Source organism: Halobacillus salinarum, from assembly GCF_022919095.1.
GTDB classification, from domain to species: Bacteria; Bacillota; Bacilli; order Bacillales; family Halobacillaceae; genus Halobacillus_B; species Halobacillus_B salinarum.
This window is the reverse complement of record NZ_CP095073.1, coordinates 1,381,352-1,496,694: the sequence shown is the minus strand read 5'-3', so window position 1 is coordinate 1,496,694 and position 115,343 is coordinate 1,381,352. Positions and strand designations below refer to the sequence as shown.

The following is a 115,343-nucleotide window of genomic DNA, read 5'->3' as shown; positions in this document are numbered from 1 at the left end:
TTCAGGGAGGGTGAATTTAAGGTAAGACAAACGGAACTGGAGTTAGGTCACTATCTTCCTGTCTATAAAGAAGTCCTCGTCCGTCACAAAAAAACATCAATGAAAGGAATGCCGGTTATGTTTCAGGCGATCGAACTTTACATAATGATGCTTCAGGATGACAATCCAGTAATGAAATATATTATGAAGAATACACACTTACCGACCTCTGAATTACTTGAAAGATTATTTGAGATTTTTCCAACAATAGGATACGGGGATTTACAATATAAAGAACTGATCAGTAAAATTAAATAACCGCCCTCATTGTGAACTATTATTTGTTTGTACTCGAAATTGGAGATCCATAAAAGGCGTTTTTTTAAGAGACGTCTTTACCTCTATATTCCTTTGTATCCCATCCTAGAAAAAATGATGACGACTTTTATGCAAAAAATTTAAGTAATCCATAAGAAGCAAAAATATTCGCTAAAATTCCATAAAAGTATCCCCACTTATCTTTATCCATTGCTAAACTTCTCCAGCCTGCAATGGATAAATTGATCCCTGCAATCATCAGCGCATCAGGAAAAAGTACAATTGGATAGGTCAAGTAAGCACAAACGATAAAAATAAGGCTGAGGAGACTAAAAATCCTTTCTGGTTTCATTATTCCTCCTCCTTTAATCTTTTTCATTATTTCAAAATTTACATAATTATACAAATTAATTTTGCAATGATAATTCCCACAATGGCTCATTCCGACCCTTATCACTCTAACGGTGTCAACCAATTATTCTCGCTCCTTCGGCCAGGAGCCTTGTTGTTTGCGGATTAATACAATTTGACCAATATGGTAGACGTTGTGCAAAATTTGACGAGCCAGACCCCCGACTAGCTCTTCTTCCAGCCGGCCGTCATTCACCTGTGCCAGTGATTTACGCAGACTCTCACAAATCAGGCATGTTTCTGCCACAGCAGCCTTCCATTTTTCAGAATCTGACGGGTCCCCGATCTCTCCAAATGTATCCGCTGCCAAGACTGCCTCCCATTTAGAATTGGGCGACTCCCCTATATCCCCAAATGCGGCCTTCTGATTAGGTGCTTTTTTTTCAGAATTCAGGTCATTGATTTGGCTGACCAGTACGGCGTTATAATAATTTAGATGGTTCACAGTCTGCCAGATTGTATTTCCTCCTCCAGGCGGCTGCCAGCTCGCCTCTGAGGCACTCACACCCTTAAGAGCAGATTCTAAAGGTAAAAACCATGTCTCCGTATCCCAACTAAAATCAAATTCCATACGAAAAATATCCATCAGTTTCAGGTTCATTTACTTTCTCCTCCCACCTCAAATTCTTCATTCTGCTTAAACTCGTCGATCAGCTTTTCTCATACTTACCATGACAACCTGTCCTACGATTTGGACGTTAATGAATAATAAAGCACACCCTAATACTTCCTATTGTCGAATTTGGTTGGCTGAACTAGAGTACTATTACCACTTCTCTTTCCTTTTAAGAACTCCTTCCTTCTGAGCCTTATCTTTGCTGCTTCTGTCAATCTTTCCATTTAAGCCGCTTTCTTCAGATGCTAAGATAATCCTTGGCTGTGCAGAGCTCCACAGGTACCTCTAGTACTCTGTTATACCGGAAAACGTAACCAGCAGAAAATCGCTCATAATAAAAAGAGACCGATTTATCGGCCTCTTCACACTATAGGGATATTGGTTATTTTAAAGCTTCCCGCCAAATACAGGCATGACACTCGCCTCGCCATAATCTTTAATGGTTTCAATATTTTTCAAGAAATCCATGTCCTCCTCGGAAATCGTGAAATCTACATCCGCATTATTTTTCATATGATTCGGTTTAGCTGTTTTAGGCAGTGGAAGAAGTCCGAGCTGTAGAACATACCGAATACCTAATTGAGCGACGGAAACCCCGTATTTCTCTGCAAGCTCTACCACTTTGTCGTTTTTCAACAATTCTCCGTGGGCGATCGGTGAATAAGCTTCAACGAGCATGTCTTGTTTCTGCGTATATTGAATCAATTCCATCGGTGTATTGCTAATATGCGCCAGGATCTGATTGACCATCGGTTTGACGGTACAAGCACTCAGAATGTTAGCCACGTCCTCTTTTTGAAAGTTTGATAATCCAATAGCACGAAGTTTTCCGGCTTCGTAAGCTTCCTCAAGAGCTTTCCATGCTTCACGGTTTCCTTCGAAGTAACGATCTTCGCTACCGAAATCCTTCCATGGCTGTGGACTGTGAATAATCATCATATCAATATAATCCAGTCCCATCGTCTCCAAGGATTGATCAATCGCTGAAACCGCTTCTTCATATGATTTAACTTCTGCAGCCAGTTTTGTTGTGATAAACAACTCTTCTCTGTCCACTCCACAAGCGCGGATGCCTTCTCCGACGCCACTTTCATTCTGATAAGCCTGAGCTGTATCAATATGGCGATAACCGATTTCCACAGCATCAACGACTGCCTGTTTGACATCGTCATTATCAATCATCCATGTTCCAAGACCTAATTTAGGAATCTTCATTTCATTCGCTAAAGAATAACTTTCTTTTAAAATCATATAGAACCTCTCCTTTTTTGAATTACTGGTAAGCTGCCCCTGCATCAAGCAATCAATTACAATAATGCGACTATGCAACTGATTGAAATCAATTATAGGACTTAGAGTTGACTCTAAGTCAAGAGCATTACCTAAAAAAATGATTCCATATCTATAAACACCAATATAGTCAAGCCCGGCATCTAAGTTCTTCCAAATCTTCCTTTTCTTTTGTCCAAAATGACTCACAATTGTGATATAAAATTACTTTCCCTTGCATTAAAGTACACTTTAACCGTTAGACTTACATTAGTAACAAACTAGTTCATAAGGGAGGAATATTTGATAGAAAAAGAAAGGAAGTAGAAGTCTGTCGATATCCAATTCTTATCTACTATTTGTTTGAAGGAGGAACGATAATGAAATCATGGGCAATAAATGAAATAGACAAGATTAAAACAGCTGATGACCTGCATATTTCACCTTTTTATGAAGATGGGGTAACCTATGGCACACCAACTTGGATTTGGTCTGTAGTCGTTGGAGACGAGCTCTATGTACGTGCCTATAATGGACAAAACTCGCGTTGGTACAATTCTGCTATTCGTCAGAAAGCAGGCAGGGTCTCTGTTGCTGGAATGACAAAGGAAGTCAAGTTTGAACCAGTGGACGGTTCCATACACGACCGCATAGACAATGCCTATCAAAAAAAATATAATGAAAGTTCTTATCTTAGCTCGATGATCAGTGACAGAGCCCGCAAAGCTACAGTCAAAATAATACCCAAGGACTAAAGGGGACGACTCTTACCAGTAAAAATTAGAACCAGGTGTCATCTTTAATGGAAGCTCCTGGTTCTTTTTGAGTTTCTTGGATTTATAGTACAAATTCATATTTATGTCCTTTTAATCGATCTTCATAAAACTCAATTTTACGATTTAATACATCCAGATTTTTTTGTAGTGATTCCATTTCTTCTTCTACGAGTTGTTTCCGCTTCTCTAATAATTCTTTCCTTTCTTTCAGGGTTTCATCTCCTATTTCACGCCACTGAGTATATTGTTTTAATTCTGTCATCGACATTCCTGAGTTTTTTAAATGAAGTAAAAATTTAACCCAGCCAATATCAGAATCGGTGAATTTACGTAAATTATTTTCATCTCGTTGGGGAGTAAGCAGCCCTTCTTTTTCGTAATATCTAAGAGTACTTGTTGTTACGCTAACGATGTTGGCAAATTCTCCTATAGAATAAGTCAAATGAAAACCCCCATATGATTGATTTATTTCTAAGAGTACACTGAAGCTGAGCTTTAATCTACTATTTTTGGATTCAAAATAAACCTCCACTTCTTTATTAGAAAAATAACAAATGAATCATAAAGCTTTTCTACCTTACTTTCTTATTCCCAAAATGAAGCATCGAATCAAATGATTCGATGCTTTTCGTTTTACAATTTATTGTAAGTTTCATCGTCAACAGGTTCCAACCATTCTGGTGTTCCTGCTGTGATTGCAATGTGTTCAAACCAGCTGTCCTTCGTAGCGCCATGCCAGTGTTTTACCCCATCATGAGTAACAATGACATCCCCAGCTGTTAAGAATTGTGCAGATTTGCCTTCTTCCTGGTACCAGCCTTCTCCTCCGGTTACTAATAACAGTTGAAATCCATCGTGATGAATATGCCAATTATTCCTGCATCCTGGTTCAAAGGTTATGTTCCCGACCCCTACACTCACTTCTGGGTCAGAAACTAAGGATTTAAGAAAACTTTGCCCTATAAAATACTGAGCAAAGGCTTCATTTTTCTCACCGACGGGAAAAATAACTCCATCTTTCACTTCTTCATGTTTTGCCATTTTGAATCCTCCATATTGTATTTAATAGCTATTATCGTTCTTGACTTGTCCGACGCTGTTCAATCCCACTTCAAGCGTGTAAAATTTGAAATCCTGAAAACTACCTTTTAGTTCTCGGGTATTATTTCATTTACGCAATTTAAGGCGTTCAGCGTTCTCGGAAAACCCATGTATGGAAGACAGTGGGTAATAGCTGTAATCAGGGTTTCCTTATCATTTCCTACATTTTTATTCCCTTGTACATGAGCCTTCACTTGACTTTCAGCTCCACCGAGGGCACTTATAATACAGAATGTCAACAACTCTCTTGTTTTCAAATCAAGGGCGCCACGCGTGTAGAAATCTCCAAAACAAAAAGCAGAAAGATAATCCTGCATATGTTTCTGATTTGCTGGAGCATTTTCCCTCAACTTTTCGATGGTCTCACCAAAAATCTCGATCTGCACAGCTAGTCCTTGTTCTAAACGATTATCTTCATTAACTGTCTTTTGGCTTTCTACCGGTAAGGCAATATTCTTCGCTTCGAAAACCTGATTGATTTCATTGACCGCATCTAGCGTTTTGGGAAACCCAATGTACGGCGCACATTGGTACACAGCTTCTTTGATTTCTGCTGATGTTAGTCCAACATTGAGAGCAACATTAACATGGGCCTTTAGCTGGGGCAGCGTTCGGTTCGTTGCTAAAACAACCAGAGTAATCAACTCCCGCTGTCTGTCGTCCAAATCACCTTGATCAAAAACTTCCCCGAAAATGAAACGGCTCAAAATGTCCTGAAAATCAGGATCTGTTTCACTCGCAACAGGAACACTCTCGCCAAACAGCTGTTCGAATTTTTCCTTACTCCTTTGAATACGATCCATTTAGAGCCTCCTTTCATGATGTACTATGATTCACCTAACACATCACGCGTTCATTCTATTCCTTAAAGTTAACTTTAAGTCAAGGGAAAATATTAAATTTTACCCCAGTCCTTAATAATCGTTTGGCATAGTACCATTGATAGAACCCTGACTTAACTGTAAGGGTTCTCCCCTTTTTATATCTCCGCCTACAATTGAACTAAATTTTCAAGATTTTATCGTAAATATAAATAGGGTACCCATCCTTCTTTTGAAAGATTGGTACCCGTTAGTTGTGGTTTTTAATTGCTGGAATTTTACTTTACATAATAAAGCCATGACACTCGAGGTTACTATAAGTCATTTCAGATCCTTCGATATAATTGTTTCCCTTCACTATAAATAGCAGGAAAGGGGGATTGAATTGACACTTCAAGTATGAATGCCTTTAATCATTATTTTCTTATTATGTAGTTATTACAATTGCCATTGCTTTTAGTTTTTTTAATGATTAACTATGTCATCATTAGAAGATTTGGAGGATAGTGTCAGAAGTAGGGGAAAGCCTTAAGAATTGATCAGTTTTTAATTAAGTACTAGTTTTATTAAACTTCCGAGCACTTTAGTTAAACTTAAACTCCATTTTTCTACTTTTTGTAGTCATCCCCAATGACCTGTAAAATTTAATGGCAGAAGTATTTTTCTCAGATACTCCCAATTCAATACTATCAACCTTGAGACTCCTCCCAAAGTCAAAAACGTAGTTGGTTAGTTTATTGCCGACTCCCTTATTTCTATGGCTTTCAGCAATACATAAACTGTTGATAACCAACACTTTTCTCGCTTTCACAAAGGAATTTTCCGTTATTTCTTCTTCCTTCGTCACTATAACTCCGACTAGATCATCGACTATTGCCGCTACAAAAATATGCTGACTAACGTCAATCAGCTGGCTTTCAAAGAACTCCCGCTCGACTGGAGTTGAGTTTTCTTTATACAAGTCTGGTCTAGCAAAAACGTGAAATGCATGCACCTGCCTGAATAAGGGCAACAATAAATCATAATCATTTTGTTCAGCTTTCTGAATAGATATATCCATTTATTTCTACCTTTCACTAATTGATGTGTTTACACCGCTCTATTAAATCCACTCTTTTCCATATTCATGAACAAACTGAATTTCCTTTTCGTAATGTTCTAGATGCCCCTCACCTAACATTTTTTGAAAAGCACTGTCTCCTTCATTAGCTTTTCGTTTCATGTATTTACATAATCCCTTTAATCGAAGCATTACCATATCTAACCAACCTTCTTCGACCCCGTCCATGCCATAGGAATCAAAAAACAATTTAATTCTTTCTTTTATCCGTTCGGCATCATAGGCAGGATTATAATAAACGGCCTCAGCCGTTTCGGTATGATAATGTCTACTTAAAGGAACGCAAGTGTAAAGGGTATACGCTATGTCCCAAAGTCTTGGCCCAGGAGAAGCAACATCAAGACTATAAAATAATAAGAGCAAACCTTGTTTGCAGATTTCCGCCTTTTTCGTCCATGATTATATAGTTATCCTTTATGTAAATAATCCTCTGTCAATGAGATTTGCCGTAATAGGTTTCCATCCTATTTCACGTGCCCATACTGATAATTGACCGACGTGGTGGATTTCGTGGGCGATGACATGGCGCATGACTTCCCCGTATCTAAAACTAAACGTCTTACCATTGGAATCAACTTCTGTAAGTTGCGTGTTTTCCATATTGTCCGTCCAGGATTTAATAAATGATTCTACTTCTCCATGATATTGCCTTGAAAGTTTCCGAACTTTAGATAAGCTTGCATAGGATTCAAAGGGTGGTTCCTCAGGTTCTGGTTTACCCTGCAAGCCACAAATCCAGCTGTATTCAACATCCACAATGTGAAATAGAGTATATAAAATGCTGCCAACTCCGCCTACTCGCTTTTTTAACAATTCTTCTTCAGGCACTGTTTCACACCAGGAAAACCAATCATCCCGAACCTGCCAATTGTATTCAAACAGCTTTTGCATATCCTATCTCTTCCTTTCTAATTTTCTAGCAGACTCCGTCTTTTAGTATGTTCTTCAAAAAAGTACTTAAACCTCGCACAGGATTGTTGCTCTAGTCCGTCAAACGGCATACATAAATGATGAAACAGACTTTTGAGATAAAAATGGGTTGATATACAAGCAAAGTCCTTAATCTCAAAATATACTGATAGTTATAGATTAATATTTTTGGAAAGGAGTTTCTTTTCTATGTACCCTACTTGTGATGGATTAGCTAAAATTCTACAATGTCAAATAAACAGAACAGTAGCTTTGCTGCTTGGAAGTGGAGATATTCAAAATCTTGTTGTTAAAAAAGTTGAAAATGGAGTAGTTTCTGGTAAAGATTTGAACAATCCGCAGGCAGTCTATTTTGTAGCTATTGATAAAATTGAACGTATTATCACATATCCAAATTAAGTTTAACCTCTTGAGGAGACTACTAGAACTTCTCAGTGCAATTGAAGGGGTTCCCTTTCCCATTCCCCCCCCCTGGATCTTTATGCGAACTAGCCAGATATTTTCCAAGCCTTGCAATTGATTTTTATTGGTTTGATATGGGTTTTCATTAATACTCCATAAAAGAAAGGGGTTAAATTCTTACAGCTAGCCACTTTTACTTTTAATTAGGGGTAGGGTCAGGAAAAATACGGATTTACAACGCTAAGCAATTTAGAGTATAGAAAAATCGGTTCCTAAACTTTGTAAAGGAGCTGATTTTTGATTTGTCTTATTAAGCTAAAGCCCCCTAAGCATGAAGACTAGATATCGATATATATAAATATAATCTCAAATTAAGCAAAACGATTGCATTTAATTATTGAAAACCTGTGGTTATAAGCTAGCAGTTAGACTTAAAGTGGTGGATTTTCCACACCTAAATGAATCCAATCTTCTTTAGGTGGTCCATAAACTCCAAAAGGTTTGATTCCTGCCTGACGTATCAGAATGGTAACTTGTCCACGATGGTGAATAATGTGTTTGATTAATCCCATTAAAATTTGAGCATTTGATTCTTCCCTTCCAAATGCATTTTGCACTTCCTTCAGAGAATCATCTGTCCATTGTTGCTCAATCACTTGAGAAGCGTAAGAACTTATTCTTTTAAAGGTTTCAGCAATCTCTTTCGCTGAGTTTGGAACGCTATTAACATTTTCTACTCCATTGATATTCAACCCAAAATGAGCTAAATATTCAGGAATATTAGTCGTAAAATGCCAAGCGATCCTTCCTAAAGTGCGACCTTCAGGATAAACTCTTTGTTTTAAAGAATCATCTGTCAATCCCTCCAAAACTTTTTGAGTGAGAGCCATTTCTTTGTTCCATTCTCTAATAAAATCTGCAATTGTTACATACATAGATAATACCTCCTTATCGTTTCCACACCCTCCAAAATAAAAACGACCCCTCTTGTTTAACAAAACTACCTCAAAATTTAATTAATTTTCTTTGCCAACTCTAAAATTCACTTCTACTTCCCCTAGAACAGTATGATGAGCTTTGGCTGCAGGAGAAATAATTACAATTCCACCCACATCATCTATTCTTTGGATCTCCATATCACGTGCCTCCATTATCACATAGTCTCCTAAGAATTTATTCTCGATTGGTTAACGCTTCTCCTCTTTATCTAACAATATGGTCTATTCTTATTACGAAATCGCGTTTCTCATTATCCTGCCCATTAACAAAAAAGCGATTGCTCTTATTGAACAATCGCCCCCGTTTTTATAAGACTTGATTTCGAGACACTCAGTCCTATTTATATCGAAATTCTTACTCAGGTTTTTAGTTTGATTGTTTTACAAAGTATAAATACCAACGAAAAAACTAAATACAGCTGCAAGGAGTGATGGGAAAGCCATTGGTTTTCGTTTTTGAAATTCAGTAAGCCCCGTCACAAGAAGCAATCCGCCTATTAATAGCAAAACATAAGGCATTATTATTCCAGTTTTTCCAGATATCAAACCATAACTAGGTAGAGCAACTACAATAGTCGTCAAAATTATTCTAAGTATTTTCACCAGTTCTCTCCCTCTCTAAAATAAAATTTAGTCCTGGATCAGAACTTTTCCTAAAACAAAGTTAAATTATATACCTCTTAAAGATTTGCCCACAAATCATCAACAAGCATTCCATATACAATACTGTCTGTCCACTCACCTTTACTCCAATAATCCTGTTTGAAGTGCGCTTCCTTTCTCATCCCTATTCGCTCACACAACTTTTGGGAGGCTAAATTCCTCGCATCCAATGTAGCTTGGATCCGATGCACCTTTACTTCTTCAAATAAATTCTTCACTAATTGATTAACTGCTTCTGTTGCATATCCCTTGCCTGAAATTTGAGCCGAAAAGCTATAGCCAATTTCAACCGTATCTTTAGTCCCTGTAAACCATACAGATAAATCACCAATAACGCTCGTACTCTCGACTACTGCCAGGCTTAAGCTAGATTCCTTAGTTAGAGAACAATTCTCTAATTTTTTATCAAATAACTCCTGCATATTTTCAAGAGTCCATTTATCGTGTAGTAGATACCTACATGTCTCACTGTTATTGTAGATGTTAAATACATCTTCTATGTCAGTGCTCTTAAATGGTCTGATTTTTAACCTTTCAGTAGTGAATTTCAAAAGAACCTCTCCTCTTAAGCTCCATTTAAATCTTTGCTAAGCTTCTATTTCAGAATTGCCCCATATCACGTAAGACTTGATATCTATATAAAAATAAGACGAATTGTTATTTTACTTCTAGTTTCTGAGGAGAGAATTGTATTCTCCGCCTAACAATTTACACTTAACCATCCTGTTTCTTTAGGAAAATCCTCTCTGGTTAATGTTCTACCCGTAATAACCTCTCTAAGAGAAGTTATTGTGCCATCATGGGAAACGATATGTATTTTGTTGTTTATGTTAATCTTCTCACATACTTCAAGTAATTCTTCTGCCAGTACCTTGAACTTTTTCGTTGGCATAGTATTAATTCCAAATTTCCATAAGTCGTCGTGCAGGCTTTCATGTATATCAAAATCAGGAAATCTATCTACAATTTCTTCTTTTGACAATATTTCATCACACGGTAAAGTCTTTCCTTCAGGAAGTTGTGGAAACATTCTTGGTCCAACTAATGGACTGACCAATTTCCCCAATTGTACTTCTTGACCTAAAATAGAAGCTGTATGCAATGTTCTTTGTGTAGGACTAGCTACAATTACATCTTTTTCTGTCAGTGAAAGTTTCTCTTTTAGAACTGTTGCTTGGTTCATTCCTTCTTCTGTTAATAACGGGTCAGAAGTATGTAAGCCTTTGGGCACATTTAATGTATGTTCTCCTTGTCCATGCCTGATAAATACTATTTCCATTATTTCATCTCTCTTTCTGTAAATATTCCATTAAAGAATTGCCCCAATTTCTATAAGACTTGATTTCGAGCTGTTTTTTGCGGATCAATAACTCACATACCCGTTAACGGAACTATAACTAAAGGCTTTGAAAAAGCGTAATGGTTATAAATAAAGTAGATAAAGAACCAGCAGTCAGCAATGTTATCATTTTCCTCCGGTTTATTTCTTTTGCAGGTTTTACAACCTCTATAGACACCGTAACCCATGTAGCCATAGATACTATAACTAAGAGAAATAAAAATTCATCAGACATACTACACACCTCCATAATTCATATATCCAAATTTCAAATATTAAAATAAAATGCTCAATTAATTAAAAAGCTAATACGGCTATATTTATAGACTAAGCACTCTATTCAACAATTGCCCCCAATAGTTGAAGACTCGACTTCGAGATAATATATCAATAAGCTACAAACCTCTATTAGTGACCTACAAACACATCATTAGTAGTTAAACAACGACAAGCAGCTAAAGATTTCGCTTTACTAATTGACCGACTTGCATGGCTACTGTTTTCGTGTCCCCTGCTAGTTCCTCTAAAACATATGATTCCATTACTCCTACCACAGCCATGCCTAAAAATTTCAAAATCATATCCTGATCTATTTGTTCGTTCAAAGGAGAATCAGGATCTAGTTTTTTCTTTAAATCATTGATGACAAAATCTAATAATTTTCGCCTAAAAGACAAGGTACTATGGCTTTTAAAAAGGGCGGCAAAGAAAGCTCGATGTTCCTCGAAATATTCAAACCATATAACAGAACCTTCAAAGAAATCTACCGTTTCCTTGTACTTACATATCTTCGTCAGTTCCTCCAAGTGACCATCGACAATATGGTCTAATAGATCATATTTGTCTACGTAGTGTAAATAGAATGTTTTTCTACCAAGATCAGCCTTTTCTGCAACATCTTTTACGGTGATCTCGTCAAATCCTATGTCGATGACCATTGCTAAAAATGCGGACTGAATAGCCTTTTGCGATTTCAGTTTTCGGCGATCTATTGTACTCATAACACACTTCCTTTATTTCATTTACTACACACTATTAAAAATGTGTGTAGTAATACTCAAAATTGAAATGATGGTTATTGATATTATCTATCGTCCACCCTAACATTATACATGTGGTCATTATGACACACAAGAGTATTTAAATATTTAAACAAAGGTGGTCTTGAACATGGCAATGAAAAAACAAGATGTAACGTTTAATGCAAATGGTTTCCAATTAGCAGGCGTTTTACGCATACCTGAAAATACTTCAGGCAAAAAACCTGCAATCGTTTCTGTTCACCCAATAAGCAGTTGTAAAGAGCAGACCTCAGGGATTTATGCGGAAAGGTTATCGAATCTAGGATATATCACGCTCACCTTTGATGCCTCTTATCAAGGGGAAAGCGAAGGAGAACCTCGTTATGTTGAAGCTGCTTATGCACGTGTAGAAGATATCCGGTCGGCCATAGATTTTTTAATGACACGAGACGAGGTTGATGAAAACCGGATTGGTGTCCTGGGGATTTGCGGAGGCGGAGGTTATTCGGTAACGGCTACAATGACAGATCGACGAGTTAAAGCCCTCGGGACGGTGGCAGGTGTGAACATCGGCCGCATGGATCGTGAAGGGGACGGATCACCAGATGCAGCCATTAGAACGTTAGAAAAAGTGAGTGAGCAAAGAACGTCTGAAGCGCGTGGGGCTGATGCCTTCATTACGAACTATATTCCGAATACGCCTGAAGAAAGAGATGAGGTTGGCATCAAAACCCTAGACATCTCAGAAGCTGTAGATTACTACAGAACTTCAAGAGGATATCACCCGAATTCACAAAACAAGCGAAAATTTACTAGTATTGATAAAACGATGGCTTATGATGCCTTTCATCTAGCCGATCAATTGCTGACACAACCTTTACAAATCATTGTTGGTGCAAAGCCAGGTGAGTTTGGTTCCTATCGAGATGGGTTTGAGCTTTATAATAAGGCGGCTTCTGAAAAGAAAAATTTATATGTGATGGAAAATGTAAGTCACTATGATCTCTATGACTTACCGAAAGCTGTCGATCCAGCTATGGGAAAATTGGAAGCTTTTTATAAAGAAAACCTGTAATCCTGTATGAAGTTTCAAAGATCTGTGCTAAACAGCAATTCATATTAAATCAAACGGGAGGATTGTAACATGAAACAAAATATGAATTTTAAAAGTAAGACAAATGTATTAGCAGCTTTTTTATATTTACCAACAAATTTTGATGAAAATAAAAAATATCCTGCGATCACCGTAGCGCACCCAGGGGGCGGAGTAAAAGAACAGGCAGCTAGTACGTATGCTGAAAAACTATCAGAGTTAGGATTTGTGACGTTAGCCTATGACGCTTCCCACCAAGGAGAAAGTGAAGGAGATCCAAAATACCAAGAGGATCCCTACGCACGTACAGAGGACGTAAGAGCTTCTGTTGATTATTTAACAACACTTAATTATGTGGATGTTGATAATATTGGGGCATTAGGCATTTGCGCCGGAGGTGGTTACAGTGTAGCAGCTGCCCAAACAGAAAGAAGAATAAAAGCATTAGCAACGGTCAGCATGGTAGATATCGGTTCCTTATTTAGAGAAGGCGTTGATCGAATCGTTCCGGTTGAACAGCAAATTGAACTTCTAGAACAAGTGTCCAACCAGCGTACAGAAGAAGCGCAAGGAGGAGAGGTTTCTTTTACAACTTATGTTCCAGATGAAATCGACGATTCCATGCCAATTAGAAGTACAATGGCTGAAGGCCATGAGTACTATGTAACTGATCGCGGCAGACACGAGAATGCACCGAATCGCTTTACCTTAAACAGCTTTAGCGAAATCGCCACATTCTCAGCTTTTTCTCATATTAATCAACTGTTAACTCATCCGTTTTTATCCATTGCTGGAAGCGATGCGGACACCCGTTATTTCAGTGAAGAAGCGGTTGAGCAAGCTGCAAGTAAGAACAAAGAACTGTTCATTATTGATGGCGCGACCCATGTAGGACTTTACGATATTCCTGAGTATGTTGAACCTGCCGTTGAGAAGCTTCATAGCTTTTTCTCTAAGTATATAAAATAAGAAACCGAAAGGGTTTGATCTTCGATGAATGTTTTAATTCTAGGAGCGAATGGACAAATTGCACGCTATGCGATCGATTTATTTCTTAAAGATACGAATGCAAATTTAACCTTATATCTCCGTAACGCCGAGAGACTAAGCGAATATCAATCGGATCATGTTAAAGTTATGGACGGGGATGTGCTGGATGATCAGAAGTTAAAACAAGCCATGACAGGAATAGATGTCGTATATGCCAATCTATCTGGAGATATGGAAGGACAAGCTAAAAGCATTATTAAAGCAATGAAGGAAACCAATGTGACACGCCTCATCTTTATTACAACCTTAGGTATCTATGATGAAGTGCCTGGAGAGTTTGGGGAGTGGAACAACCAAACCATTGGTCCATATTTAGAGCCTTACCGGATTGCAGCTGATCTGATTGAGGATTCCGGATTGAATTATACGATCATCAGACCAGCTTGGTTAACGCATAATGATGAAATTGATTTTGAGATCACAGATAAAAGTGAACCTTTTAAAGGAACTGAAGTTTCAAGAAAAAGTGTAGCTTCTTTAGTAGTAGATATTGCAGAAAATCCTGAACTTCATTCGAGACAAAATATTGGTGTAAACAAACCTAACACAGAGGGGCCGAAGCCTGCCTTTTATTAAGTTTAAAGTTAGATTTTTCATTAGACTAAGCGCCAAATTTTAATTATTATGGCGCTTAGTTTTTTTAGTTTTATTTCCAATTATCTCGAAACTGAGCCTTCCGCAATCCCGCCCTTATCTTGAAGATTCAGTTTCAAGACAAATAAAAAAACAGTAGCCTTCCCTCCCATTGTCGAAGAAAAGACTGCTGTTTACATACTGTAAAAATAAACTAACTTACTGCTATCAATACGATTGGTACCTTTCCTCATCCGCAGCATCCACAAATACGATGCCCAGCTCGTGATGCTCCCCCTGATAAATCGCTCGCTGAACGTAGCGGTTTTCCCCTTGCTGGTCAATGACTTCCAATTTGCTGAAGGCGCCGTTCTTTTGAAGAGCTTCATAGTACTGACTTTCACTATGGACAGGGAGTGCGTTGACACGGATGACGACCTCTCCCGCTTTCACTCCCATCTTCTCCCCAGGGCTTCCTGGTATAACTCCTAGAACTCTTAATCCGCGGGATGGGGTTGAAAAAAAAGGATGGTGATCATCGCGCAGCCTGTAAAAAATGTATAGGCTTTCTCTTCCCAGCAGCGCAAGTGCAACGGAGGCTAAAGAGAGTGCTGGTACGAAAAAACTGCTGATAGCAAGTATGAGCACTGGCAAACTAAGCACCAGCGTTTGCTTTCCGAGTCTTTTGGCCGCTGTAACCGGCAGTTGTCCTTTTGCGATCCATTCCCATCCGGTTAGAAAGGGAATGACGACAAGGCCGAATTCACTATCATTAATGGACAACAAGGGCCACCAGGGTGCGAAAGAATCAATCAACCCAGCTGGAAAAAGGGCAAGAACTGGAACAACCATCAGCTTGCGCACCCGGTGCTGTCCGACCCACTTTCCCCGGCTGCCTTTTTTACGTTCAGGATAACTGTCTCCTGCTTTTGTACGAAACAACCCTATGCCCTCTGTCATCAACAAGAGAGAAAGCAATAATGCAACTCCAACTAATGAAACGTTGGAAAGTGCGTTGATCCAGGTTGTTTGCTGCAGCTGATCCGGAAGATATGGAATAGCAAAAAGTAAAAGAAAGCTGATTCCTAATGTGTAGACAGCGGAAAAATAAGTTAGCTTCAGCGGCAAGCTTACGAGCAGCGTTACGCAGAATAAAAGCAGGAGAAAAGGAAAAGGAATTTCCACGCCGGTGCCAACCATGACGGCGCTTATGAATAATCCGGCCATACCCGCTGTACCCCACGTGCCTTTCCATTCAGAAAAAGGGTTGAAAATACGGGTCCCAAACCCGCTTCTCTCCTTTTTCACACGGAGATGAGAAAGAATAAATAGGAAAATAAATGCAAAGTAAAAAAGCGGCTGGATCAATAAACGTCCCGCTCCTTTTACCAACTCTAACAACCATACTTCCAAAGCCATTACTCCTTTCAGACATCACGAAAAAATCCGCAGTCCGAGACTACGGATATAATTCGTGATCAAGCGCCTAATTCCCTGCTTATTTAAAGAGAGCATCCAGCGCTTTTTTCATTTGAAGATCATTCTTATCATCGCGTACTTCCTTAACGACTTTCTCTTCAATCTTTCCACCTGTTTTTTCGTCAATCTCTCCAGTGACCTCAAGACCGGCATCCTTTTGAAATGCTTTTACGGCATCTACTGTCTCTTTATCAAAGTAGCCGTCTTTTCGTCCAGGATCATACCCGAGTCCCTCAAGCATCGTTTGCAGATTTTTCACTTTGTCGCTCGTGTCATCATATTTCAATGCAACTTTAATCTCGACCGGGTTTGTGTAGAAGTAATCCGGCTGTTTTACTTTCACGGTAGGCTGGATGCCTTTTTTATGGATCCAGTTGCCATCCGGCGTCAGCCATTTAAATAGTGTTAATTTAATCGTGCTGCCATCCCCCATAGGAATCGCTTGCTGTACCGTACCTTTTCCGAAGCTTTTTGTACCGACTAAGTCATAGCCGCCAGCTTCCTTCATGGCTGAAGCAAGGATTTCTGAAGCTGAAGCACTGCCTTCATCCATGAGTACGGTTATCGGATAATCCTTTTTCTTCTCCAACTCAGAAAAATACCGTGATTTTTCTCCATTTCGGTCTTCTACTTGGACAATAGGTTTATCCTTTGGTATAAACTGTTTAAGTATTTCCTCAACATCCTGCAGCAAGCCGCCTGGGTTGCCGCGAACATCGATGACCAACCCTTCAATTCCGTCATCCTCGAGCTTAGTTAAAGCCTTCTTAAATTCATCGGATGTTTTTTCAGAAAATGAAGTGATTTCTAGCACGCCGACTTTTTTACCGTCGACGGTTTTTGTATCTGAATAAACGGTTTCCAATGGGATGTCGTCTCGGGTGATATTTACGGTTAATAAATCTTCAGATCCCGGGCGGTCAATTTGCAGCTTCACCTCGCTGCCTTTCTTGCCTCGGATCTTCAGAACGGCATCGTAAAGTTCCATCCCCTCGACGCTTTTTCCATCGACCTTCAGGATCTGATCATTAGGCTTGATTCCTGCTTTCTCTGCAGGTGAACCTTTAATAGGTGCAACAACGGTGACCTTGTCATCTACCATGCTCACTTCGGCACCGATGCCTTCGAAGGATGATTCGATCGTTTGGTTGAACTGTTTCATGGTGTCCTTATCCATATACACACTGTATGGATCGTCAAGCTTGTCCAGCATTCCCTGAATGGCCCCTTCCACCAATTCCTGCTGATCCACGTCCTTGACATAATTATCTTTTATCACACTGTAAGCTTGTTCGACTTTCTTTAAGTCGGTATTCCCGACTTTATCCAAAAATTCTTTCTGCTCTTCTTCGGATAAGCTTCCGAAATTTTGTGCACCCTGATCAGCGTTAGCTGTCTGCTTTTGTCCTCCAGGATCGCCAAAATATTGCATCCCTATATAGGTACCCGCAGCCCCTACTAATACCGCAAGTGTCACTAGCAACGCAACAAAACGCGGCTTAAAATTCATCGCATTCACCCTTCTGTGTTAATTTTCTCGCTCCCTCTATAGTAGCAAATAAGGCACCATAACGTAAATGAGCGATGGCGACTATTCTACTCTATGTGCACCGGTTCAAAAGCATGTCCTTTTTGCAAAAAAAAGCGTTCGACCATAAGTGTATAGCAATCATAATAGAGATGCCACAATTTAGTAAAATTAAGTTTACTAGAACTCACCTTAACGTGTTAAGCTGTAAGAACTAAATAGAGAGGGCGATGCCGTTGAAATACTTCTATCCACTAGGAAAAAATCCTGAAAAAGATCCCGTCGTCGAGCACCTCCCAAAAGGCTTTCAATCCGCTGCTAAAATTTTTTATCCTTTTATACGAATGCCCTCAGGATGGCAGGCTGAGCAGAGTGCCATTTCTCACCGCTATTACCCTGTCAAAAAAGATATACTTGAATACGGAACTCCCATTACCTGGGAAGCTCTCCGTCAAAAGACAGGATTAAAGACGATAGCTCAGATGTCCATCGCCGTCACCGCCCGACTAACAGATGGTTTAGGAAGAGAAATCTACCAGCGTCCAGAATTAGCGGATCTAGTAGAAGAAGCGATGGATGCGAATGTATATTTTCCATTGGAGGATGAATTTCCAGTTTTGATCATGAAGGATATGCTAAAGGTTTTAGGATCAAATGGCGCCAGGAAAATTAAATTTGATAAGTTAGCCGTAGAAGGAGGAACATACGAATTACATCGAATCAAGACTGCCGACCTGCTTGAATTATGCACCGATCAACTAACGATTGTAGATGAAAACGAAGAATTCGGGTTTACGTGCTTTTTCGATGAGGCAGCTGCTGTTTTCTTTACCAAACACAGCCATATGAATGTATTAAAAGGCTCGGGGCTGGAAGGAGTTTTCCTCTATGAAACGACTCCGTCCGTCTGGGAACCACATCCTTATCAATACTTCTGCTAATTCCTCTGCTAGTCTACGTTTTCAGCGTCAGCCATAGAGACGACTTGCACCGCCTTATCAGGGTGGTAGGATAGAATTTGGATTAACTGCTCTGCCATATAAGCAGGGGTATATTTAAAATCGCTGTGAATCCATTCCAGAATTAATCCAAACAGAGCATAAGAATAGTAGCTGGTAAGAAAATCTCCGTTTATATCATTTGCAGAATCAATCAATACCAAATCCTCACGATTGAGTTTTTTTAACACTTCACATATTTTATTTTGAAAGCCGGGGATCACATTAGCGGTAACAATTGAACGATAGAAGTCTGCGTAAGAATAGACATGTTCGAAGATTTTTACTTTGGAGGATGTTAACTCCTCCATCACGAATTTATCCGCATGAACGTACGGAGCCCTGTAGGAACGGACTAAGTCTTCCAGCACATCATCAATCATTTCTTCCAGTAACTCTTCCTTTGTATGGTAATGTTTGTAAAACGTACCTCGATTTAGATCTGCATGCTGAACAATTTCAGTAATCGTAATTTTGCTGAAGTCTGAAGCCTTCATAAGCTGGAGAAGCGCTGCTTTTAGTGCATCTTTAGATTTGTGCACCCTTCTATCAACAGCCATAAACATCCGCCTCCAATTTGTTCATTTACGAGCATTTGCTGAACACTATTCCTCTGTTTGTTGGCTAATCAACACTTCTGAATCGTTTGTATATTGCTACTTAAAAGTATAATCGATTACACTTAAAGTGTAAAAACAGAAAGCGATTTCATGAGGAGGGGAACCGAATGAGATTACAAAATAAAACAGCTGTTGTCACTGGTGCAGCTTCAGGAATGGGAAAAGCCATAGCTGAGTTATTCGCCCGTGAAGGAGCAAATGTCATCCTTGCTGATTTAAATCTTGATGGAGCGGAACAAACAGCAAATGCGATTACAGCCAATGGCGGCACAGCAAAAGCGGTTCAAGTAAATGTGACTGAAGCAGCGGACATCGACCAGATGATCGACATGGCTGTCGATGAATATGGGACGCTGGATATTCTAGTGAATAATGCAGGGGTTATGGATGGCTTTGAACCGGTAGGAGAAATCACAGACGAAAAATGGGACTTCATTTTTGAAGTCAACACGAAAGGCGTGATGCGCGCCATTCGAAAAGCCATGCCGATTTTTTTAGAAAAGGAACAGGGGGTCATCATTAATACAGCGTCCACTGGCGGATTCAGTGGAGCTCATGCCGGAGCAGCATATGGGGCATCTAAGCACGCCGTCATTGGCTTAACTAAAAACACCGGGTTTATGTATGCTAACAAAGGCATCCGTTGTAACGCCATCGCTCCCGGAGCAGTTGAAACAAATATCGGATCAAGCATGACGAACATCAGTGAATTCGGGATGGAACGAGCTGGCTTAACTCACGGATTATCACCAAGATCCGGACAGCCGGAAGAAATCGCTCAAGCAGCTTTATTTCTCGCGTCAGATGATGCGAGCTTTGTCAACGGTACAGTGATTACAGTAGACGGCGGCTGGACTTCTGCCTTTTAACGGCAGCATTTGACTTAACTTCAAAGAGAGGACTTTTTGCATATCCAATAAATAAATACTAAAGGAGCTGTCCCTCTATGGGAACAGCTCCTTTTTAGTCTTTACTTAAAGATCAATACTTTTCCAACAGAGTCATCACGTGATTCGCCCGTGACAAGGAATTTCAATCCATAGGATGGAACGTCACGGCCAGCATCTTCAATTGGGCGGTTGCTGTAATTAAAACGATCGTTAAATAACGGATGACGTCTCGTAAAGTAATCTCTCATTGTTAAACCATACTCGGAACGATAGTCGATAAACATTCTTTCTGTGCGATCAAGACTAAATGCCGCATCATGCATTTGGTAGCGTGTTTCTGCAACAGTTCCGTCACTCCACCTGTTCGCACGTTGATCCGCATCCACTACTCCAAGGAAGCCTTCCCCAGGATGAATGCCTGTCCAGTTATTATCATAGGAATTATCTACATACCATACGACTAGGCCGCCATCATAGGACATCAAGCTGTCCCCGCGGCGGATGTGATCCAGTCCTTCATCGATGCCATGGTGGGATCTCCATTCCAATAGATAATACTGGTCAGAGAAAAATTTCCCTTCATCTTTTTTAAATCCATTGAATTCAAATGGGCTTGCGCCTTCTGCATCATCAGCGAACACTTCTTGTCCATCGGCTGTAACTTTAATGTCATCCGCGTAGAATCCAGCCATTGCAAGACCCCCGTCGGTCACATACCGGAACCTTAGCTGAACTTGTTTGCCAGCATAATCGGAAAGATCAAAGACAGCGTCTGTCCAGCCATCGGATGAACCGTCAATGCCATTTCCTTGGTTAGCACCAGCACCTGCCGGGTCATCATTGTTCGTAATGTTTCCGGCTACGTTATTCCAGTTCTCTCCATCTTCAGAAACCTGGACGTACGCGTAATCATAGCCCGTTTCGATTTCATACCACGTTTTAAAAGTCAGCTCTGCCTGGGCAGCGTTGGATAAATCAACAGTCGTTGTCATGAAATTGTTTAAGCTGTTGCCACTGCCACTGAAGTACTCGTAAGTACCGCTTGCCGGCGTATTCACTACGGTTTCTTTTTGAGGAAGGTCTATTCTTACCGCATCATTGTTTGTTCCTTTCGTAGACGATTCATCGAGCAGAACTTCGGTGCCTCTTCTCGTGATATCCTCTTGATTAAGCGTCTCTCCGCTTAACCAGTTACCGCCGTGAGCATTTTGCAAATATTCCTTCGCATAAGGACTAAATCCAGTAGGCTCGGTGCCTGGAACGTCCCCTGCCCAGCTACCGCTCGACATGATCGACCAATAAGATACCGGCTCCCCTTCACCAGAATACTGGGTATCATATTCATCGGGAAGTCCTAAGTCATGTCCGAATTCATGAGCAAAGACGCCGGCCGCCCCGTCTTCCGGTTCAATCGTATAGTCAATTGCTGCTAACTGGCCGCCCCAATAAGGAACGTCCGTTTCTGACCCTGGAATTGTCGCCGGGGTGCCATCGTCTTCAAAAGCGAGACTCCAGCGGTGTGACCAGATGGCATCAGCTCCTAAAGATCCGCCGCCCGCTTCTTCACCCACTCCGGAGTGAATAACCATAAGGTGGTCAATAATCCCGTCCGGCTCCGCCAGATTTCCGTCACCGTCCAGATCATAACGGTCCCATTGATCGTAATCACCGAGATGAACGTCAGGATCCTGCGCCGCTTTGGCGAGCGCTTCTTTCACTAATGCTCTTGCCCGGTGATCGCTGTCTGCTTCCGTCGGATAATTGCCGCCGTAATATGCAGCTGGATGATCGGCCGTATACCATCCGGCTACGTCGCCATCGACCGTGTAACTGCCGCCGGATTGAGCTTCATAATATTGCTTCATGGACACTAAATTCTCTCCATTCGGACCTTCGTATCCATTTGAGCCGAAAATCATATTTTGAAAATGCTCGTGTGTATAATCGTCATAGTACATATCGGTTTCTTCTGGCGTAATCGAGCTTTTCTCATAATCCGGAAAATCAATGGCCAGCACTAATACTTGATCTTCCCGTGTCTCCCCATTGTATTTTTCCTTCTCTACAGGATCCACATGATTGCCAAACCAGCCATGACCCTTTCCTCTATGGCGATTCAATCCTTTTTCACGAACCTTCTTCTGCAGTTTCTTTTCCTGGTCTTTCACAAAATTTGCTGTTTCCTCCTCTACTGGAGGCTTGTCCGTTTTTGCTTTTAAGTATTTTTTCAAAACCTTCTCGGCTTCTTCCGGAGTCGCTTTTTCTTTAATCTTGCCTTCCTTTTTCAGCATTTCAATCAGCTTTTCATCATTGGCTATCCCCAAATCGACTGGTGAGTTGTATGTACTTTTAGGAACCGCCTGAAAAGTGTCTTTGGAACTGGCCTGCTGTGCTGAAACTCCTGATGCCCATGTACTGAACCCGATCGCAAGCGCCATGGCTGCAGCTGTCATTTTTCTTTTTTGTTTCCTCTTTCTTTTCATAAACGTCCTCCTGACCAAAGTTTTTTGGAGAGAAAAATCTTATGTATACCCATTTTTTTCTAACTCCAAATGAAATTGTACATAATTACGTGAAAATTGTAAATATTTTTACTATTATAATGGAAAATGGGTTCTTTCTTACTGATCATTTCTAACCTTCTTCATTGAATAAGATCGATTCCACACGTACTTTGGGACTAAAGTCAGACGTCTTCTCTCATAAAAAAAAGCCTGCATGAATGTGCAAGCTAGGTCATTGATATTTTTTTCTTAACCAGTGAAGCAGAAAGAGCAGCATCCCAAGAAAAAGCAGCACGTACAAGAACTTGGCATAGGCATCCATAAACAATACCACCTGATGCCAGGAGGCACCAAGTGCTGCTCCAAGCTTGATCAATACGAAATTCCAAACCATCGTTCCGCATAAGGTAAATACGAAAAAACTCCATATGTTCATGCGTGCCATCCCTGCCGGAAGGGAAATTAAACTGCGGACCAACGGTACAAATCGGCAGAGGAAAACAGTCCATGCACCATATTTGTTAAACCAGGCTTCTGCTCTTTGAATATCATTTTTCGTTAAACGCAGATACCGCCCCCACCTATCTGCAAAAACGTACATTCTTTCAGCCCCGGCATACGTGCCAATCCCATAAAGCAAAAAGGCACCTGCGATTGATCCTGCCGCAGCTGCAGCCATCACACCGGCGATCGAGAGCTCTGAATACGTTGTCATATACCCACTGAACGTTAAGATGACTTCAGATGGAATCGGAGGAAACAAGTTCTCTATCGCAATCAAAAATAAGACCCCAGCATAGCCAAAATGGTTGATAAAATCAATCAGCCACGTTTCCATACAAGCTCCTTCACTTTTTACTTACATGTATGCTTGGAGCCTTAGAAATAGTCACTCAAAACTCTATATCTATTTTGAGTGGTATTCTTCAGCGGGTTAATAAACTGGAAAGAGAATTGATCCCCGGTCTGGGTTTAAAAAATGAATGATTATTGATTTTGATAGAAACAAAAATGACTCTTTTCGATCTTGCAAGGAGTGGCTAATTGGAAAAAAGTCTTTTCCTGCATCTAGAAGGTCCCAAGGAGTGATGACCCTTCCACTCCTGCGGAAGAAAGGGAATCCGAGATCGCCGAGCGGGGTTCTGTGAGGAAACTCGGGCGCTCGACCGCGGCAAGGGAAGGGGCGCTTCACTCCTGGTCGATGAAAAAATAAAAAAGCCCCCGCTTCCATTAGGAAACGGGGCTTTTAAAGGATTTAGGAAACAACGTCATAGCCTTGCTCTTCAATGGCTTCCTTCATATCATCTTGGTTCACTTTCTCCTCGCTGTAGGTCACATCCACTTTTCCTGAATCAAGGTGAACTTCTACAGCTTGGACACCATTAAGCTCATTCAAGGCTCCCTTTACGGCACTTTCACAATGGCCGCAAGTCATGCCCTGAACGTTTAATGTTTTCTGCATGGATTCTCCCTCCTTTCATCTGGAATTACACTTTTACTCGTTTCAAGCGAAGCGAGTTACTTACAACACTGACGGAACTGAACGCCATCGCTGCACCCGCAAGCCAAGGGGCAAGCAGGCCTGCAGCAGCTATTGGAATGCCTGCTGAATTATAGAACAGCGCCCAGAAGAGATTCTGACGGATATTTTTCAGTGTTTTCTTGCTTAACGTAATGGCTTTTGGAATTAACGTTAAGTCCTCGCCCATAATCGTTAAGTCTGCTGCTTCAATCGCGACATCAGTACCTGTACCGATTGCGATTCCAATATCGGCAGAAGCAAGTGCAGGTGCATCGTTAATGCCATCGCCGATCATGCCGACCCGTCTGCCTTCACCTTTTAAGCGTTCAATATGAGAGGCTTTTTCTTCGGGGATCACCTCAGCAATTACTTCGTCTATTCCAGCTTGTTCAGCGATCGCGTTTGCTGTTTTTTCATTATCCCCTGTGAGCATGATTAAATGCAGTCCAAGTTCTTTTAACTCCTTCATGGCTTCAGCAGCTGTTTCCTTTAACTGGTCGGCGACCGCAATCATACCTTCAGCCTTGCCATCGACCGCAATGAGCATCACTGTTTTTCCTTCTTCCTCCCACGCTTTCATCGTGGCTTCATACTTGGAAAAATCAATGTCTTCACTGGACAGTAGTTTTCGCGTACCAATAAGCAAGGTATGACCAGCTACAACGCTTTGAATACCGAACCCGGGTTTCGCTTCAAATTGCTCCACCTCACCAGGAGAGTTGCCTTTTGCTTTTCCGTATTCCACAACCGCTGAAGCCAGCGGATGCTCGGACTGGCCTTCTGCACTGACGAGGAGCTCAAGCAGGTCTTCTCTTTCAGTTTCAAAATTCGTAACCTCCGGCTCGCCTTTCGTCAGAGTTCCTGTTTTATCAAATACCATCGTATCTAAGCTGTGTGTCGTTTCTAAATATTCGCCGCCTTTAAACAAGATTCCCAATTCGGCGCCTTTCCCCGTTCCAACCATAATGGAAGTCGGCGTGGCGAGTCCTAACGCACAAGGACAGGCAATTACGAGAACAGCAATCGATGCTTCAAGGGCTGAAGCAAGCTCTCCTGGGTTAATAACAGTGATCCAGATAACAAACATGACTACGGCAATGGCGACAACAATAGGGACAAAATACCCTGAAATAACATCCGCAAGCCGCTGGATTGGTGCTTTGGAGCCTTGTGCTTCTTCAACTACCTGAATGATATGGGCAAGAGCTGTATCTTTTCCTACTTTTGTTGCTTTCATCTGAATCGTTCCGTTTTTGTTGATCGTTGCTCCAATTACTTTGGCGCCTTCCTCTTTATCAACGGGGATGGATTCCCCTGTAATCATGGACTCATCCACTGACGTATGACCGCTTTGAATGACACCGTCAACAGGGATTTTTTCCCCGGGTCGGACTAACAGAACATCGTCCACTTTCACTTCATCGACTGCTACTTTTTTCTGCTCGCCACCTTCGATTAATGTCGCTTCCTTTGCCTGCAAGTTAAGCAGGCTGGAAATCGCCTGAGTAGTGCGGCCTTTCGCCAGGACTTCAAAGTATTTCCCTAACAAAATCAACGTAATCAGGATCGCACTGGTTTCAAAATATAAATGGACATTCATTCCTGGATTGATTAATGAACGAATCAACTCCACGACGCTGTAAAAATATGCGGCGCTCGTCCCAAGAGCTACAAGCACATCCATATTGGCGCTTTTATTCTTCAGGTTCTTATAGGCGCCTTCATAAAACTGAAAACCGATGACAAACTGCACCGGAGTCGCGAGCACAAACTGAAGCCAAGGATTTACCAATAGATTCGGCAGCTCGACGCCCGCCATATGACTAACCATAATGAGGAAGAGCGGCAAAGACAGTACCGCTGAAGCAATCAGTTTGTATTTCTGCATTTTCTGCTCTTTTTCTTTATGAGACTGTTTATCTTCCCGGTCTTTTCTTCGTTCTGCATCGTAGCCGAGCTTTTGAATACGGGCAATTAAGTCATTCACTTCTACCATCCCGGGGTAATAGCTGACCTGACCGATTTCACTGGCCAGGTTGACCGAAGCCTTTTCCACCCCGGACATTTTATTCAGAACTTTTTCAATTCTCGTAGAACATGCAGCACAGGTCATGCCATAGATATCAAATTCGACCGTATCCTTCTCCACATCATACCCGAGCTTTTGGATACGTTCTTGAATATCATGTGAACTTGCTTCATCTTCGTTGTAATGAATACGGGCATTTTCGGTCGCCAGGTTGACTTCCGCCTCGACTCCATTCATTTTATTTAAAGATTTCTCTATCCGCGTAGAGCAGGCGGCACAAGTCATCCCGGTTATGCCTATTTTGACATCTTTGTCTTCACTCATCTTGATTCACCTTCTTATTTAGAGAATTGCTGAACCACCTTCATCAATTCGTCAATGGCTTCTTCGCCTTCTCCTTTTTTAATCGCATCGGCTACACAATGGTGGGTGTGGCGTTCCATTAAGGAATACCCTACTTTATTAATAGCCTTATTAATCGCTGAGATTTGAACGAGAATGTCTACACAGTAGCGATCATTCTCCACCATTTTCTGAATGCCTCTCACTTGGCCTTCTATTCTCTTCAAGCGGTTTAACACCGCTGTTTTCTCCTCATCCGTTCTAGGCTTGACTGGCTCTTTCCCGCTGTTCTCTGGTAATTGATGGTCGCACATATTCGGTCTCCTCTCCGTATTTTTAATATACCCTATATAGGTATTATTAGTCAATCAAATGAATTATCAATGTTTAAAAGGAATTAACGTTTATCAAAATACATAAACGGGGTATATTTTTAATAAATGAAATCACATAAAGAGGTGAAGCTTATGCTAGAAGTTATTTCCTGGATATTTCTCGCTATTGGGATATTATCCTCACTCATTATCGTAATCGATATTATTCGTCATCCTCAAATGATGGCCATTATGAACTTAGTATGGCCATTAAATGGCTGGTTTTTCGGACCGTTTGCTTTATGGGCTTACTTTAAATGGGGGCGCTTAAAAGCGAAAAACCTTGATAAAGAGGATAATAGAGGTGAAGGGGCGCAAGTATTTGTATCTACGAGCCACTGTGCTGCCGGCTGTTCCTTTGGGGACGCCGTCGGGGTACCGATCGTCGCCCTTACGGGTATAATGATTGCAGGCTCTACATTATTTGCGCACTACACGATTGAATTTATATTGGCTTATATTTTCGGGGTGATTTTTCAATTTTATGCGATCTACCCTATGAATAAAGAACAAGGCATGATGAACGCTTTGAAAGAAACCATTAAAGCCGATTCCTTTTCGCTGATTGCTTTTGAAGTCGGCATGTTCGGCTGGATGGCGATCGTTCACTATCTATTGTTCCCTACACCACCAAAACCTCATGAAGCGACGTACTGGTTCATGATGCAGATCGCGATGATTTTAGGCTTCTTAACAAGCTACCCGGCCAACTGGCTGTTAGTAAAAAAAGGTATCAAAGAAGCGATGTGATTCCCAAGGCTGTCGATAAAATCGGCAGCCTTTTTTATGTGAGGAATTACCTGCCCTAGAACGCAAAAAACTTGCAGAAGGTTCTTCCTGCAAGTTAAGCCTTTTTGCTAATGTAAAGATTCCCGTTGCCTTCGAGCTCCGCATAAAACACCTGCTTTGGCGACTCAATGTTGTGACTGTTCAACTGCTGTTTCAACCAATTCACATCAAGATTAAACAGATCTAAATTGTCAAGCAGCACTTTCCCATCGGATATAATGGCCGTATCCAGCGGAGGCGGAGGCGGTGTCGGTTCGGGCGAAAGGGAGGTTTGAATGTCTTCCTTGGCGGCCGGCTGTTTATTAATCTTTTTTAATACAGACAGCTTGCCATTCGTTTCGAAAATAGCATAATCCACATCAGAAACAGAAAATACTTTTTCCCTTCTTAGCAGTACCCGAAGAGAATCAAGATCGAGCCGGGTTTTCCGCAGTGCTTTTTCATTCAATACACCGTTCTTAATTAAGACAATCGGTTCGCCGGTTATAAATTTCCGTGCTGGCCTCGACTTAATATCCACCCATCCCATAATCACCGTAAACAAGGACCAGCCAACAAGAGCAAGCACCCCATTAAAAATCGTTAAGCTCCTGTCGGTGATCAAGGAGCCCCCGATCGTTCCAATGGAAATCGCTGATACAAAATTAAAGAATGTCATTTGGCTGATTTCTTTTCTTCCCATCATTCTCGTCAAAGTTAAAAGCACAATAAAGGAAAGCAGCAGCCGAATCAGCAGCTGGGTCGTTTCCATACTTCTCACGCCTTTCCATTCGCTAATAGGAAGTCTCTCCACATCCCCGCCTATTTAAACGAATAGGTCCTTAGTCTTTCATATCGATCAAAAGACTTTTATTTTCACTAGTTTCCCGTCATTCCAAGGAACTACATAAGACACAAACCACAAAATAATGCTGATTCACCTCAAAAAAATGCAGATTGCTCTTTCTATTTTTCGCGTTCATCCGTGTTATAGTGACGTTGTATGCGCTTACATTATTTACAAGGAAAGGGAGGTGCACCCATTCAGCTTCCGATCACACTGACCGTCGTTCAGGAAGATTAACTAAGGAGGGTATTATGGTAAAAAACAAATCCTTACTAGGCTGTCTGCTCGTGCTTTGCTTATTTCTGTCTCTCCCCCTTACCGCTCATGCAGACGGGGCTGACACATCAATGAGTTCTCCAGACAAAAACATAGCAGTGAAAGTCTCACTCCAAGAAGATGGCACTCCGCAATACCAAATTACTTACAAAGGAAAGAAGAGGATTGACCCTTCCTCTCTCGGATTTCATTTTAAAAATCAAGATCCCATGGACAACAATTTTGAAATCGTGAATACCTCTGTGAAAACGTTTAATCATACTTGGAAACCTGTCTGGGGTGAAAAATCCAGCATTACCAATCATTACAACGAATTAACCGTAGAATTGCAGGAAAAATCCGGCCAGCAGCGGAAGCTGAATCTCGTCTTTCGTGTCTACGACGATGGCGTCGGCTTCCGTTATGTGATTCCAAAACAGCCGAATGTCGATGAAAACCTGCAGATCGTTTCAGAAGATACGGAGTTCAGCTTTTCCGATAACAATACCTCATGGTGGATTCCAAATGATTGGGACAGCTACGAATACAACTACCATCAGACCCCTTTAAGTGACGTAGACGAAGTCAGCACCCCATTAACTATGAAAACTCCTGACGGGGTACATCTCACCGTTCACGAAGCCGCTTTAATCGATTATTCAGGTATGGCACTCAAAGCAGAGGAAGGAACAGAAACGTCGTTGAAGAGCATCCTGGCCCCGTGGCCGGACAGCGACGTCAAGGTGAAAAAAGATTCTCTTCCTGTCGAGACGCCGTGGCGCACCGTGCAGATGGGGGATACCGCTGGTGACTTAGTGGAGTCCGACATGATCCTCAATTTAAACGAACCAACCGATTATAAAGACACCTCTTGGATCAAACCAATGAAATACATGGGCATCTGGTGGGAAATGCACATCGACAAATCCACCTGGGCGTCCGGTCCAAAACACGGAGCCACCACCGAAAATGCCAAAAAATACATCGATTTTGCCCACAACTATTTAGACAGCGAAAACAATAACATCGGCCTCTTAGTGGAGGGCTGGAATGAAGGCTGGGACGGCGACTGGACCGAAAATGGAGATCAGTTCAGTTTTACAGAGTCTTATCCTGACTTTGACTTAAAAGAAGTCGTCAATTATGCCGAACAAAATGGTGTTGAATACATCGCCCATAATGAAACGAGCGGTGATATACAAAACTATGAAGACCAAATGGAAGACGCTTATAACCTTTATGAAAGCTTGGGGATCAATGCGATAAAAAGCGGCTATGTGGCTGATAACGGCATTAAAGACCCAGTCGGGCAAAAACACCACGGACAGTATATGGTGAACCACTATAATAACGCTGTAAAAAGAGCCGCCGAGCATCATATTATGATTGATACACATGAACCGATCAAATCGACCGGACTTGAGCGGACGTATCCCAACTGGATGAGCCGTGAAGGAGTCATGGGTATGGAATACAATGCCTGGAGTGAAGGCAGTCCTCCCGACCATTTAACGATTCTTCCATTTACCCGGATGATGGCTGGTCCGATTGATTACAATCCTGGTATTTTTGACGTGCAGATTGAAGAAAAACCAACTAACCGGGTCCATACGACACGTGCCCAGCAGCTAGCGCTTTATGTTACCGTAACGAGCGGTACACAGATGGTGACCGACCTGCCGGAAAATTATACTGACGAGGAAGGCAATATTCTTCCTGAATTTGAATTTATCAAAGACGTTCCCGTCACCTGGGACGACACTATGGTTCCGAATAGTAAAATTGGTGATTATATTACAACTGTTCACAGAAGCGGCGATGAGTGGTATATCGGCACTACTACCGACGAACATGCCAGAGACTTAGACGTCAGCCTGAACTTTTTGGATAAGGATAAAATGTACGTCGCAGAAGTCTATTCTGATGGTCAGGATGCCGACTGGGAGACCAATCCGAACCCTGTTGAGATCGATAAAGTCATCGTAGAAAGTGCGGACACCTTTACCGCCTCCCTCGCAGCCGGTGGTGGACAAGCGGTACGGATTTATCCCGCTTCTGAAGAAGAGGCAAAGGAACTTCCTGCCTACAATGCACCTAATGTAGAAGTGAACTATAAGGATGTTCCGAACGAAATTCAATCCAACGATGCATTGAATGTGAAAGTGGAAGCTGAAAATAAAGGCACCGTTGTCACGAGTAAGAAACTCGACCTCATGGTAAACGGCAGCAAGGCTGCAGAAAAAACCGTAAGAATTGCTCCAGGAAATACGAAAGAAATCACGTTGACTTACGATCAGTTATTTGAAACAGGCGACTATCAGATCAGCATCAACGACCTCGAGGAAAAAACGGTGAAAGTAAAAGAAAAAGCGCCAACGTTTGCTTACAGCGACCTTGAAGTGACCACAGATAACGGGGTCATTACCGCTAAAGCAAAAGTAACCAACTACGGGTCTACGAAAGGAACGACAGAGGTCCCGCTTAAAGTAGATGGAATGAGAGTGAAATCGGAACACGTGGAAGTGCCGGCAGGAGTAGGTGGAGAAAGTAAAATGGTCTTCTTCACGTATGACACTGGTCAGGAAGCCGGTGCTTACGAAGTAGCAATTGGCGACCTTGAGCCAAAGCTCGTTGCTGTACCAACGATCGGCCTTAAAGGCGAGTGGCGCTTCCACAAAGGCGATAACATGGACTGGAAATCCCCAGATCTCGACGAAAGCGGCTGGGAAACCGTCACCCTTCCTAACAGCTGGGAAGATCACTCCAACTATACGGAAGATAACGTCTTTGGCTGGTATAGAAAAACGATAACCGTACCAAGGGAATGGAAAGGATACGACTTAAAAGTAAGACTCGGAAGGATTGATGACGTCGATGAAACCTTTATGAACGGTGAGAAAGTCGCTCAATCCGGAACCTTCCCGACTGGGGAAGGGGAGCAGGGCTTAGTTTCCGCCTGGGACTGGGACCGTGAATACGTAATTCCAGCCGAAACGATCCGCTACGGGGAGAAAAACGTCATCAGCACCCGCGTCTTTGATGCTTCCTTCGGTGGCGGTTTGTATCAAGGACCGCTCGGGCCGATTGAGCTTGTAAGAGGAGATGAGACGGACGATACAACCGATCAACGTCTGGCAGGCAAAGACCGATATGAAACAGCCATTGAAATCGCAAGAGAAGGCTGGAAGAAATCCGATACCGTGGTGATCGCAAGAGGCGATCGTTTTGCTGATGCCCTTGCAGGTGCACCGCTCGCTTATAAAGAAAATGCCCCAATTTTACTGACGAAAACAGATCGTCTGTTAGCGGATGTAAGGCAAGAAATCGAGCGTTTAGGTGCCGAACATGCGATTATCCTCGGCGGCCCTAACGCTGTCTCCAGTTACGCGAAATACCAGCTGGAAGGAATCGGACTCAGTGTTGAAAGAATCCATGGCAAAAACCGTTATGAAACAGCCGCTTCCATAGCAGCAAGGCTTGACGGCAACCCTGAAAAAGCCATTGTGGCAAACGGCAGCAAGTTCCCGGATGCCCTCTCCGTTGCCCCGTATGCAGCAGAAAATGGCTATCCGATTCTGCTCACGAAAAATGATCAGCTGCCAAACGCAACCAAACGGACGTTACAGGACATTTCTGCTTCCATTGTCGTTGGAGGAGAGTCAGTCGTAAATAAAGACCTCCTGCACCAGCTGCCAAACGCCACCCGTGTAAACGGTGACCACCGCTTTGAAACAGCAGCAAAAGTAGCTGAAGAGCTATATGACGACACCAATACAGCCTTTATTTCCACAGGCTATGAATTCGCCGATGCTCTGACAGGATCGGTGCTCGCGGCCAAGCACAACGCGGTATCCTTGCTCGTAAAAACAGACAAGGTACCCGAAAGCACTCAGTCCGTCTACAGCCGCATGGATATTAAAAACCTATATATTCTAGGAGGTCCTGGAGCAGTAAGTAAAGAAGTTAGAGAACAATTAAGTCCAAAACACAAGTAAAACAATAAGCCCGCTTGAATCTCAGGAAGGATTCAAGCGGGCTTTTCTGCTTAGAAGTAAAACCAAAATGCAAAAACCGTAAACACCACGATGAATAAAGCTTTGCTGATCCAAAAGGATTTCTCAGGGATACCAAGGCTCTTTTCTAAAAACCTTAGATAGGTGAGTAAAAAGATTATCCCAAAAATACTTAACCCTTGGCTGCCAGGACCAGCGACATGCTTCACAACCGATAAAGCAATAAGGAGAAGGCCGATATAGCCGATCGCCATAAATAAATGCAGCGTCTGCCTATTCAACTGAATGCCTGCTTTCCTTCAAAGTTCAGCTGTCTTTCTCATCATTCTTCTTTCCGTCATAGTCATAGCCTGACTTTCCCCAGTAGTACAAAAATAAGGCAGATGAAAGAACGGCTAACATGGCTGCGATTCCCTGCATCATCAGTCCTCCTTAAAATCGGATTGGTTATTCCAATTATTTCAAACCATGAAGCTGAACTCAAGTCTCACTTAGTAAATGTCCGAGAAAGGCGGCTTTTCTAATGAACGATAGAGCTCTACTATTTCTTTCCTGCTGGGATCCCTATGATTTAAGTTCGTTTCCCAGGCCAACGCCACTAATTCACTCACGAGCTTTAAAGAAACTAGACTTTCTTCCGCTACTAATAGGATCCAATAAAAATCGGAATATTTTTGGTTATCAAAGAGTAAGATTTAATAGATTAACAAAACAGTAATCGTTACATTTAAGGAGGTCTCCTGTTATGCTCGTCAAAACTTCAAATGCGCTCATCTATTTCATATTTTCCCTCGTGTTCGTGGCTATCTTTGTCGCTTTTGTCGGCGGGGAATTTATCCCCATTGAAAAATACGCAGCTCTTCCGCAAGAAATCCTGGATATCAATACGCTGTTTCTTAGTATATTCCTAGAAGCTATCCCTTTTGTACTAATCGGTGTTTTTATTTCGGCGCTTATCCAGTCGTTTATTAAAGAAGAACATTTACAGCGTTTTATTCCCTCCAATCCGATCCTGGCGATTATCCCTGGGGTTATCATTGGAGCGATCTTTCCTATTTGTGAATGTGCGGTTGTACCAATCGTTAGACGGCTCGTTCAAAAAGGCATGCCCCTCCATGTAGGATTTGTTATTCTCGTTTCTGCCCCCATATTAAATCCGATTGTGTATCTATCCACCTATTACGCTTTTCAGTCGAGTCACCACGTCGCACTTGAACGAATGGGACTGGCCTTTGTCGTATCCATTATACTAGGTCTGCTCATCTATTGTTTTTACGGGGACAGCAACCAATTGAAAGGAATTCATTCATCTGCATCCGGTCACCATCATCCCCATAAAAGGATAGGAAAATGGAAAGAGACGATGCACCACGCCATTGACGAATTTTTTGGTATGGGAAAATACTTACTATTTGGCTCCCTGGTAGCTAGCGTGATTCAGGCTTTTCTGGCACGGGAAACGTTATTAAATGTCGGACACGGGCTGGTAAGCGGCCCTTCAGCTATGATGGGAATGGCTTACGTTCTCTCTCTTTGTTCGGAAGCTGATGCATTTGTTGCTGCTTCCTTTAAGTCAGTTACTTCCGGCACCTCTTTGTTAGCCTTTTTAGTTTACGGTCCCATGATTGATTTAAAAAATACCATTTTATTATTCGCCTATTTTAAAAACAAGTTTGTGGCAGGGTTTTTAGTACTTGTGACGGTCGTTGTATTCTCAGTTATTCTCCTGTACAGCTTTTGGTATTAACGAAGGGAGGGCACAGAATTGAAACAGTCGACTCATTTATTTATCCAGAGGATCGTTTTGCTGGGATTTACGTTTTTAATTTTTAAATTGATGGTCACTGGCAATATTTATAACTATGTATCACCGAAAATGTTTCCGTATGTTTATTTTTCATTTTTTGTTCTTGCCCTTTTGTGCTTCATGCAATTCCTCCGCACCAAGGAGGAGCATGAAGAAGAAAATTGCGACTGTGGACATGACCACGCACCGACGGGATCCCCGCTTAAAGTCCTGCTGGTCTACTCTTTATTTCTTGTCCCTATTTTCACAGGACTGCTCTTCTCTGATCACACGTTAGGTACGACGATCGCGCAGAAAAAAGAATTTAAATATGAAGCCTCGGGTTCTCAAAATACGGATTCCTCTATAAATAATAGTCAAAGTACGGGCAAGTCAGCCGGTAAACAGCAGCTTGATGAAAGTGGCATCATTACCGAGCAGCAGCTCCATCCTGAGCTTTATCAGCAAATGAGTTCAGAGAACAGCATAACGTTAACTACAGAAAACTACATGGGTGCGATCAGTATTCTTGAGGAAAACCCGGCCAAATTCCGAGGAAAAAAAATCACGATAGATGGGTTTGTCTATCGGGAAAAAGAATTTCCAGATACTCGGATCGTACTTGGAAGATTTGGAGTAACCTGCTGCATTGCTGACGCAAGTCTGTATGGGCTTATGGCAGAAGGGGATAATTTACAATCATTGAAAACAGATTCCTGGCTGCAAATTACGGGAACGTTAAACGAAGCTGTCATCAATGATTGGTCGCTGCCATTAATTGAAATCGATAGTGTAAAAGAAATGAACAAGCCTTCAAAGGCTTATGTATATGAGAACATCGATTATAGTAAACTCCCTTAAAAATAAAACCTCCCTATGGAATCCATAGAGAGGTTTCGGATGCAGGATATTTTTATTGGACGACTCTTCGGACTACGCCACTAAAGGTAGATTTCCAATAAGGGTTGTTCATCGAGTCTATCGTGACTCCAGTTGAACTGTTATCATTTAAAAACCTGCCATTTCCTAGATAAATTCCTACATGGCCATTGGTTTTGTACGTGTCAAAAAATACGATGTCTCCTCTTTTCATGGAAGAAGCACTCACGCTTATACCACGGTTGACGAGCGTATTGGTCGTTGTGCCCGTCACTGAACCCAAGTTCACTCCCGCTTGTGAAAATGCCCAGCGTACAAACGAAGAACAGTCAAAGGAACGGTTTGCAATGTCCGTACTGTTTCTGCCGCCTCCCCAGTTGTACGGAGAATTTCCAACAAGAGCAGAACCGGCATGAATCGCTGTTTCGATCGCACTGCTTCCTTTTTTCACAGTTCCAGAAGGAGCGGACGCCACCTCGACTTTATTTTGCCGGACTTCATGCTGCTGTTCTTTACGTTGTTGTTCCTTACGCTGTTGTGCGAGTCTTGCTTTTCGTTTTTCTTCCTTAACCAATTCTTTCTCCCGCTCGGAAAGCTCAGCAGAATCCTGTTCGAGGTCCTTAAGATCGCTGGAGGTAAGCAGCTGCTCTTCCTTCATCTTTTCTATTAAACTATTTTTCTCATCGATCTGATAGTTTAATTGCACTTTCACACTTTCCAATTCATCAAGCGCCTGCTTTCTCTGTTCCATTTTCTCATTTAACGCTTTTTGGTCGTGTTCCAGCTGCTGCTGGTTCTTCTTCTGTTCTTCCAGCAAATTTTGGTCTGCATTAACAATGGTCGTTACCGCCATCGCTCGTTCAATAAAATCCCCAAAATCCTGGGACCCCATGAGGACACTCAAATAGCTTGTCCGCTGGTCATTGACCTGCATTGCCCGCGCTCTTTTTTTAAGAACTGCTTTTCTTTCTTTGATCTTTTTTTTCGTGGCCGCAATGTCTTTTTTCAAAGACGCAATCTCTTGTTTCGTTTTTTCGATCTTCTCATTTAATGACGCCAGCTTCTCATTGTTTTCTTTTACTTTCAAGTTAATCTTAGACAAGGCATCTTTCATTTCTTTTTCTTCTGCCTTTAGTTCAGATAACTTGTTGGATTTTTCGTTCATTCTTTCTTCTACTTTCTTTTGCTCATTATGTACTTCCTGCTTACTCATCTGATCCGGATCATTAGCGAATACAGAATTATGTCCAAATAAACCCAGTAAACTCATCAACAAAATAGGAATAGCGCAAATACTGAACTTCTTCATCATCTTCTCCTTCTTGGCAATAATTTCAAATAATAACGGTTACGATCTATTGCAATTATAACAACACTACTTCGACAAGAACAGACAATTTATATTACAATTATATTTCATTTTCATATAAATAGAATGAATAGCAGTCTGATTTACCCATTAAAAAAGAACTCCCCTTACTCTGGGAAGTTCTTTGTCTTTGACTCTATTTAATCTCCGCAGGATTCCGATCGACGAAAAAGCTTCGAACCGTTTCATCGCTAACCTCAGATAAGTTTTGATACTTGTACTCCGGTTCATGATCTTTATCGATGAGCACTGAGCGGATTCCTTCATAAAAGTCGTCATGAAGGAGGAAGTTTTTTGCAATGGTAAAATCCTCATCTAAACAAGAAGACAGCGATTTTCCTTCTCCCTTGATCAATTGTTTTAACGTTACTTTTACGGAACTTGGAGACTTAGATAAGATCGTGTCGCGTGTCTTCCTTGCAAAATCGGTTTCCGAATTCTGAAGAGAATCCACAATTTCCTCCACAGTTGCTTTTGAGAAGTGAAGGTCGATTTCCTCCTGCACGTCTTTTAACTGGCTAGGTTGAGGTGGCTTCGCTGCAAATTGTTCCACAGCCTTTTGTAATGTGTCGTCTACTGAAAGCTGGTGCCAATCGATTTCTTCTAAATAAGCAAGAAATTTTTCCAAAGTATCTCTAGTCATATAGTCATCTGCAGCCCGGCTGTAGATAACATCTTCAGCTTTTAAGATTGAAGCAGTCAAAGCCAAGTAGCGTCCTGTGTAACCTGGAGCACGATTCAGAAAATAGGCTGCCCCTACATCTGGGAAAAAGCCAATGTTCATTTCGGGCATAGCCCACTTGGTTTTTTCCGTGACAATCCGGTAATCTGCCCCATAGCTGAGCCCAACTCCTCCGCCCATAACAATGCCATCCAGACAGGCAATAATAGGCTTACTATATGAATAGACTAACTCATCCACCTCATACTCCCTTTGGAAAAACTGTACGGCCTTCTCCATTGCTTCTTGACTACTTCTGGCTTTATAGAGTGTTTTAATATCTCCACCCGCACATAATCCCTTCGTTCCTGCTCCCTTAAGAACAATCAGTTTAACCTGGTCATTTCGTTCCCATTCCATGAGCTGCTTACCAATCGCATCCAGCATTTGATCATTGAGCGAATGGAGAGCTTCCTGTCTGTTTAACGTAATGGATGCTACCCCATTTTCCTGCTGCGAGAATAATACTTGATAATACATATAACCCCTCCTACGAGTGAATGAACTCAGGTTTCCGCTTATCAATAAAGGCGTTAATACCTTCCTTTGCATCGATAGTAGAGAAAAGCTCAGCAAAGTTTTTCCTTTCCAAGGATAATCCTTGTTCTCTGTTTTCCACAGAACTTTTCATTATACACTCCAAGGCCCTTGTTACACTGGTCATGCTCAAGTAAGCCGTTCACGACGCCCTTCCCTCCATGGATCAGATTTAATACCCCTTTCATGATTCGAGAAATCATTGTTTACTTTCAAAACATTTGATATATTGAAGAAGTAAAACTGAATACGTTTCAGATTCAGGTGCAGATAAGCTTAAAGTTTATTTGCTTAATAGGGAAATCGGTGAAAATCCGATGCTGTCCCGCAACTGTATATGGGAGCGAACTGGAAAATCCACTGATCTAAGCTTGTTTCATAGATTGGGAAGGTTCCAGGGAGTGATGATCATTAAGCCAGGAGACCTGCCTGTTTCAGCGAACATCTAAACCTACGAGGATAGGAGGTGTTAAGTGCGAGTGGTAAGAGTATGGCAAGGTCTGTTTCCTTATGCCCTGCTCTATCCAGATGAACGAACGCAACTTAACAACTTTCTCAGGAAGTTGTTTTTTTATTGCCTTATTTCTATTTCGACTAGAGGTGTTCTTTTGACGAAATCAACCGAGTACTACGTAAACCGACTAAGCTCATGTGTTATGAATCACCTGTTTTCTTCTGGATCCTGCTCCCTCAGAGAAACTTATGACCAATGGAAACAAGAAATCACGGAACTAGAAAACCGTGATCATGAGCTGAAAAATTTAGAAACAGCCTACGCCCTTGTCTTTGAAGAATTGGCCGGAAAGCCCCCGGCAATTTAATTTTTTGAAAGCGTTTACTATAAAAGGAGGGTCCTTATGCCTGAGCAAACGGTCTATAAACCCGGACTAGATGGAGTGGTCGCAGCCGTAACAAAGCTTTCTTATTTGGATGTGGACGCTGAAGAAATCGTTATACGTGGATATGAACTAATTGAGCTTGCCGAAAAAACGCAGTATCTCGATCTCGTTCAGCTGTTATTACGAGGTGAACTTCCTTCTAACAGCGAACGCTCTTCATTGGAGATGGCATTAAGAACGGAATATGATCTACCAGATGGTTTCTTCCAGTTGTTTAAACAGCTGCCGAAAGAAACTCACCCGATGGATGCACTACGAACTGGTATTTCTGCCCTTGCAGGCTACGATAAGCAATTAGAAGCGCGAAAAGAAGAGGAAATTAGCCAAACCGCCGTCCGTCTGTTAGCAAAAATCCCCAACGTCGTAGCAAACAGCTATCACATTCTTCATGATGAACCAGCTGTAGACCCTAAACAAGAACTCCCATTCAGTACAAATTTTCTGTACATGATCACCGGTCAAATGCCTACACCGACGGATGCAGATTTTTTTGATCAATCATTAATGATGTACAGTGAACATGAAATGCCGAACTCTACATTCACCGCAAGAGTGATCGCCTCTACAAACTCAGATCTTTATGGAGCCCTTACAGGAGCAGCAGCTTCATTAAAGGGAAACCTTCATGGTGGGGCAAATGAAGCTGTCATGCACATGCTGCTCGAGGCGAAAACGACTGATGGATTCCGCCACCTCCTCCACCAAAAGCTTAAAAACAAAGAAAAAATTATGGGCTTTGGCCATCGCGTGTATATGAAGAAAATGGATCCCAGGGCAACTCTTATGAAAAAAGCGTTAAAGTGTCTGTCCGATGACAAACAACGGGGAGATCTTTATGAAATGTGTGAGGCAGGAGAACAACTGATGAAAGAAGAAAAAGGTTTATATCCGAATTTGGATTATTATGCCGCTCCTGTGTACTACCTATTAGGCATTCCCATCGATTTATACACCCCGGTCTTCTTTGCTGCTAGAACCATAGGATTATGCGCTCACGTAGCTGAACAATATGGGAACAATAAATTATTCAGACCTCGAGTGCTTTATAATGGACCTCGCGGCTTGCACCCTTAAGCGCAAGCCCGTCCCTGCTTTTTTAAGGCAATATTACATAATAGAAAAAGGTGGAGATGAAAGTGACAGAAGTGAAAGTACCGACGACAGATCAGATATTAGAACAAATCGCCGATTATGCTGTTCATGGCTCAATTACTAGTCAAGAAGCTCTTGAAACGTCTCAGTACGTATTGATGGATACTTTAGGCTGCGGCTTTTTGGCTCTTCGATTTCCGGAATGTACAAAGCATCTCGGTCCAATTGTTCCAGGAACAGTTGTACCTAATGGAGCACGAGTTCCAGGAACAGCTTATGAACTGGACCCTGTCCACGCAGCCTTCAATATTGGATGTATGATCCGATGGCTTGACTATAACGATACATGGCTGGCAGCGGAATGGGGACATCCTTCTGACAACATCGGTGGAATTTTGGCAGTATCTGATTATCTCAGCCGGAAATTACTCGCTGAAGGAAAAGAACCACTGACCATGGATCAAGTGTTAGAAAACATAGTAAAGGCCCACGAAATTCAAGGGGTTTTAGCTCTCGAAAACAGCTTAAATCGGCAAGGACTTGATCACGTCCTGTTCGTTAAAGTCGCTACAACTGCAGTCGTAACAGCTATGCTGGGCGGAGGTAAAGAAGAAGTCGTTGACGCGGTTTCACAAGCTTGGATTGATAATTCCAGTCTTCGTACGTACCGTCATGCCCCGAATACAGGATCCCGCAAATCCTGGGCTGCCGGGGATGCGACCAGCCGCGGAGTAAGATTAGCCATGATGACGATGAATGGAGAAATGGGGTATAAAACAGCGCTTTCCGCACCAGAATGGGGCTTTCAAGACGTGTTTTTTAACGGTAAAGAGCTGACCATCGCCCGTCCGTTCGGCTCCTATGTGATGGAGAACATCTTGTTCAAAATCTCTTATCCCGCTGAATTTCACGCCCAGACGGCAGCAGAGGCCGCCATCGAACTGCACGATGAAGTAAAAGGAAGATTAAACGAAATCGATCGGATTACGATCACTACTCACGAATCAGCCATCCGGATCATTGATAAAAAAGGTCCTCTTCACAACCCGGCTGACCGCGACCACTGCTTGCAGTACATTACGGCCATCGGATTAATCTACGGAGAACTTAACGCAGATCATTACGAAGATGTCGTTGCCCGTAACCCCGAAATTGACCGGTTGAGAAATGTGATGGAGACCATTGAACATGAACAATACAGTAAGGACTATCTGGATCCTGATAAGCGTTCAATCGCTAATGCCGTGCAAGTGTTCTTTACGGACGGTACGTGTACCGACCAGATCGCCATTGAATATCCTATTGGCCACCGACGCCGCCGTGACGAAGGACTGCCGCTCTTATTGAACAAATTCCAAAATAACTTAAAAACACGTTTTCCTTTCAAACAAGTCAACCGCATTTTAAACTTATCTGAGGATTACGATAAGCTGGCGAACACACCAGTAAATGAATTTATCGAACTCTTTCGTGTGTAACCCATCTGTATAAGGAGGAACTTTCTATGTCCTGGATTGTTGAACCAAGATCCACACAGCCGGAGCGTGCTGAAGAATTTAGGGAGCTGATCGAACTGCCCGAAATATTGAAAATCCCTGGTGCTCACGATGGGATGTCCGCAAAAATCGCAAAGGATGTGGGTTTTAAAGCTCTCTATCTCTCAGGGGCCGCCTACACGGCCAGCCGCGCTCTGCCTGATCTCGGGCTTATCTATTCGAATGAGATGGCTGAAAAAGCAACCGAGCTTGTCCGCGCCTCCGACCTTCCTGTACTTGTCGATATTGACACCGGTTATGGCGGTGTCATCAACGTTGCCCGTGCGGCAAGAGAAATGGTTGACGCAGGGGTTGCAGCTGTCCAGATTGAAGATCAGCTGCTTCCTAAAAAGTGCGGCCATCTAAACGGGAAAAAACTGATTGAAGCAGAAGAAATGATGCAAAAAATTAGAACGATCAAAGAAACCGCCCCGACACTGGTCATTATTGCGCGAACAGACGCCAAATCCGTGGAAGGAATGGAAAAAGCAGTAGAGCGGGCAAACTTATATGTAGAAGCTGGCGCAGACGCTATTTTTCCAGAAGCGTTAACAAGCGGAGACGATTTTCGACACGCTTCTAAAACTATAAAAGCTCCTCTGCTTGCTAACATGACCGAATTCGGAAAAACACCTTACTTCACAGGTGAAGAATTCCATTCGTTTGGAATGGATATGGTGATTTACCCCGTCACCTCCCTACGCGCGGCTGCCAAAGCTTACGAGCGCATTTTCAAGGAAATCATGGAAAAAGATACTCAAAAGGGTCGACTGGAGGATATGCAGTCCCGCGAGGAGCTGTACGAAACAATTAAATACTATGATTATGAAGCGTTGGACGAAAAAGTAGCGAAAAGCATTCTCCCGGAAATCGGCAAAGAAAATAAATAAGTGAAAAGACCCTGCCGGCAGGGTCTTTTCTTTTGTTCTCGAAAAAAATCGTGCACAGCAAGTCTCTAAAAGAGAAGGCTGTGCACGATCGTTGTCTGCTAGTAAGCTTAGAAATTAATCATTGACTTTGGATTAATGGCATTGGTTTTTCCGTAATTCCAAGTGCCGCGGTGAAGTTCAAAGTGCAGATGAGGACCGGTAGATTGTCCAGTTGTTCCCATGGAGCCAACCCGGGTGCCTTTTTCTACGTATTGGCCTTCGCTGACGGCGCGGCCGCTCATATGCGCATAAACCGTTGTATAGATTTGACCGTCAATGGAATGGGTAATAAATACTACATTGCCGTAACTGCTCGATTTGTAGGAACGGAACACTTGTCCGGATGCCGCTGCTACGATTGGTGTGCCGCTGCTGTTGGCAACATCCACGCCAGGGTGGAATTCAGATCCACGTGGTCCGAAGCCTGAAGTAATGATCCCGGTCGTCGGCCGCATGAAGTTTCCACTCGTTACTGCTGGAGCAGAGCCTCCTGATGAGCCGGATGAACTTGAGCTTGAACTTGATGACGAGCTTGACGATGAACTGGAAGATGAGCTGGCTTTAGCTGCTTCTCTTCTCGCCGCTTCTTTACGTTTTCTCTCTTTTTCTCTTTTGATTTCAGCTTCAATTTCAGATTGTCTTTCCTGAGCTTTTTCCATAGCTTCTTTGATGGATGCTGCCTGTTTATCAAGAACTTCCTGCTGCTCTTTCAGTTCCATTTTGTGGCTATGTAATTCATCGTGCTGATCTTTTAATTGATCAAGCAGCTTTTGTTTTTCTGCTTTCTGCTTGTCCAGTTCAGCTTTAATGGATTCGAGCTCTTTCTTCGCTTCTTCCAGCTGTTTCTTCTTCTTTTCTACTTTTACTTTCTTCTCTTGAAGAAGCTTTTTCTCTTTCATATGGGTATCAAGAATGTTCTTATCCTGGTCCATAATCGTCGTCACTGCAGAAGCACGGTCCAGAAAATCGCCGAAGCTTTGGGACCCCATGATGACCTCAAGATATTTGACATCTCCGCCGCTTTGCTGCATGGCTCTCAATCGTTTTTCCAAAAGCTTTTCACGCTCTTCAATTCGTTTCTTTAATTGAGCAATTTCTTTTTTGAGCTGTTTAATATCTTCTTCGGTCTGTTTGATTTCTTCTTTCTTCGAGGCAAGCTTCTGTTCATTCTTCTTCAGCTTGTTTTCAAGATTCGTGATCTTTGATTCCGTATTGGACTGCTGCTTTTCGTTTTCTTTGATTTCCTGCTCTGTCTTTTTCTTTTTGCTTGAGACGTCATCCTGTTTATTATTGACATCCCCCTGCTGCTTTTCAAGGTCGTTAAGTTTTCCATTTACGTCATCTAGATCTGAATTGGCGGACACATGCCCAGACGAACTGAGCAGTGCCCCGGCAATGAGTAGTGTAGATAATACTGATAGATTGAACTTTCTCATCCGGCCCTTTTCTCCCCTTTTCCAATTAAACTTTTAAGAATTTCCGTACACTCATCACGCTTCCCCAAATCCCTATGAATGCTCCAATAGCTAGAATAATAGCTGCGAGCTGCCATGCAAACGGATTAAAAGGAAGAAGGTGAACAAAATCAAACTGAATCCGATCCCGCAAGTGGTAGTACAAGTAGTAGTACGCAGACACGACACCTGCGATCGGGATAATTGATCCAAGAACTCCCAGCAACATACCTTCTATAAAAAACGGCCAGCGGATAAATCCATTCGTTGCTCCTACAAGCTTCATAATTCCTATCTCTCTACGGCGGGCGATAATCGTAATTTTAATGGTGTTGGAAATGAGGAAGATTGCCGTAAAGACAAGGCCGATGATGAGCGCCAAGCCAATATTTCTTGCATATTGGTTAAACTGGAACAAACGCTGCACAATCTCTTCGCCGTAGTCCACTTTGTACACGTGGTCAAACCCTTCCACCTTATTAGCAATGTCAATCACATCAACCGGGTTTTCAGGTTTTACTACATAAGCATCGTTTAACGGATTGCTTTGTTTAAATAATTCAAATGCTTTCCCTTGATCGCCGAGGCTGTCGATCAGCTCATTCAGCTCTTCTTCTTTAGGAGAAAAATCCACCGTGCCTACCTCGGGAATATCCTTCAGCTTATCACCAAGATCATCGATTTCCTGATCATTGGCTGTCAATTCAACTAGTACTTTTATCTCAACATCTTTTTCGACAGAACTTGCGATTTCATTTAAGTTCAGCATCACGGCGAGAAATACGCCGACGAGCAGTAACGTTGTTGTAACCGCCCCGATAGAAGAAACCGTCATCCAGCCATTTCTGACCACACTTTTACTACCTTCACGAATATGTCTGCCGAGAGTTCTAATTTTCATAGCCATACTCCCCTCGGCTTTCATCGCGCACAATCATGCCGTCTTCAATAGCGATAACCCGCTGCCTGAATGTGTTTACGATATCCTGATTGTGGGTAGCCATTAATACTGTAGTACCACCTGAATTAATTTCCTCTAAAATGTGCATGATTTCCCAGGAGGTTTCAGGGTCAAGATTTCCGGTAGGCTCATCTGCGATCAATAAACCGGGATGATTCACAATTGCCCGGGCAATGGAAACACGCTGCTGTTCTCCCCCGGACAGCTCGTCCGGCAGAAAGCGGGCTTTATTCTTAAGCCTCACCTGATCGAGGACGTCCATGACACGTCGTCTTATACTTGCTTGCTGCTCTTCGATGACTTCCAAAGCAAACGCTACATTTTCATAGACTGTTAGTTTAGGAAGTAAACGAAAATCCTGATAGACGACACCGATTTGACGTCTTAAATGCGGGACCCGTCTTTCTTTAATTGATGATAAGTTAATATCGTTCACGAGCACGGTTCCTTTGCTTGCTTTTTCTTCACGGAACATCAGCCGGGTAAATGTCGATTTACCAGCTCCACTCGGTCCTACAATATAAACAAATTCTCCTTGATCGATATGTACATCAATACCATTCAAAGCTGTAACACCATTGGGATACGTCTTATATACACCCTTCATATTTATCATAGAATCAATCACCTTAATTTTTTTGTTTATTATCATGATGCGTGTTTGTGACAGTTTATCTGTCCCAAGTCCGTACCCATTATAACATCTTATTTCTATTTTTTTAGACATAAAATTATTACATTTATATTTCATAAACCCCTTCACTTTGATATAATTCGCCAAATTTCTCGTAACCCCTTCTTTTTTCCTAGAAAAAAAGCCCGACTTTTAAAAAAGTCAGGCTTCGGTTAAGTATCGCTATTTTTTGGCGGCGAGCCAGCTTGCAATTAAATTCTTATCCTCATCGCTCACCGATTGAGGCGGCATACTCCCTTTTCCTTTGGAGATGATTTCTTTAATATCATCCTCGGAGTATTTCTTTCCTACTTTCTGCAAGGAAGGTCCGTATCCTCCGCTCAGATCCCCTCCGTGACAGCTGATACAGTTATTTTCTTCAAAGGCTTGCTTTGCTTCTTTAGCATCCACATCTGAATTCGCTTGCTCACTGCTTCCTTGATCCGCATTCTCTTCAGTGGATGGATCCGATTGATCACCGGCACCTTCTTCATCTCCTCCGCCGCTGCAGGCGCCTAAAGCTAGAAAAGAAACAAAGAACAGACCGAATAAGAGTTTTTTCACGATGCTCCCCCTTTACTGCGCAAAATATCAAAACACAGAGATATTATAACCTAGTTAAGATGTTTTAAAACCCTCTCCGAACACCTCTGTCGCGTTCATAGCGACGACAAAAGCCCCAGGATCAATCGTTTTAACCGTTTGTGTCAATTTAATGAATTCGTTCTGCTGAACGACACACATAATCACCTGTCGTTCCCGTTCGGTATATCCCCCTGCTCCACTCAGGACAGTGACTCCGCGGTCGATTTCCGTTAATATCGCGCTTCGTACTTCATCGATGTTCTCCGTAATAATCATGACATTTTTCGATGTATTTAATCCGACCTGGACAAAATCAATCGTCCGGCTCGTGGCAAACAGCCCAATAAGCGCATATAACCCTTCTTCCACCGAGAAGACGATCGCTGACGTTAAAACGATCATTCCATCTAGCATCGCTACGCTGATCCCGAGAGGAAGATGCGTGAACTTGTGAACGACTTGTGCCGCGAGGTCAATGCCGCCCGTGGAAGCTCGTCCTCGAAATACAATTCCAAGCCCTAAACCAACGCCCATGCCGCCGAAAATAGCTCCGAGCAGCGGATTCGGAGTGGCTGGTTCGAGGCTGCTCGTTAAAATAACAAAGCCCGGTAAAACCATGGTTCCGACAAATGATTTAATGCCGAAATTTTTACCAAGAATTATAACTCCGGTAATAAAAAGCGGGATATTAAGCACCCACTGGACGATCCCGGCTCCCAGCCGAACACACCTTTCGTTATGGTACTGATTCCAGCGACGCCGCCAGAAGCAATATTATTCGGAAGTAAGAATATATTAAATGCCAAAGCCACAAAAAAAGCCCCTACAATCACGAGCACATAATCAAGCGCTTCGCGCAGGTGGTGAGGCATCGGTTCCCGACGGTATTTTTTTGCCATCATCATCATGGTGCGATTCCCCCTGTTTAACGTTTCACATAAACCGTAAGGAGTATATCACTCCTTCTTCGAGCTGTAAACGAGACTCAGATAACGCATTAACACAGTAAAGCGGCGTGTATAAAAAAACTCTCACTGGGATCAGTGAGAGCTTTTGAATCAGGCATCCATTGTGGAACGCAAATAGGCATCAATAAACTTGTTGAGATCGCCGTCCATCACGCCTTGCGTGTTTCCTACCTCAACGTTCGTGCGGTGGTCCTTCACCATAGAGTAAGGATGGAACACGTAGGAGCGAATCTGGCTTCCCCAGCCAATTTCTTTCTGTTCGCCGCGGATGTCATCAAGTTCCCGCTGCTGGCGCTCAATTTCAAGCTGATAGAGCTTGGCCTTCAGCATTTTCATCGCCTGCTCGCGGTTTTTAATTTGCGACCGCTCCGATTGACATGTGACGACGGTATTGGTCGGCAGGTGAGTAATACGGACCGCAGAATCGGTTGTATTGACGTGCTGCCCGCCTGCACCGCTTGAACGGTACGTATCGATCTTCAAATCCTCTGTGCGGACGTCAATTTCTACTTCATCATTAAATTCCGGCATCACTTCGCAGGAAACAAAGGACGTGTGACGTCTTCCGGAAGAGTCAAACGGCGAAATCCGCACGAGGCGGTGAACGCCTTTTTCTGCTTTTAAGTAGCCGTAGGCGTTATGGCCTTTAATAAGCAAGGTGACACTTTTCACTCCGGCTTCTTCTCCCGGCAGATAATCCATCGTCTGTACCGAAAAGCCTTTATCTTCAGCCCAGCGGGTGTACATACGAAGCAGCATGCTGGCCCAGTCCTGCGATTCCGTTCCGCCGGCACCCGGGTGAAGCTCAAGGATCGCATTGTTTTTATCATAAGGCTCGCTGAGCAGCATATTTAATTCAAATTGGTTCAAGTCGTTCCGCAGTTCCTGTACTTGTTCTACGAGTTCTGTTCTCAAGTCTTCGTCATCTTCTTCTTTCACTAATTCATAGGAAACCTCAAGGTTTTCATGCGTTTCCTCATGCTTTTCCAGCGTATGAACGAGATTTTTCAGCCCATTGACTTCATCGATTACTTTTTGTGCTGTATTCTGGTCATCCCAGAAGCCTGGCTCAGTCATTTGTTCTTCAAGTTCAGCTATTCTCGTCTTTCTTTGATCGACGTCAAAGAGACCCCCTGAAGTCCGCTAAACGCTTAGCTGTATTATCCAATTCGTGGCGAATTTCTGCCATATCCATAATCCATCACTCCTGTAGCCGATTTATTTTCCATAAGGGAAGACACCCTCGGATGAACGAGAGTGCCTGCCTGTCTCTTATTTGCCGTGACAGTTTTTGTACTTTTTGCCGCTTCCGCAAGGACATGGGTCGTTACGGCCGACGGTATCTTTTTTCACATAAGGCTGTTTCTTTTTCTTCTCTTTACTTTCCTCACTATCACTGTTGGAGACCGCTTTTGCTCCTTGTGCGACTTCTTCGCGCTGCAGGTTGCTGCGGATCTCTGCTTTCATAACGTAGCGGGCAACTTCTTCATCAATCGCAGATACCATTTCCTCGAACATACGGAAACCTTCGAATTGATACTCACGAAGAGGATCATTCTGACCATAGGCACGCAGGTGGATTCCCTGACGCAGCTGATCCATCTGGTCGATGTGGTCCATCCATTTCTGATCGACCGTACGAAGCAGAATCACTTTTTCAAACTCACGCATCTGCTCTTCGGTGAGCTCTTCTTCTTTTTCGTCATAACGCATTTTCACTTTTTCAAGAATTTTCTCCTGCATTTCGACAGGGTCTAATCCTTTGATATGGTCAAGGGTAATATCTCCTTCTTGCAGAAGGTTCGCCTTGACGTAATCGACGATCATTTCAAGCTCCCAGTTTTCGTCCTCTTCATCTGACGTATGGACTTCTACGGTACGCTGAACAGCTCGCTCAATCATCTGTTCAATAATGCTGCGCAGATTTTCTGAGGTTAACACTTCGTAGCGCTGCTTGTAGATCACTTCACGCTGCTGACGCAGGACGTCATCGTAGGAAAGAATGGTTTTCCGTGCGTCAAAGTTGTTTCCTTCCACCCGCTTCTGGGCAGATTCTACGGCACGGGAAATCATCTTACTTTCAATCGGCTGGGAGTCATCCATACCTAGACGCTCCATCATGTTCCTCATATTGTCAGATGCGAACCGGCGCATCAGCTCGTCATCGGTGGCCAGGTAGAATTGACTCATCCCAGGGTCGCCTTGACGACCGGAACGACCGCGGAGCTGATTATCGATCCGGCGGGATTCGTGGCGTTCTGTACCGATAACCGCAAGACCGCCTGCTTCCTTAACGCCTTTACCGAGCTTAATGTCGGTACCACGGCCGGCCATGTTGGTCGCAATGGTAACCGCTCCCTGCTCGCCGGCTTTTTCAATAATCTCCGCTTCACGGAAGTGGTTCTTCGCGTTCAAGACGTTATGCGGGACGCCCGCTTTATTCAAATATTTTGAGATAATTTCGGATGTCTCCACCGCCACAGTACCGACCAGCACCGGCTGGCCTTTTTCATGGCGCTCCTTAATATCTTCTACAACCGCACGGAATTTGCCGTCCATCGTTTTGTAAACGAGGTCCGCCTTATCATCACGTATGATTTCACGGTTCGTCGGAATGACGATAACGCGCATGTTATAAATGTTTAAGAACTCTTCTTCCTCTGTTTTCGCTGTACCCGTCATCCCGGAGAGTTTTTCGTACATGCGGAACAGGTTCTGGAAGGTAATCGAAGCAAGCGTCATGCTTTCATTCTGGATCTGAAGGCCTTCTTTTGCTTCAATGGCCTGGTGCAGACCATCGCTGTAGCGGCGGCCTTTCATCAGGCGCCCGGTAAACTGGTCCACGATGACTACTTCGCCGTCATCCACGACATAATCAGTATCCCGGTGCATGCTCGTATGGGCTTTTAACGCCTGGTTAATGTGGTGAATTAACGTCACATTAGCGAGGTCAAACAGGTTGTCCACTTTAAAAAAGCTTTCCGCCTTATTGATGCCTTCCTCCGTGAGCATTACGTTCTTCGTTTTAACATCATACGTAAAATCGTCGTCTTCATTTAACAGCCGGACAAACGAATTAGCCGTCTGGTAAAGATCGGCTGATTTAGAAGCTGTTCCGGATATGATTAACGGGGTACGCGCTTCATCAATTAAGATCGAGTCCACCTCGTCAATAATGGCAAAATGAAGCGGGCGCTGTACCATCTGCTCTTTGTAAAGCACCATGTTATCGCGCAGATAATCAAACCCAAATTCGTTGTTCGTTCCATACGTAATATCTGCGCTGTAGGCTTCGCGTTTTTCATCCTTGGACATGTTGTTTAAGTTCAGCCCTACCGTTAAGCCGAGGAATTGGAAGAGTTCCCCCATCTCTCTTGCGTCACGAGTAGCTAAGTAGTCGTTGACTGTAACGATGTGTACGCCTTTACCTGTGATCGCATTTAAATAGGCCGGCATCGTGGAAGCTAAGGTTTTCCCTTCCCCTGTTTTCATTTCGGCAATGTTACCTTCATGAAGGGCAATCGCCCCATACAGCTGAACCTTAAACGGCCGCATATTTAACACACGTTTAGAGCCTTCCCTGACTACGGCGAAGGCTTCCACTAGTAGATCTTCTAATTTTTCGCCATCCTGGTAGCGTTGTTTAAATTCTTCCGTTTTGTTGCGAAGTTCTTCATCTGACAGCTGTTCGTATTTAGATTCCAATGCATCTATATCGTCCGCCATCTTATCTAACCGTTTCAGCTGACGAGTATTCCCGTCGCCGAAAATTTTCTTTAAAGTTCCAAGCATTGCAACCGCTCCTCTATTGATTTCCAATCTTCGGTTGAATAGTATAATCCACTCTCAATAATAACACTAAGAGGAACAGGATGCCAATAAATCTCCCTATGTAAACAGAAGCTTAACAAACGAAATCCGATAAAAGGAATAAGGGGCAATCCGGGGATGAACTGCCCCTTAGCGGAGGCGGTTTATGAAGATGTAGAAGGGGCATAGCGGGGGTTGTGCTCACGGATGAGCTGATGCTCCATGCCGGATTGGCGCTGATCGAGGTCATAAATGCGCCGGTTGGTAACCGCAATAATGTCTACCAGCTGGGCAATCACTTCTTCCTGCTGCTTCAGGCGCCGGGACAAATCGCGGCAATCAGGGCAAAGATACGTCGTTTTCAATTCATCGCCTCCTTGGAAGGATCTTACATCCTATTTATATCATGGGGGTGAACAAACGAGTAATCTCCATAAAAGCGTTGTCGTAAATTGTCCTATAAAGGAAAAGGAATTATTCAGATAGAGAATTTCATTTTTGGAAGGGGGATGAGCGTAATAATGAAGGTTCAATAGTATTCTAGAAGTTTTATATAAGGGGGAGATCGAGGAATATCCACGAAAAAGCATCCCTCCGGAAGAGGGATGCCTGAAAGGTCTATCAGGTTTCAATTAACCCGTATTTTCCATCTCTTCGTTTATAAACGATATTGGTTTCATCAGTATTCGCGTTAGTGAAAACGTAGAACGCATGGCCCAGCATATCCATTTGCAATGCTGCTTCTTCACTATCCATCGGCTTCAAATCAAAACGCTTCGTTCTTACAATTTCAATATCGAAGTCGCTTTCTTCTTCTTCCTCATATTGCCTTTGGGAAGCTTCTCTTTCCATTTCTGCAAACACATGTTTAGGTGCACCTTCCTGTCGAAACTTTCGGTTTACCTTAGTCTTATGCTTGCGAATCTGTCTTTCTAATTTATCTACCACAAGGTCGATGGCAGCGTATAAATCTGTGTTGTGTTCCTCAGCTCGAAGAAGCAAGTTCTTCATCGGAATTGTGACCTCGATAGTCTGCTCATCATTATAGACACTTAAATTGACATGAACCTCAGAAGTCGGCGGAGTATCAAAGTAGCGCTCAAGCTTGCCCACCTTTTTCTCCACATATTCCTTAATGGAATCCGTCACCTCTAAGTTTTCACCACGAATGTTGTACGTCATCATAGAAGTGTCCTCCTTTCATCCTTATGTGTAATATATTCTACCATACCCAAGGCCATTCCTGCATAAACTATCTAAATATTTTGACGAATTTGTGTCGGAAATTGATGGGAAGTTGTGCTATTATAGGCAATTCAAGCGTTTTTTGACTATTTTCTGCTTTATTAAAATTGTTCTTTTGTCCTATTTTGCAGAGAATGCTTCGGTCGTACAACCTTCGTATCCAAACAGAAAAACCTTATGGTAAAAATGAAAAACCAGCCTTTTGGCTGGTTTCAGCTTGTAGAGAAACCCCGTGTTTCTCTACAAGCTTTTCTTACCGCCATGAGCGTTGGTCCCTTCCCTTTCCGCGGACGAGCGCCCGAGCTTCCTCGCGAAACCCATGCTCGGCGATCTCGGCCCACTCGTTCTTCCGCAGGAGTGGAAGGGACCTCGCTCCTTGGTATTCTTTAAAGACAGAAAAAGACTCTCCTTCACCTAGCTTACCCTAGCTAGATGGAGGAGAGTCTTCTTCATGTTCTGATAGGCAGCTGTCATCAGCGCCTGTGCCTTTACTTTTTCTTTTCTACGCAAACGGCAATAAAGCAGCCCATACAGTTCTTTTGAATCTGTGAAGCTACGCTCTACTTTCTCTTTTCTCATTCTATAAACCCATTGTCCCTCATTAAGCCGGTTCAAAGCCGGTTCAAGCGAACCTGCTCTTTGACATCCTCCCACAACTGGCGCGTCAGCGTTTGTTGATGGTTCTTATTCTGGGTACAGGTTAGGAGTAATGGAGAAGCAGCACCTTGAGAGAGGTCTGACTTGTAGTGACAATGATCGAGATAGAAGAACCCTGCCGCTTATTCTCCCGATATAAATAATCACTCTTCGGATCGGTCTCCCTCCTTTTCACTTCTTTGGTTTTCTGGCACAAGTTCTTCCATCGTTACGATTTCTATTTCATTTTGTCGTGCTTTGATTGAAACTAAAATCTGGCTGTCGAGACATTCTCGACAGCCAGATTCCAGCCTTTTGGCTGGTTTGTACATCTAAGTATGTAATTAATGAGCGATGTACGGCTTCACAAATAACTGCATCTGCTCCCGAAAGCTTTCATACGCCGGAACGATCCGCTGGATAAGCAGCTGCTGCTTTTCTTCATGGGTATCTAGCTCAAACCATTCCTGCAGCAGTAAAGCCATTTCGTGAAAGTCATCAATCATCCCTTTCACGTCAGGATCCTCTTGAAATAGGTTAACCAACTGCTCATGCGTTTTGCTCATTTGCTGAAAGGACAAGAGCACATCTTCAAACACCTGCTGCACCTGAGGAGGCGCATCTTCTTTCGTATTGTCCTCTAAATATTGAAAGCCTTCACTCGTCACCGTCAAAAGCCGGTCGTACTCCCTCAGCATGTGGTGCTGTTCTACCGTTAAGTCTGTCAAAAAATCACCTGCTACTTTCTATGATCCAAAAACATGCCATCATAGCTGGAAACGCTGCGATAAGGGTTGGTATATCGCTGATTGCTGGATTTGGTCTTTTTTACATTGCGCATCTCAGTCTTCAACTCGCGGAAAAGCACGTCCAGACGCGCGGTGAGCTCCGGTTCTTTAGCGAGCACCTGCTCCTTCATGTCTCTCTCTTCAGCTGACTGTACCTGCGCTAATTCTTTCATGAGAATTGATCGTTCGTCAAGAATATCGTTGACGCGCTCGATGATTTCCGATCGATTACCACGGGTGACGTTTTCGTTTAAGGTCAGCTCAAGCTTAAGCGTTAATCCGTAAAAATCCTTCCAAACGCTCATTACGCGTTTCCGCCCTGGCCATACTGGACTTTTCTCGTCTGCAATATAACCTGTTTCCACGTATCGCGGAATTCCACCGCTAATCCTTCTACTTCTTCCAGGATCTCTAAATCGTTTTTCACATTCGCTTCCATCAGACGTCGGTTCATATAATCATATAAAGGCAGAATCTGCTGGGTGATTTCATACCCTTGATCCATTGTTACCATGAGTTCCTGAACGATGTTCTGCGCTTTTTGAATGCTCGTATTTTTCGCTTCAATCTGGTTGGTTTCCATCGCTTTTTTCGCCTGTTTAATAAATTTCAAACAGCCATTATACAGCATTAACGTAAGCTCCCCCGGCGAAGCGGTTTCCACCGAATTGTTTTGATAAGCTTGAATTGACATGTAGCCGGCACTCCTTTTATTGACTAAAATTCTGCATTAAATACGAAGATTGGGAATTCAATTTCTGAATGGCTTTCTCCATCGCACCAAACTGGGACCAGTAGCGGTCTTCAATATCCGTTAACCGATCTTCAAACTGATCAATCCGGTCATCCATATCCTTAAGCTGACGCCCGAGCATGTAAGTCTCTTCCGTACTGGAAGCTTTTCCTGCTTTTTGCTCGATATTTTTCATCGTCGTGGCAATTGACTCTTCCAGCTTGCGGACAATCCCTTGCTGGTTGGCACCTTCCCCGTCACTGGCAAACAGCTTATGGACGGCATCCGGGTCATTTCTCAGAGCTTCCCTGAGATCCTCTTCGTTAATTAATAGTTTTCCTTTATCTAAGTAATTGGCAGACGTTTCAATGCCAATCTGAGACAGCTGGGTGTACTCGCCGCCTGTTTCCACTTTGCCATACCAATTCTGACGCATTTCAAACAGCCCGTTACGAATGACACCATCACTTTTCAAAAGGCCGCTTTTCGCTTTATCGTTCCAAAGCTCGATTTCTTTATCTTCCATATCTTCTTTTTGCTTATCTGTCAGTGGCTGATAATCACGGTAGCGCTTTTCATCGATTTTGCCATTTAAGTCTTCGATGATTTTGTTGTACTTATCCACGAATTTCGTAATTGAGTCGACGGCTGCATCGACGTCGTTCGATACGTTTACGTTCACAGGGCTGTCCATTACACTGTTAAATTGAAAATCGACCCCATTAATCGAATAGTGGTTGTCATGGGTTTTGATTTCGAGGTCATGATTGTATACGAAGGTAGCGTCTGTCCCGCCTTTTTCGTTAAGCTTCCAGGTCCCTGATGAATTATCGCCATTTTTTAAACCAAGCGTGTTCGATAAAAATCCAGCCGTAGAGCCGTTAAAGCCGATTTCAGCCCCTAAAAACCGGGAATCGTCCGTGTTAAAATTCCCTGTCTCAGTCCGCTCAATCATCACTTTATCTGCGCTTTGGTCATAAAACGCCCGCACACCGACGTCTGAATCGTTAATTTCACCGAGGATATCGTTCAACGATTTATCCATCGTTACGTCTACGTTAAGGGAAGTCGGCCCATCTTCACCGTATGTTTCGATTGTAATCGTGCCGGTTTCGATGGCATTAGCAAATTTTCCTGCTTGAGAAGAGAGCGGCTTCGTCGGATCAATCTTGTCATTCGGGTCGTTCGACAAAGACGTTTCACTCAAATTGTAGGCAGCAGACGCCAATTCTTTAACCTGGACATTGTAGTTGCCATTCCCGGCACTTGCGGTAGCTGTTGCGGAAATAGCGGAAGACGGTGAAGAAGTCGTCTTCGTGTTATATGTTCTCTCAAGCTTCATATCAAGCATCATGTTATCAAGCTCAAGCAGCTGCTTATTGACATCGCGGTATGAATCCCGCTGCCACGTCATCCACTTCTTGTCCTGCTCCATTTTATCGAGCGGAATCCGCTCTGCCTTCATGAGCTTGTCTATGATTTCATCGGTGTTCATTCCGGAGGCAAGGCCGCCAACTCTCATATCGTTCATTCTATCACCTGCTTATATTTTATGATCGACAATAATCCCAAGCGATTCCGCCATCGCCGCATAGAGATCGAGCATCTTTTTCGGCGGAATTTCCTTAATCACTTTATCCGTCTTGTTATCAACAATCGTAACGTAATACTCCTCCAGCTTTTCGTGGTACTGGAAGCGAATCGACGTTTTCACCGGCTCTAAAAACCGGTTCAATCCATCTACAACCTTCTTCACATCCTCTTTCGTCGGTGCTTGCTGTTCTTGTTCATTCTTTACTGCGGATTGAATTTCTGCTTCGGTTTCTGGCTCCTGAACTGATGTACGAAGTCTGGGCTGAGATGAATTCTTCTGCAGGAGTTGTGATTGAGTTAGAATGGGTCCTACATTCACTTTCTACAACTCCCTGTCCTATATGTGTTTCTTTTTATATCGGTTTAAATGAAAAAAGTTAAAGAAAAAAACCTCCGATTTTGGAGGCAGGTGAAAAACTTCTTCCTATCTAAGAGGGGTTGATTCTCACGAATCGCTTATCGGAGGGTGCTTGCCGCGGGCACGGCCTCAGCTAACTTGGTCAAGAAGACCACTTGACCAAGTGGATCTTCGGCTCGCGCTGTTCCCACAGGCGTCACCACCGAACGCTCATTGGATAATCAATGATCTTATAGACTTTTCTTTCGAATAGAAGGACTAATACTGTCATGATAATGATTGTATTCATATGTAACCTGGGACTATAACCAAGAGTTACTCCAGTTTCCTAAAATCAGAAGAACATAGGGATCTATCAGACTTTCAAAACAGTGAAACTTCAGATAAAGGGTTACAGAAAGATATTAGATTGAATTGAAGAATAAGGAATGAAAGTATAGACATGGGGATGAGACTACCTTATTTACAGGTCTCGAAGGCATGCCCTTTAAAGCGCCTTGTGGAAACTCATAGAAACAAATGAAGGAATAGAAAGCGTAAGTCTCAAATAAATAAAAGAAAAGAGAACTGTATAGAATTAAATTCCATACAGTTCTCTTTATTAAATTCTAGTTTTCAAAAATCTTCAGGCTTTCATAAGCTTAGATTTTGAAAGGGTTTAAAAATAATGATTAACGTAGAAGTTGAAGTACGCCTTGTGGGTTCTGGTTTGCTTTTGCAAGCATAGCTTGAGAAGCCTGAGCAAGGATACTTTGTTTCGTTTGGTTCATCATTTCTTTCGCCATGTCAACGTCACGGATACGAGATTCCGCGGCAGTAAGGTTTTCTGAAGATGTATTTAAGTTATTAATAGAATGATCTAAACGGTTTTGATAAGCACCTAATTTAGAACGCTCAGCAGAAACGGTTTGAATGGCATCATTTATCTTAGTAATAGCTGTATCTGCAGAAGATTGAGATGAGATGTCAATACCACCTAATGATACGGCATCAGCAGTTTTATCACCATTAGCAAATGTTGCTGCACTTGCTGCCGTAGTAGCTATATCAATTGTGCCATCAGTATTTACATCTACTGAACCATCCAATGTGATATTTACTCCTGCAAATTTAGAGGAATCTGTAAATGAAACACTAGAGGCATTATCTTTTACAATAACATCTTCTGTTAAAGAACCACCATCAGTTAGTGATAGTTTTACTTCATCATCAGCAAGGCCCCTGCTAGAGTGCCAGTTCCTACTACTGGTGTCGCACTAAATTCAAAATCTGATCCACCTGTTTGCGCTTTAATAAATGAGTTAGCACTACCTACTGAAGCGGCAGTATCATCAGCATCTAAAGAGATTGTAATTGTCTTTGCATCATTATCAATATTAAAACTATCAGCCGCACCAGAAGTAGAAGTAACAGATACAGTATAACCATTATACTTAGAAGTATTATTTACTGTTTGAAGTTTAGTATTAGTTTCTGTAGCTTGAATAGCAGTATCTTTTGCTGATAATTGGAGGTTTGCTCCATTAAGAACTCCAGAACCTACACTAGCGTCCAATGAAACTCCTGTAGTATCTGTTGCACCACTTTGTAAAGTTGCAGTTGTAACATTTCTTCCTACTCCCAAAGAAAATGCGTCCATAGCATTTATTTCTAATCCTAAGTTTTGGCCGGAATTTGCTCCAATATGAAAAGTAGCCTTACCAAGGTTACCATCTTTTATTCCACCATTTAGCAATGATTGAGTGTTAAACTCGGTATTATTCGAAACCCGAGTAATTTCCTGAGCTAATTGGTCTACTTCTTTCTGAAGCTCAGCGCGATCAGAGTCTGTATTAGTGTCATTTGCTGATTGTGTTGCTAATTCACGCATACGTTGAAGAATACTATGTGTTTCATTTAAAGCACCTTCAGCAGTTTGAATGAATGATACACCATCCTGTGCATTTTTAGACGCCATATCCAACCCACGAATCTGTCCGCGCATTTTCTCTGAAATCGCTAGACCAGCTGCATCGTCCCCAGCTTTGTTAATTCTCATGCCAGAAGATAGTTTTTCCATTGATCCGGACATAGCTTTGTTCGCCTGTCCTAGCTGACGGTAAGTATTCAATGCCGCGATATTGTGATTAATTCTCATAAGAAAAGATTCCTCCTTGAATTTTACGTTCCACGTCCTTGTGGAACAGGTTTTTTAACAAAACAAAAAGCCGGCCGACTTTGTAATGTTTTACATTAGTTATATCGGACAGCTTTTCACATTTGTTAATCTTTTTTTTGGTTTTTTAAGTAATTTAACAGTTCGCCGGAGAACGAAGCCGCTTCGGTGTTCTCTTCTTGAATCGCCCGGTAGACTTCCTCTCGGTACACGTCCAAACTTCGCGGGGCATCGATGCCGAGCTTAACCTGGCCGCCTTCCACAGAAACAATTTTCACTTCGATGTCGTCGCCGATGCGGATTGATTCGCCTTCTTTGCGGTTAAGGATGAGCACGGCGTTCCCCACCTTCTTGTGACTGGATCAATGGATGACGGGTGTGGTAATGGTCATCAGTCAAAATCAGCTGTCTCCCCTTTTTCGATTCCACATTAATAACGATTGGCGCCTGCAGGTTAATCGTTGAGGAGCTGAACGGCTCTTTTAACGTAATCACGTTATAAACAGCTACGTCTTCCCGTTTTGATATGGCTAATTCCTCTTTCACCGCTTCATCCAGATCAAATGAATACTGCTGATAAAATAAATAAGGGTTCGTAATGATCAAGGCGATTTCTGCTTCATCGACCGGCTGCAGAGCAAAATATACCGACGTTTCATCTACCGGCAAAAGCGCATACGTCTTATATTGTTCAAGTCCCGGGATGCCTTGTTCAAACCGGATCAGTTCATTCCCGTCCACTTCCACAGTGCCAAAGTGCTTCGTTTGTAATTCCATTATTTTTTCCCGTCCTTTTTATACTTTCCAATCAATTTTTACGTCAGGATACTGTTCCATGTGCAAATCAACATTTCCCCGCTGGTAGCCGAGTTCAGGTTTTCTTGGCTGGGCTTCAATGACTGGCTTCTGAGGCTCAACGTTAATTTCAGCCTCGGATGGAGCATAGTGTATGTCAACGAGATCATACGCCGGCAGTCCGCCAGGATCAAGCTCGAATTGATAACGCGAGTTTTCTTCGGCTTGCGTCGCGATCGGGTTGCCTTTATGCTCAATCCGCATCAGTTCATCACCTTCCTGAGCCGCGCGGGCGATCCCTTCAAGCCACAGCTGACGGGCATCGGACACCATTTCGTCACTCCGGACAAATATGCTTTTTAAATCAATGTTCTGCCACGCCCTCGTCTGGTCGATGGTAAGCTTGCCTGGACGCTGTTCGATCAACAGTCTCGCTTTTGGCTGCTGAATCGACAGCTCCGCATCCGGCTGGCGGATTGTCTGTCTGGCATTATGAGTCATGATTCCGAGTCTTGCCGGCGTCGTTTCTACTTGTAACCTCGGCATCTCCATCCTCTCACCCTCCTTGAAGAAAAACAAGACTGCCCCTAAAGAGACAGCCTTATCTTAAAAAGTCCATCAGTGTTGGTTGAATGATTCGTGAACCAACACTCAAAGCGGCGCGGTGGACGCTTTCCTGCGTTTTCAAATTCGTAATGACTTTTTCAATATCCGCATCCTCGTTATCAGACATCATTTGGGACGCAGTCACTTCCTGCGTGGACAGACGGTCTTCAATTAAGTCGACACGGTTCATCCTCGCTCCAAGATCGGCGCGGGTATTGACGATATCATCAATATGAGAATCAAAGGTATCTAAATATTGATCCAAATCTTCATCGCTTCCTGTGCCTTCTAAAGCATCCGCAAATTTTTCAATGTCATCAAACAGCTGCTGGTTAAACACTTGATCCGGCTCGACATTCACCTGCATCTTAACACCGGCAGAAACAGGAATATCGACCGTAGAATCACTGTTGTTAACCGTGTATGTGTCCTGGTCTACGGGAGCTTCTGTCGTATTGGCTCCATTGAAAATGTATTTATCGTTCACTTTCGTATTGGCGATACTGGCGAGGTGATCCTTCAATTGGCGGATTTCCTTTGCGATATTCGCCCGCTGTCCTTCTTCATATGTACCGTTACTCGCCTGAACGGTCAGCTCGCGGATCCGCTGCATCGCCTGTGTTGCTTTATCAAGAGCCGAGTCACTGTTATCCATCCAGTTATGCACTTCTCCAATATTGCGTTTGTACTGCTGCACCTCGGTAAGCTGGGAGCGGTAGTTAATTCCCTTCATTGCAACCACAGGATCTTCAGATGGCTTTGAAATTTTCTTTCCTGTTGAAAGCTGCTCCTGGTATTTCCCCATCTGGCCGTAGCTCTGGCTTAAGTTACGCAGCATATTGTTAGCAAGCATGCTTTGTGTTACACGCATCAGTCATTACCTCCCTACTCGTCCCATTTGGTTAATAATCCGGTCGATCATTTCATCCACAGCAGTAATATTTCGAGCCGCTGCGTTATAGGCGTGCTGGTATTTAATCATGTTCGTCATTTCTTCATCTAAAGAGACGGAGCTCACGGACATTCTTGACTCCTCGACAGACTGGCGCAGCGTTTGCGAGTTGTTGGAAAGTCGGGATGCTTCCTGGGCATCAACCGCCATTCCGCCAATTAAGGCTTCATAAAAGCTGTTTAAATTCGTCTCTTCTCCGAGCAGTGGATCGTTTTGCTCCTTCACGTCCGCAAGTGCCTGTGCATTGTCGCCGTTACCGGCAAGCGCTGACGCGTCTGAAGCAGCAATGTTATCCAGATCATTTTTGATCGCATCAGTAATATCAAGCGATGCCGAAAGCCCGACCTGGACTCCGTCTTTTAATGTGGAACCTGCCAGAGAGAAAAAGGCAGGCGGTGTGTCATTGTTATCCAATGTGTTCAGTGATTCCCCGCTCTGCTGCACGCTGTTGAATTGATTCACGAACGAAGTCGCCATCGTATCAAGGTTGTGGAGCATATTGGAGTAGACGCCCACCGTCTCTCCTGCGCTGTTTTCATAGCCTGATACGTCCATTAACGCCCGCAGCTTTCCGGGCGATGAAAATTCATCCATCGTATAATTCGTACTTCCAACGCTCACCGAGCTTACTAGGGCCGGGTTATCTGTAGAATAATTGACTTTCACTTCCTGGACCGTGTTTTGCGCCCCATCGACAAGGGTTGCTTTTGGAGTAAGTGCCTGGCCGTTTTCATCGACTAAGGAAATCGTTGCTTTTCCCATCGCCAGCGGATCGGCTGAGCTCGGCGTCTCCTCGTAGGAAACATCAATATTCGCAAGCCCCGACAGCTGATCAATCAAGCGGTCGCGTTCGTCATACAAGTCATTCGGAACATAGCCGTGCGGCTCTACTTCTGAGATTTGTTTATTGATGCTGTTGATCTGGCTGGCGAGCGAGTTGATTTCCTTGGTCGTGACGTCCGTTTCGTTTTTTACGTCTTTCTGCAAAGTGGTAATCGTGTTAGCCAGGTAATTAAAGGTTTCTGCGACGGCTTTCCCGCGCTGTCTGACGACCGAACGGGCACCGGAATCCTCGGGGTTCACCGATAAATCCTGCAGCGACTGCCAGAAGCGGTCCATCGTTTTGGCAAGCCCGTTATCCGACGGTTCATTCATAACCTGCTCGAGACGGCTCATCGCATTCGACATCGCTTCATAATAGCCGCTCCGGTTATTTTCCCCGCGGTACTGATCATCAAGAAACTGTGTCCGCACTCGTTCTATGGAACCTGCCTGCACACCGGTGCCGATCTGACCCGGGATCTCGGCCCGGTTCCTTGATGCCGCTGGAAAAGGGCTAGTCTGTTCAAAATTCACGCGCTGGCGGGTGTAGCCCGGGGTATTGGCGTTTGCGATATTATGTCCCGTTGTATATAAGGCGGACTGCTGGGTGAATAGGCCGCGCTTGGCTACTTCCAGTCCGTGAAATGTTGATACCATATCGATTCTCCTCTATCTTGTTAGGCTTTGGAATCAAATACAGACCGCTTTTGTTCTGTATTTGCCGGTTTTTGTGCGCCGCTGTTGTAGTTCATCGATTTCAAGGATGGCTGAAGCATATCCATAGATAGGTTGATAAACTGCAGCGATTGCTTCGTCAGCTCGGCATTCAGCTCTTCCTGGTACTTCAAATCAGCCAGGACAAGAATAAAAGCTTCATAGGCTTCCTGAAGCTTTTGTTGTTCCTCCCCATGAGTGAGCTCAATCATTTCCGAAATCGTCGGCTGCTCTAAAGCGTGTCCGTTTTGTTCATACCAGCCTGCTACATGCTCCAGCCGCTTCTTTTCCACTTTTTCAATCGCTTGAATGTGTTTACGCTCAGCAGCTAACAGCTCTTGAATCACTGTCGTTTCGTTATTCTTTAGAGCTTCTGTCTTTTTCTTTGATAAAGCGAGCAGGCTTTCATGCAGCTGCTGCAGCTGTGCCATCGCCGCTACGATTACATCGATCATTTAAGGATTCTCCTCTATTCCTTGTTAGACCAGAATTGGAGCATTTTTTTGGCCGTTTGCTGCGGGTCGACTTTATAATTGCCTGTCTCCAAATCAGCCTTAATTCTATCCAATTTCTCCTGACGCGCCGGATTGACCTTGTCTGTGCCCTGCATTTCCTTTGCCTGCTTGGAAATTTCTAAACGATCCTGTCTGCTGCCATTGTTTTGTGTAGGGACTTGCTTTTGCAACTGTTTCTGGTAAGGGTTAAAGTTTGAATGATTAGGACCATTAATTTTCATGCCAGTCACCTCATTTCGATTTTCGTTCCTTTGATTGCTTCTATTATCGGACATTGTAAAGAATTTGTTTAGTACTTCTTCTGATTGTTTACAGAATAGTAGGTAAGTCCTTTTTTCAATTCCTGCTGCTTTCTTCTCTCTAGGCCTTTTTCCATTCGTTCGTGATGCTTTATGCCTGAGACGAGTTCATCGATGCAGTTTTTACATAACCGGTCTTCCTGAATCTCTGCACCGCACTTCTCACAAGGATAGCTGAGTCCGGGAAATTCAGCGGGATGCAGTCTCCGCTGCTTCACAAATTTTCTGATCAGCTGCTCCTCAACGCCTGTTTCTTCAACGATATCCATAACCGTTGCAGTTCGATTGGATTTCTTTCTAATAAACGCATAAACCTTTTGGAAATCTTCTTCCTCAAGCCTACGGCAATTCTGGCATACCTCTGCCGTACCTTTCAAAAACAATTCTTTACATCGTGGACAATTGGCTAATTCCCCCATGTCAGCCGCCTCCTCTATCTCTTTCTTTTATTATCGGCAGGATTTATCGAGAAACAAGGGGTTAGGAAGAACTTATCGAAAAAGGGTAAGCGCGTACACTTTTGGACAGCCGGAGTCTTTTAAAAGCTTGGCGGCATGCCTGACCGTCGTTCCAGTCGTATAGATATCATCAACGAGAACGACAGGTTCGGTGATGTGCTCGTGCAGATGGAACGGGTTCTCTGAACTCATGCGCTCTTTCCGGTTTTTCTTCGCCTGCTTTTCACTGCTTATTCTTGAAAAAAGCGATGTAGGTGAGACGCCGAGCGCATGGATCATAGCTTCTGCCTGGTTAAAGCCTCGTTCACGAAGTCTTTCCGGACTAAGGGGAATCGGTACAAGAGGAAGTCTTTTCAAAGGTTTATACGTTTTTTTAAGCTGCTTTTGAAAGACGTCGATCAAGCGGTAATCTCCGCGGTACTTCCAGCGGGCAACGATGTCCTTCGCACCATCCGTGTACTGAAAAGCAGAGAAGTTTTTCTCGAGGACGCCCTCCCACTTCCGATCAGCTTCCCACCGCTCACAGTCAAGACAAATGCCGTTCGCATCGGTTCGTGAGCATCGCAGGCAGCCCGGCTTCGTAAGCGGTGTTAATTTTTCTACACAGGCCGGGCAAAGAATCTCTTCATATTCTATGCGCCAAAAATCCGTCCACGTCGCAGAGTGAAGCATATCTTCAAAACAGAGCAGACACCTCATAGCTTTGCTCCGAGCTTATTCATTTTGACAATCGCATCTCTCGCATCCAGCATCGCGTTTGATTTTCCAATATGAAAAAAGATGACCTCACCTGTCGGATCAGCGGGACTTCTTCCGGCCCGGCCGGAAATCTGTACAAGCGCCTGGGCGTCAAACACGTGGTGGCTTGCATCAAGTACGAAAACGTCGACGGAAGGAAACGTTACGCCCCGTTCTAATATGGTGGTGGTAACAAGGATGCGGAAGTTTTTATTTCGAAAAGCGGTGATTTTCTCCGAGCGATCCGGGTCGTCTGCGTGGACATATTCAGTGGAATAACCTTCACCAGCAAGCCGTTTGGCAACTGACTCAGCAGCCGGGATGGTAGGGGCAAAGAGAAGAAGCTGACGTGGTCCTTGCTGCTGTTTCGTGATGCGGGTGATGGCGGTAGCGGAAAGCTCTCCGTTAGCAAGCTTTCTTTTTAATAGGGGAGAGAGTTTAAATTGGGGGACAGGTAATGGCGCACCGTGGAACCGTTTCGGGATAAACACGACAGGCAGCTGCTTCGCTTTCACTTTCCGTTCCTGCCGCTTACGCGGAGTGGCGGTTAACTGAATGACAGATCCATTTGCTTTGCCTGCACGCCGGGAAGCAAAATGAAGCGAGGCATCTAAATGATAAGGAAAGGCGTCTACTTCATCAATGATCATAACATCAAATGCTTCTTCAAACCGGAGCAGCTGGTGCGTCGTCGCAATGACAAACTGTGCAGCTCCCGTCTTATCAGGGCTATCTCCGTACAGTGCATCGATCGGAACGTCTGGAAAAGCTGCTTTCAGCCTAGGTTCAAGCTCGCGGACGACATCGGTACGCGGCGTGGCTAAACATAGTCGTTTCCCCTGCTCCAGTGCTGCTGTAACCCCGGGAAACAGCATTTCCGTCTTCCCGGCGCCGCACACGGCCCAGACGAGCAGCTGCCCACCTGACTGGATCGTCTCTATGATACGAGCCGCCGCCTTTTGCTGTGCCGGTGTAAGCTCCCCTTCCCAGGCGCAAGGATTTAAAATCTGCGGCCAGGTGTGATTGGATGTCGCTTGATAGAGAGGCTCACATTCCAGCACCCGCCCCATTTGAATGCAGTTACGGCAGTAAAGACACTCTTTACCGCAGGCGGCATGCGGCATATGCGAAAATTTGTAAGATGCCGTATTGCCGCAGCGCTTGCAGCGTCTGCGAAGGAAGCGTTTTTCAATCGAGGGGACAGGAGTGAAATATTTATTGAGGTGTTCTGGCGGAATTTCTGCTTTCAGGAGCAGTTTTCCGGAGTATTGCGGGGGAATGGACATGAGGATCGTCACCTTCTTTATTGGATTTTGGAGAGTTTCGCTGAATTAATTTGGTTTCCGCTGAAAAAATCTCGTTTTCGCCGAATTATTTAATTTTTTGCTGAATTGTTTCTATTATCGCCGGATTATTCTTATTTTCGATGAATTATCCCCATTATCGCTGTATCAGTCGTCATCACCGCTGTATCCACCTCCATTTCAGCTCGATTTGCAGTATTTCCGATGAATTAGCTCAACTTACGCTGAATCATCAGGATTATCGCTGAATTCCCGGAGGCCAGCCACAATTTTACGCCGCGTCTTGATTCTTTAGCATTCTACGAGCTTCCAGAAGTGCGTTCGCTGAATTATTTCTGTTTCCGCTGAATAAATTTGGTTTTCGCCCGATTATCAGCATTTCCGATGAATTATTCTGATTTACGCCGAATTATCCCAATTTTCGCTGAATCGGCCGCCATTACCGATGTATCAGCCTTCATCATCGCAGATTACGCTGCCATCTCAGCTGACTCCTCACCTCCTTTCCAATAAAATCATAAAGAAAGCTGCCGGCAGAACGGCAGCCTCTCCTCTCCACATCACGATTGATTATACCAGCCCAAACCGATCGCGCCTTCGCCAAGGTGCGTGCCGATGACAGGACCAAAGTAGCTGACGGTCACTTCGACGTTGTCAAATTCCTCTTCAATCGCGCGTTTCATCTGCTCGGCTTCTTCCAGACGATTGGCGTGAATGACGGTCGCTTTAACTTTGCCGCTGTTGCGGGCGGATTCTTCAAACAGGGTGAGGATTCGCTTAATCGCTTTTTTGCGGGTGCGGATTTTTTCGAACGGGACGATCTTCGTATCGACAAAATGAAGCACGGGCTTGATTTGCAGCAGGCTGCCGACAAAAGCCTGAGCGCCGTTCAAACGGCCGCCGCGGTGCAGGTGGGATAAGTCATCGGCCATAAAATAGGCGTGCATCGATGGTTTCATTTCATTTAACCGGGCGATGATCTCGTCGGGATCTGCGCCGTTATTGGCGAGTTCAGCGGCTTCGAGGGCGTAAAATCCTTGCATTAAGCAGCTCATTTCGGAGTCGAACACGTGCACGTCGATGCCGTCGACCATCTCTCCTGCAGAAACCATCCCCTGGTACGTGCCGCTGATGCCGCTGGATAAGTGAACAGCAACAACCGCATCGTAATCGAGCGCCAGCTCCTCCAGCTTTTCTGCCATCAAGCCGACAGACGGCTGGGAAGTTTTCGGCAGCTCTTGATTTTCCTTAACCATGTCGTAAAAGTCCTCGGTTTGAATGTCGACTTCTTCCTGATATGTATCGTGCCCGAAGATGACGTTGAGAGGAACCATATGTATATGATGTGCTTGACGCACGTCTCGCGGCAGGTAGGCAGTACTGTCCGTAATCACAGCAGTTTTCATGCATTTCACTCCTTATCCTGTCTATGTATGTGCTTTTCTACATTTTACATGAAGCATCTGGCAATTGCACCAATAAATAAAAGCCCCGGAGAATTTCTCCAGGGCCTTTGCCGGCATGGGTTAAATGACTTCCACCCAGCCGTTTTTAATCGCTGTCACAACAGCCTGCGTACGGTCGTTGACATTCATTTTCTGCAGGATATTGCTGACGTGGTTCTTCACGGTTTTCTCACTGATATACAGGGATTCTGCAACACCGCGGTTGCTGTTTCCATCTGCGAGCAGCTGAAGGACTTCACATTCTCTGCGCGTCAAGAGATGAAGCGGCTTGCGGTATTCCACTGTACGGTAAGCATTGCTGCCTTTATTTTCTGACAGGCGACGGTATTCAGCCACCAGGTTGTGGGTTACTTTCGGGTGAAGGTAGGATCCGCCTTCGCTGACGACCTTGATCGCATCGATCAGGGCATCGGAGTCCATTTCCTTAAGGAGGTATCCTTGAGCTCCGGTCTTCAGGGCATGGGTAACATAATTCTCATCATCATGGATAGAAAGGATGATGACTTTAAGCTCCGGGAAGCGTTTGATCAAATCTGCTGTGGCTTCCACACCGTTTTTATCCGGCATATTGATGTCCATGAGCACAACGTCTGGATTGTATTGTTCGATTAAATCTACAGCCTGGCTTCCGTCATCGCCTTCTGCAACTACTTCAAAGCTTGATTCGAAATCTAATATTCTTTTTACTCCCTCACGGAATAATTTATGATCATCAATCAGGACTATTCTGGTCGTCATGACTACTTCCTCCTATTATGTTTACATTCAGTTGGATTTTTGAAGATCCCCATTTCCTAACCTAAACATATTTTTTCTCTCTATTTTTTTATTTGGTGTCTTACCCTAATCCTACCTTCTATTATAAACGATTTACTCCAAATTACATAGTTTTTCATTAAATTAACTATTTATTGGAATCTTAATCGTGACAATGGTCCCTTCTCCGGGGCTGGAGTCAATCGATAGTTCTCCGTCTAACATATCAACTCGTTCTCTCATTCCGACCAATCCGAATGATTTATCTCTTTTTGCGGAAGGGTCGAAGCCTTTGCCATCGTCTTTTACGATTATCATCGTCTGCGCCGGTTTCATCTCTATTTTGACTTGAATATGGGAGGCTTGCGCATGCTTGACGGCATTTTGCACAGCTTCCTGGATCAAGCGGAACAGAGCGACTTCGTATTTGCTTTCAAACCGGCGTTCCTCACCGAAGGAAGTGAAGGAAATTTCTAGGTCGTTATAGTCCCCAACGGTATTTAAATATTTCTTAAGCGTGGGAACAATGCCAAGATCGTCTAGTGCCATTGGTCGTAAGTCATAAATAATTCTGCGCACCTCATACAGAGCTGAACGTACCATGGATCGTACGCTCTTCATTTCTTTTTTGGCTTCTGCTACACCTTTTTCGCGAAAGGTCCGTTCGACTAAGTCGGAACGAAGCATCACGTTGGCGAGCATTTGTGCGGGACCATCATGAATTTCTCTGGAAAGACGCCGCCGCTCTTCTTCCTGGGCTTCAATGATTTGCAGCCCGAACTCCTGTTTTTCCTTGGCGTCTTCAAGAGCAGCCGTCACATGCTGGAAGTCTTCGGTTAAGTAATCGAGCACCACCGATATTTTGCCAGCTAATGCTTCCGCCCTTTCGATGGTTTCGTCAAGATTGCGCAAGCGAAGTTCAATATCGTCCCTGCGCTTTCTTAACTGCTTTTCTTTTTCCCGCTTCATGGACAGATCCATTTGAAGCCCATGTGTTTGTTCATATACTTCTCTAATTTCTTCTTCTGAATACTGCTGGAATTGCTTGCTTACTTCGGACAGTCGCATTCTTGAAAATCGGACTTTCTGTTCCAATTTGTCGCCTTCATCAATGAGTGAGATGACTTGTTGTTTGATGTCATTGAGTTCTTTGTTTAAGTTCTCGAATTCACTTCGGGATTCTTCCCCGATTTGAAAAATTTCATCCTTACTATTAGTGACGGTGTCTACCATCTCATTAATGATAAAGTCAAGTGCTTTGTCCCCAGTTTTACGATTTCTCATTTGAAGACTCCTCCATCAATATTCACATACACATTCGACTCATCTAAGTCATTTTGTGGGGGTTAGTGAAAGAATGTTTTTCCAAAGTATAACGTTAGGTCTATAACATTTGCTGGACTAACTTCACAACTATATAATAATGGACTAGGAGGCTGAAGCCAATATGCTGGAAAATTATTATACGGTACATGCAGAAGGTCATAAGGAAATCGTCATTCAAAAATCGCGGTTTATCGGATATGTCAAAAGATGTGAAACGGAAGAGCATGCCCAGGCATTTATTGACTCCGTAAAAAAGAAACATGGAGACGCCAACCATAACTGCTCCGCCTATATGATCGGTGAGCAAAACTTAATTCAAAAAGCGCATGATGACGGGGAACCAAGCGGTACGGCCGGTGTACCCATCCTCGAAGTATTAAAGAGAAAAGACTTAAAAGATACAGCTGTAGTGGTTACCCGCTATTTTGGCGGTATAAAGCTTGGAGCCGGCGGGTTGATCCGTGCTTATTCTTCTACCGCTGCTGAAGCGATTGATGCGACAGGAATTGTAGAGCGCCAGAGGGTACATACGATAAAAATCATCGCTGATTACACAATGCTTGGAAAATTAGAAAACGAAATAAGAAATTCGAATTACCACTTATCGTCCATTGATTATTTAGAACAGGTGCATATAGATGTATGGGTAAAAACGAGTCAAGAGGAGGAGTTTACTGCCTGGATCACCGATCTCACGAGCGGTCAGGCGGTAATTGAGACCGGTGAATTTTCCTATATGGAACGACCTGTTGAATAATTAGAGGTTTCAACTCCTTGCTTTTTGTCTATTATGATAGGGTACTTCTTACTACAGTCATACAACTTATAGGAGGCTCTTACGTAATATGGCAAAAGAAAGAAAACAGCTAGAACGATCATTGAAAGCACACTGGGTCTGGGCGATTGCCTTTGGCTCAGCCATTGGATGGGGAGCCTTTGTTCTTCCTACAGACTGGATCGGCCAGGCAGGGCCTGTGGGTGTCATCATCGGCATTCTACTAGGTGCTGCCTTAATGATGGTTATCGGAGTCAGCTATGGATTCCTGATTGAAAAGTTTCCGGTTACAGGGGGCGAATTTGCTTATGCCTATATCGGGTTCGGCAGGTTCTTTGCTTTTTTTGCCGGCTGGTTTTTGACCCTCGGCTACACCTGTATTGTGGCCTTGAATGCTTCTGCTTTATCCCTGTTAGCAAAGTTTCTGTTTCCAGGAATCGTAAAGCAAGGATACTTATATACAATCGCAGGGTATGATGTGTACTTGGTGCAGATTTTAATTGCAAGCGCGGCCTTGATCGTGTTTGCCTTGTTAAACATCCGCGGGGCGAGTTTTTCTGGACGCACCCAATTTATTTTCAGCATCATCTTAATCATTGGGATTCTCCTGCTTGCCATCGGGGCCATTGTCTCAGATGGGCCAAGCCTGACTAACCTTGCTCCGGCGTTTAAGCCTGAACAGGCACCGATAGCTTCAATATTAACGATTCTTGCCATCGCCCCCTTTGCTTATGTGGGATTTGACAACATTCCCCAGGCAGCTGAGGAATTTAAGTTTGAATCGAAAAAAGCGTTTGGATTAATTATTCTTTCCCTGCTCGCTGCTGGACTTGCTTATGCGGCTATGATTACCATTACAGCCAGCACGATGCCGTGGCAGCAGCTGCTCAGCCAAACACAGGATTCGGTATGGGGCACTGGAGATGCGATCGAGAGCTACCTAGGTAAAACCGGCGTATTTATTATCGCCGTTGCCGTTTCAATGGGGATTTTTACTGGATTAAATGGTTTTTATATTTCATCCAGCCGTCTCACTTTCGCAATGGGAAGAGCCCGTATTCTTCCAAATGCTTTCCGCGCGCTTCATAAAAATTACCATACCCCTTATGTAGGTATTCTGTTTACGATGGGGCTCTGCTTAATCGCGCCATGGTTTGGCAGACAAGCTCTGCTGTGGGTGGTGGATATGTCTTCTACTGGAGTTGCCATTGCCTATTTCTTTTGTGCGGCAACGGCTTATAAGTTTTTCACATGGTCGAAGCAGCAGCGGGCCAAACATACATCAACGGAAGTATCTCCCGGAAGAAAATTACTCGCTTTAATCGGGATGATCAGCTCTATCGGATTTCTGCTCTTGCTTTTGATTCCCCAATCACCAGCATCGCTTGGTAAAGAATCGTACATTGCTTTAGCTGTATGGATCTTGATTGGAGCCGTCTTCTATCTCGTCAATGCAGGACGCTACAACTCAATCGAAGAGAAAGAAATGAATTATTTAATCCTGGCTAAAGAAACAATTGATGAATAACAAAACGCGGCAGGGCTTTTCTATTAAGCCTCTGCCGCGTTTTTCTATTCTTGATTCTTTACTTTTTTCACGTTGGTGTCTGCCATTTCCTCCATGGATTCACTGCCTGTAATCATCCACTGTCTCTTATCCATATCATACTTGAAATGGTAGTTCCAAAAGTTTTCATCTGTTTTAAGCTGAACGTTAGATGGGTCTTCCCCGTCTTCGTAATAAGCGCTGTTAAAGGTCAGCGCCGTTTCGACCGAAGCAATGTAATCCCCTTTGGATTCCTCAGCAAAAGCCAGGCTGTCCAAATTGAATACTGCTTTTTCGAACTCTCCTTTAAAGTGCATGTCATTTGCTTTTAACAAGCTTAACGAATCCTTTGCACTTGCCAGGTAATTCTCATTTTTCACGAGTTTAAACGCTCCTGCATCCATTGTCTTTTGCGCTTCCACCCATTGGTTGGCGTGGGTCGTCACAGTTTCGATTAAATCCGTTTCAAGATTCTTTTTTAAGTAATCGGCTGTAATCTCCGGCTCCACTTCGTCAAAGGAAATTTGGACAGGTTTTGCGTCATCCGCTTCAAATGTGTTGACGGTCACGTTTGTCACGTGCGGCTCGCCATCTTGTTTGTAGCTGCCTGTAATCTTATGTACGCCTGGCATGAGTCCACCCAGCTCGTAAATTTTCTTGTTTTTCATTGTGTTGATTTTTTTATCGTCGACATATAACTCCACATTGGGCAGGCTGGCTTGCACATTCAAGCTCACCGGGGAAAGGACAAATTGATAATTAGGAAAGAACAGCCACTTGCTGCCTTGCTTCTCAAGCGTTAAGTACCGGCTCTCAAGGGCCGTTTGGTTGCCATTTTTAATATGGCTCAAAAGGGAAACCATTTCATCACGATTGTCCTGGTAATACTCCATTAAATGCTCTGCCTGGGATTCATTAAAGGATTGCTCCTCACCGTTGAACGTTACGAGATCAGCGAGCTTTCCTGTATCATTGGATTGAATGGCTTTTTCCAATGCTTTTGTCGTATAGGAGGGAGAAGTGACCTTCTGCAAAATAAACCATCCCGTAACGAGTAAAGCAGCAACCATCACAGAGGTGATGATTATGGTAAAAACAGCCTTCCAATTCCTCTTAGTGTAGACTTCCTCTTCCTCATATTCATAAGGGTCCGGGGCCAGCTGAGTGGCATGAACCCAATCGGCCTGACTTCTCGCAAAATCCGCCGGCTCTTTTCTTGTTCTCTGTTCCCGCGGCTCTACCGCTTGTGTTTTATTACAAAACGGACAAGTCTCCGTATCTGGATAAATCAAGTTCTCGCAGTTTTCGCACTTTTTCATCATATCCCCCCAAAATAACCTATCATTCTATATATTACCATATAAAGAGGTTGGAGGACATAACAAATACGGGACATTAGACTCACGAAAAAACATAAAAAAGCCCCCCTAGAGGCGGCCAAAGGTTCATTTTTTCTTTTGATCTAAATAAGCACGGATCTCTTCTTTTGTTAACCCTATCCGTTTAGCCTGTTTCACTAAATCGATCCATTCAGCGTCCAGCCTCTCCATTTTCGTATGAGTCCTCAATGAATGATCCCTCCATCATTCATCCTTAGGCAACTCGGCGATCTTCTTCTACAGTATGTAGATAAAATCAATGGGAGTAGAAGACCCGTAGCTTTGCGTCCTTACCTTTCGATAAGTTTGCCATTATACTAGGAATGGAATAATTTGATAGAATTTTACTGTATACTTATTCTAATCTATTATTTGCCAATTGTACAGAAAAATCTAACAATTATTCGTCCTCTATTCGATAATTCGTGTGAGCTACCACGGTGCGGTCAAATTCAAAATCGATCTCCTCAAGGTTCTCCATGATCGTTAAATCTACAATCACCGAGCGCTGGCACTGACTGGGAATGACTTTTCCTTTAAAAACGATGTCGTTTCTCTCGAAGCTTACAACTTGTCCTGGATTTGCAATTCGATCGTCTGGTTGAATCATCATATGTATCCATCCTTTGCAAGAAAATTTACTAGCCTAATCGCTGAATAATTTCTTCGATTGCTACATTTGTATCTTCAACTAATCCATTGTCTACCCGGTCAATAAGGGAAGCGAGAATCTCTTTCAATTCCTCTGTTGTGCACACATTTTTCATTCCTTTGAAATGATATTTACAGAATATACTACTTGATACGACAGAAAAATACAAGCAAAAACTATTAATCTGACAATTATTAACTAAAAATTTATGGGAATTATTAATAAATATGAATAGAAAGCCGTGATCGTAAAAAGATCACGGCTTTCTATTGTTATGAATTTAATTCTTTTATCATATTATGAACTTTACTGACCTCTTCCTGAGGAACCATCAAGTAGTAGATATCATTGATATACTTGGAATGCCCGCTCATTTCATAGGTCGTTACATTTTTTCTTGTAGAACGATAATTGAAAAACAAGTTTTTCATATCGGAGAATTCCATGTTCGTTTTGACATTGCTGCCTAGTACATCTAATACAGAGCCGATTTTACTGACAGAGCCGACGTTTGCTCCTTTATCGATAATCGCCTGGATCACCTGACGCTGGCGTTCATTTCTGCCAAAATCTCCGCGCGGATCAAGGTGGCGCATGCGGACGTAGCCCATCGTTTTTTCCCCATTCAATTGAATATCGCCTTTTGCATAATGATAGCCTTTTTTATAATAGCCTTCATCATACCAATCGATGTTATTATGAACGGTAATACCGCCGACGGCGTCCACCATTTCGGACAGCCCTTCCATATTCAATTTCACGTAGTAATCAAGATCGATATCAAGAAAATTTTCCACCGTATTAATCGACATTTCTGTTCCGCCAAAGGCATAGGCGTGATTAATTTTATCTTCAAAGCCTTTTCCTACGATCTGTGTACGGGTGTCGCGCGGGATACTGATCAGCTGCATCTTGTCCTCTTTCGGGTCAAGGCTCATTACCATCAGAGCATCCGAGCGTCCTGAATCATTTTTCCGTTCATCTACACCGAGCAGAAGCACATTTATCGGCTTTTGTTCTTTCATCTTTTTCTTTGTAACAGATGTTTCAATTGAATCTACGGATTTATGAATTTCCTTATTGACGGTATCTTTTGCATCGCTCCATATACTGTAGGCATACACACCACCAGCAAGAGCTAAGAAGACAATCGTTAATCCAAGGACTTTCAGCCAGGTCCATGATTTTTTCTTATGTTGCTTTCGTTCTTTTCTACTCGACATTTCGACACCTCTACCTAAATAGTTTCATAGTTCACCATACCTAATATACCATATTTTTGCAATGGACGATCATTTGGGTACGATTTATTTTGGATCTGTCACAGGCTTATCCTTCTCCTTTTGCGGCTGCATAATTTTTTTCAAATTTTTATGCACATACAGGGATATGGAAGAACCGCCTGCCTTCTTGCACCGGAACTCATAATAAGGCTCACCATTCATTTCTTTATCCTGTGTGTAAGAGCATTCTAAAGAAGGCTGTTTTCTTCCTAAGTATTGCTTCGCTTCTTCGACAGTTACTTTCGGGGGAGAATCCTCTTCTTCTTGGCCGGATGATGGAGTGTCTTTTTCAGAAGGGGGGTGCTCAGAGGTGCCGCATCCTTGCAGACTTGAAACCGCAGCCATGACCACCATTATTGTTAAACATGTCCGCTTAAAATTCCTCATTGTTACAAACGTTCCTAAAATAATTATTCCGAAAAGCAGCCATACACACTGGAAAAGACCCATTGTTCTTCACCCTTTCATCCTATTAGACGGTCTTTTGCAGAAAAAGTTTCATTTCAACATAAAAAATTACGGCAGTCGAAAAAAATCATTTCAAGAAAGATGCGGATGAGAATAGCGAACTTTTCTAAAGGGACCGAAGCGAAGACCTTTGATTGTGTCCGTAGACAATGGCAGGAGAAAATGTATATGCTTTACACGTTAAAGCCAGACTTAATAAATTCGCGGCCGCTAATAACCTGCTCTTTTTGAGTTATGCCTATAAAAAAGAAGCCGCATTGAACGATACATTCGTCCAATCCAGCTTCAAGCGTATCTTCGGTTCGTTTCGTAGGAAACTTTTTCTTCATCCATTCAAAGAAAATCGCTCTATTAATCTCGGCCACTGTTGATTCTCCGAAAAGTGATCGATGGTGACGCCGGCGGGAACAGCGCGAGCCGAAGATCCAATTGGTCAAATGATCTTCTTGGTCAAGTCAGCTGTACCTTGCCCGCGGCAATCATCCCCCGACAAGCGATTCGTGAGTTTCAACGACAAACTATACTAGCAGCTCTAAATAAGAAAGAACTCTTTCAGTGGCCTCCTGAAAAATCAGCCGTGTTTCTATTAAGTATTATCTCCGCGCTAGAAACCATGGATTCCGCAGGTTTTCTTTATTATAAGCGAGCGGCTCTTGTTCAGTTGCTGTCAGCACCCTTCCACCGGCTGACTCGACGATGGCCTGTCCCGCACCGGTATCCCATTCCATCGTTGGTGCGTACCGAGGATAGTAGTCTGCTGAACCTTCAGCAATTAAGCAGAGCTTGAGGGAGCTTCCTGCTGAAATCGTCTCTACTATTGAGCCGTCAGATTTCAGTTCTTCGATGAATGCTTTCGTTTCCTCGGATAAATGCGAACGGCTGGCGACTACTCTTATCTTATCCGTTGATTTGTGGCTTGCTGGCAGTTGCTCCGCCTGCTTGAGCAGTTCATCCAAACTCGTCAGCCGGCCCATATGCTTGGAAAATTGTTTGAGTGTAAAAGCGCCGTTTTGTTTATCGCCGTAATAAAGCGTATCGAGAGCAGGCGCATAAATGATCCCTGCTTCCGGTTTGTTGTTTTTCATGTGGGCAATATTTACCGTAAATTCACCATTCTTTTTAATAAACTCCTTCGTTCCATCAATAGGGTCTACCAGCCAGAAATCCTCCCATCCGGCTCGTTCTTCGTAAGTAATCTCACTGCCTTCTTCACTCAGGACCGGCCATTTCGGAGTCATTTGCTTTAACGCTTGGACGATAATACTGTGGGAAGTTTTGTCTGCGATCGTCAGCGGAGATTGATCCTCCTTGTATTCGACTTCCATCTCCGTTTCATAAATCTTCATGATTTCCACGCCTGCCTGATAGGCAGCTTCTACAGCTTTCCACATGTCGATTCCCCTTTCCATGCAAAAAAGGCATTGATCTCTTTCATCAACGCCTTTTTCTGTCTATTAAATAAGTTTACGATCCTTCAAATAGTCCATGATTGCAGCGACGGATTCCTCCTGCGTCTGCTTATCAGTTTCTACAACAATTTCTGGTTTTTCCGGTTCTTCATAAGGAGCATCAATGCCTGTAAAACCTTTAATTTCACCCGCTCGTGCTTTTTGGTAAAGTCCTTTCGGATCACGGCTTTCACATTCCTCAAGAGAACATTTTACAAACACTTCAATAAATTCCCCGTCTTCCATAATGTCACGTACATGGTCACGATCCTGACGATAAGGCGAGATAAATGCGGTCAGTGTCACAAGACCCGCGTCGCTCATCAGCTTTGCCACTTCTCCGACTCGACGGATATTTTCGGTCCGGTCTTCAGGACTGAAGCCCAGGTTACTGTTTAACCCGTGACGTACATTATCCCCGTCTAAACGGTACGTATGGACTCCGTGTTCGTAAAGAGCTTTTTCAAGCTCCACAGAAACAGTGGATTTACCAGAGCCGGATAGTCCTGTAAACCAAAGAACAAAGCTTTTATGATTCTTCTGCTTTTGGCGATCTTCTTTTGTTACTTTAGAGTTGTGCCATGTGATGTTGCTAGACTTCATTCAAAAATCCTCCTACATATATAAATAATAAACAATAAATACCGACGTCACCATGACGATTAATGTTAACGGCAGTCCCGTACGAATATAGTCTTTAAAAGTATAACCGCCAGGACCGTAAACAATCAAGTTCGTCTGGTAGCCGATAGGTGACAAGAAGCTTGCCGAAGCAGCGATGGCTACAAGCATCGCCATGCCGATCGGTTCAATTCCTGCGGCTCCCGCTACTTCATAGCCAATCGGAAACATAATGACAGCTGCAGCATTGTTCGTGATGAGTTCAGTAAACACATTCGTCATAATGTAAATCGCAGCTAAAATAGCCAAGGCCCCGACCGGTGCAAGGGCATGCACGATCTGGCTGCCAATCCATTCAGCTGTTCCGGTAGCAGTGATCACATTTCCTATTCCGAGCGCACTTGCAATAAGCAGCAGCACTTGAAACTGCACCGACTTTCTGGCTTCGTGCGGGGAGATGATCTTCGTGATGAATAAGATACCGACTGCGATCACCATCGCTTTAAAGATCGAGAGCACTTGGAAGGTAACGAGTGCAATCATGGTAAGCAGGAGAATAAGAGCAAACCATCCTCTTGCTTCACTTTCATAGAACTTCTGCTCTTCAATAGCTGATGTCGTGTAAAAATCCCGGTGTTCCTTTTGCTGGTCATAATCATGACCGGTAACTAACAGCAGTAAATCTCCCGCTTTTGGAACGATATCGCCTATTTTTCCCTGGACACGTTCATCGTTCCTGTGGACCGCCATAACGGCTGCCTTGTATTTTTCCCGAAACCGGCTCTGCTTGATCGTTTTTCCAATTAAGCTCGATTGGTGGGAAACCACTGCTTCCACAAGCTGAGTCCCGTTTTGCTGAATATCATTCAGTGATAAATCGGTTCCCGTATCCAGTTCCAGCCCTTTGCGTTTTTGTAAATCGGCAATGGTAGATAACATCCCTGTGAACAACAGCCTGTCACCGGCAAAGATTTTTGTCTGCCCGGTAACGGGGGTGATACGGTTTGAACCTCTTATGATTTCGATCAAATACAATCCCTTTAGATTCCTCAAGTTCGCTTCTTCTACCGATTGGTTTTGGAACGGGAAATCGTTGGTGACGATCATTTCGCTTAAGTAATCTTTCGTATTCTCTCTTACTTTTTCGATCAGGCTCTGGTTATCCGGAAGCACCCTCGGCCCGGCAGCGATTAAGTAAATCAGGCCAAACACGGTGATCGGAATTCCTACCCATGCCAGCTGGAAAAATGAAAATCCATCGCTTTCCGTGTCTAACAGGAGGCCGTGAACCACCAAATTCGTGGAGGTTCCCATCAGTGTAATCGTTCCTCCTAAAATCGCGGCGTAGGACAAAGGAATTAAAAACTTAGAAGGTGAGATGTTATGAGCGGATGCCCACTTTCGAATGATGGGTGTAAGAGTGACCACAATTGGCGTATTGTTTAGAAATGCTGAAAATGCCGAAATCGGAATAAGCAGCCTTGTGAGTGCACTTCTTTCCGAATTTGATTTAGCTAAAAACGCGGCGACCAGTCTCTCCACCAGTCCGCTTCTTTCAAAAACGCCGGCCACGATAAATAATAGTGCAACAGTGAGCATACCTTCATTAGAAAAACCGGATAACGCTTGTTCAGGGGTGACATACCCCATCATGAGAAAAAAGAAAAGAGTAAAGAATACAAGTAAATCTGGCCGGGCTACTTCAAAAAATAGCCCGACCAGCATCAAAACGATAGCAATGATCACAACGATCATTTCAGCTGTCATTTCATGGTCACCTCTAGTTCTGTTTCATTCCCTTAATAAGGACGTCCGCTACTTCTGGACGTGAGAACTCCTTCGGTGGACGCTCTCCGTTGCGAAGCAGTTCTCTTACTTTCGTACCGCTAAGGTGAACGTGGTTTTCTTTATCATGCGGGCAGGTTTTAGCAGATGCCATATTTTCACATACGGTGCAATAGAAAGCATGCTCAAATTTGAAAATGCCAATACCCAGCTCTTCTTCTACTTCTTCAATAAGATCCTGCGCATCATATGTTCCATAATAATCACCGACACCCGCGTGGTCGCGGCCGACGATAAAGTGTGTACAGCCATAGTTTTTACGCACAGTGGCGTGGAGAATCGCTTCTCTTGGACCAGCGTAACGCATAGCTGCCGGATAAATGACCAGACGGACGCGGTCTTCCGGATAATAATTTTTCAAAATGACCTGATAGCTTTCCATCCGTACATCAGCAGGGATATCATCAGACTTTGTTTCTCCTACCAGCGGATTCAATAAAAGACCGTCAACCGCTTCAAGCGCCGTCTTTTGGATGTGCTCATGAGCGCGGTGAACCGGGTTACGCGTCTGGAAACCAACGATGGTTTTCCAGCCTAAGTCAGCGAACAGCTTACGGGTTTCTGATGGATCTAAATAAAAATCTTTAAATTCGCCGTGATCTGGACGATTGATTAATGTAATCGGGCCGCCAAGGTACACATTGCCTTTCTCGTATACTTTTTTCACCCCTGGGTGAGCTTCCTCTTTCGTGCCATACACTTTTTCAGCTTCCAGATCCTTATCATACGTGTACTTTTCCTGAACAGTAAGCGTTCCGTAAATGACCTGGTCCTCACCCACAAGAGCGATCTTTTCGCCAAGTGCAAATTGGTCTGCTTCTCTTTCAGTAACTGGTAAAGTGATCGGAATACTCCATACTTCCCCGTCAGTAAGACGCATGTTGTTGACGACATTGGTGTAATCCTCTTCACCCATAAAACCTGTAAGCGGGCTGAAGCCGCCAATGCCAATTAATTCCAGGTCGGAAATCGTCCATTTGGAAATCGTCAGCTGCTGCAGATTCTTCGCTTCGTCCAACGCTTCCCGAGAGTCGTCGATCTGGTTGATTAGTTTTCCTCCATGTGGTTCGATTGCAGATTTTTGTAACATTTTAACCATATTCAAAACCTCCCAAAAAATGATAAGAATTTATAGATCAAGGCCAACCGATGGTCTTCCGATCGAATGATATTGAAGCCCATGGCTTGCTGCTTCCGCTAATGGGAAGCAGTTCCGCCCGTCAAAAACGACCGGATTTTTCAACTGTGTTCTGAATTGATCAAGCGGGTATTCCTTAATTTGCTTCCAGTCTGTCATAATAACCGCAAAATCCATATCTTGAAGTGTTTCATCAATGGATTCTCTATAAACCGTTGCCCCTGGTAAATAAATGCGCGCATTCTCCGCTGCAATCGGATCATAGGCGTAAACATCTGCACCGGAGTCCACGAGCTCACGAATAACTTTAATCGATGGAGCATCACGCATATCATCGGTATTCGGCTTAAAGGCAAGGCCGAGCACTCCGACTTTTTTGTTCGTTAAATCAGGAATGAACTGCTTAATTTTATCCACAATGATACGCTGCTGCTTTTCATTTGTATCAATGACGCTCTGGATGATGGACATGTTATACTCCACACTGTTGCCAATGGACAACAAGGCGTTCGTATCTTTAGGGAAGCAGGAACCGCCATAGCCGACGCCCGCATTGAGGAATTTACTGCCAATCCGCTGGTCCATCCCCATTCCTTTTGCCACATTCTCAATATTAGCTCCAAGCCGTTCACATAAGTTCCCAAGCTCGTTAATAAAACTGATCTTAGTTGCTAAAAAGGCGTTGGAGGCGTATTTAATCATTTCTGCACTTCTCAAATCCGTCGTAAGGATTGGAAGCTCAAACGATTGATAAATTTTCTTAACTCTCTCAAGGGACTCTTCATCCTCTGATCCAATCACAATCCGATCGCCGTGGAAAGTATCATGGATGGCAGAACCTTCCCGGAGAAATTCAGGATTGGAGACAACGCTGATGGAAAAATCGCGGCTCATGTGAGATTCAATGGTGCGCTTCACGTGCTCATTCGTTCCGACGGGCACGGTACTTTTCGTGATCACGATTACATCGTTTTGAATGGATTCGGCGATGCTTCGACATGCGTTGTTTAAGTATTGTAAATCGGCAGATCCATCTTTGGACTGCGGAGTTCCGACGGCTATAAACACGAATTCTTTATCTGCCAGTCCTTCTTCATAGCTTGAAGTAAAGAAAAGACGATTCTCTTCGATATTCCGTTTCATCATTTCATCGAGACCCGGCTCATAAATCGGCGAAATGCCATTCCTCATAGATTGTACTTTTTTCTCGTCAATATCGAGGCAAGTGACTTCATGACCTGTTTCTGATAAACAAACGCCTGTGACCAGCCCGACATATCCTGTACCAATTACTGATATTTTCATTTGTTTCACCTGTCTTTACCGATTAATTTTTTCAAGCTTTGCAAGCAAGAGTTCACGAACATCCTCTTTAAGATCATCGCGGTTTAAGGCAAAATCAATAGTTGCGTCGATGAAGCCTAATTTATTACCGATATCATAGCGGCTGCCTTTAAAATTATAAGCAACGACTTTTTGCTGCTGATTTAACAGTTTAATGGCATCCGTCAGCTGGATTTCATCTCCCTTACCAGGCGGCAGCGTTTCTAAAATATCAAAAATTTCCGGGCGCAGGACGTAGCGTCCCATTATAGCGAGGCGGGAAGGGGCGTCCTCTTTGCTCGGCTTTTCAACGAGATCAACAATTTCAATCGTATCCTTTGAGACATCCTCCCCGGCTCCAGGTGTGACGACACCGTATTTCGATACGAGGTCTTCATCGACTTCCTGGACACCAACGACGGAAGCTTCCGTCTGATCATATACATCCATCAGCTGCTTCAAACATGGCGTGTCAGACTGCACAATATCATCCCCGAGCAGAATCGCAAACGGTTCGTTACCAACAAACCGGCTCGCACAGGAAATGGCGTGACCGAGACCCTTCTGCTCCTTTTGACGGATATAATGAATATTGGCAAGGTTCGAAATCTCCTGCACCTCTTGTAAAAGGTCTTGCTTTCCTTTTTCCTCGAGTTTTTCTTCAAGCTCGTAGGATTTATCAAAATGGTCTTCAATCGCACGCTTCCCGCGTCCGGACACAATAATAATATCTTCAATCCCTGATGCAACCGCCTCTTCTACAATGTACTGTATGGTCGGCTTGTCTACAATCGGCAGCATTTCCTTCGGCTGAGCTTTTGTTGCAGGTAAAAACCGTGTTCCCAAGCCAGCGGCTGGGATGATGGCCTTACGTACCTTCATTAAAATCGCTCCCTCAATATTAGTTCCAAGTTTATCACACTTCACCGTTAAAAACCTAGTAAACTACTATGAAATAGTTAAGCTTCATTAATAAAATCTTCAATGATCGAAAACATCCGCTGTCTCCCTGACTGAAAAGGCATCGGTTCGAATGCTTCTGTCTGCTCGATCACTTTCTGTAAGCTTTCTCCTTCATTCCAGCTGAGGATGTGTCCTTGATCTAAAAATACATCCACGAGCTCCAGCTGGTGATCATCGTTATGCTCGCCATATTTCTTAAGACGGGCCACAGCGATTACCTTCTTGCCTTTCTTAAGTCCGGTGGTCACAGAACCGGTCCCCGCGTGAGTAATAATTAAGCGGGCCTTTTCAAACAACTCGTCCATTTCATCATAACTGACAAACGGCTTTAACGTCATAACGTCACTTTCATATTTCGTATTGCCGTTTTGAACGATGATTTCATCTTCAATCGCACCTGTTTTTTTCAAGTTTTCCACTTCTTTTAACAAACGAGTAAATGGAAGCTCGTGTGTTCCTAATACGACAAAAATCAATAGATTGACCCCCGTACACAGCTTTCGGATAAACCTTTTTCATGGATTCCCACTGAACGATAAATAAATCTGCAATAGGATACACCATTCTTCCAGCAAGTGTCGGACTTGAAGACTTCGCAAAGCTTTCGATGAATATCACTTTTTTCCTGAACAGCTTCGCAATATAACACATCGGCACCGACGTATGTACCCCGGTCGTAATGACTACATCAGGACGCTCCCTTAAGAAAATAAACAACGATTTAACTATATTATAAGAAAACTTAAAAATATAGCGGAAAGGATAATTTCGGGCGCCATAAACGAGGAAGGAAACCGGATATTTGCTTTTCAGCTGCTTAGTAATTTCAGATTTTTCCGTGACTAAATGGTAATCATATTTTTTAAACAGCGGCTCTAGCTGAAGCAGCTGTGTTAAATGACCTCCGATAGATGAAATTAACAATAACTTTTTCTTTTTCATTTAATTCGCTCCGATCTGCTCATAAATCTCATGAAGTCGATCCGTTAAATGGTCCTCATCGTTCAGTTTGGCTTTTTGTTCACCATTTATCAAGAGTTGTTCCCTTATCTCATCGTTGTAAAGTACTTTCTTAACTCCTTCAGTAAGCGAATCTACATTCTTCGGCTGTACGAGCACTCCCGCTTCGTTTTTTAACAGGTACGAAAGACCGCCGACATCTGAACCGACCACCGGAGTCTGACAGGACATCGCTTCTACGGCCACTAAACCAAAACCTTCGATATACGAAGGCAGCACAAAAACATCGGCGGCAGACATCCACAGGGCGACCTCCTTTTGAGGCTTGGCTGGATGAAAATGGACATTCTGGATGGCTTCCGATTTCACATAGTTTTGTAATTTTTCAAAAAAACCTTCTTCTTTTGGGTGCCCGACAAAATGGAGCTGTAAAGTCTCATCGTCTTGCTTCAGGCGTTGAAATGCCTTCGTTAACTCAAGCAGCCCTTTCGCTTCAATGATGTTTCCGGCAAACAGAAGCATTTTTTGATCCGCAGTCAGGCCAAGCGTTTCTCTCGCTTGTGTCTGGTCAACGGGAGCAAAAACATTTCGATTTACACCCATGCTCATCAGGGAGATCTTCGTTTCATCGACCCCAAATTCGTGGACCATTTCATCCTTCAATGCTTCTCCTACGGCAATGATATGATCCGCTTGTTGAAGAATCCGTTTGGTCTGTTTATAAATCACCGGGCTTTTCTTGGGCATTTTATCAATATCGCCGCCATGGGCTGTGATCACAAGCTTTGCGCCAAACATCTTTTTAAATAAGAGGCCGAAGAAGCCGCTCGGGAACACATAATGAGCGTGAACGAGCTTATACTGTCTGCCTTTAAAGAGCAGCTTTACTAAGATTTGCAGCATCCACTTCCCATACTTCCGCAGGACGTATTTTTTGCCCATCCGCGGATCTTTTACAACCGCTACATCTATGTCCATGCCTTTCTTACGAAGTGCCTCCACTTGGTTCTTAACAAAAATACCAAAGGTCTGGCTGATTCGTCCGGGATACATATTTGAAATGACTAAAGCTTTCTTTTTCATCTAACCCCACCATTATTATGAATTAGGTTCTGCTTCATGCTTCTTCGGCTTCGTCAACCGGTACAAGTAAGCGATAAACACTGCGAGGTAAATGCCTGATGCGGGAGAGGAAAGTACGTGGCCGGCCATAAATGCCGTACCAAGCCCAAGCCCGACAGCGAGTCCAATAAGAATCGTATCCGAATTAAACGTCTGAAAGCGCGTGACGATTAAATGTTTGATAATCGCATAACCAAAGTACAGAATCGGAATGATTAAAATGATAAACCCTAAGACACCGAAGTTGAAAAACCAATCAAAAAAGTCCATTTCAATCAGCTTTGGCACGTCTTCATAGTTTCCGCCGCGCCCCATCCCTAATACTTTCTGCGAAACGTTCGCTTGTACGTAATCTCCTTCCACTTTGTTGAAGAACTCGTTACGATTACTCAGCAGCTCTTTCGCTTGATCTCCCCGGGTGGGACCAGTGCCTTCTCCCTCTCCTTCTGCACCTTCTTCCAGCTGACCGGCTTTGTTAAACTGTTCCATTGCAAAACCGAGGTTGTTACCAATCGCTGTAACGGGGACGGCTGCAAAAGTCAGCGCAAGAAGAATCGGCAGGATAATCGCGTTGGCCCACTGTTTTTTCTTCCAGGCATCAAACCACGCAATTAAAGTGCCGACCGCAAGAATAACGACGAGTGAACCTAAAGCTACCTTTGTCCCCACTGTAAGAATTCCATACATCGCACTTAGAACCAGAGGGAGAAAATACAATTTCGTTTTCAACTCATATTTTTTCATAAAGTAAAGAATCATAACGGCAAAACCCATGCCAAGAATCGCACTCAGCTCGTTTCCAGAGAAAAACCAACCGGAGTGGCCTTCTTTTGCCAGTGCTTCATAGCTGCTTTTCCCGGTACCTGTAAGTGATGCAAGAACCATGACGACCCCAATTACAGACATGCTGAAGAACACATAACGCTGCATCGGCATTTTCCAATGGGTCTGTCTGCTTAAAGAACGGAAAACAAAATAATACGTAATCAACATCATGATAAAGTAGACCGTTTTGAACATATAGACCAACTCGATCGATAAAGTGAACGGATCTTTAAAAATAACGTTGTTCACAAAACTTGCCACCATGACTAGAGCCAGTAATCCAATATAACCGATGGCGTACTTCTTTGCTTTCGCATTTTGTGTCAAAGCAATGTAAACCGCGCCTAAAACCATTGAAAGCACTCGAACCGGCTCAGACAGCGGCAGGGACAGGAAGGCCGTTAAGTCCAGGAACGGCTGAAGCAGAATGTATAAAATGAAATAAGCCTCTGCCCATTTCATAAATTGACTTGTATTACTCCCCATGAACATAGTGTTTATTCCTCCATTTTAATAATCCTAAAGAGCGTTGGTTAGAATTGTAATCCAATTAAAACCTTTCTTTATAGATACGCTTTTTTTGTCGGTGGTTTTTATAAATTGCCCATAACAGCGTGACTGTACGATTGGCCTGCTTAAACATTTGATGATAGGGATAGCTTTCCTTCCTGAGCTTGTCAAATTGCAGAATAAAATCTTCCGGAGTCACTTCTATGAAGACTTCCACTGCTTTGGCCTTTTCTTTTACGAGGCCGGTTTTTAGTCGATTCAGCTCAAGAAACCCATCAAATGCAATGGTTTGTGAAGCAAATATATCAATCGCTCGCTTTTTCGTATCAAAAGTAGACGAAATGTCTATTACACAGTTTATTTCATCAGGAGGGATAGGGCAATTGATTTCATACAAACGTAATGTTAATTCATTTTTTTTCCATATTTTCAAGGCATCGCTTAAAATGGCTGTCGTCCCTGTATGATCCGGATGGGCATCCACATAAGGCGTGCAGTAAATCAAATCAGGATTAATGTCCTCAAGCAGCTTTACAAGCTTATGTTGAGCTTCTTCGGTACTTTGTACACGTCCATCAGGCAAATCCATGTAGTAGATCGCTTTCATTCCTAAGATTTCATTGACGCGCTCCATCTCCTGCTTTCTCATTTGACTGAGTTCTTCTTTAGGCAGGCTGCTCTCACTGTTGGAGCCATCGGTACTGAAAATACAATACACCTCTGCCCCAGCTTCAATATGACGCCGGATCGTTCCCCCTGCCCCAATGGTCTCATCATCCATATGAGGGGCAAAGACAACGACCCTTTCGTACGACCCGGGTTCTGAAAGCTGCCTATCCGCATGGTAATGTTTTTTTAATACGCTTTTTGTAATCGGATTGATAATCGGCGAGCCGAATGTCATCACCGTTTGTTTAATGCTCATGGATCACGAACCTCCTGGACTTGTTTTTTTCTTTTTTAGTCGATTTAAAAAGATGGATAGTGTTTCAACTTTTAACAGGATGACACATCCTAAATATACAACAGCGCCAATGACCGCTACGATAATAATTTGGACGAGACTTCCCCAGGATTCTATAAAATGAAGCACTCCAACTGCTGCACCTGCCATGAAGGCCGTTGCAACGGTAATTTTGAAATATTCGAGACCGATTTCTTTCAGCTTCAGACCGTCCACCAGCTTTAGAAAGATGATGAAACAGCTGCCCACATAAAAGAATGCCATTACAGATGAAGCCAGCGGAATTCCGCGATATCCCATAAACGTGGTAAACAAATAGTTGAGTCCTGCATTCAATAAAATAGCGAGACCGCCTACCATCATAATTAAATGACCCTTTTTCAGGGTATAAAAGCCTTTGTTAATGACGTTGTGCAAGCTGAAGAATAATACGGAACCAAAGTATAAAAACCCGACTTGGCTTGTCGCCATCGTCGCTTCTTCCCCAAACCTGCCTCGCTGGTACAAGAGTTCTACAATATTAGGAAGTAAGAGCATCATGCCGACGATTGCAGGAAGCAGGATAAAAAACATCGTCGTCAATCCCTGCTCAATTCCCCGCTTAAACAGTTCTTTATCATTGTTAGCATTAGCTTTAGAAAGTATCGGAAAAATAATCGTTCCAATCGTTACTCCAAAGATCGCCTGGGGGAAATGGACAAGGTTCTTCGCGTAGTTGACGTAAGTCACGGCCCCTTCTTCAAAGTAACTGGCAAAAACGTTATCGACAGCCAGGTTGATCTGCCCTACTGCTACCGTTAACGCAACCGGGATAAACACAATGTAAAACTGTTTGATCTCCGGCAGATCAAGTTTGACCTTCACTTTAGGAATTTTCCGCTTCCATAAAAGTCCTAGTTTAAATAAGAGAGAAAGGACAGCACCGGCAAGATAACCATAGGCAAGAGCATAGACACTGAACTGATCGGCAAATAGAATGGCCCCAAAGATCAGTCCCATTAAAACGATAATCTGCGAAACCATAGAGAGCGAAAATTTATTCTCTGCGTCAAGCAGTGCTTCAAGTACCGCATTCATCCCGATAAAAAAGATGGCAATAAAATAAATGGACGTAATCAAAATCGCAATATGTTCTGCCTCAGGCTTGAATTCAGGGAACAAAAGCGGCACATAAAATTTAGCTAGTCCAGCACCAAGCAGCGAAATGATCAAACTGATGACAATGGTACCGCTGAATACCTGATTGAGGTGATGATGCTCCCGTTTATTCGTCATAGCTTCTATGTAGCTAGGAACGAGTGCATTTTTCATGCCGGTTGTAAAAAATAAAATGATCATATTTGGAATGATAAAGGCTGCTAAATAAGCATCCGCTATATAACTGTCGCCAAAATAATACGCGATGACAATATCGCGTACCATGCCGGAAATTTTTAAAAGTAACGTCGCCAGTAAAAATAAAACGCTGGCTAACCCTAGGTTTGATTTCACTAGAAAGACCTCTTTCACTTCAAGTTTCGATAAATTTCGAATAACCACTGCAATATTATAACATTTATAAACGAGGGAAAAGAGAATTTTTTTACAAAATAGCCCCTATTCCTAAAAAGGAATAGGGGGCTTAATCAAATGGTTTTCTCTATACAGTTATTTTTTCACCCGCTCCAACTCGGAAAGAGAAGTGTAACCGTTGTCGCCTTTTACTTCACGTGTTTCTTTAATTAATCCTAGATCCTTGGCGTAATAGTTGGTGATGACAGTCTTATTTCCGGAACCTTCCCCAGTGAGGGTCTGCTGGACTACATAGACATCATCGAAAGTACCATAAGGGACTTTCACTTTAGCATTCGCTTTTACGATCTGCCATTTTTCACCGTTGCCTTTGCCTTTTTCATTTAGATCTACAAGCGTCATAGGCGGCTCATATGTTTCGTAGGAATCCAACTGGCTTGAAGTGTCTTCAGGGTTCTGCTCTTGATAAACGATCGAAGCTCCCTCTGAAGTCCACTTCAAAATTTGCAGCGTGACAATATCTCCAAACTTAACCACCCGCTGGATGTGAGTGTCATTTGCAGCCACGATTTCGTGAATGAGTTCATACTCTTCATCCTGAATAAAGGTTTTTGTCATCCCCTGCTTAGGGCGATATTGATTAAATCCTTCATTCAAGTCCACTTTTTTCTCGCTGTCCCCTGACTTATCATCAGAATTCTGATTGTCAGAGGATTGGTCGGATGAACTCTCATCTGAATCTTCCGAACTGTTGTCATTACTGGAATCTGAATCGCCTGTCTGATTATCGTCTTGTTTATCTGCGGATTGTTTGTCTGTCTTCGTATCCCCGTCATTTGCTTGTTCAGAAGAACCCTGTTCACTCGTATTCGATTGGTCTTTGGATGATTCCAGATCATCCGCTGATTCGTTTGAACAGGCTGCTAATGAAACGAGTAATACGCCGATCAGCCATAGATGTTTCACGATTTACCCCTCCCAAGCACACTTTTACTTAAGATAATTTGATACTTTTTCCACTGAGCTGTCGCTTAGAACCCCGCCAACAACTTGCAGGTCTTTTACGACATTGGAATTTCCATAGCTCTCTAAGAAGTCACGTGTAGCTGGGTCTACATCTTTTCCTATTAATACAAGGGGTGCATGATGCTTCACCGCTAATGAAGAAGCCGTGAGAGCATCTGGGAACTTTTCACCAGTTGCTGCTAGTACATAGGAAGAAGAGAGATCGTCTTTAAAATAGTTCAATACTTGTTTCTGGGTCTCGTATCGCTGTTTACCAGCAAGTCGAACGACTCTGTCTTTGCCATTCTGGGCGATCAGTTTTTCTTCTACTTGACTGGAGACGACCCCGTCACCACCGACTATGGCGATATTTTTAAACTTAGCATAATTCATACTTTTATCATCCATTTTGTCGTCAGTCAAAACGATGGCCCAATCCTTCATCGCTGCAATCGGGGCGGCCCCTAAAGCATCTGGGAAACTTCGGCCGGAAGCAACAAAGGCACCTTTTACGCCATTCAAATGATCGTTAATTTTCTGATTGGTTTCAATTCGTGTTTTACCGGCAATTCGATCTACATCATAACCTTTTGCTTTCAGCTTCTGCTCGATGCCTGGGCTGATAGCATTCGGCCCACCAAGAATGATCACACGCTTCGTGTGCAGACGGTTGATTTCATTCATTACCTCAGACCTGATGGAATCCACGCGGCTGAGAAGAATCGGTGCATTTCCAAGCTGAGCAGCTAAAGGAGCAGCCGATAATGCATCCGCATGATTTCTTGAAGTAGACAAAATGACCGTCTTATTAGAATGGTTTCCTGGGAATCCATTCGGATACAACGCCTTGGAAACTTCTACAGCTGTTGTTTCCCTGGCATGGGAAGAAACTTCTTCAGTTTTAAATTTGTACGAATCGTCTTTATCCGGATTTTCCCAAACGACAGATCCATCTCTAACGACCGTTGTACTTCCCCACGTTTTCGCGTAGTCAACGGCAGGTCCCTTATGGTAAAACTCTTTTAATACACCTTTTGCCGGATGCTTCACGGTGTATTTTTTATCTAAATAATTCGTCCATAGGACTTGATCTGTTGCTGTATCGATCACCGCTGTGTGCTTCCATTTCTTCGCATAGTCGATTGCGGACTGAGCCTGATAATTTCTTGAGAGAATGCCGTTCGCTGGGTGCTCGACGACAAAATCTTTCGACAGATAATTGGACCAGAGAATTTCCCCTGTATCATTATCTACAACTCTCGTATGCTTCCAGTCTTCCGCATAGTTCAGCGCTTCTTGTTTCGAATAGAATAGTTTGCTAATTTCGCTTACAGATGTGTGATAGACGCCGTAGCGCTTATCGATATTGTTGAAAATCCGCTTCTGATTTGCTTTGTCGAACACATACACGTTTTCTTTTGATTTCGCATAATTTAACGCGTCATCTTTATGTTCGAATATTTTCAGGCGGTTGTCTTTATAATCATAAACTTCATATACATTAAAGAATTTATCAACGGCTTCTCCAATCGCCTTGGCGACTTGACGCTGATAACTGTCCGTTTTAATAAGCTTTTCTTCCTGCGGATTGGACATGTAACCTAATTCCATCAACACGGAAGGCATTTGAGCATTTCTCGTCACGAAGAGATCGTTTCCGGTTATCCCTTGTGGCCCTTCAGAAATAGGTACATCGCTGAGGACTTGATTATGAATGTCATAGGCAAGCCGCTTACTTTCCGGCGAATATTCTTTTTGCATTGGGTCCGGTGGATAATCCGGATCCACCCCGTTATCGATATTAAAGAAATACGTTTCATATCCACGTACCCCAGGTCCATAAGGAGCAGCATTATGGTGGATGGAAATAAATATCGAATTGTCATTATTCCCTTTTGCCCAGTCATTGGCTAAATCGACACGATTTCGCAAGTCAGTATGTAAAGGGGAACCGAAATCCTTGTCTATATATCTCGTCATATGTACGGTATAACCTTTGCTTTCAAGCACGTCCCTTACCTTGAGCGCAGCTTCTAAATTTGCCACTTTCTCTACATACCCTGTAGAACTTCCCGAATACCCGGCAGTCCCGCTGTATCTTCCCCCGTGTCCCGGATCCAGGATCACGACCTTTCCAGATTCAGCCGCATCTACAGGTGTCTGCAAAGTTAGCAGCATAAAAGCTGTAAACAACACCATCAACAAGCTTTTCTTCAAAATTCATCCTCCATTCTAGTATTTTGAATTGACGTGAGTTCATACATGTTTACTATATAACAGGAAATGACCTACTTCTACAAAAAGTTACAATAAGATTAAATTTTAAGACTATAGAACTACCAAAAAAAGAGCTTCCATCCAGTAAATGGAAACTATTAGTGTATGATTATGAAATTAATAGAAACGAACCCGCGATAAAAACGAACAAAAATTAAAGCTTGGTAGAAATACGCATTGCCTGCATTATCTTCACTTGATCACCGGTCAGATAGTTAGACTTAACTATCTGACCTCTTAAGGAATCATAAACAAACTCCTACATTTATTAATGCCAACATAAACAAGAACAGCCTGGAAGTGACTATACTTCCAGGCTGTTTTTAACAGTTATTTTACGAGTTTCGGCTGATACCCGAACTCTTCCATTTTGGGTCCACAAATCGTTTCGATCTTCTTCAAATTTTCTTCTCCAAAGAACTCTAGCTTATTCACTTTTTTATTTCCTGCCGGCTGGTACTGAATATCAACTTTACTGGAGATATCGTTAATAGCTTCGAGTCCCAGTTTTCTAGCTAAGGAAGCTATTTGAGCTTCCTTGTCTTTAACAAAATCTTCATAACGAATCAACAGCATTTGCTCTTCATGCTTTTTGTAAATATCAATGGCATAATTCCAGCGGTGAGCCATCCACTCAATGTAATTGTCACCCTCCATACCGAGCCAGCGGCTGTCAATGACTCTTTCCCAGTCTTTTGGTGCTTTTGCAAGCTTTCGACGGCTGTCCGGATCATCAATGGTTTCCAAATTCCCCATAATGTTTACGCGGTTTAAAATACTTCTTATGTTATCCCTCGGGTCACGCACAATGAACACAAATTGAGATTCAGGAAAGTAATCATGAACTTCTTCATATAAAAAGGTGAGAGAAGGTTCTTTAATGACTTCTTTGCTGAAATCATATTTATTTCTTTCAATAAACTCAGGAAATGAGATTTCCTTATTATGAATTTTTAATTGGTTTGGCTCTAAAATGCCAGGAAGGTCAATCGCAACAGATTTTCCAGAGATATCAGCTAATAAGGCACCGATAGCTGAGGTGCCGCTTTTTTGATTCCCAATCACAAAAATAGGGTGTTCATGCACCTTTGAAATCTTATTTAGTCTTGCACGTTTGATGTTGTGGGGCAGATGATAAACTTTTCTAAGCAGCTTCTTCAACGTCGTCACCTCAAAGTAGTTGTAGTTTCTTTGCTTTAATTCGGAATTATACCATATCACTTGAGTAAATAACATCTATAGTATTCGGTAGAAACAATCAGGGAGAAGGAGTGTAAATATAAAAACAGACTGCCGAGATTTCTCGGCAGTCTGCTATACGCCTTGCAATTAGTTATCTAATTCGTCCTGTACTTTTTCACTTACTGCTCCAGGACCGCCAAGAACGTGGAAGTTTTGAATGTTTAGCTCATCAATAGCTTCCATAGTGGCTTCTGGAATTTTATTCTCTTTGACAAGAAGAATAGAAGCATCTTCTTTCGCAGCTAATACAGAGCCTGCTAGTGCATCTGCAAATTCATCACCAGTGGCAATGAATGATTTACCTGTTTTTGGTGCTAGTTCATCAGCAATCACTTGGGCTGTTTCAAAGCGGTTCTTACCATTGTAACGCATAGGTTCAGGCAGCATTCCCATTACGGAATCGGAAACTGCTGTAGGACCGCCGACTACCACACTTTTCTCATAATCTTTTAAGGCAATAGATGTAATATGCGGTAACTGATTAGGCTTGGTAAGTAAGATTGGGTATCCGTTTTTAGCCGCATAAGGAGCCGCTGCCAACGCATCCGGAAAATCTGTACCATCTGCCACAATCACTTTTTCAGGATTTCCATCTAAACGGGCCGCAATGCTTGCAGCTGTTTTGTAACGAGTGTTTCCATAGATCCGGTCAACATCAACACCCATACCGTCAAGCTGGTATTTTACGTAGTCCGCTACGGCACCAGTTCCGCCTAGAATGACGACTTTGCTTGCGCCAAGACGTTTAATTTCATCGGAAACTTTCTTGTTCAAATAATCAGTGTTCGTTAAAAGGATTGGAGCATCCATTTTATAGGCAAGCGGAGCTCCTGCTAGTGCATCTGCAAATTTGTCGCCCCGGGCAAGGACTACGGTATCTGCTTTATCCCAGCCCTGCTTGGAAATTTCGATAGCTGTTTCCATACGGTCTTTCCCGTTGATGCGTTCGTTCATTTTTTGAACGACACGACCTTCGACCATTGGATTCACTGGATTGTTTTCATCCAGGTATTCTGTGAATACTTCATAATCTACAAATCCAAGATTGTTCAATTTTCCAGCTTCTTTTGCTTCTTTGAAAGAAGTATAACCATCTCCGCCATCAGCTACAAAGTTGTTTGTAGCCACTGTGTACGTTTTATCGGGATCAATCGCTTCGTATCCGTCCTCGGTCTTAACCTTGGCATCGACAATCCGATTCCCAACATCTTTAGAAAGATCAAACGTATATTTCATTCCTGCTACCTGAGCAAAACGGCCGGCGATATTATCATAGTCACTGACACTATTTTCAAGAGCACTCATCAGCTGTTCGCCAGTTACATCCAGAGTAACCAATGTGTTACCAAAAGGCATAACGGTCAGTACTTCACCAAGAGTGACTTCTCCCTGGTTGATAGAAGCACGGATCCCGCCGCTGTTTTGCAAAGCAATAGTTGTATCAGGGTCAGCTTCTTTTGCTTTATCAAGCATAGAGTCAGCGATTAAGTTACCAAGATTGGTTTCTTCCTGACGAACGTCATTACGCTCCCCATCTAACGCTGTCTTTGTATCTCCAACTACCTTTTTCTTCATATCATCAATTGGAGCTTCAAGCTCAGCAAGTCGATCAGCAGCTTCCTGGTCTGCTTCAATAGCTGGTTCTGCATCAGCAGATAGATCGACCAGCTTTTCATTCCAATCTGTCAGGACACCCTCATCATCGAAAGTAACTTGAAGATCACCAAGATAGTCTAAGTATTCTTCCGCTTGTACTACGATTGTCGGCTCACTGTCTGTGTTAAATTCTAAAGCTTTATCAAGCTCAGTATGGCTGTGGCCGCCGACTACAATATCAATTCCTTCCACATTCTGTGCTAAATCCTTATCATAGTTCACACCGAGGTGAGTAAGAGCAATGATTTTATTAACTCCTTGCTTTTCCAGCATATCGACCGTTTCTTGAGCTTTTTTCTTATAATCTTCAAATTGAATGGTTTCTCCTGGAGAAGAAAGGATTTTTGTTTCCTCAGTAGTCAGACCAAACACGCCTACCTTTTCACCGTTAACCTCCATGATGGAGGCAGGGTAGATGTTCCCTCCATCCCCCGGCATCCCCATTTCATCTTTGTAAAGCGGGTTAAGCTTATCATTTTCACTATAATCAATATTGGAACTGATAATAGGAAACTTGGCTTCTTTAATGAAGTCAGCAAATTGACCAGGGCCGTCGTCAAACTCGTGATTACCAGGAACCATTGCATCATACTTCAGCATGTTCATGAATTCTACATCTGCAAGACCTTTATATTGGTTGTAGAATAAGGTCCCTGAAAATACGTCCCCTGCACTTAATAAGAGTGTATTTTCACGGTTGTTACGGATGTCTTGAACAGCAGTGACCTGACGAGGTACATTGGTTAAATGCGCATGAGTGTCGTTCGTATGCATGACCGTTAAATCAAAATTGTCTGCCGCTTCAACTTGATGACCCGGAGCTCCAAATACGGCAAGCGCTATGGCTCCCGCAGAAGCCACCGTTGCCAAAGGCTTTAACATCTTCATAATCTCCATCCCTTCATTCCTTGTGTATTTATCCCAAATGACATTACGGGCGATTAATGATCGAGCTTGTCTTTCACATCTTCACTTACGGCATTAGGACCGCCTAAAATGTGATAATCTCTGTAACCCATGTTTTCAATTACTTGCTTCATGCTTTCAGGAATCTCTTCTGGCTGGACTAACAGCATTGGTGCTCCGTTTTTCGCAGCAAGCACTGAACCGGTAAGAGCATCCGCAAAGTTTTCTCCTGTCGCTACATAAGCATCTTTGCTTTGGCCGACGAGCAGCTTAGCGATTTCTGCTGCCGTTTCATATCGATTTGTACCGCTGTACCGTGTCGGGCTCGGCAGTTCAGCCATTACTTCATTGCTGACTGCACCAGGGCCTCCAACAACAATGGTTTCTTCAATATTTGATAATGCACGTTTTGTCGCATTCGGTAACTTTTCCCCTTGGGTTAAAAGGATGGGATAACCTTTTTCCGCAGCATAAGAGGCTGCTGCTAAAGCGTCTGGATAATTATCGCCATCAGCAATCACCGCTTTCTTCGGCTGACCATCCAAACGAGCTGCAATACTGGAAGCTGTTTTGAAACGGTTCGTGCCGGATACGCGTTCTACAGAAAGCCCTATTCCTTCTAATTGATAACGGACATAACTGTCGATCGCTCCTTCGCCGCCAAGGATGACTGCATGCTTAGCTCCAAGACGTTTAATTTCCTGTTTCACTTCTGGAAGCAGACGACTTGTTTTTGTCAAAAGAATCGGAGCGTCTAATTTATAAGCTAGAGGTGTTCCTGCTAAAGCATCCGGGAAAGAATCTCCTCGTGAGATGACTATGGTATCGGACTTGTCCCAGCCTTTTTTAGACATCTCAATGGCGCTCTTAAACCGGTCGGTTCCGGAAACACGGTCCACTTGAGTGCTTAAATCGAGCTGTGCAAGCATTGGGTCATGATCACTGGCACGGCCATCCTCTTCTGAAAAGTCAGAATTAATATTGACGCTGTCAATGGCTGTTCGGTCTGTTAAATTATTGCTCACTAAAATGTGATCAAGCACCTGGGAATTCCCCTGATACACATAAGAATATCTCTCTTCTTGAGGAAGCTTGTTAACCATATCGGTCAGAGCACCGTCAGCAAGAGTTTTTACCGGCTTGGAGAATTCAAAATCATTAAGGTCGCCTAGGACAACGACATTTGCATGGTCAACCTTGCTTTCTACTTTATCTACGAAGCTGTTAACTACTTCAGCCTGCTTCATTCGTTGAACTTCGCTTCCAAGTTCCACTGGATGAGAAGCACCAAACAATGCATCATCTCCGCCTTTTGAATTCAAGTGATTCGCGACAACAATAACTTTTTCTCCTTGGAATTCAAATTCAGCAGCAAGCGGCTTGCGTGAATCGTAAAAAGCATCATTCGTTGGATCAATGCGCCCAGGGTTAAAAGTGAGCCCAGTTTCATTTACATCTACTGCAGTTACCGCATCTCCTTTTGGTTTATCCGGCATGGTGACACGAGCTGGATTATAGATAAATCCGACACGGATGTTTCCACCAGGCTGCCCGCCGTCCGTTTTATCCTTCGGAGCGATATCTGTGTACTTGTACTCTGGACCGCCATCAGCTTTAATCGCATCGATCAGCTTTTCGTAAGATTTGCTCGCGTCCACAGTTCCGTCATCCGTCGGACCATTGTTGTCCTGAACTTCGATTAAACCGATGATATCCGGCGTTTTAAGGTTATTATTGATTGATTCAGCCAGCTTGTTTACTTTCTCCATTGAAGTTTCAGCGGAGAAATTTTCGATGTTGTAAGAAGCGATGTTTAACTTTTCCTCGCTCGGAGTAATCTGCGTTGTTTCACGTTCTGTTCCTCCGTCAACCACTTCAGGGAAGGTGCCTGTCGGGCGGATCTTAAAGTTGCTGTAATCATAACTGACCACCCCGGTAATCGCACCTTCAAACTGGTCACCCGTTTTTACATTAACGTCAAAACCGTCCACATCTATCATGATGCGTTCTGGGTTATAGTCTTCTTCAGAAATAAGAAGTCCTCCCGCATCGGTCATCGGCTGATTTTCGCTTTTATTCACGTATACAGCAATCTCATCGTATTTAGGAGGCGCTACTACATGAGCATCATCCATTTCAATGAGCATGCCTTCCATGCTTTCGTAAAAATCAAGTCCGTCCTCGCCAGGGTCAAAGCTCGTCATTTTATCATTTTCAACGACTTCTGTTGGAGGAGTCCGGTCTTTTCCGATAACCATTGGATCCGGAAGCGTCTGGTTCGATGCTGTAACTTCTACATTCGAGGCAGAAATTTCGGTGGTTAGCAGATCAGCAGCATCTTCATAACCTTCTTCACGATATTCCTGTACTTCGCCATTCACTTTAACGCGGTCTTTTACTTTCGCGTCCGAGTCAGGTGCGTAGACGTAAATCCCTTCTGAAGTAGCAGAGTCATTATCAGGCTCTTCATCCTGCATATAAAAACCTTTTGAATTGGTTTTTGTTACAATACCATCTACATTCGATACGTTTTTATTTTTATAAGGTGATTCATGGGATGCGCCTTGAATGTCATGAATATCCAAGTTATCTGCAGGCTTTAAGACGTGATAAGAAAAGGTAGAAACTTCACTTGTTTCCCCTTCCGGCTTCACAGCTACTGCTTTAATCGTTGTGTCCTCGTCAATCGTAATTGCCTCTGTAAATTCCTGGCTGTTCTTATCAGGTGTGCTTCCATCCATTGTATAGTGGATAGATGCTCCCGCTTCTGCCGTATTTAATGTTACTTCTCCGCCTTTTACAATATTTCCCTGGCCAGGATTTGCCGTAACGGAAAATACTTTTTCAACAATATCCGATTGATTCCTCGGCATTAAGCGATAGTGGTCGTACGTGTAATTAACTACACCTTCCATCAGTTCATATGTTTTGCCTACTTCTAGCTGAAGTGAATCGTCAAGCTCGATTAGAAAATCACCTGTTGTATCCGTTCCAGTGTAAGAGCCATCTTCATTCTTCTTTGTGATTTCCACATCGGAGAGTGCTACGAATTCTCCTTCTGTATCTTCACCATTTTCATCTGATAAGTTCGCAGCTTTTATATTTTGAGGGGAAGGCACGCCTTTGTCTTCTGTTTTAATAGAGACTTTATCTTCAGAAGTTTGAATCTGCTGCATGCCATAATAAGAAGAAACCTGACCTTGAGCTGTAATTTCATCTCCTGTCTCCGCCTCGACATCGGAAGTACGGACGATCAGCCCGGCAGTGTCATCTTGTATGTAATAATTTGTTGATCCGCCGACTTCAAAAGCTGCCGTAATCACCCCGGTTACTTTTACTTCCCCGGTAGAATCTCTTGCTTCAGCTATCGACTTTTCTTCGACAGGGCCGGGAGTAGTGGTCTCGTCAGGATATTTCCCTAAGAAAGAAACTGTGTCCTTTGCTTGTTCCGTGTAAGAAGCAGTTAAATCAACGGTGTCGTTTAGATCAGTATCTCCCGTGATGGCACCTGTTTTTCGCGTTAAAGTGACATCTTTCGCAAAGTCATCGGCCGATCCAATTTGACCAAGCGAATCGATCACTTTTCCATTCTGTTTGATCACTATGGTATCGTTGCCGTTGAAATTAATGACTTCGCTGTCATTAACGTCCGTTTCCGCTTGAATTTGGGCATTAGCTGACGAATGAGACAATACGAATACGTCTCCATCGGCGAGGGTGCCGCTAAGCGTGTAAGTGGTGTTGGCCGCCTCAGCACCACCGGAATGCAATTCTACTGAAATCGTACTTAAATCAATGTCACTTCCAGTCCCGTTATATAGTTCAAGCGCTTTGTTATATGAGCTGCCTTCAATATATTCAGAGATTAATAGTGTATCCGGCTTCTCAGTATTATCAGCAGCTTTAACTGTATAAACAGGACCTGAAATTAAGCTGAATACCAGCGAACCAATTAACGCAGTATTCATTCCACGAGCAAAACTCTTCTTTTTCAAATTGTTACCTCCCTATTACTTTTTGATTTCAAAAATGCAACATAGCCATTATATAACAATTTTTGTTGGAATTGTGTAAATAGTATTAATTTTAGACAAACAATTGGTAAACGTTATCATAATTTGGAGAAACTAGACAGAACTCATTAAACATGTAAGAATAGGTCAAATGGTGATTAAACTTTTAACAGAATAGAGGGAGTAGAGTATGGCTAAACAAAGAATTACCTCTGTGTACTTCCTGCGATTGATTGCGATGCTATGCGTAGTTCTTGTCCATGTTACAGGTATTTATTATAGTGTCCTTGATATGGGGACAGGCGCTTTTCAAAAATATCATTTTTTTAATAGAATCATAAGAATAGAAGCAGGCATATTTATCATGATTACAGGACTCGTATTTTTCTATAACTACTATCCTAAGAAATTTACCGCTTCTTTATTGAAGGATTATTTTAGAAAACGAGTGTTTTTTATCGTTGTTCCTTATATTGTTTGGGCTCTCTTCTATGAGCTGTATGCCCATTACACAGGTGGCCGCTCTTTAACCATCTTTGGAGTATTGGAAAGGATCCTTAAGGGAGAGTCTTATTACCAGCTCCACTTTATATTTCTAATCGTCCAATTTTATATATTTCTGCCTTTGTTTGTCTATTTGACCCAAAAGTTTTCCTTGTTTAAAAAGTACTTCTGGCTTTTTGGAATCCTGATCGAAGTAGGATATTTTTATTTAAATTCCACCTACGGATTTACAAATATGGTCGTGTTCCTCAAAAGCTTCGGAACCTTCAGCCTGGGGGGCTGGTTAGGGATTTACTATTTAGAGCAAAGAGAAAAGGTTTATAACAAAACCATTTATCCGCTTGGCATTTTAACGTTAATTGCCGGGACTCTTACCGCTCTTTATTACTATTACGTCTATACTATGGGTGAAATCAAAGTCGATTGGGATTATTATAAGCTGTTAAATGTTTCATATTTAATGCTCGGCGGCTATTTCTTCTTCCGCATAACGGAAATACTCAGCCGTAAATTGCCAAAGCTTCCTAATGAAATTGTGAAAAATGTCGCACTCTATTCATTTGGTTTTTACCTTGTCCACCCATTTATCTTAAAAGAAGTCGGAAGATGGATTCCAATCCACAACAATTATTGGTTTCATCTTGAAGTATTTGTAAAATATATCGTTGTCGTTGTATTTTGCTATCTATTCATTTTCACGATTCATAAGTTTGCCCCGAAGGTTGCTAGTCTGCTATTTGGAAAACTCCCACAAAAAGCTGTCTTTCTTTATGAAAGAAAAGAAGAAGCTGCGGAAGAGAAAAAGCAAGCTAGAGCTTAAAGGGATATTTACCAGTAAGATGTAGATATTTCCCGGGAAATTTGCTGGGTCTGTCGAACTATCGAAAAAAAACGACCCCACTGGATCGAATTTATTCAGTCCCTATTCAATTCTTTCCATAAAAAAATGCCTGCCGAGGTAGTTCGGCAGGCATTTTTTATGAATATAATCAGGATTTAATCGATTCGTGATTTTTTATTGTTTCTTTTAGAAAGCTAAGCAAATCATCTTTTAATTCAGGACGTTCCAAAGCAAGTTCAATGGTTGTCTTAATGAATCCATGCTTCTCTCCAACATCATAACGGGCACCTTCAAAATCATAAGCAAACACACGTTGAATACCATTCAGTTTTTCAATAGCATCCGTCAGTTGAATTTCACCGCCGGCTCCTAGATCCTGTTTCTCAAGGAACATCATGATTTCAGGAGTTAATACATACCGGCCCATAATAGCAAGATTGGAAGGTTCTTCTCCTTGTGGCGGCTTTTCGACAAACTGTTTCACTTGGTAAAGTCTGTCGTTTTGCGATTCTGGGTCAATAATTCCATAACGGTGGGTCTGGTTACCTTCTACCTGCTGCACCCCAATTACCGAAGAATGCGTTTCTTCATATTGATCAATTAACTGCTTTAATCCAGGTACTTCTGCTCGAACGATGTCATCACCTAAAAGGACAGCAAAAGGTTCATCTCCAATGAATTTTCTCGCGCACCATACGGCGTGACCTAATCCTTTAGGTTCCTTTTGACGGATATAATGGATATCCACTTTGGAAGATTGTTTAACTTTTTCAAGAAGGTCAAACTTTTCTTTTCTCATTAAATTCTCTTCCAGTTCAAAAGAGTAATCAAAATGGTCCTCAATGGCTCTTTTCCCTTTACCTGTTACGATGATAATATCTTCAATTCCAGATTCTATCGCTTCTTCTACTATGTATTGAATCGTTGGTTTATCAACGATCGGAAGCATTTCCTTTGGCATAGCTTTTGTAGCCGGCAAAAACCTCGTACCTAATCCTGCCGCAGGTATGATCGCTTTTTTTACTTTTTTCATGTTATACCTCCAAAAGTTAGTTCATGAGAAGATTGTATCATAAAAATCTACTTTTTTTTACATCTTAGTTAATTTCTATCAAATGATTAATAATTAATTTAAAAAACCTTCTACTTAATAGTAGAAGGTCCTATTGATTAAGTACCATAATAATAGTAGTTCTGTTTCTTACGCTCGACATCATTCAACACCGTTCCAAGCAAGCGGCCGTTGGACTGGTCAAGCAGCTCTTTTGCACGTTTTACTTGGTCAATTTCTGCTTGTTTGTTGCGAACGACTAATAGGGTCCCATCACAAATACTTGAGATGATTTGCGCATCTGTAACGGCAAGCACTGGAGGAGTATCGAAAACAACTAAGTCATATTGGTTCTTACTTTCCCTAATCAATTGCTTCATCGCTTTTGAGCCGAGAAGCTCTGAAGGATTAGGCGGGATTGGCCCGCAGGTAATCGTATCCAGGTTGTCAATATGAGTCTCATTCGTAATCTCATCTAGAGACTTATCGCCAATAAGGTAGTTGCTTAAGCCCACTGTATTTTGTGTATGGAAGGTGTAATGAACGGTTGGCTTACGCAAATCTGCATCGATTAACAGTACTTTATTGCCCTGCTGTGAAAAGACGATCGCCAGGTTAGCCGTTGTTAATGACTTCCCTTCCGCAGGTCCCGAGGAAGTAACCATCATTGTTTTTAAGTCAAAATCCACGGCAGAAAAATTTAAATTAGTACGTACAGTCCGGTATTGTTCAGAAATTGGTGATCGCGGATTAACGTCAGTAATCAAAGTCCTCTTGACTTTATTAGACAGTTTTCTTTTCTTGCTGCGCATACTTTACCCCCCTTTTCTGCCTGGGACTGACATCCCTGTTTACCGTTTTAGGAAGATCCTCTTCCGTTATGTGGGCAATGGATCCTAACACAGGTAAACCAATTTTCTGTTCAAGCTCATCCTCTGTTTTGATGGTGTTATCCAAGTATTCAAGAAGGAAAGCTAAACCAACACCGACCATCAATCCAACTACCAGCGCGATCGCCATATTTAAGTATGGCTTTGGACTGACAGGAGAAGGATTGCTGGCAATTTCAGCGTCTGATAATGTCGTCACGTTATCGACATTCATATATTTGGGGACTTTATCTTTAAACACTTCTACTACACTGTTTGCAATTACCGCTGCAGTTTCCTGACTCGTATCCGTCACTGTAACAGTCACGACCTGAGAGTCCTGTTCGCTGGATACTTGAAGCTTTTGGCTTAAAGTATCTGCACCCACGGCTAAGTCAGCCTCTTGGACAACTTCCTCTAAAATTGCCGGGCTTTTTATAATGACATTATATGTATTTATTAGTTCAACGTTGGTGCGAATATCATTAACGTCAAATTGACTGTCACTTTGGTTTTGTTTCGTATTTACAATAAACTGAGATGATGCCTGATAAGTAGGGGTTAATACGAAATAACTAACAAGTGCTGCAATCACTAATGCCCCGATGGCAAGTGACGCGATCATCAGCCACCTTTTTTTCAAAACCTGGCCGATTTCTTTCAACGAGATGGTTTCTTCCATTGATGTCCCTCCATTTGCTAAATGTATCACAATTCAATCGCTTTTCATTATAGCATAAATCTACCAGTCGAAACGTCGAATTATAGATTTTTTTCACGATTTCCCAAGTTAAGGTAAAAAAATACCCGTCTCTGACTAGTTCAGAGACGGGATTGCATAGAAGTGTAAATCAATTGTAAAATCTACTCTGCTGATAGTTTCTTAAGAAGGGTATCTTTTACGTCCTGACTGACTGCCGTTTCTCCACCAACGGCAACGATGTTTGTAACTTCAGACTGATATAGATACTTGTTCAAGAAGTTATCGACTTCTCTAGGTAATTGGTCAGGATGCGTTAGGAGCATAACGCCGCCTTTCGCATTGACAAGTGGTGTAGATGCCAAGGCATCTGGATACTTGTCTCCCGTTGAAACGAAGAGCGTATCTTTAGCCGTAGCGAACGTTTTCAATACTTCAGCAAGTGTACCATAACGGTTCGTACCTGCTAAACGCTCAGAGCTGTTACTCATTTGATCAATTTCACTCTTCACTTCTTTAGAAACAACACCTTCGCCGCCAAGAACATATACATCCTGGCCTTTAAGGAAGTCTTTCGTAGTTTCTGGAAGTTCATTTTTCTGAGTGAGTACAATTGGCATTTTATTTTCTCCGGCAAATGGTCCGGCACTTAGAGCATCGGCAAATTTTTCACCAGTAGCTACAAAGACACCATTTGCACCGAATCCAAGATCCGCCAGCTTTTCAACTACTTTTTGGTTCGTTTCGTAGCGGTTTTTACCTGCAAGGCGCTCTACATCATTAGCGTCCATGCCCAAGTCCCTCAGCTGATCGACTACTTCCTTCGAAACGACTCCATCTCCCCCAACAATATAAGCAGTTTCAGCCCCAAGGCGTTTAATTTCATCAACGACGCCTTCGGTTAGAGGCTTACCAGAGTTGGTAAGAAGAATCGGCGCTTTGTAAGCATCGGCTAATGGACCAGCAGATAAAGCATCCGGGAAGTTATTCGCTGTTGCAATTACGACAGCTTTGTTGTCCATTTCATCAGGCATACCGTCTGGATACATCGCGTTTGATGCTTCAACAGCAGTTTTCACACGATCTGTTCCTGCAACAGTAGTGACGGCATTTTTCTGAACATACACTGGAATTGTTGTAATGGTTTCATCTGTCTCAGCATCTTTTAGGAAAATTCCTGCATAATACTGTTCATTGTCTTTTGGAGTCACAATTTCAGCATTAGCTGTGATATCCCCTGATACAGGTACAGTGAAAGTCTTATCCGGCACTGTAATTGAACCTTCGCCTTCTTCATCTGAATCAAGTACTTTTACTTCTTTGGTGAACAAATCAACGTTAATGTCACCTGAGAAGCCAAATACGGCCACGCGGTATTTACCATCTGACAAGCCTTTAAAGCTTATGCTTTCATCAGAAGATCCGCCTGCTGACATGCCGATGTCTTCATATTTACCCTCTTCTTCGTTATATTTCTGGAAGTAGAGGTCTACGTCGTCTGATGCCACTCCAGGATCATAAGTACGTACATCGAGTGACACGTTGTTCTTGATTGTCATTTCTTTATAGTAGTAGGCTTTGTTCGGAGCGAGAATACGATCTTCTTCCACATTCGGCTTGCTGAATGCTCCACCTTCCACGTAAACCTTCTTATCTTCAGAATAGAAGTTAGTGAAGGTCACATCTTTGTTCACTGTGTGCTGGCCATTGGATACACCAAGGTTAATAAATCCAGGTTCTTTAACAAACCCTTGAGCCATTGCTTTAAGCTCGTAGTGGTTCATCACCTGATCTTCTTTTGGAGAAGCAGTTCCATAAACAGCTACTTCCCATGTACCTGGCTTAGGACTTTCAAACGTATTGGATTCGACATCCAGACCTCCATAGCCGGCATATCCTTGGAATTCACTGACTTCTCTTCCGTCAGGATCAAAGACGATCATCCGGACACGGCCTTGATATTCTTCGTCTTTGTTCTGAAGGGAACGGAGATCAAAATGAATTTCATCTAATCCTCTCTTCACATCAAAGAAGTAACTCTTTGTTTTAGAAGACTGGACTTGATCTGTCTTATTCCAACGATAATGATTGTCTCCCGTAAACTCATTCGGCTTAACTACTGTTTGTGGAATTCTTGCTTCTACATAAGGAGTAGAAGTGTCATCCACTTTGATGAAACCATCGTTATATCCCATCTCTAGTTTACTAGAATCATAGGATGCAGTGATTGTTTTGCTTTCATTCGGCTTTAAGGTGAACTCATCTTCGGATAGGCTGAACCAATCTGCCATATGAGAAAGCGTTAAATGTTTTTCTTCATCAGACGGGTTATGAAGTGTCATCGTTACCTCATCTGGAAGATCCTTATTGCGGACATACAACCCTTGTCCGCCAGCTACTTTCTCTCCGTAGTTTACTTCTACGTCTACTGTTTTCATATCTTTAATGAAATTGGTCTTCAAGAAATCGTAGGCATCCTGAACGTTGATAAGTCCGGCACCTTGGGCTGCACGAGTATATCCGTCAAGCGGTTTTGCCGTCTGGATCAGTGCTTCGCGGACTGACTTGTACGAAAATGGAATTCGATCTTTTGAAGTCGCATTTTTCAACAAGGAAACAACACCAGTTACGTAAGGTGAAGCCATACTTGTTCCTTGAAGTACTGCATAGCTTCCGGATTGTTCTGGGTAAGTGGAATAAGCAGCTCCTGGAGCAACAATATCAGGCTTTTGGGCTCCATCTTCTCTCGGACCGTTGGAGGAGAAGTACCATAGACCTTCACCTTCCTTGCGTTTTCCATCATCATCTTTTCCATATGGGAAATAACCGTATTCCGTTTCCCACATTTCACTGTTGATGTAGGCCCCTACAGAAATAGCATGATCAGATGTTCCCGGTGAACCTACTGTATCCAGTCCCGGACCGCTGTTTCCAGCAGAAATGACATAAGTAATACCATAATCTTCAGACAGAACGTCAATTAAGGCGTTGTATGCATCTGCTCCATCATTCACATCAGGAACGGATCCTAGGCTCAAGTTGGCAACATCCGCATCATAGCCGTTTTCTTCTTTCGGCATCGCCGCAGCAGCCATCGCGTTCATAATGGACAGGGAGCTTGCGCCTTCACCTGCACGGAATACTTTCAAGCCGACTAGTTCAGCCCCTGGAGCTACTCCATTCATATCGGCATCATAAATGTCATCCTTCGTGCCATCTGGTGAATTAGCTGCAGTAATTCCTGATACGTGGGTACCGTGACCACCGCCTGTATCTGCAAAGAAGTTAATGTAAGCCATATCCACTTTGTCCGTTTTCATTTTTTGGAAATGGTTAAGTCGGAAGTTTGCTCCTGGAACCTCATCCGATGGATCCACATCAAATGTATCTGTAGCATCTAAAGCAAGTGGTGTTTCATCGGTAAAGTCTTTATCCAAATCTTTATCGATATACAGTTGTTCTCCTGCCACCAACACGCCGAACTTTTCATTTTGTTTAATATTGGATTGTCCATCGGCGTTTAGATCCTCCGGTTCTTCCGGATCAGCCGCGAACTTAAGTTCCCCGAAATAGTAGGCATCATCTGAGGAGTCAATTCCTGAAGTAGTATATGTACCTGACTCAGAGGTTGAAATGCTGTTTCCTTCATCGAATTTTTCATCAAGCATGACGTCACCGTCAGCTACGAAATAGCCTTCAAGTTCGTTCTGCATAGTGAAGTCCTGCACTGCTGCAATTTTTTCTTTTCCAGAGGTCGTCTTTTGAAACGCCGGGTGCCCGGGGTCTACCCCTGTATCGATGATTGCTATTCTTGTACCAGTACCATCGTATTTATTTTGAAAGGTGTTTACATCTGTTGGTTTATGGGTTTCTACGTTTGAAGGCTTGACGACATCAGCAGCTTCTTTCCCTGTCTTTGTTTTCATTTCAGGATCAGGAGATTCAGCTGGTTTAAACGTTTGGTTCTTCGTTACTGCCGAAACGTGATCGAGATAGTAAACTGGAATGACTTTTTCCGTAGGGATTTCGGCTAAGTAAACGTATTTGTTCTTGTTGTATAAAACTTTTGCACCTAAGTCTTCTAATTTAGAAGTGATGTCGGCTTCTCCATCGGTAACGATGATTAATTCCTGCTTTTCCTGATCGCTTGTAGATAAAGCTCTCAAGCTTGAACTGATAGCCGGATGCGCTTTCTTTGTGTCCTTTAACGCAGCTTCTGCTTTGGACGCAAAGTTTCCAGAAAATGAAGAAAACACTAGAGCTGCTCCCGCAACTACTGTCAAAGCTTTTCTTTTAAATTTCACTAATGATTCCCTCCCAATAGTAATATCTAGCTATCTAGCTAAATGTACCCCCTTTCCAAAAACTCTCATATTTCATTCCTTTTACATTATATTTAAAATTCTGTCATATTTCAATAATTTAGAATTTTTTATTATTTTTATCAATTTTTTTAGACATTTAGTTTTACTCATAAAAAAAAGCCGACAAAATTTGTCAGCTTTACTAGTTATTTAGTCTTTGATCAATGTGCCACGCTGTTTTCATAGATATAGCTCCTGGTCCGCCTAAGATACGATAGTCGGTGATTCCTAGTTTTTGCAAATAAGAGAGTCTCGAGTCCATCGCCTTGTCCAGGTGATCAGGTTTAACAAGCAGAACCTTTTCATTTCGTTTCCCGGCTAACGCGGCTCCGGTTAGAGCATCATTATACTTTTCCCCCGTCGCAAAGAAAACTCCTTGTTTATTCGGCGCAAAATGCTTCATAACCTGGAAACTGGTTTCATAGCGGTTTGTTCCATTTACCCTGGACGTTTGAATCCCAAGTTGATTTACTGTTTGTTCACTGATGGCTCCTGGACCGCCGACCACTTGGGCAGAAGTGATATCTGCCAGCTGTAAATAGTTTTTCACTTCTTCAGGGACTTGATTCTTTTTCACATAGATAATCGGCATTCCAGCATTTTCAGCATAAGCAGCTACAGACACGGCATCGGGAAAATTCTGTCCGGTTACTACGATCGCTTTGCTGCTGTCGAGACCTAATGTTTTATTGATGGCGAGTGAAGTCTTATAGCGGCTTGTCCCCGCGACCCGTATGGTTTCTATATCATTTTTAATTAATTTGTCCTTTACTTCTGCAGATAGAGCACCTTCTCCTCCAACTAATACAACGTACTCCACATTTAATCGCTTTAATTCCTCTATGTGTTCGTCTGTTACCTTATTGTGGCTGACAAGCAGAATCGGAGATCCAAGCTTATTAGCTAACGGAGTTGCTGCCAGGCTGTCAGGAAAACGGTCTGCTGTTGCCATAACAGCAAATTTTCCGTGATAAGTCTGTTGGTTAGCCGAATAACTCGTCTCCTCTAAAGAATCCCAGCCATTTTTTGAAATTTCGAGGGAAGTTGCGACAGAGTCCCGCCCGGCAATTCTTTTATTTTTTTCTATCAATTGGCTGGCATCTGACGCATCGATTCTTCCTTTGCCAAGCTGAGAGTGGGAGTCTAATGAATCTGCTCCGGACTGGATAAGATAACTGATTTGCTCACTTGTTAAATAAGGCGCTTTTTCCAGCAGGCTGGCTGCCAAGGAAGTAACAAGCGAAGTGGACATGCTTGTCCCATCCATATAATCATACTTCCCATCCAAGTATGTACTGTAAATGTCGGTACCCGGCGCCGCCACATTTATGTAATCTCCATAATTAGAAAAATCTGCTCTCGTAGTTGCTCCTGTAATTGTCGAAGCTACAGAAAGGACAGAGGAAAATGCTGCCGGATAGGTGGATTTATCAAAATTATCATTGCCAGCGGCAGCCACAACGAGTACTCCATTATCCTCGGCTCGTTGAACAGCATCCTGTAGATATTTAGATATGTCATAACCTCCAAGGCTTAAATTAATAATATCCGCTCCATGCTCAACAGCGTAATCAATCCCTTGGGCAACATCTGACATATTCCCTTCTTTTCCATTTAAGACCTTTATCGGCATGATTTCTGCTCCTTTTGAAATGGAAGATACACCAATTCCATTAAAGGTTCCTGCGCCTACCATGCCGGCAATATGGGTTCCATGACCTAATTGGTCCTCTGGAGGTTTGCTTGGGTCAAGTACATTGTAGCCTTTCGTTAAATGAGCTTTAAGATCCGGATGATCTAAGTCAGCTCCCGAGTCAATAACTGCCACGGTCACATCATTTGCCGGCGAGGTTAACTTCCAATCGTCCGCTAAATGAATATCTTGAAAAACATGTGCCTGCTTACCAGACAACGGGTCGTCGGATACTTCGCCAAACGCATAAACACGAGGGTCCATCTCGGCATATTTCACATCGGCTTCCTTTTTCAGCTCTGCGATTCTTTTGGAGGCTTCCTTTTTTGGAACCTCAAGTATGTAGGCACCCTCTTTGTTAAGGGGTTTCGAATCTCCATTACTTTGGATTTCAATCTTTCCGTCTTCGTCATCTTTATATTGGACAATAATTCTTTGTTTCTCACCGGATTGGGCCTTTACAGGAAAATCCCAGCTGAATAAAGCTATCATCGCTATCATACATAGGAGACCGACGATTATAGATCTTCTCCATAGACTGCTTGCCATACTATCACCTGCTCCCATAGAAATTAAGGTGATTATAACACAGCCTTCCAGTCCCCAAACAGAGTGAATGGAATCAATTTGAAATTGTAGAGGACTATAGCTTTCACTATAATGTACGATATAAGATCTATTTTTTGTATGTTTCAGGAATAAGAGACAGAACTTTCTATATCTTCTTTTAGCAGGATGAACCACAAGAATAACTGTCATCTAAGGAAGTCTTCCCTGCTAAGCATTGAAAACACAAAAAAGGCCCGGAGCACTTACCCGGGCCTTGGTTTACATGGAATCCGATGCGTCTTTTTCTGTATCATCAGCCATTTCAGTTTGATTGGAAACATTTATGCCAAGGTGATGCTTCAAGGAGTATTTCGACTTTTCCAAACTTGTATGATCCACAGAGTAATACCATACTCCATTAATCGTTTGTGGTTCTCCTTCTAACTGCATGGTTTCAAATTCTACAGCTTCCTTATGAACCACATAATCTTTAAAAGTGGTCAACTGTTCAAAAGATAAATTGGTCTTCATATGTTTTCCTAGTGAATCAATGACCTCTCCATAGTTTCCAATTGAATGTAAGGAAGAGGCTTTTTTGACAATGGCCTGAATTAATTCCATCTGCCGTTGCCCGCGAGCGAGATCACTATCATATTTTCTTGTTCTGGCAAGAGCAAGGGCTTCCTCCCCATTTAATGTCTGTTTTCCCTGGTCAAGAACTATAGTGTCCTTCTTATCACGACTGTTCTGCTCTTCCATTCGGAAAGGTACATTGAACTCGATTCCGCCTAAAGCATTCACGACGTCCACGAATGAGTTAAAGTCTAAACGCACATAATAATCAACAGGGACATCAAGCATAGTCTCTACAGTATTTACGGTAGCGTTAATGCCGCCAAAGGCGTGCGCATGAGTAATCTTATCTTTATAGCCGACCTCTGGAATGTAAACATAGGAGTCACGTGGGATATTTAGCATTTTGACGGATTCTTTGTCGTTATTAAACGTAGCTAAAACGAGGGCATCGGAACGCGAATTAGCTTCCCCATCTGAATTTCTTTTTTCACTGCTGTCAATCCCGACAAACAAAATAGAGGTATTATCCACTTCAGGGTTTACTATATTTTCCCGTTTTTCGGAACGTTCACCACGTTCTAATTCCATTTGGGATTGCTTGGTTACCTTTTCAGCTTTATTTGTTAAGAAGGCTGTATAACCCAATGCAGAACCTGCTCCGAAGAGGAACAAGATGCCGATTGCTGTAATAATGAATTTCCACTTATGTCTCATTTATGGTAGATCCCCTTTTACCATCCTTAGTATTACCTTTCCACAAATCAGGACTTTTAACCCGAATAAATAAAAAACATCCCTTAAGTGGTTACTTAAGGGATGTGAATACCATTTGCCTAAGATTACCTTTTTGTACGGTAATCTTTAATAAGATTTAATATTGGTCGATACTCTTTCCCAATTAAACCGGTCATTTCTACTATCAATTCGATCATGATGATTAGGAAAAGGATCACGAACGAAGCGCCAAACAACGTCGTTTGGGAGAAAATAACGGCTGCCAGGCTGAATAATGCACTCATTGCATAAATCATTAAAACCGTTTCCGGGTGAGTATAACCTAAGTTAATTAAACAATGGTGCAAATGTGATTTATCAGGTGCAGACAACGGTTTGCGTTGAATGGTTCTTCTTACAATGGCAAAGATCGTGTCCGAAATGGGTACTCCAAGAATAATTACCGGGATAATGAATGAAAATAAAGTTACATTCTTGAACCCGAGCAAGGAGAGAACACCGATCATAAACCCTAAAAATAAGGATCCTGTATCACCCATGAAAATTTTAGCAGGGTAGAAATTGTAAATAAGAAATCCTAACGTGCTTCCTAACATCATGAAGCCCATAAAGACGACAAAGATGTTGCCCATTGTAATGGCCATACCGGAAATCGTCAGCAGTGCTATCGCCGAGACACCAGCTGCCAATCCATCAAGTCCGTCGATCAAATTAATCGCATTGGTGATAGCTATAATCCAAATGATGGTAATTGGAATACTAAGTAATCCAAATTCAATGGTACCTCCAAATGGCAAATTAATGAAATCAACTTGTACTCCGCCTAATACGACAACAAGTGCCGCAAGAAGTTGTCCACCCAATTTCAATTTTGGCGACAATTCAATTAAATCATCCAGGACTCCAGTTAATATAATTATTCCTGCACCAATGATGATTGGCAAGGCGTACTTACTTTCTGGAAAAAAGAAGATAAATCCTACAAAAAAGCTGATAAAGATTGCCAAACCGCCTAGCCGCGGCATTAGTACTTTATGAACTTTTCGAGCATCCGGTTTATCTGTAGCACCAATTTTTATTGCAAGTTTTTTTACGATAGGTGTGATAATCACTGATAATATAAAGCAGATTAACAAGGCCTTATATTCCATAAGGACCCTCCTCACAGTTATTCTTACCATTATTTCTAAGTTCATTTGTGGCAGTTATTGGCAAAAAAACTAAACATCGTCTGATACTGTCATCATTTGACCGCCTTCAAAAATATTAGACGAAATAACCAGACTGATAGTTTCATATTTTTTTAATTTACTGTCCTTATTTTACAAAATGCGACGGTTGAAAACAACAAGAATTTGTAAAATTTTCGATAATTCAGTTACAAGCCTCTATTTAAAAGGAATCCGTATCTCCCTGAGTCAGCCACCAATCTGCCATTTCGGGTTTTTTCACGTCTTCCTGCAGCACGTGAATCAGAAGTGGGACAGAATCCTTTGGTTTCATTCCTATTTTTCCCAAAGATTTTTGCGATGTTTCGTTAGCAGCGTTTCCCCATGTTTGTATTAAGTCACAATGACTTAGCTTCTGCTTTGCAAGAAGAAATAATTCAGTACACGTCTCTTCATTATCTTCAGACAGCCAGTCGACCAAATACCCCATTTTTGCTATTCCGTTCTTATACGGGACCAACGATTCCCTCACAACGACATAGCCTTTCAACCTGCTGTTCTTCCTGATCACGAATATTCTGTAACGTTTATCCGGGTGCTGGAAATATCTCCAATTGAGGAAGCTTGAGTCCCGCTTGACCATAATAGGGGAAAGTGTTTTTTGGTTTTCGGCGAGGACATCAAAGCTGGAATTACAATGGAACACCTCTTCTATGGAAAAATGATAAGAGGGAGACCTTTGTTTTCTCTGTTTGAATACTCTATTCCCTAATTTGCTGACTTTCGAAACATGTCGAAGCTTTGGGTGAAAACAGGAAAGCAGGGATACAGGGTGATTTAGCTTACGATACTTCCGTACATCTCCAATATGTAGGGCAGGTGTGTGCTTTAATAGTCCCTGTCTTGCCTCGGATGCGGGAAAGCCAAATAAATAGTCGATTCCTTCCTGCTCAGCCGCTTTAAACACAGCAATATTCAATTGTTTATAAACTCCTTTTCCCCGCGCCTCAGGTGACACCATTGTATCGATCCGGGAAGCAATGCGGGACTTTTCCCCGCAGACGTAGGCATCAAAAACCCATAATCCTACATGTCCAATAATCTTGCCCTTGTGTTCATAGACGAAGCACCAGGGTTTAGTATAGTGCGGATTCTGTTTGTACTTCCAGTCCCAGTATTCCTTTGAGACTTCTTTTTGGAAAACTTCTCCAAACAACCGTCTGAGCGAAGTCTCATCTCCTGGCTGATAACCACGAATACTCATGTTAAGCTCCTTTAATGCTCATATTCTTGGTTTATCATACCAGATGAAAGTGAGGAAGTGTACAAATATTTTCCGCTGATTAATTAGCCATAATTTTCGACAAAAATCCTGATTTTTATGTCCGTATTTTAGAAAAAACTTGAGGATAATGTTGACATAAGAGATTTACATTTAATCATTATACGTGAGAAGGCGGAATAGGAAGGAATCCAATTCGATCATTTCTTCATAGAAATCTTACTATTAAAAACCTTTTATTAGGTAAAAAAATCTCCAGGACAGTGCCTGGAGATTTCATCTTGTAGAGGTACCCCATGTTTTTTCTATAAGCTATTTTTTATGCCCCGTGGGGGCAAATATCACTTCGCTTTCCTCTGACGAATGCCCGAGCTCCCTCGCGAAAACCGCGCTGCGGGGTATCGGATCGTCCGTTTTCCGCAGGAAGTCTCGTGATAGTTGCCTCCACTGAAGCACAGAAATTTACGAAAAAGACTCTCCTCCAACTAGCTGAACTTCTCTAGATGGAGGGCAATCTTCTTCATATTCTGACAGGCAGCGGTCAATAACTCCTGTTCCCGAACATTTTCCTCTCCTCGCAAAACGGCAATAGCGCAGCCCATGCAGTTCTTTTGAATCTGCGAAGCTGCAACGGTGAAAAGTGAAAGCAAATAAAAACTGCCGAGAAACTTTCTCGACAGTCTGAAAGCTCCTGGACAGTGCCAGGAGCTTTCTACGTTACTTATTTGCATATCGTTCAATTTGATCTCTGGTCGCATAGTTAATCGCGTTTTCTCCACCCATATAATAAAGCGTTGGCTGCAGACGTGCTTCATTCAAGAAGGAACGTGTCACGCTCGGCAGACTGTTTGTTTTTGTGAGCAGGATTGGTGCATGGTACTCAGCCGCCAAAGAAGAGCCGGACAAAGCGTCCACCGTTTCATCGCCTCTAGCGAAAAAGACGTTATTCAACTCATCCTGCTTATAGTATTCTTTGGCAATTGCAATACTTGTTTTATACCTGTCCGTTCCATAAACACGGTCGACACTGCCGACTAATTGGTCAAGCTGCTTTTGCACTTTAGAAGAAACAGGGTTGTAACCACCAATAATAGTGGCTTTCGAAATTGAATGACTCTGTACGAACCTCTTGACTTCCTCGCTTAGTTCATTTGATTCAGTAAAAAGAATTGGAATATTGTGTTCACCCGCATATGGCGCAATTGAAAGAGCGTCCGGTGAATCTTCATTACCAGTCGTGACGAAAATTTCGTTTACATTCGCGTGATTTGCCACCTCATCCGCAATCGCTTTGGAAGTTTCGTAACGATTGGTACCCGCTACTCGCTTCACTGTAGCAGAAGGAAGTAATTCTCCCACGCGGTCTGCCACCGCTTTTGAAACTGCCCCTTTTGAACCTCCTAATAGATAGACAGTTCGCGGAGCAATACGGCTCAATTCTCTGGAAACTTCTTCGGGGAGCTGATTGGT

107 protein-coding genes, 5 pseudogenes and 2 riboswitches (2 of these 114 running past the window's edge) are annotated in these 115,343 nt (G+C 42.9%); of the genes and pseudogenes, 19 read left to right on the top strand and 93 right to left on the bottom strand.

Translation table 11 applies throughout. From position 1 onward, the window contains the following. Positions 1 to 297 (top strand): annotated as a pseudogene (locus MUN89_RS07610) (helix-turn-helix domain-containing protein) (it extends 733 nt beyond the left edge of the window). Positions 298 to 424: 127 nt separating this feature from the next. Here MUN89_RS07610 and MUN89_RS07605 read toward each other — a convergent pair. The 3 genes from MUN89_RS07605 to MUN89_RS07595 all read right to left on the bottom strand — a co-directional run bounded on the left by MUN89_RS07605 (position 425) and on the right by MUN89_RS07595 (position 2,575). Then, complete coding sequence (locus MUN89_RS07605; protein WP_244712641.1) at positions 425 to 649, bottom strand: hypothetical protein; 225 nt, start codon at positions 647 to 649, stop codon at positions 425 to 427. A gap of 123 nt (positions 650 to 772) precedes the next feature. Further along, positions 773 to 1,309, bottom strand: coding sequence for a DinB family protein (locus MUN89_RS07600; RefSeq protein WP_244712639.1), 537 nt, complete (start codon positions 1,307 to 1,309; stop codon positions 773 to 775). 402 nt (positions 1,310 to 1,711) lie between these two features. Beyond that, positions 1,712 to 2,575 carry an aldo/keto reductase gene (locus MUN89_RS07595; RefSeq protein WP_244712637.1) on the bottom strand — a complete coding sequence of 288 codons (864 nt, stop codon included), beginning with the start codon at positions 2,573 to 2,575 and terminating at the stop codon, positions 1,712 to 1,714. A 398-nt stretch (positions 2,576 to 2,973) separates the two neighbouring features. On the opposite strand from MUN89_RS07595, the gene MUN89_RS07590 reads away from it, so the two are divergent. Next, a complete protein-coding gene (locus MUN89_RS07590; RefSeq protein ID WP_244712636.1) occupies positions 2,974 to 3,348 on the top strand; it encodes a DUF2255 family protein in 375 nt (124 codons plus the stop codon). Positions 3,349 to 3,430: 82 nt separating this feature from the next. On the opposite strand, the gene MUN89_RS07585 is transcribed toward MUN89_RS07590, so the two are convergent. The 6 genes and pseudogenes from MUN89_RS07585 to MUN89_RS07560 form a co-directional block, all read right to left on the bottom strand. After that, a complete protein-coding gene (locus MUN89_RS07585; protein WP_244712635.1) occupies positions 3,431 to 3,811 on the bottom strand; it encodes a MerR family transcriptional regulator in 381 nt (126 codons plus the stop codon). A gap of 191 nt (positions 3,812 to 4,002) precedes the next feature. Next, on the bottom strand, positions 4,003 to 4,410 hold the full coding sequence (locus MUN89_RS07580) for a cupin domain-containing protein (RefSeq protein WP_244712634.1): 408 nt from the start codon (positions 4,408 to 4,410) through the stop codon (positions 4,003 to 4,005). 107 nt (positions 4,411 to 4,517) lie between these two features. Then, positions 4,518 to 5,273, bottom strand: coding sequence for a carboxymuconolactone decarboxylase family protein (locus tag MUN89_RS07575; protein ID WP_244712633.1), 756 nt, complete (start codon positions 5,271 to 5,273; stop codon positions 4,518 to 4,520). A gap of 601 nt (positions 5,274 to 5,874) precedes the next feature. Next, the gene (locus tag MUN89_RS07570; protein ID WP_244712632.1) at positions 5,875 to 6,351 is read right to left on the bottom strand and encodes a GNAT family N-acetyltransferase; all 477 of its coding nucleotides are present in this window, start codon (positions 6,349 to 6,351) and stop codon (positions 5,875 to 5,877) included. A gap of 42 nt (positions 6,352 to 6,393) precedes the next feature. Beyond that, positions 6,394 to 6,750, bottom strand: a pseudogene (locus MUN89_RS07565) (aminoglycoside phosphotransferase); the annotation flags it as partial. A 75-nt stretch (positions 6,751 to 6,825) separates the two neighbouring features. Continuing rightward, the gene (locus MUN89_RS07560) at positions 6,826 to 7,302 is read right to left on the bottom strand and encodes a DinB family protein (RefSeq protein ID WP_244712631.1); all 477 of its coding nucleotides are present in this window, start codon (positions 7,300 to 7,302) and stop codon (positions 6,826 to 6,828) included. Positions 7,303 to 7,530: 228 nt separating this feature from the next. On the opposite strand from MUN89_RS07560, the gene MUN89_RS07555 reads away from it, so the two are divergent. Further along, the gene (locus tag MUN89_RS07555; protein WP_244712630.1) at positions 7,531 to 7,740 is read left to right on the top strand and encodes a hypothetical protein; all 210 of its coding nucleotides are present in this window, start codon (positions 7,531 to 7,533) and stop codon (positions 7,738 to 7,740) included. A gap of 434 nt (positions 7,741 to 8,174) precedes the next feature. Here MUN89_RS07555 and MUN89_RS07550 read toward each other — a convergent pair whose 3' ends face one another. The 7 genes from MUN89_RS07550 to MUN89_RS07525 form a co-directional block, all read right to left on the bottom strand. Beyond that, positions 8,175 to 8,678 carry a DinB family protein gene (locus tag MUN89_RS07550; RefSeq protein WP_244712629.1) on the bottom strand — a complete coding sequence of 168 codons (504 nt, stop codon included), beginning with the start codon at positions 8,676 to 8,678 and terminating at the stop codon, positions 8,175 to 8,177. Positions 8,679 to 8,759: 81 nt separating this feature from the next. Then, positions 8,760 to 8,894 (bottom strand): hypothetical protein, encoded by a 135-nt coding sequence (locus tag MUN89_RS21815; RefSeq protein WP_256464020.1) that lies wholly within the window; start codon positions 8,892 to 8,894, stop codon positions 8,760 to 8,762. A 228-nt stretch (positions 8,895 to 9,122) separates the two neighbouring features. After that, positions 9,123 to 9,344: a DUF3953 domain-containing protein gene (locus MUN89_RS07545; protein WP_244712628.1), complete on the bottom strand. Its 222-nt coding sequence runs from the start codon at positions 9,342 to 9,344 to the stop codon at positions 9,123 to 9,125. A gap of 77 nt (positions 9,345 to 9,421) precedes the next feature. Beyond that, positions 9,422 to 9,955: a GNAT family N-acetyltransferase gene (locus MUN89_RS07540; protein ID WP_244712626.1), complete on the bottom strand. Its 534-nt coding sequence runs from the start codon at positions 9,953 to 9,955 to the stop codon at positions 9,422 to 9,424. Between the two features lie 149 nt (positions 9,956 to 10,104). Continuing rightward, complete coding sequence (locus MUN89_RS07535) at positions 10,105 to 10,683, bottom strand: histidine phosphatase family protein (RefSeq protein ID WP_244712624.1); 579 nt, start codon at positions 10,681 to 10,683, stop codon at positions 10,105 to 10,107. 118 nt (positions 10,684 to 10,801) lie between these two features. After that, positions 10,802 to 10,978, bottom strand: a complete 177-nt coding sequence (locus MUN89_RS07530; protein ID WP_244712622.1) for a hypothetical protein — start codon at positions 10,976 to 10,978, stop codon at positions 10,802 to 10,804. Between the two features lie 220 nt (positions 10,979 to 11,198). Then, positions 11,199 to 11,744 carry a TetR/AcrR family transcriptional regulator C-terminal domain-containing protein gene (locus tag MUN89_RS07525; RefSeq protein WP_244712620.1) on the bottom strand — a complete coding sequence of 182 codons (546 nt, stop codon included), beginning with the start codon at positions 11,742 to 11,744 and terminating at the stop codon, positions 11,199 to 11,201. Positions 11,745 to 11,913: 169 nt separating this feature from the next. Between MUN89_RS07525 and MUN89_RS07520 the strand changes: the two genes are divergently transcribed. The 3 genes from MUN89_RS07520 (at position 11,914) to MUN89_RS07510 (ending at position 14,484) form a co-directional block, all read left to right on the top strand. Then, complete coding sequence (locus tag MUN89_RS07520; RefSeq protein ID WP_244712618.1) at positions 11,914 to 12,840, top strand: alpha/beta hydrolase; 927 nt, start codon at positions 11,914 to 11,916, stop codon at positions 12,838 to 12,840. 69 nt (positions 12,841 to 12,909) lie between these two features. After that, a complete protein-coding gene (locus MUN89_RS07515) occupies positions 12,910 to 13,827 on the top strand; it encodes an alpha/beta hydrolase (protein WP_244712616.1) in 918 nt (305 codons plus the stop codon). Positions 13,828 to 13,851: 24 nt separating this feature from the next. Next, a complete protein-coding gene (locus tag MUN89_RS07510) occupies positions 13,852 to 14,484 on the top strand; it encodes an SDR family oxidoreductase (RefSeq protein WP_244712614.1) in 633 nt (210 codons plus the stop codon). 225 nt (positions 14,485 to 14,709) lie between these two features. Here the strand turns inward: MUN89_RS07510 and MUN89_RS07505 are convergent, their stop codons facing one another. Both MUN89_RS07505 and MUN89_RS07500 read right to left on the bottom strand, forming a co-directional pair. Further along, positions 14,710 to 15,894, bottom strand: coding sequence for a PDZ domain-containing protein (locus MUN89_RS07505; RefSeq protein ID WP_244712612.1), 1,185 nt, complete (start codon positions 15,892 to 15,894; stop codon positions 14,710 to 14,712). A gap of 85 nt (positions 15,895 to 15,979) precedes the next feature. Then, positions 15,980 to 17,470, bottom strand: a complete 1,491-nt coding sequence (locus MUN89_RS07500; RefSeq protein WP_244712611.1) for a S41 family peptidase — start codon at positions 17,468 to 17,470, stop codon at positions 15,980 to 15,982. Positions 17,471 to 17,724: 254 nt separating this feature from the next. On the opposite strand from MUN89_RS07500, the gene MUN89_RS07495 reads away from it, so the two are divergent. Then, positions 17,725 to 18,429, top strand: a complete 705-nt coding sequence (locus MUN89_RS07495; protein WP_244712609.1) for a DUF2711 family protein — start codon at positions 17,725 to 17,727, stop codon at positions 18,427 to 18,429. An 8-nt stretch (positions 18,430 to 18,437) separates the two neighbouring features. On the opposite strand, the gene MUN89_RS07490 is transcribed toward MUN89_RS07495, so the two are convergent. After that, the gene (locus MUN89_RS07490; RefSeq protein ID WP_244712607.1) at positions 18,438 to 19,046 is read right to left on the bottom strand and encodes a TetR/AcrR family transcriptional regulator; all 609 of its coding nucleotides are present in this window, start codon (positions 19,044 to 19,046) and stop codon (positions 18,438 to 18,440) included. A 167-nt stretch (positions 19,047 to 19,213) separates the two neighbouring features. On the opposite strand from MUN89_RS07490, the gene MUN89_RS07485 reads away from it, so the two are divergent. After that, on the top strand, positions 19,214 to 19,975 hold the full coding sequence (locus MUN89_RS07485; protein WP_244712606.1) for an SDR family oxidoreductase: 762 nt from the start codon (positions 19,214 to 19,216) through the stop codon (positions 19,973 to 19,975). 101 nt (positions 19,976 to 20,076) lie between these two features. Here the strand turns inward: MUN89_RS07485 and MUN89_RS07480 are convergent, their stop codons facing one another. The 5 genes from MUN89_RS07480 to MUN89_RS07460 all read right to left on the bottom strand — a co-directional run bounded on the left by MUN89_RS07480 (position 20,077) and on the right by MUN89_RS07460 (position 26,707). Then, a complete protein-coding gene (locus MUN89_RS07480; protein ID WP_244712604.1) occupies positions 20,077 to 22,479 on the bottom strand; it encodes an immune inhibitor A domain-containing protein in 2,403 nt (800 codons plus the stop codon). A gap of 253 nt (positions 22,480 to 22,732) precedes the next feature. Then, positions 22,733 to 23,338, bottom strand: coding sequence for a DedA family protein (locus tag MUN89_RS07475; protein ID WP_244712602.1), 606 nt, complete (start codon positions 23,336 to 23,338; stop codon positions 22,733 to 22,735). A gap of 417 nt (positions 23,339 to 23,755) precedes the next feature. Next, positions 23,756 to 23,962: a copper chaperone CopZ gene (gene copZ / locus MUN89_RS07470; RefSeq protein WP_244712601.1), complete on the bottom strand. Its 207-nt coding sequence runs from the start codon at positions 23,960 to 23,962 to the stop codon at positions 23,756 to 23,758. A 25-nt stretch (positions 23,963 to 23,987) separates the two neighbouring features. Continuing rightward, positions 23,988 to 26,375, bottom strand: coding sequence for a heavy metal translocating P-type ATPase (locus tag MUN89_RS07465; protein ID WP_244712600.1), 2,388 nt, complete (start codon positions 26,373 to 26,375; stop codon positions 23,988 to 23,990). Between the two features lie 14 nt (positions 26,376 to 26,389). Then, positions 26,390 to 26,707, bottom strand: a complete 318-nt coding sequence (locus tag MUN89_RS07460; RefSeq protein ID WP_244712599.1) for a metal-sensing transcriptional repressor — start codon at positions 26,705 to 26,707, stop codon at positions 26,390 to 26,392. A 153-nt stretch (positions 26,708 to 26,860) separates the two neighbouring features. On the opposite strand from MUN89_RS07460, the gene MUN89_RS07455 reads away from it, so the two are divergent. Then, positions 26,861 to 27,517, top strand: coding sequence for a DUF4396 domain-containing protein (locus MUN89_RS07455; protein WP_244712598.1), 657 nt, complete (start codon positions 26,861 to 26,863; stop codon positions 27,515 to 27,517). Between the two features lie 94 nt (positions 27,518 to 27,611). Here the strand turns inward: MUN89_RS07455 and MUN89_RS07450 are convergent, their stop codons facing one another. Further along, the gene (locus MUN89_RS07450; protein ID WP_244712597.1) at positions 27,612 to 28,307 is read right to left on the bottom strand and encodes a DUF421 domain-containing protein; all 696 of its coding nucleotides are present in this window, start codon (positions 28,305 to 28,307) and stop codon (positions 27,612 to 27,614) included. A gap of 326 nt (positions 28,308 to 28,633) precedes the next feature. On the opposite strand from MUN89_RS07450, the gene MUN89_RS07445 reads away from it, so the two are divergent. Further along, complete coding sequence (locus MUN89_RS07445; RefSeq protein WP_244712596.1) at positions 28,634 to 32,632, top strand: glycoside hydrolase family 97 N-terminal domain-containing protein; 3,999 nt, start codon at positions 28,634 to 28,636, stop codon at positions 32,630 to 32,632. Positions 32,633 to 32,682: 50 nt separating this feature from the next. On the opposite strand, the gene MUN89_RS07440 is transcribed toward MUN89_RS07445, so the two are convergent. Then, on the bottom strand, positions 32,683 to 32,931 hold the full coding sequence (locus MUN89_RS07440) for a hypothetical protein (RefSeq protein WP_244712595.1): 249 nt from the start codon (positions 32,929 to 32,931) through the stop codon (positions 32,683 to 32,685). A gap of 464 nt (positions 32,932 to 33,395) precedes the next feature. Between MUN89_RS07440 and MUN89_RS07435 the strand changes: the two genes are divergently transcribed. Both MUN89_RS07435 and MUN89_RS07430 read left to right on the top strand, forming a co-directional pair. Further along, positions 33,396 to 34,397 carry a permease gene (locus tag MUN89_RS07435; protein WP_244712594.1) on the top strand — a complete coding sequence of 334 codons (1,002 nt, stop codon included), beginning with the start codon at positions 33,396 to 33,398 and terminating at the stop codon, positions 34,395 to 34,397. 18 nt (positions 34,398 to 34,415) lie between these two features. Beyond that, positions 34,416 to 35,297 (top strand): TIGR03943 family putative permease subunit, encoded by an 882-nt coding sequence (locus MUN89_RS07430; protein WP_244712592.1) that lies wholly within the window; start codon positions 34,416 to 34,418, stop codon positions 35,295 to 35,297. Positions 35,298 to 35,349: 52 nt separating this feature from the next. On the opposite strand, the gene MUN89_RS07425 is transcribed toward MUN89_RS07430, so the two are convergent. Both MUN89_RS07425 and MUN89_RS07420 read right to left on the bottom strand, forming a co-directional pair. Continuing rightward, positions 35,350 to 36,585, bottom strand: a complete 1,236-nt coding sequence (locus MUN89_RS07425; RefSeq protein WP_244712590.1) for a coiled-coil domain-containing protein — start codon at positions 36,583 to 36,585, stop codon at positions 35,350 to 35,352. A gap of 235 nt (positions 36,586 to 36,820) precedes the next feature. After that, positions 36,821 to 37,885, bottom strand: coding sequence for an enoyl-CoA hydratase/isomerase family protein (locus MUN89_RS07420; protein WP_244712589.1), 1,065 nt, complete (start codon positions 37,883 to 37,885; stop codon positions 36,821 to 36,823). Positions 37,886 to 38,187: 302 nt separating this feature from the next. Beyond that, a riboswitch (cobalamin riboswitch) is annotated at positions 38,188 to 38,389 on the top strand. Between the two features lie 26 nt (positions 38,390 to 38,415). Between MUN89_RS07420 and MUN89_RS07415 the strand changes: the two genes are divergently transcribed. From MUN89_RS07415 to prpB, 4 genes are read left to right on the top strand one after another with little or no spacing between them, the layout of a single operon-like run. Beyond that, positions 38,416 to 38,763, top strand: coding sequence for a hypothetical protein (locus MUN89_RS07415; RefSeq protein WP_244712587.1), 348 nt, complete (start codon positions 38,416 to 38,418; stop codon positions 38,761 to 38,763). Positions 38,764 to 38,799: 36 nt separating this feature from the next. Continuing rightward, positions 38,800 to 39,915, top strand: a complete 1,116-nt coding sequence (gene mmgD / locus MUN89_RS07410; RefSeq protein WP_244712585.1) for a citrate synthase — start codon at positions 38,800 to 38,802, stop codon at positions 39,913 to 39,915. 56 nt (positions 39,916 to 39,971) lie between these two features. Then, entirely contained in the window at positions 39,972 to 41,411 is a 1,440-nt protein-coding gene (locus MUN89_RS07405; protein ID WP_305852442.1) for a bifunctional 2-methylcitrate dehydratase/aconitate hydratase, read from the top strand. Between the two features lie 26 nt (positions 41,412 to 41,437). After that, complete coding sequence (gene prpB, locus MUN89_RS07400; protein WP_244712581.1) at positions 41,438 to 42,358, top strand: methylisocitrate lyase; 921 nt, start codon at positions 41,438 to 41,440, stop codon at positions 42,356 to 42,358. Positions 42,359 to 42,465: 107 nt separating this feature from the next. Here the strand turns inward: prpB and MUN89_RS07395 are convergent, their stop codons facing one another. The 31 genes and pseudogenes from MUN89_RS07395 to MUN89_RS07245 form a co-directional block, all read right to left on the bottom strand. Further along, on the bottom strand, positions 42,466 to 43,833 hold the full coding sequence (locus tag MUN89_RS07395; protein WP_244712579.1) for a murein hydrolase activator EnvC family protein: 1,368 nt from the start codon (positions 43,831 to 43,833) through the stop codon (positions 42,466 to 42,468). 25 nt (positions 43,834 to 43,858) lie between these two features. Continuing rightward, positions 43,859 to 44,752 (bottom strand): permease-like cell division protein FtsX, encoded by an 894-nt coding sequence (gene ftsX / locus MUN89_RS07390; protein ID WP_244712577.1) that lies wholly within the window; start codon positions 44,750 to 44,752, stop codon positions 43,859 to 43,861. Continuing rightward, positions 44,742 to 45,428, bottom strand: coding sequence for a cell division ATP-binding protein FtsE (gene ftsE / locus MUN89_RS07385; RefSeq protein ID WP_244712575.1), 687 nt, complete (start codon positions 45,426 to 45,428; stop codon positions 44,742 to 44,744). Before ftsE ends, ftsX begins: the two co-directional genes overlap by 11 nt. 240 nt (positions 45,429 to 45,668) lie before the next feature. Next, the gene (gene cccB, locus MUN89_RS07380; protein ID WP_244712574.1) at positions 45,669 to 46,049 is read right to left on the bottom strand and encodes a cytochrome c551; all 381 of its coding nucleotides are present in this window, start codon (positions 46,047 to 46,049) and stop codon (positions 45,669 to 45,671) included. Between the two features lie 54 nt (positions 46,050 to 46,103). Further along, positions 46,104 to 46,942 (bottom strand): annotated as a pseudogene (locus tag MUN89_RS07375) (YitT family protein). Between the two features lie 186 nt (positions 46,943 to 47,128). Beyond that, positions 47,129 to 48,233 (bottom strand): peptide chain release factor 2 gene (gene prfB / locus MUN89_RS07370; protein WP_244712573.1). Its coding sequence is split into 2 segments (ribosomal slippage): positions 47,129 to 48,160 and positions 48,162 to 48,233, totalling 1,104 coding nucleotides; the frame shifts between segments, so codons are not numbered across the junction. Positions 48,234 to 48,310: 77 nt separating this feature from the next. After that, on the bottom strand, positions 48,311 to 50,830 hold the full coding sequence (gene secA, locus MUN89_RS07365) for a preprotein translocase subunit SecA (RefSeq protein WP_244712572.1): 2,520 nt from the start codon (positions 50,828 to 50,830) through the stop codon (positions 48,311 to 48,313). A 182-nt stretch (positions 50,831 to 51,012) separates the two neighbouring features. Continuing rightward, on the bottom strand, positions 51,013 to 51,213 hold the full coding sequence (locus tag MUN89_RS07360; protein ID WP_244712570.1) for a hypothetical protein: 201 nt from the start codon (positions 51,211 to 51,213) through the stop codon (positions 51,013 to 51,015). 256 nt (positions 51,214 to 51,469) lie between these two features. Beyond that, a complete protein-coding gene (gene hpf / locus MUN89_RS07355; protein ID WP_244713630.1) occupies positions 51,470 to 52,030 on the bottom strand; it encodes a ribosome hibernation-promoting factor, HPF/YfiA family in 561 nt (186 codons plus the stop codon). A gap of 477 nt (positions 52,031 to 52,507) precedes the next feature. Continuing rightward, a complete protein-coding gene (locus tag MUN89_RS07350; protein ID WP_396266084.1) occupies positions 52,508 to 52,708 on the bottom strand; it encodes a transposase in 201 nt (66 codons plus the stop codon). A 185-nt stretch (positions 52,709 to 52,893) separates the two neighbouring features. Next, positions 52,894 to 53,061, bottom strand: a complete 168-nt coding sequence (locus tag MUN89_RS07345) for a hypothetical protein (RefSeq protein WP_244712569.1) — start codon at positions 53,059 to 53,061, stop codon at positions 52,894 to 52,896. A 12-nt stretch (positions 53,062 to 53,073) separates the two neighbouring features. Beyond that, positions 53,074 to 53,457 (bottom strand): DUF8042 domain-containing protein, encoded by a 384-nt coding sequence (locus MUN89_RS07340; protein ID WP_244712568.1) that lies wholly within the window; start codon positions 53,455 to 53,457, stop codon positions 53,074 to 53,076. Positions 53,458 to 53,468: 11 nt separating this feature from the next. Beyond that, complete coding sequence (locus MUN89_RS07335) at positions 53,469 to 53,822, bottom strand: flagellar protein FliT (RefSeq protein ID WP_244712567.1); 354 nt, start codon at positions 53,820 to 53,822, stop codon at positions 53,469 to 53,471. Then, on the bottom strand, positions 53,822 to 54,211 hold the full coding sequence (gene fliS, locus MUN89_RS07330; RefSeq protein WP_244712566.1) for a flagellar export chaperone FliS: 390 nt from the start codon (positions 54,209 to 54,211) through the stop codon (positions 53,822 to 53,824). The genes MUN89_RS07335 and fliS overlap by 1 nt, the downstream gene beginning before the upstream one ends. A 16-nt stretch (positions 54,212 to 54,227) precedes the next feature. Then, a complete protein-coding gene (locus MUN89_RS07325; RefSeq protein WP_244712565.1) occupies positions 54,228 to 55,781 on the bottom strand; it encodes a flagellar hook-associated protein 2 in 1,554 nt (517 codons plus the stop codon). Between the two features lie 12 nt (positions 55,782 to 55,793). Beyond that, positions 55,794 to 56,162, bottom strand: a complete 369-nt coding sequence (gene flaG / locus MUN89_RS07320; protein WP_244712564.1) for a flagellar protein FlaG — start codon at positions 56,160 to 56,162, stop codon at positions 55,794 to 55,796. Between the two features lie 710 nt (positions 56,163 to 56,872). Further along, positions 56,873 to 57,205, bottom strand: a pseudogene (locus MUN89_RS07315) (flagellin); the annotation flags it as partial. Between the two features lie 194 nt (positions 57,206 to 57,399). Beyond that, positions 57,400 to 58,338: a flagellin N-terminal helical domain-containing protein gene (locus MUN89_RS07310; protein WP_244712563.1), complete on the bottom strand. Its 939-nt coding sequence runs from the start codon at positions 58,336 to 58,338 to the stop codon at positions 57,400 to 57,402. Between the two features lie 125 nt (positions 58,339 to 58,463). Beyond that, a complete protein-coding gene (gene csrA / locus MUN89_RS07305) occupies positions 58,464 to 58,691 on the bottom strand; it encodes a carbon storage regulator CsrA (RefSeq protein WP_244712562.1) in 228 nt (75 codons plus the stop codon). Beyond that, entirely contained in the window at positions 58,678 to 59,133 is a 456-nt protein-coding gene (fliW, locus tag MUN89_RS07300) for a flagellar assembly protein FliW (RefSeq protein WP_244712560.1), read from the bottom strand. The genes csrA and fliW overlap by 14 nt, the downstream gene beginning before the upstream one ends. An 18-nt stretch (positions 59,134 to 59,151) precedes the next feature. After that, positions 59,152 to 59,703, bottom strand: coding sequence for a DUF6470 family protein (locus MUN89_RS07295; protein WP_244712559.1), 552 nt, complete (start codon positions 59,701 to 59,703; stop codon positions 59,152 to 59,154). Between the two features lie 49 nt (positions 59,704 to 59,752). Continuing rightward, positions 59,753 to 60,628, bottom strand: a complete 876-nt coding sequence (flgL, locus tag MUN89_RS07290; protein WP_244712558.1) for a flagellar hook-associated protein FlgL — start codon at positions 60,626 to 60,628, stop codon at positions 59,753 to 59,755. A 6-nt stretch (positions 60,629 to 60,634) separates the two neighbouring features. Further along, entirely contained in the window at positions 60,635 to 62,188 is a 1,554-nt protein-coding gene (flgK, locus tag MUN89_RS07285) for a flagellar hook-associated protein FlgK (RefSeq protein ID WP_244712557.1), read from the bottom strand. Positions 62,189 to 62,208: 20 nt separating this feature from the next. Next, positions 62,209 to 62,700, bottom strand: coding sequence for a flagellar protein FlgN (locus MUN89_RS07280; protein WP_244712556.1), 492 nt, complete (start codon positions 62,698 to 62,700; stop codon positions 62,209 to 62,211). A 14-nt stretch (positions 62,701 to 62,714) separates the two neighbouring features. Next, complete coding sequence (gene flgM, locus MUN89_RS07275; protein WP_244712555.1) at positions 62,715 to 63,035, bottom strand: flagellar biosynthesis anti-sigma factor FlgM; 321 nt, start codon at positions 63,033 to 63,035, stop codon at positions 62,715 to 62,717. A gap of 14 nt (positions 63,036 to 63,049) precedes the next feature. Then, the gene (locus MUN89_RS07270; protein ID WP_244712554.1) at positions 63,050 to 63,478 is read right to left on the bottom strand and encodes a TIGR03826 family flagellar region protein; all 429 of its coding nucleotides are present in this window, start codon (positions 63,476 to 63,478) and stop codon (positions 63,050 to 63,052) included. Between the two features lie 72 nt (positions 63,479 to 63,550). After that, positions 63,551 to 64,189, bottom strand: coding sequence for a ComFC family protein (locus tag MUN89_RS07265; RefSeq protein WP_244712553.1), 639 nt, complete (start codon positions 64,187 to 64,189; stop codon positions 63,551 to 63,553). Positions 64,190 to 64,212: 23 nt separating this feature from the next. Further along, a complete protein-coding gene (locus tag MUN89_RS07260; RefSeq protein WP_244712552.1) occupies positions 64,213 to 65,541 on the bottom strand; it encodes an ATP-dependent helicase ComFA in 1,329 nt (442 codons plus the stop codon). A gap of 578 nt (positions 65,542 to 66,119) precedes the next feature. Further along, positions 66,120 to 66,965 (bottom strand): DegV family protein, encoded by an 846-nt coding sequence (locus tag MUN89_RS07255; RefSeq protein ID WP_244712551.1) that lies wholly within the window; start codon positions 66,963 to 66,965, stop codon positions 66,120 to 66,122. A gap of 120 nt (positions 66,966 to 67,085) precedes the next feature. Further along, positions 67,086 to 67,763 (bottom strand): response regulator, encoded by a 678-nt coding sequence (locus tag MUN89_RS07250; RefSeq protein ID WP_244712550.1) that lies wholly within the window; start codon positions 67,761 to 67,763, stop codon positions 67,086 to 67,088. A gap of 162 nt (positions 67,764 to 67,925) precedes the next feature. Continuing rightward, positions 67,926 to 69,065, bottom strand: a complete 1,140-nt coding sequence (locus MUN89_RS07245) for a sensor histidine kinase (RefSeq protein WP_244712548.1) — start codon at positions 69,063 to 69,065, stop codon at positions 67,926 to 67,928. Between the two features lie 163 nt (positions 69,066 to 69,228). Here MUN89_RS07245 and MUN89_RS07240 point away from each other — a divergent pair, with 163 nt between their 5' ends. Together MUN89_RS07240 and MUN89_RS07235 are read left to right on the top strand one after the other, a co-directional pair. Then, positions 69,229 to 69,864, top strand: coding sequence for a YigZ family protein (locus tag MUN89_RS07240; RefSeq protein ID WP_244712547.1), 636 nt, complete (start codon positions 69,229 to 69,231; stop codon positions 69,862 to 69,864). 88 nt (positions 69,865 to 69,952) lie between these two features. Beyond that, the gene (locus MUN89_RS07235; RefSeq protein ID WP_244712546.1) at positions 69,953 to 71,410 is read left to right on the top strand and encodes an APC family permease; all 1,458 of its coding nucleotides are present in this window, start codon (positions 69,953 to 69,955) and stop codon (positions 71,408 to 71,410) included. A gap of 44 nt (positions 71,411 to 71,454) precedes the next feature. Here the strand turns inward: MUN89_RS07235 and MUN89_RS07230 are convergent, their stop codons facing one another. From MUN89_RS07230 to MUN89_RS07120, 24 genes are all read right to left on the bottom strand, one after another. Beyond that, positions 71,455 to 72,750 (bottom strand): TcaA second domain-containing protein, encoded by a 1,296-nt coding sequence (locus MUN89_RS07230; RefSeq protein WP_244712545.1) that lies wholly within the window; start codon positions 72,748 to 72,750, stop codon positions 71,455 to 71,457. 123 nt (positions 72,751 to 72,873) lie between these two features. Then, positions 72,874 to 72,996 carry an anti-repressor SinI family protein gene (locus MUN89_RS07225; RefSeq protein WP_244712544.1) on the bottom strand — a complete coding sequence of 41 codons (123 nt, stop codon included), beginning with the start codon at positions 72,994 to 72,996 and terminating at the stop codon, positions 72,874 to 72,876. Between the two features lie 25 nt (positions 72,997 to 73,021). Further along, positions 73,022 to 73,128: riboswitch (cyclic di-GMP riboswitch) on the bottom strand. A gap of 79 nt (positions 73,129 to 73,207) precedes the next feature. Then, positions 73,208 to 73,420, bottom strand: a complete 213-nt coding sequence (locus MUN89_RS07220) for a YkvS family protein (protein ID WP_244712543.1) — start codon at positions 73,418 to 73,420, stop codon at positions 73,208 to 73,210. A gap of 28 nt (positions 73,421 to 73,448) precedes the next feature. Then, on the bottom strand, positions 73,449 to 73,574 hold the full coding sequence (locus tag MUN89_RS21810; protein ID WP_256464019.1) for a hypothetical protein: 126 nt from the start codon (positions 73,572 to 73,574) through the stop codon (positions 73,449 to 73,451). Between the two features lie 157 nt (positions 73,575 to 73,731). Then, complete coding sequence (locus MUN89_RS07215; RefSeq protein WP_244712542.1) at positions 73,732 to 74,682, bottom strand: LCP family glycopolymer transferase; 951 nt, start codon at positions 74,680 to 74,682, stop codon at positions 73,732 to 73,734. Between the two features lie 84 nt (positions 74,683 to 74,766). Then, positions 74,767 to 75,192, bottom strand: coding sequence for a hypothetical protein (locus tag MUN89_RS07210; protein ID WP_244712541.1), 426 nt, complete (start codon positions 75,190 to 75,192; stop codon positions 74,767 to 74,769). Between the two features lie 191 nt (positions 75,193 to 75,383). Then, entirely contained in the window at positions 75,384 to 75,575 is a 192-nt protein-coding gene (locus tag MUN89_RS07205; RefSeq protein ID WP_244712540.1) for a hypothetical protein, read from the bottom strand. 228 nt (positions 75,576 to 75,803) lie between these two features. Next, on the bottom strand, positions 75,804 to 76,601 hold the full coding sequence (cysQ, locus tag MUN89_RS07200; RefSeq protein WP_244712538.1) for a 3'(2'),5'-bisphosphate nucleotidase CysQ: 798 nt from the start codon (positions 76,599 to 76,601) through the stop codon (positions 75,804 to 75,806). Positions 76,602 to 76,664: 63 nt separating this feature from the next. Next, positions 76,665 to 77,261, bottom strand: a complete 597-nt coding sequence (gene cysC, locus MUN89_RS07195; RefSeq protein ID WP_244712536.1) for an adenylyl-sulfate kinase — start codon at positions 77,259 to 77,261, stop codon at positions 76,665 to 76,667. Positions 77,262 to 77,273: 12 nt separating this feature from the next. After that, positions 77,274 to 79,046: an SLC13 family permease gene (locus MUN89_RS07190; RefSeq protein ID WP_244712534.1), complete on the bottom strand. Its 1,773-nt coding sequence runs from the start codon at positions 79,044 to 79,046 to the stop codon at positions 77,274 to 77,276. Between the two features lie 13 nt (positions 79,047 to 79,059). Continuing rightward, complete coding sequence (gene sat, locus MUN89_RS07185; protein ID WP_244712533.1) at positions 79,060 to 80,223, bottom strand: sulfate adenylyltransferase; 1,164 nt, start codon at positions 80,221 to 80,223, stop codon at positions 79,060 to 79,062. A gap of 30 nt (positions 80,224 to 80,253) precedes the next feature. Continuing rightward, positions 80,254 to 81,567 (bottom strand): UDP-glucose dehydrogenase family protein, encoded by a 1,314-nt coding sequence (locus MUN89_RS07180; RefSeq protein WP_244712532.1) that lies wholly within the window; start codon positions 81,565 to 81,567, stop codon positions 80,254 to 80,256. A gap of 15 nt (positions 81,568 to 81,582) precedes the next feature. Then, complete coding sequence (gene galU, locus MUN89_RS07175; protein ID WP_244712531.1) at positions 81,583 to 82,467, bottom strand: UTP--glucose-1-phosphate uridylyltransferase GalU; 885 nt, start codon at positions 82,465 to 82,467, stop codon at positions 81,583 to 81,585. A 77-nt stretch (positions 82,468 to 82,544) separates the two neighbouring features. Beyond that, the gene (locus tag MUN89_RS07170) at positions 82,545 to 82,967 is read right to left on the bottom strand and encodes a glycosyltransferase (protein WP_244712530.1); all 423 of its coding nucleotides are present in this window, start codon (positions 82,965 to 82,967) and stop codon (positions 82,545 to 82,547) included. Then, a complete protein-coding gene (gene pssD / locus MUN89_RS07165; protein ID WP_318036122.1) occupies positions 82,936 to 83,490 on the bottom strand; it encodes a PssD/Cps14F family polysaccharide biosynthesis glycosyltransferase in 555 nt (184 codons plus the stop codon). The genes MUN89_RS07170 and pssD overlap by 32 nt, the downstream gene beginning before the upstream one ends. Then, positions 83,491 to 84,591: a glycosyltransferase gene (locus tag MUN89_RS07160; protein WP_244712529.1), complete on the bottom strand. Its 1,101-nt coding sequence runs from the start codon at positions 84,589 to 84,591 to the stop codon at positions 83,491 to 83,493. It lies immediately after the preceding gene. A 15-nt stretch (positions 84,592 to 84,606) separates the two neighbouring features. Continuing rightward, positions 84,607 to 85,947, bottom strand: coding sequence for an O-antigen ligase family protein (locus MUN89_RS07155; RefSeq protein WP_244712528.1), 1,341 nt, complete (start codon positions 85,945 to 85,947; stop codon positions 84,607 to 84,609). 58 nt (positions 85,948 to 86,005) lie between these two features. Then, on the bottom strand, positions 86,006 to 86,890 hold the full coding sequence (locus tag MUN89_RS07150) for a PIG-L deacetylase family protein (protein ID WP_244712527.1): 885 nt from the start codon (positions 86,888 to 86,890) through the stop codon (positions 86,006 to 86,008). Between the two features lie 3 nt (positions 86,891 to 86,893). Continuing rightward, positions 86,894 to 88,420, bottom strand: a complete 1,527-nt coding sequence (gene murJ, locus MUN89_RS07145; protein WP_244712526.1) for a murein biosynthesis integral membrane protein MurJ — start codon at positions 88,418 to 88,420, stop codon at positions 86,894 to 86,896. Positions 88,421 to 88,576: 156 nt separating this feature from the next. Then, on the bottom strand, positions 88,577 to 89,407 hold the full coding sequence (locus tag MUN89_RS07140; RefSeq protein ID WP_244712524.1) for a hypothetical protein: 831 nt from the start codon (positions 89,405 to 89,407) through the stop codon (positions 88,577 to 88,579). Positions 89,408 to 89,431: 24 nt separating this feature from the next. Next, on the bottom strand, positions 89,432 to 91,663 hold the full coding sequence (locus tag MUN89_RS07135) for a cell wall-binding repeat-containing protein (RefSeq protein WP_244712522.1): 2,232 nt from the start codon (positions 91,661 to 91,663) through the stop codon (positions 89,432 to 89,434). A 390-nt stretch (positions 91,664 to 92,053) separates the two neighbouring features. Further along, a complete protein-coding gene (locus MUN89_RS07130) occupies positions 92,054 to 92,893 on the bottom strand; it encodes a sulfotransferase family protein (protein WP_244712520.1) in 840 nt (279 codons plus the stop codon). A gap of 159 nt (positions 92,894 to 93,052) precedes the next feature. After that, on the bottom strand, positions 93,053 to 95,503 hold the full coding sequence (locus tag MUN89_RS07125; protein ID WP_244712519.1) for a cell wall-binding repeat-containing protein: 2,451 nt from the start codon (positions 95,501 to 95,503) through the stop codon (positions 93,053 to 93,055). Positions 95,504 to 95,562: 59 nt separating this feature from the next. Further along, complete coding sequence (locus MUN89_RS07120; protein WP_244712517.1) at positions 95,563 to 99,522, bottom strand: cell wall-binding repeat-containing protein; 3,960 nt, start codon at positions 99,520 to 99,522, stop codon at positions 95,563 to 95,565. Between the two features lie 208 nt (positions 99,523 to 99,730). On the opposite strand from MUN89_RS07120, the gene MUN89_RS07115 reads away from it, so the two are divergent. Beyond that, positions 99,731 to 100,864, top strand: coding sequence for an acyltransferase (locus tag MUN89_RS07115; RefSeq protein ID WP_244712515.1), 1,134 nt, complete (start codon positions 99,731 to 99,733; stop codon positions 100,862 to 100,864). 169 nt (positions 100,865 to 101,033) lie between these two features. Here the strand turns inward: MUN89_RS07115 and galU (MUN89_RS07110) are convergent, their stop codons facing one another. The 10 genes and pseudogenes from galU (MUN89_RS07110) to MUN89_RS07065 all read right to left on the bottom strand — a co-directional run. Then, entirely contained in the window at positions 101,034 to 101,918 is an 885-nt protein-coding gene (gene galU, locus MUN89_RS07110; RefSeq protein ID WP_244712513.1) for a UTP--glucose-1-phosphate uridylyltransferase GalU, read from the bottom strand. A gap of 137 nt (positions 101,919 to 102,055) precedes the next feature. After that, entirely contained in the window at positions 102,056 to 102,748 is a 693-nt protein-coding gene (locus tag MUN89_RS07105) for a CpsD/CapB family tyrosine-protein kinase (RefSeq protein ID WP_244712511.1), read from the bottom strand. After that, the gene (locus MUN89_RS07100; RefSeq protein ID WP_244712509.1) at positions 102,720 to 103,487 is read right to left on the bottom strand and encodes a YveK family protein; all 768 of its coding nucleotides are present in this window, start codon (positions 103,485 to 103,487) and stop codon (positions 102,720 to 102,722) included. The genes MUN89_RS07105 and MUN89_RS07100 overlap by 29 nt, the downstream gene beginning before the upstream one ends. Positions 103,488 to 103,669: 182 nt before the next feature. After that, the gene (locus MUN89_RS07095) at positions 103,670 to 107,809 is read right to left on the bottom strand and encodes a cell wall-binding repeat-containing protein (RefSeq protein WP_244712507.1); all 4,140 of its coding nucleotides are present in this window, start codon (positions 107,807 to 107,809) and stop codon (positions 103,670 to 103,672) included. A 202-nt stretch (positions 107,810 to 108,011) separates the two neighbouring features. Further along, positions 108,012 to 110,111 (bottom strand): S8 family serine peptidase, encoded by a 2,100-nt coding sequence (locus MUN89_RS07090; RefSeq protein ID WP_244712506.1) that lies wholly within the window; start codon positions 110,109 to 110,111, stop codon positions 108,012 to 108,014. Between the two features lie 279 nt (positions 110,112 to 110,390). Beyond that, complete coding sequence (locus tag MUN89_RS07085; RefSeq protein WP_244712505.1) at positions 110,391 to 111,401, bottom strand: LCP family protein; 1,011 nt, start codon at positions 111,399 to 111,401, stop codon at positions 110,391 to 110,393. Positions 111,402 to 111,526: 125 nt separating this feature from the next. Next, on the bottom strand, positions 111,527 to 112,573 hold the full coding sequence (locus MUN89_RS07080; protein WP_244712504.1) for a glycosyltransferase family 4 protein: 1,047 nt from the start codon (positions 112,571 to 112,573) through the stop codon (positions 111,527 to 111,529). Positions 112,574 to 112,814: 241 nt separating this feature from the next. After that, positions 112,815 to 113,855: a GNAT family N-acetyltransferase gene (locus MUN89_RS07075; protein WP_244712503.1), complete on the bottom strand. Its 1,041-nt coding sequence runs from the start codon at positions 113,853 to 113,855 to the stop codon at positions 112,815 to 112,817. Between the two features lie 503 nt (positions 113,856 to 114,358). Then, a pseudogene (locus MUN89_RS07070) lies at positions 114,359 to 114,500 on the bottom strand (transposase); the annotation flags it as partial. 90 nt (positions 114,501 to 114,590) lie between these two features. Beyond that, positions 114,591 to 115,343 carry the 3' portion of a cell wall-binding repeat-containing protein gene (locus tag MUN89_RS07065; protein WP_244712502.1) on the bottom strand. It continues 1,707 nt past the right edge of the window, so the window shows 753 of its 2,460 coding nt (coding positions 1,708–2,460); its start codon lies beyond the right edge, outside the window — the gene reads right to left on this strand; its stop codon occupies positions 114,591 to 114,593.

Bases quoted from the DNA above. Each gene is read 5' to 3' on its own strand.
- MUN89_RS07555 (WP_244712630.1), top strand. From the start codon at position 7,531: ATGTACCCTACTTGTGATGGATTAGCTAAAATTCTACAATGTCAAATA.
- pssD (WP_318036122.1), bottom strand. From the start codon at position 83,490: ATGAAAAAGAAAAAGTTATTGTTAATTTCATCTATCGGAGGTCATTTA.
- ftsE (WP_244712575.1), bottom strand. From the start codon at position 45,428: ATGATAAATATGAAGGGTGTATATAAGACGTATCCCAATGGTGTTACA.
- MUN89_RS07235 (WP_244712546.1), top strand. From the start codon at position 69,953: ATGGCAAAAGAAAGAAAACAGCTAGAACGATCATTGAAAGCACACTGG.
- MUN89_RS07485 (WP_244712606.1), top strand. From the start codon at position 19,214: ATGAGATTACAAAATAAAACAGCTGTTGTCACTGGTGCAGCTTCAGGA.
- MUN89_RS07515 (WP_244712616.1), top strand. From the start codon at position 12,910: ATGAAACAAAATATGAATTTTAAAAGTAAGACAAATGTATTAGCAGCT.
- MUN89_RS07580 (WP_244712634.1), bottom strand. From the start codon at position 4,410: ATGGCAAAACATGAAGAAGTGAAAGATGGAGTTATTTTTCCCGTCGGT.
- MUN89_RS07085 (WP_244712505.1), bottom strand. From the start codon at position 111,401: ATGAGACATAAGTGGAAATTCATTATTACAGCAATCGGCATCTTGTTC.
- cysQ (WP_244712538.1), bottom strand. From the start codon at position 76,601: ATGTGGAAAGCTGTAGAAGCTGCCTATCAGGCAGGCGTGGAAATCATG.
- MUN89_RS07600 (WP_244712639.1), bottom strand. From the start codon at position 1,309: ATGAACCTGAAACTGATGGATATTTTTCGTATGGAATTTGATTTTAGT.
- MUN89_RS07115 (WP_244712515.1), top strand. From the start codon at position 99,731: ATGGCTAAACAAAGAATTACCTCTGTGTACTTCCTGCGATTGATTGCG.
- secA (WP_244712572.1), bottom strand. From the start codon at position 50,830: ATGCTTGGAACTTTAAAGAAAATTTTCGGCGACGGGAATACTCGTCAG.
- MUN89_RS07525 (WP_244712620.1), bottom strand. From the start codon at position 11,744: ATGAGTACAATAGATCGCCGAAAACTGAAATCGCAAAAGGCTATTCAG.
- MUN89_RS07520 (WP_244712618.1), top strand. From the start codon at position 11,914: ATGGCAATGAAAAAACAAGATGTAACGTTTAATGCAAATGGTTTCCAA.
- cysC (WP_244712536.1), bottom strand. From the start codon at position 77,261: ATGAAGTCTAGCAACATCACATGGCACAACTCTAAAGTAACAAAAGAA.
- MUN89_RS07240 (WP_244712547.1), top strand. From the start codon at position 69,229: ATGCTGGAAAATTATTATACGGTACATGCAGAAGGTCATAAGGAAATC.
- MUN89_RS21810 (WP_256464019.1), bottom strand. From the start codon at position 73,574: ATGAAAAATGTGTGCACAACAGAGGAATTGAAAGAGATTCTCGCTTCC.
- MUN89_RS07405 (WP_305852442.1), top strand. From the start codon at position 39,972: ATGAAAGTGACAGAAGTGAAAGTACCGACGACAGATCAGATATTAGAA.
- copZ (WP_244712601.1), bottom strand. From the start codon at position 23,962: ATGCAGAAAACATTAAACGTTCAGGGCATGACTTGCGGCCATTGTGAA.
- MUN89_RS07230 (WP_244712545.1), bottom strand. From the start codon at position 72,750: ATGATGAAAAAGTGCGAAAACTGCGAGAACTTGATTTATCCAGATACG.
- MUN89_RS07530 (WP_244712622.1), bottom strand. From the start codon at position 10,978: ATGTCTGATGAATTTTTATTTCTCTTAGTTATAGTATCTATGGCTACA.
- mmgD (WP_244712585.1), top strand. From the start codon at position 38,800: ATGCCTGAGCAAACGGTCTATAAACCCGGACTAGATGGAGTGGTCGCA.
- MUN89_RS07465 (WP_244712600.1), bottom strand. From the start codon at position 26,375: ATGAGTGAAGACAAAGATGTCAAAATAGGCATAACCGGGATGACTTGT.
- flgK (WP_244712557.1), bottom strand. From the start codon at position 62,188: ATGGTATCAACATTTCACGGACTGGAAGTAGCCAAGCGCGGCCTATTC.
- MUN89_RS07310 (WP_244712563.1), bottom strand. From the start codon at position 58,338: ATGAGAATTAATCACAATATCGCGGCATTGAATACTTACCGTCAGCTA.
- MUN89_RS07155 (WP_244712528.1), bottom strand. From the start codon at position 85,947: ATGTTCATGGGGAGTAATACAAGTCAATTTATGAAATGGGCAGAGGCT.
- MUN89_RS07210 (WP_244712541.1), bottom strand. From the start codon at position 75,192: ATGGGTCTTTTCCAGTGTGTATGGCTGCTTTTCGGAATAATTATTTTA.
- MUN89_RS07245 (WP_244712548.1), bottom strand. From the start codon at position 69,065: ATGAGAAATCGTAAAACTGGGGACAAAGCACTTGACTTTATCATTAAT.
- MUN89_RS07425 (WP_244712590.1), bottom strand. From the start codon at position 36,585: ATGAGTTTACTGGGTTTATTTGGACATAATTCTGTATTCGCTAATGAT.
- sat (WP_244712533.1), bottom strand. From the start codon at position 80,223: ATGGTTAAAATGTTACAAAAATCTGCAATCGAACCACATGGAGGAAAA.
- MUN89_RS07480 (WP_244712604.1), bottom strand. From the start codon at position 22,479: ATGAAAAGAAAGAGGAAACAAAAAAGAAAAATGACAGCTGCAGCCATG.
- MUN89_RS07575 (WP_244712633.1), bottom strand. From the start codon at position 5,273: ATGGATCGTATTCAAAGGAGTAAGGAAAAATTCGAACAGCTGTTTGGC.
- MUN89_RS07260 (WP_244712552.1), bottom strand. From the start codon at position 65,541: ATGTCCATTCCCCCGCAATACTCCGGAAAACTGCTCCTGAAAGCAGAA.
- MUN89_RS07270 (WP_244712554.1), bottom strand. From the start codon at position 63,478: ATGGGGGAATTAGCCAATTGTCCACGATGTAAAGAATTGTTTTTGAAA.
- MUN89_RS07420 (WP_244712589.1), bottom strand. From the start codon at position 37,885: ATGTATTATCAAGTATTATTCTCGCAGCAGGAAAATGGGGTAGCATCC.
- MUN89_RS07345 (WP_244712569.1), bottom strand. From the start codon at position 53,061: ATGTACAAACCAGCCAAAAGGCTGGAATCTGGCTGTCGAGAATGTCTC.
- MUN89_RS07215 (WP_244712542.1), bottom strand. From the start codon at position 74,682: ATGTCGAGTAGAAAAGAACGAAAGCAACATAAGAAAAAATCATGGACC.
- MUN89_RS07075 (WP_244712503.1), bottom strand. From the start codon at position 113,855: ATGAGTATTCGTGGTTATCAGCCAGGAGATGAGACTTCGCTCAGACGG.
- MUN89_RS07550 (WP_244712629.1), bottom strand. From the start codon at position 8,678: ATGTATGTAACAATTGCAGATTTTATTAGAGAATGGAACAAAGAAATG.
- MUN89_RS07100 (WP_244712509.1), bottom strand. From the start codon at position 103,487: ATGGAAGAAACCATCTCGTTGAAAGAAATCGGCCAGGTTTTGAAAAAA.
- MUN89_RS07125 (WP_244712519.1), bottom strand. From the start codon at position 95,503: ATGTTAAAGCCTTTGGCAACGGTGGCTTCTGCGGGAGCCATAGCGCTT.
- MUN89_RS07475 (WP_244712602.1), bottom strand. From the start codon at position 23,338: ATGGAAACGTGGCTGATTGATTTTATCAACCATTTTGGCTATGCTGGG.
- MUN89_RS07250 (WP_244712550.1), bottom strand. From the start codon at position 67,763: ATGACGACCAGAATAGTCCTGATTGATGATCATAAATTATTCCGTGAG.
- galU (WP_244712531.1), bottom strand. From the start codon at position 82,467: ATGAAGGTACGTAAGGCCATCATCCCAGCCGCTGGCTTGGGAACACGG.
- MUN89_RS07280 (WP_244712556.1), bottom strand. From the start codon at position 62,700: ATGATCGATGTAATCGTAGCGGCGATGGCACAGCTGCAGCAGCTGCAT.
- hpf (WP_244713630.1), bottom strand. From the start codon at position 52,030: ATGACGTACAACATTCGTGGTGAAAACTTAGAGGTGACGGATTCCATT.
- MUN89_RS07490 (WP_244712607.1), bottom strand. From the start codon at position 19,046: ATGGCTGTTGATAGAAGGGTGCACAAATCTAAAGATGCACTAAAAGCA.
- MUN89_RS07395 (WP_244712579.1), bottom strand. From the start codon at position 43,833: ATGAGAAAGTTCAATCTATCAGTATTATCTACACTACTCATTGCCGGG.
- flgM (WP_244712555.1), bottom strand. From the start codon at position 63,035: ATGTCCGATAATAGAAGCAATCAAAGGAACGAAAATCGAAATGAGGTG.
- MUN89_RS07450 (WP_244712597.1), bottom strand. From the start codon at position 28,307: ATGGAAACGACCCAGCTGCTGATTCGGCTGCTGCTTTCCTTTATTGTG.
- MUN89_RS07220 (WP_244712543.1), bottom strand. From the start codon at position 73,420: ATGATGATTCAACCAGACGATCGAATTGCAAATCCAGGACAAGTTGTA.
- MUN89_RS07255 (WP_244712551.1), bottom strand. From the start codon at position 66,965: ATGAAAACTGCTGTGATTACGGACAGTACTGCCTACCTGCCGCGAGAC.
- fliS (WP_244712566.1), bottom strand. From the start codon at position 54,211: ATGTCAATTCAAGCTTATCAAAACAATTCGGTGGAAACCGCTTCGCCG.
- MUN89_RS07435 (WP_244712594.1), top strand. From the start codon at position 33,396: ATGCTCGTCAAAACTTCAAATGCGCTCATCTATTTCATATTTTCCCTC.
- MUN89_RS07455 (WP_244712598.1), top strand. From the start codon at position 26,861: ATGCTAGAAGTTATTTCCTGGATATTTCTCGCTATTGGGATATTATCC.
- MUN89_RS07510 (WP_244712614.1), top strand. From the start codon at position 13,852: ATGAATGTTTTAATTCTAGGAGCGAATGGACAAATTGCACGCTATGCG.
- MUN89_RS07080 (WP_244712504.1), bottom strand. From the start codon at position 112,573: ATGGAATATAAGGCCTTGTTAATCTGCTTTATATTATCAGTGATTATC.
- MUN89_RS07445 (WP_244712596.1), top strand. From the start codon at position 28,634: ATGGTAAAAAACAAATCCTTACTAGGCTGTCTGCTCGTGCTTTGCTTA.
- MUN89_RS07590 (WP_244712636.1), top strand. From the start codon at position 2,974: ATGAAATCATGGGCAATAAATGAAATAGACAAGATTAAAACAGCTGAT.
- MUN89_RS07265 (WP_244712553.1), bottom strand. From the start codon at position 64,189: ATGCTTCACTCTGCGACGTGGACGGATTTTTGGCGCATAGAATATGAA.
- MUN89_RS07180 (WP_244712532.1), bottom strand. From the start codon at position 81,567: ATGAAAATATCAGTAATTGGTACAGGATATGTCGGGCTGGTCACAGGC.
- ftsX (WP_244712577.1), bottom strand. From the start codon at position 44,752: ATGAAAATTAGAACTCTCGGCAGACATATTCGTGAAGGTAGTAAAAGT.
- MUN89_RS07605 (WP_244712641.1), bottom strand. From the start codon at position 649: ATGAAACCAGAAAGGATTTTTAGTCTCCTCAGCCTTATTTTTATCGTT.
- MUN89_RS07500 (WP_244712611.1), bottom strand. From the start codon at position 17,470: ATGAATTTTAAGCCGCGTTTTGTTGCGTTGCTAGTGACACTTGCGGTA.
- MUN89_RS07105 (WP_244712511.1), bottom strand. From the start codon at position 102,748: ATGCGCAGCAAGAAAAGAAAACTGTCTAATAAAGTCAAGAGGACTTTG.
- MUN89_RS07595 (WP_244712637.1), bottom strand. From the start codon at position 2,575: ATGATTTTAAAAGAAAGTTATTCTTTAGCGAATGAAATGAAGATTCCT.
- flgL (WP_244712558.1), bottom strand. From the start codon at position 60,628: ATGCGTGTAACACAAAGCATGCTTGCTAACAATATGCTGCGTAACTTA.
- MUN89_RS07570 (WP_244712632.1), bottom strand. From the start codon at position 6,351: ATGGATATATCTATTCAGAAAGCTGAACAAAATGATTATGATTTATTG.
- MUN89_RS07160 (WP_244712529.1), bottom strand. From the start codon at position 84,591: ATGAAAAAGAAAGCTTTAGTCATTTCAAATATGTATCCCGGACGAATC.
- prpB (WP_244712581.1), top strand. From the start codon at position 41,438: ATGTCCTGGATTGTTGAACCAAGATCCACACAGCCGGAGCGTGCTGAA.
- MUN89_RS07460 (WP_244712599.1), bottom strand. From the start codon at position 26,707: ATGTGCGACCATCAATTACCAGAGAACAGCGGGAAAGAGCCAGTCAAG.
- MUN89_RS07295 (WP_244712559.1), bottom strand. From the start codon at position 59,703: ATGGAGATGCCGAGGTTACAAGTAGAAACGACGCCGGCAAGACTCGGA.
- MUN89_RS21815 (WP_256464020.1), bottom strand. From the start codon at position 8,894: ATGGAGGCACGTGATATGGAGATCCAAAGAATAGATGATGTGGGTGGA.
- MUN89_RS07335 (WP_244712567.1), bottom strand. From the start codon at position 53,822: ATGAGCGTTTGGAAGGATTTTTACGGATTAACGCTTAAGCTTGAGCTG.
- MUN89_RS07150 (WP_244712527.1), bottom strand. From the start codon at position 86,890: ATGAGCATTAAACAAACGGTGATGACATTCGGCTCGCCGATTATCAAT.
- galU (WP_244712513.1), bottom strand. From the start codon at position 101,918: ATGAAAAAAGTAAAAAAAGCGATCATACCTGCGGCAGGATTAGGTACG.
- MUN89_RS07560 (WP_244712631.1), bottom strand. From the start codon at position 7,302: ATGCAAAAGCTGTTTGAATACAATTGGCAGGTTCGGGATGATTGGTTT.
- MUN89_RS07190 (WP_244712534.1), bottom strand. From the start codon at position 79,046: ATGACAGCTGAAATGATCGTTGTGATCATTGCTATCGTTTTGATGCTG.
- MUN89_RS07325 (WP_244712565.1), bottom strand. From the start codon at position 55,781: ATGAACGATATGAGAGTTGGCGGCCTTGCCTCCGGAATGAACACCGAT.
- MUN89_RS07090 (WP_244712506.1), bottom strand. From the start codon at position 110,111: ATGGCAAGCAGTCTATGGAGAAGATCTATAATCGTCGGTCTCCTATGT.
- MUN89_RS07535 (WP_244712624.1), bottom strand. From the start codon at position 10,683: ATGGAAATAGTATTTATCAGGCATGGACAAGGAGAACATACATTAAAT.
- fliW (WP_244712560.1), bottom strand. From the start codon at position 59,133: ATGGAATTACAAACGAAGCACTTTGGCACTGTGGAAGTGGACGGGAAT.